95 protein-coding genes (2 of these 95 cut by a window edge) are annotated in these 115343 nt (G+C 54.6%); 47 read left to right on the forward strand and 48 right to left on the reverse strand.

Annotated features, from left to right (window positions below):
• The 5 genes from FHI25_RS15895 to rpsF all read right to left on the reverse strand — a co-directional run.
• Positions 1-1014: the 5' portion of a replicative DNA helicase gene (locus FHI25_RS15895; RefSeq protein WP_210519446.1), read on the reverse strand. Its footprint begins 525 nt before the window's first position; only the first 1014 of its 1539 coding nucleotides appear in the window; it begins with the start codon at positions 1012-1014; the stop codon falls past the left edge of the window.
• A 204-nt stretch (positions 1015-1218) separates the two neighbouring features.
• Positions 1219-1833, reverse strand: a complete 615-nt coding sequence (gene rplI, locus FHI25_RS15900; RefSeq protein ID WP_197147179.1) for a 50S ribosomal protein L9 — start codon at positions 1831-1833, stop codon at positions 1219-1221.
• A complete protein-coding gene (locus tag FHI25_RS15905; RefSeq protein WP_210519448.1) occupies positions 1833-2771 on the reverse strand; it encodes a DUF2232 domain-containing protein in 939 nt (312 codons plus the stop codon). The genes rplI and FHI25_RS15905 overlap by 1 nt, the downstream gene beginning before the upstream one ends.
• Positions 2772-2818: 47 nt before the next feature.
• Positions 2819-3052 carry a 30S ribosomal protein S18 gene (gene rpsR / locus FHI25_RS15910; protein WP_008890543.1) on the reverse strand — a complete coding sequence of 78 codons (234 nt, stop codon included), beginning with the start codon at positions 3050-3052 and terminating at the stop codon, positions 2819-2821.
• 22 nt (positions 3053-3074) lie between these two features.
• Positions 3075-3452: a 30S ribosomal protein S6 gene (gene rpsF, locus FHI25_RS15915; RefSeq protein WP_008890544.1), complete on the reverse strand. Its 378-nt coding sequence runs from the start codon at positions 3450-3452 to the stop codon at positions 3075-3077.
• A gap of 645 nt (positions 3453-4097) precedes the next feature.
• On the opposite strand from rpsF, the gene fabD reads away from it, so the two are divergent.
• From fabD to mltG, 5 genes are all read left to right on the forward strand, one after another.
• A complete protein-coding gene (gene fabD, locus FHI25_RS15920) occupies positions 4098-5039 on the forward strand; it encodes an ACP S-malonyltransferase (RefSeq protein WP_210519449.1) in 942 nt (313 codons plus the stop codon).
• 42 nt (positions 5040-5081) lie between these two features.
• Positions 5082-5822 (forward strand): 3-oxoacyl-[acyl-carrier-protein] reductase, encoded by a 741-nt coding sequence (gene fabG / locus FHI25_RS15925; RefSeq protein WP_197147181.1) that lies wholly within the window; start codon positions 5082-5084, stop codon positions 5820-5822.
• 170 nt (positions 5823-5992) lie between these two features.
• Positions 5993-6229 carry an acyl carrier protein gene (locus FHI25_RS15930; RefSeq protein WP_008890547.1) on the forward strand — a complete coding sequence of 79 codons (237 nt, stop codon included), beginning with the start codon at positions 5993-5995 and terminating at the stop codon, positions 6227-6229.
• A gap of 88 nt (positions 6230-6317) precedes the next feature.
• Positions 6318-7577, forward strand: a complete 1260-nt coding sequence (fabF, locus tag FHI25_RS15935; RefSeq protein ID WP_008890548.1) for a beta-ketoacyl-ACP synthase II — start codon at positions 6318-6320, stop codon at positions 7575-7577.
• 29 nt (positions 7578-7606) lie between these two features.
• Positions 7607-8581 carry an endolytic transglycosylase MltG gene (gene mltG, locus FHI25_RS15940; protein ID WP_210519451.1) on the forward strand — a complete coding sequence of 325 codons (975 nt, stop codon included), beginning with the start codon at positions 7607-7609 and terminating at the stop codon, positions 8579-8581.
• Positions 8582-8645: 64 nt separating this feature from the next.
• Here the strand turns inward: mltG and FHI25_RS15945 are convergent, their stop codons facing one another.
• Complete coding sequence (locus FHI25_RS15945; RefSeq protein WP_210519453.1) at positions 8646-9437, reverse strand: SDR family NAD(P)-dependent oxidoreductase; 792 nt, start codon at positions 9435-9437, stop codon at positions 8646-8648.
• A 192-nt stretch (positions 9438-9629) separates the two neighbouring features.
• Between FHI25_RS15945 and FHI25_RS15950 the strand changes: the two genes are divergently transcribed.
• Both FHI25_RS15950 and gmk read left to right on the forward strand, forming a co-directional pair.
• On the forward strand, positions 9630-10514 hold the full coding sequence (locus FHI25_RS15950; protein WP_210519455.1) for a YicC/YloC family endoribonuclease: 885 nt from the start codon (positions 9630-9632) through the stop codon (positions 10512-10514).
• Between the two features lie 20 nt (positions 10515-10534).
• Positions 10535-11167, forward strand: a complete 633-nt coding sequence (gene gmk, locus FHI25_RS15955; RefSeq protein ID WP_063088361.1) for a guanylate kinase — start codon at positions 10535-10537, stop codon at positions 11165-11167.
• Positions 11168-11190: 23 nt separating this feature from the next.
• Here the strand turns inward: gmk and rsmA are convergent, their stop codons facing one another.
• The 7 genes from rsmA to FHI25_RS15990 form a co-directional block, all read right to left on the reverse strand.
• Positions 11191-12060 carry a 16S rRNA (adenine(1518)-N(6)/adenine(1519)-N(6))-dimethyltransferase RsmA gene (gene rsmA / locus FHI25_RS15960; protein WP_210519457.1) on the reverse strand — a complete coding sequence of 290 codons (870 nt, stop codon included), beginning with the start codon at positions 12058-12060 and terminating at the stop codon, positions 11191-11193.
• Positions 12061-12065: 5 nt separating this feature from the next.
• Positions 12066-13082 carry a 4-hydroxythreonine-4-phosphate dehydrogenase PdxA gene (pdxA, locus tag FHI25_RS15965; RefSeq protein WP_210519459.1) on the reverse strand — a complete coding sequence of 339 codons (1017 nt, stop codon included), beginning with the start codon at positions 13080-13082 and terminating at the stop codon, positions 12066-12068.
• 27 nt (positions 13083-13109) lie between these two features.
• A complete protein-coding gene (locus FHI25_RS15970) occupies positions 13110-14390 on the reverse strand; it encodes a peptidylprolyl isomerase (protein WP_210519460.1) in 1281 nt (426 codons plus the stop codon).
• 6 nt (positions 14391-14396) lie between these two features.
• Entirely contained in the window at positions 14397-16550 is a 2154-nt protein-coding gene (lptD, locus tag FHI25_RS15975; RefSeq protein WP_349238028.1) for an LPS assembly protein LptD, read from the reverse strand.
• Positions 16551-16586: 36 nt separating this feature from the next.
• A complete protein-coding gene (gene lptG / locus FHI25_RS15980) occupies positions 16587-17690 on the reverse strand; it encodes an LPS export ABC transporter permease LptG (protein WP_210519464.1) in 1104 nt (367 codons plus the stop codon).
• Entirely contained in the window at positions 17687-18805 is a 1119-nt protein-coding gene (gene lptF / locus FHI25_RS15985) for an LPS export ABC transporter permease LptF (protein ID WP_246879150.1), read from the reverse strand. Before lptF ends, lptG begins: the two co-directional genes overlap by 4 nt.
• Positions 18806-19019: 214 nt before the next feature.
• Positions 19020-20786: an acyl-CoA dehydrogenase gene (locus FHI25_RS15990; protein WP_210519466.1), complete on the reverse strand. Its 1767-nt coding sequence runs from the start codon at positions 20784-20786 to the stop codon at positions 19020-19022.
• 381 nt (positions 20787-21167) lie between these two features.
• Here FHI25_RS15990 and FHI25_RS15995 point away from each other — a divergent pair, with 381 nt between their 5' ends.
• Positions 21168-22670, forward strand: a complete 1503-nt coding sequence (locus tag FHI25_RS15995; RefSeq protein ID WP_246879151.1) for a S41 family peptidase — start codon at positions 21168-21170, stop codon at positions 22668-22670.
• Between the two features lie 87 nt (positions 22671-22757).
• On the opposite strand, the gene FHI25_RS16000 is transcribed toward FHI25_RS15995, so the two are convergent.
• The 3 genes from FHI25_RS16000 to FHI25_RS16010 all read right to left on the reverse strand — a co-directional run bounded on the left by FHI25_RS16000 (position 22758) and on the right by FHI25_RS16010 (position 25293).
• Complete coding sequence (locus FHI25_RS16000) at positions 22758-23627, reverse strand: NAD(P)-dependent oxidoreductase (RefSeq protein ID WP_008890561.1); 870 nt, start codon at positions 23625-23627, stop codon at positions 22758-22760.
• 123 nt (positions 23628-23750) lie between these two features.
• On the reverse strand, positions 23751-24803 hold the full coding sequence (gene ppk2, locus FHI25_RS16005) for a polyphosphate kinase 2 (RefSeq protein ID WP_210519468.1): 1053 nt from the start codon (positions 24801-24803) through the stop codon (positions 23751-23753).
• A 247-nt stretch (positions 24804-25050) separates the two neighbouring features.
• A complete protein-coding gene (locus FHI25_RS16010) occupies positions 25051-25293 on the reverse strand; it encodes a DUF1127 domain-containing protein (protein ID WP_210519470.1) in 243 nt (80 codons plus the stop codon).
• 138 nt (positions 25294-25431) lie between these two features.
• Between FHI25_RS16010 and gcvA the strand changes: the two genes are divergently transcribed.
• Positions 25432-26379 carry a transcriptional regulator GcvA gene (gene gcvA, locus FHI25_RS16015; RefSeq protein ID WP_210519471.1) on the forward strand — a complete coding sequence of 316 codons (948 nt, stop codon included), beginning with the start codon at positions 25432-25434 and terminating at the stop codon, positions 26377-26379.
• A gap of 2 nt (positions 26380-26381) precedes the next feature.
• Here the strand turns inward: gcvA and FHI25_RS16020 are convergent, their stop codons facing one another.
• Positions 26382-26798 carry a DUF1489 domain-containing protein gene (locus FHI25_RS16020; RefSeq protein ID WP_210519473.1) on the reverse strand — a complete coding sequence of 139 codons (417 nt, stop codon included), beginning with the start codon at positions 26796-26798 and terminating at the stop codon, positions 26382-26384.
• A 216-nt stretch (positions 26799-27014) separates the two neighbouring features.
• Between FHI25_RS16020 and FHI25_RS16025 the strand changes: the two genes are divergently transcribed.
• From FHI25_RS16025 to FHI25_RS16050, 6 genes are all read left to right on the forward strand, one after another.
• Positions 27015-27308: a DUF2849 domain-containing protein gene (locus FHI25_RS16025; RefSeq protein WP_210519487.1), complete on the forward strand. Its 294-nt coding sequence runs from the start codon at positions 27015-27017 to the stop codon at positions 27306-27308.
• Positions 27309-27318: 10 nt separating this feature from the next.
• Positions 27319-28974, forward strand: a complete 1656-nt coding sequence (locus FHI25_RS16030; protein ID WP_210519489.1) for a nitrite/sulfite reductase — start codon at positions 27319-27321, stop codon at positions 28972-28974.
• On the forward strand, positions 28961-29476 hold the full coding sequence (locus tag FHI25_RS16035) for a DUF934 domain-containing protein (protein WP_210519492.1): 516 nt from the start codon (positions 28961-28963) through the stop codon (positions 29474-29476). Before FHI25_RS16030 ends, FHI25_RS16035 begins: the two co-directional genes overlap by 14 nt.
• A gap of 341 nt (positions 29477-29817) precedes the next feature.
• Positions 29818-31485: a methyl-accepting chemotaxis protein gene (locus FHI25_RS16040; protein WP_210519494.1), complete on the forward strand. Its 1668-nt coding sequence runs from the start codon at positions 29818-29820 to the stop codon at positions 31483-31485.
• Between the two features lie 426 nt (positions 31486-31911).
• Entirely contained in the window at positions 31912-33249 is a 1338-nt protein-coding gene (locus FHI25_RS16045) for a hypothetical protein (RefSeq protein WP_210519496.1), read from the forward strand.
• Positions 33250-33286: 37 nt separating this feature from the next.
• Positions 33287-34675, forward strand: coding sequence for an MATE family efflux transporter (locus FHI25_RS16050; protein WP_210519498.1), 1389 nt, complete (start codon positions 33287-33289; stop codon positions 34673-34675).
• A gap of 16 nt (positions 34676-34691) precedes the next feature.
• Here FHI25_RS16050 and FHI25_RS16055 read toward each other — a convergent pair whose 3' ends face one another.
• A complete protein-coding gene (locus FHI25_RS16055; RefSeq protein ID WP_349238031.1) occupies positions 34692-35204 on the reverse strand; it encodes a GNAT family N-acetyltransferase in 513 nt (170 codons plus the stop codon).
• 75 nt (positions 35205-35279) lie between these two features.
• Here FHI25_RS16055 and FHI25_RS16060 point away from each other — a divergent pair, with 75 nt between their 5' ends.
• Positions 35280-36266 carry a DUF2971 domain-containing protein gene (locus FHI25_RS16060; protein WP_210519502.1) on the forward strand — a complete coding sequence of 329 codons (987 nt, stop codon included), beginning with the start codon at positions 35280-35282 and terminating at the stop codon, positions 36264-36266.
• On the opposite strand, the gene FHI25_RS16065 is transcribed toward FHI25_RS16060, so the two are convergent.
• The 4 genes from FHI25_RS16065 to FHI25_RS16080 are packed head-to-tail and all read right to left on the reverse strand — an operon-like array spanning position 36263 to position 41615.
• Positions 36263-37180, reverse strand: coding sequence for a hydroxymethylglutaryl-CoA lyase (locus FHI25_RS16065; RefSeq protein ID WP_210519504.1), 918 nt, complete (start codon positions 37178-37180; stop codon positions 36263-36265). The two genes, FHI25_RS16060 and FHI25_RS16065, sit on opposite strands and share 4 nt — an antisense overlap.
• Positions 37180-39183 (reverse strand): acetyl/propionyl/methylcrotonyl-CoA carboxylase subunit alpha, encoded by a 2004-nt coding sequence (locus tag FHI25_RS16070; protein WP_210519507.1) that lies wholly within the window; start codon positions 39181-39183, stop codon positions 37180-37182. The genes FHI25_RS16065 and FHI25_RS16070 overlap by 1 nt, the downstream gene beginning before the upstream one ends.
• Before the next feature lies 1 nt (position 39184).
• Positions 39185-39997 (reverse strand): enoyl-CoA hydratase/isomerase family protein, encoded by an 813-nt coding sequence (locus FHI25_RS16075; protein WP_210519509.1) that lies wholly within the window; start codon positions 39995-39997, stop codon positions 39185-39187.
• A gap of 7 nt (positions 39998-40004) precedes the next feature.
• Entirely contained in the window at positions 40005-41615 is a 1611-nt protein-coding gene (locus FHI25_RS16080; protein ID WP_210519512.1) for a carboxyl transferase domain-containing protein, read from the reverse strand.
• A gap of 280 nt (positions 41616-41895) precedes the next feature.
• Here FHI25_RS16080 and FHI25_RS16085 point away from each other — a divergent pair, with 280 nt between their 5' ends.
• Entirely contained in the window at positions 41896-42738 is an 843-nt protein-coding gene (locus FHI25_RS16085) for a hypothetical protein (RefSeq protein ID WP_210519514.1), read from the forward strand.
• Between the two features lie 62 nt (positions 42739-42800).
• On the opposite strand, the gene FHI25_RS16090 is transcribed toward FHI25_RS16085, so the two are convergent.
• Together FHI25_RS16090 and FHI25_RS16095 are read right to left on the reverse strand one after the other, a co-directional pair.
• Positions 42801-43433, reverse strand: a complete 633-nt coding sequence (locus FHI25_RS16090) for a 2-hydroxychromene-2-carboxylate isomerase (RefSeq protein ID WP_008890578.1) — start codon at positions 43431-43433, stop codon at positions 42801-42803.
• A 119-nt stretch (positions 43434-43552) separates the two neighbouring features.
• Complete coding sequence (locus tag FHI25_RS16095; RefSeq protein WP_008890579.1) at positions 43553-44026, reverse strand: Lrp/AsnC ligand binding domain-containing protein; 474 nt, start codon at positions 44024-44026, stop codon at positions 43553-43555.
• A 204-nt stretch (positions 44027-44230) separates the two neighbouring features.
• Here FHI25_RS16095 and putA point away from each other — a divergent pair, with 204 nt between their 5' ends.
• The 3 genes from putA (at position 44231) to FHI25_RS16110 (ending at position 49291) form a co-directional block, all read left to right on the forward strand.
• Positions 44231-48034, forward strand: coding sequence for a bifunctional proline dehydrogenase/L-glutamate gamma-semialdehyde dehydrogenase PutA (putA, locus tag FHI25_RS16100; RefSeq protein WP_210519516.1), 3804 nt, complete (start codon positions 44231-44233; stop codon positions 48032-48034).
• A gap of 228 nt (positions 48035-48262) precedes the next feature.
• A complete protein-coding gene (locus tag FHI25_RS16105; RefSeq protein WP_064781583.1) occupies positions 48263-48892 on the forward strand; it encodes a BON domain-containing protein in 630 nt (209 codons plus the stop codon).
• A 165-nt stretch (positions 48893-49057) separates the two neighbouring features.
• The gene (locus tag FHI25_RS16110) at positions 49058-49291 is read left to right on the forward strand and encodes a (2Fe-2S)-binding protein (protein ID WP_063088336.1); all 234 of its coding nucleotides are present in this window, start codon (positions 49058-49060) and stop codon (positions 49289-49291) included.
• Between the two features lie 92 nt (positions 49292-49383).
• On the opposite strand, the gene FHI25_RS16115 is transcribed toward FHI25_RS16110, so the two are convergent.
• Positions 49384-50433, reverse strand: coding sequence for a Glu/Leu/Phe/Val dehydrogenase dimerization domain-containing protein (locus FHI25_RS16115; protein WP_210519518.1), 1050 nt, complete (start codon positions 50431-50433; stop codon positions 49384-49386).
• A gap of 538 nt (positions 50434-50971) precedes the next feature.
• Here FHI25_RS16115 and FHI25_RS16120 point away from each other — a divergent pair.
• Positions 50972-51205: a hypothetical protein gene (locus FHI25_RS16120; RefSeq protein ID WP_008890584.1), complete on the forward strand. Its 234-nt coding sequence runs from the start codon at positions 50972-50974 to the stop codon at positions 51203-51205.
• A 106-nt stretch (positions 51206-51311) separates the two neighbouring features.
• On the opposite strand, the gene FHI25_RS16125 is transcribed toward FHI25_RS16120, so the two are convergent.
• The 6 genes from FHI25_RS16125 to FHI25_RS16150 all read right to left on the reverse strand — a co-directional run bounded on the left by FHI25_RS16125 (position 51312) and on the right by FHI25_RS16150 (position 58651).
• Complete coding sequence (locus FHI25_RS16125) at positions 51312-52988, reverse strand: thiamine pyrophosphate-dependent enzyme (RefSeq protein WP_210519520.1); 1677 nt, start codon at positions 52986-52988, stop codon at positions 51312-51314.
• 67 nt (positions 52989-53055) lie between these two features.
• On the reverse strand, positions 53056-54405 hold the full coding sequence (gene gdhA, locus FHI25_RS16130) for an NADP-specific glutamate dehydrogenase (protein ID WP_210519522.1): 1350 nt from the start codon (positions 54403-54405) through the stop codon (positions 53056-53058).
• A 113-nt stretch (positions 54406-54518) separates the two neighbouring features.
• Positions 54519-55118, reverse strand: coding sequence for a 2-hydroxychromene-2-carboxylate isomerase (locus FHI25_RS16135; RefSeq protein WP_210519524.1), 600 nt, complete (start codon positions 55116-55118; stop codon positions 54519-54521).
• Positions 55119-55282: 164 nt separating this feature from the next.
• The gene (locus FHI25_RS16140) at positions 55283-56461 is read right to left on the reverse strand and encodes an endo alpha-1,4 polygalactosaminidase (RefSeq protein ID WP_210519526.1); all 1179 of its coding nucleotides are present in this window, start codon (positions 56459-56461) and stop codon (positions 55283-55285) included.
• Positions 56462-56493: 32 nt separating this feature from the next.
• A complete protein-coding gene (locus FHI25_RS16145; RefSeq protein ID WP_210519528.1) occupies positions 56494-57630 on the reverse strand; it encodes an NAD(P)/FAD-dependent oxidoreductase in 1137 nt (378 codons plus the stop codon).
• A gap of 31 nt (positions 57631-57661) precedes the next feature.
• Positions 57662-58651, reverse strand: a complete 990-nt coding sequence (locus FHI25_RS16150) for a hypothetical protein (protein ID WP_246879152.1) — start codon at positions 58649-58651, stop codon at positions 57662-57664.
• Between the two features lie 239 nt (positions 58652-58890).
• Here FHI25_RS16150 and FHI25_RS16155 point away from each other — a divergent pair, with 239 nt between their 5' ends.
• The 6 genes from FHI25_RS16155 (at position 58891) to FHI25_RS16180 (ending at position 65229) form a co-directional block, all read left to right on the forward strand.
• A complete protein-coding gene (locus FHI25_RS16155; RefSeq protein WP_008890591.1) occupies positions 58891-59790 on the forward strand; it encodes a division plane positioning ATPase MipZ in 900 nt (299 codons plus the stop codon).
• A gap of 67 nt (positions 59791-59857) precedes the next feature.
• Positions 59858-60580: a VWA domain-containing protein gene (locus tag FHI25_RS16160; RefSeq protein WP_210519530.1), complete on the forward strand. Its 723-nt coding sequence runs from the start codon at positions 59858-59860 to the stop codon at positions 60578-60580.
• Entirely contained in the window at positions 60580-61407 is an 828-nt protein-coding gene (locus tag FHI25_RS16165) for a DnaJ domain-containing protein (RefSeq protein WP_120226235.1), read from the forward strand. Before FHI25_RS16160 ends, FHI25_RS16165 begins: the two co-directional genes overlap by 1 nt.
• A gap of 113 nt (positions 61408-61520) precedes the next feature.
• Positions 61521-62408: a UTP--glucose-1-phosphate uridylyltransferase GalU gene (gene galU, locus FHI25_RS16170; RefSeq protein WP_210519532.1), complete on the forward strand. Its 888-nt coding sequence runs from the start codon at positions 61521-61523 to the stop codon at positions 62406-62408.
• A gap of 80 nt (positions 62409-62488) precedes the next feature.
• Positions 62489-63811 carry a UDP-glucose/GDP-mannose dehydrogenase family protein gene (locus tag FHI25_RS16175; RefSeq protein ID WP_210519534.1) on the forward strand — a complete coding sequence of 441 codons (1323 nt, stop codon included), beginning with the start codon at positions 62489-62491 and terminating at the stop codon, positions 63809-63811.
• Positions 63812-63813: 2 nt separating this feature from the next.
• Positions 63814-65229, forward strand: a complete 1416-nt coding sequence (locus tag FHI25_RS16180) for a phosphoglucomutase/phosphomannomutase PgmG (protein WP_210519535.1) — start codon at positions 63814-63816, stop codon at positions 65227-65229.
• A gap of 84 nt (positions 65230-65313) precedes the next feature.
• Here the strand turns inward: FHI25_RS16180 and FHI25_RS16185 are convergent, their stop codons facing one another.
• Positions 65314-66582, reverse strand: a complete 1269-nt coding sequence (locus FHI25_RS16185; protein WP_210519537.1) for a D-alanyl-D-alanine carboxypeptidase — start codon at positions 66580-66582, stop codon at positions 65314-65316.
• Between the two features lie 214 nt (positions 66583-66796).
• Between FHI25_RS16185 and FHI25_RS16190 the strand changes: the two genes are divergently transcribed.
• The 7 genes from FHI25_RS16190 (at position 66797) to FHI25_RS16220 (ending at position 75680) form a co-directional block, all read left to right on the forward strand.
• Positions 66797-67546, forward strand: coding sequence for a hypothetical protein (locus FHI25_RS16190; protein ID WP_210519539.1), 750 nt, complete (start codon positions 66797-66799; stop codon positions 67544-67546).
• Between the two features lie 408 nt (positions 67547-67954).
• On the forward strand, positions 67955-69211 hold the full coding sequence (locus FHI25_RS16195) for a phasin family protein (protein ID WP_210519541.1): 1257 nt from the start codon (positions 67955-67957) through the stop codon (positions 69209-69211).
• A gap of 305 nt (positions 69212-69516) precedes the next feature.
• Positions 69517-69843 carry an ATP-dependent Clp protease adapter ClpS gene (clpS, locus tag FHI25_RS16200; protein ID WP_008890601.1) on the forward strand — a complete coding sequence of 109 codons (327 nt, stop codon included), beginning with the start codon at positions 69517-69519 and terminating at the stop codon, positions 69841-69843.
• 3 nt (positions 69844-69846) lie between these two features.
• Positions 69847-72165, forward strand: coding sequence for an ATP-dependent Clp protease ATP-binding subunit ClpA (clpA, locus tag FHI25_RS16205; protein WP_210519543.1), 2319 nt, complete (start codon positions 69847-69849; stop codon positions 72163-72165).
• 107 nt (positions 72166-72272) lie between these two features.
• A complete protein-coding gene (locus tag FHI25_RS16210; RefSeq protein ID WP_210519545.1) occupies positions 72273-72812 on the forward strand; it encodes a hypothetical protein in 540 nt (179 codons plus the stop codon).
• A gap of 556 nt (positions 72813-73368) precedes the next feature.
• Positions 73369-73986, forward strand: a complete 618-nt coding sequence (locus tag FHI25_RS16215; RefSeq protein WP_210519546.1) for a hypothetical protein — start codon at positions 73369-73371, stop codon at positions 73984-73986.
• 11 nt (positions 73987-73997) lie between these two features.
• The gene (locus FHI25_RS16220) at positions 73998-75680 is read left to right on the forward strand and encodes a methyl-accepting chemotaxis protein (protein ID WP_210519548.1); all 1683 of its coding nucleotides are present in this window, start codon (positions 73998-74000) and stop codon (positions 75678-75680) included.
• A 72-nt stretch (positions 75681-75752) separates the two neighbouring features.
• On the opposite strand, the gene FHI25_RS16225 is transcribed toward FHI25_RS16220, so the two are convergent.
• On the reverse strand, positions 75753-76913 hold the full coding sequence (locus tag FHI25_RS16225; protein ID WP_210519550.1) for a GNAT family N-acetyltransferase: 1161 nt from the start codon (positions 76911-76913) through the stop codon (positions 75753-75755).
• Positions 76914-77154: 241 nt separating this feature from the next.
• On the opposite strand from FHI25_RS16225, the gene serA reads away from it, so the two are divergent.
• Positions 77155-78396 carry a phosphoglycerate dehydrogenase gene (gene serA / locus FHI25_RS16230; RefSeq protein WP_063088315.1) on the forward strand — a complete coding sequence of 414 codons (1242 nt, stop codon included), beginning with the start codon at positions 77155-77157 and terminating at the stop codon, positions 78394-78396.
• 79 nt (positions 78397-78475) lie between these two features.
• Here the strand turns inward: serA and FHI25_RS16235 are convergent, their stop codons facing one another.
• The 5 genes from FHI25_RS16235 to FHI25_RS16255 form a co-directional block, all read right to left on the reverse strand.
• The gene (locus FHI25_RS16235; RefSeq protein ID WP_210519551.1) at positions 78476-78958 is read right to left on the reverse strand and encodes an N-acetyltransferase; all 483 of its coding nucleotides are present in this window, start codon (positions 78956-78958) and stop codon (positions 78476-78478) included.
• 43 nt (positions 78959-79001) lie between these two features.
• Complete coding sequence (gene aat / locus FHI25_RS16240; RefSeq protein ID WP_064789837.1) at positions 79002-79667, reverse strand: leucyl/phenylalanyl-tRNA--protein transferase; 666 nt, start codon at positions 79665-79667, stop codon at positions 79002-79004.
• 202 nt (positions 79668-79869) lie between these two features.
• Entirely contained in the window at positions 79870-81219 is a 1350-nt protein-coding gene (gene accC / locus FHI25_RS16245) for an acetyl-CoA carboxylase biotin carboxylase subunit (RefSeq protein WP_008890611.1), read from the reverse strand.
• 17 nt (positions 81220-81236) lie between these two features.
• On the reverse strand, positions 81237-81683 hold the full coding sequence (locus FHI25_RS16250) for an acetyl-CoA carboxylase biotin carboxyl carrier protein subunit (protein ID WP_210519553.1): 447 nt from the start codon (positions 81681-81683) through the stop codon (positions 81237-81239).
• Positions 81684-81693: 10 nt separating this feature from the next.
• Positions 81694-81981: a type II 3-dehydroquinate dehydratase gene (locus tag FHI25_RS16255; RefSeq protein WP_210519555.1), complete on the reverse strand. Its 288-nt coding sequence runs from the start codon at positions 81979-81981 to the stop codon at positions 81694-81696.
• Between the two features lie 320 nt (positions 81982-82301).
• Here FHI25_RS16255 and thiS point away from each other — a divergent pair, with 320 nt between their 5' ends.
• The gene (gene thiS / locus FHI25_RS16260) at positions 82302-83297 is read left to right on the forward strand and encodes a sulfur carrier protein ThiS (RefSeq protein ID WP_064781543.1); all 996 of its coding nucleotides are present in this window, start codon (positions 82302-82304) and stop codon (positions 83295-83297) included.
• Positions 83298-83428: 131 nt separating this feature from the next.
• Here the strand turns inward: thiS and FHI25_RS16265 are convergent, their stop codons facing one another.
• From FHI25_RS16265 to FHI25_RS16275, 3 genes are all read right to left on the reverse strand, one after another.
• Positions 83429-84190: a DsbA family protein gene (locus tag FHI25_RS16265; RefSeq protein ID WP_210519556.1), complete on the reverse strand. Its 762-nt coding sequence runs from the start codon at positions 84188-84190 to the stop codon at positions 83429-83431.
• Between the two features lie 87 nt (positions 84191-84277).
• Positions 84278-84964 (reverse strand): hypothetical protein, encoded by a 687-nt coding sequence (locus FHI25_RS16270; protein WP_246879153.1) that lies wholly within the window; start codon positions 84962-84964, stop codon positions 84278-84280.
• Positions 84961-86370, reverse strand: a complete 1410-nt coding sequence (locus FHI25_RS16275; protein ID WP_338010102.1) for a M48 family metalloprotease — start codon at positions 86368-86370, stop codon at positions 84961-84963. The genes FHI25_RS16270 and FHI25_RS16275 overlap by 4 nt, the downstream gene beginning before the upstream one ends.
• On the opposite strand from FHI25_RS16275, the gene FHI25_RS16280 reads away from it, so the two are divergent.
• Together FHI25_RS16280 and FHI25_RS16285 are read left to right on the forward strand one after the other, a co-directional pair.
• Entirely contained in the window at positions 86303-87691 is a 1389-nt protein-coding gene (locus FHI25_RS16280) for a gamma-glutamyltransferase (RefSeq protein ID WP_210519558.1), read from the forward strand. The two genes, FHI25_RS16275 and FHI25_RS16280, sit on opposite strands and share 68 nt — an antisense overlap.
• 78 nt (positions 87692-87769) lie before the next feature.
• Positions 87770-88921: an aminotransferase class I/II-fold pyridoxal phosphate-dependent enzyme gene (locus FHI25_RS16285; RefSeq protein ID WP_210519560.1), complete on the forward strand. Its 1152-nt coding sequence runs from the start codon at positions 87770-87772 to the stop codon at positions 88919-88921.
• 71 nt (positions 88922-88992) lie between these two features.
• On the opposite strand, the gene FHI25_RS16290 is transcribed toward FHI25_RS16285, so the two are convergent.
• The gene (locus FHI25_RS16290) at positions 88993-91989 is read right to left on the reverse strand and encodes an Rne/Rng family ribonuclease (RefSeq protein WP_210519562.1); all 2997 of its coding nucleotides are present in this window, start codon (positions 91987-91989) and stop codon (positions 88993-88995) included.
• Positions 91990-92638: 649 nt separating this feature from the next.
• Between FHI25_RS16290 and FHI25_RS16295 the strand changes: the two genes are divergently transcribed.
• The 6 genes from FHI25_RS16295 to FHI25_RS16320 all read left to right on the forward strand — a co-directional run bounded on the left by FHI25_RS16295 (position 92639) and on the right by FHI25_RS16320 (position 100959).
• The gene (locus FHI25_RS16295; RefSeq protein WP_246879154.1) at positions 92639-93922 is read left to right on the forward strand and encodes an N-acetylmuramoyl-L-alanine amidase; all 1284 of its coding nucleotides are present in this window, start codon (positions 92639-92641) and stop codon (positions 93920-93922) included.
• Between the two features lie 258 nt (positions 93923-94180).
• Positions 94181-96604: a penicillin-binding protein 1A gene (locus FHI25_RS16300; RefSeq protein WP_210519563.1), complete on the forward strand. Its 2424-nt coding sequence runs from the start codon at positions 94181-94183 to the stop codon at positions 96602-96604.
• Between the two features lie 250 nt (positions 96605-96854).
• Entirely contained in the window at positions 96855-98426 is a 1572-nt protein-coding gene (locus tag FHI25_RS16305) for an alkaline phosphatase D family protein (protein ID WP_210519565.1), read from the forward strand.
• Between the two features lie 171 nt (positions 98427-98597).
• A protein-coding gene (gene prfB / locus FHI25_RS16310; protein WP_120226253.1) for a peptide chain release factor 2 occupies positions 98598-99726 on the forward strand; the annotation gives its coding sequence in 2 pieces (ribosomal slippage) (positions 98598-98666 and positions 98668-99726; 1128 coding nt in all).
• Between the two features lie 254 nt (positions 99727-99980).
• Entirely contained in the window at positions 99981-100235 is a 255-nt protein-coding gene (locus tag FHI25_RS16315) for a hypothetical protein (RefSeq protein WP_008890625.1), read from the forward strand.
• 118 nt (positions 100236-100353) lie between these two features.
• Positions 100354-100959 (forward strand): nucleoside deaminase, encoded by a 606-nt coding sequence (locus FHI25_RS16320; protein WP_210519567.1) that lies wholly within the window; start codon positions 100354-100356, stop codon positions 100957-100959.
• A gap of 80 nt (positions 100960-101039) precedes the next feature.
• Here the strand turns inward: FHI25_RS16320 and FHI25_RS16325 are convergent, their stop codons facing one another.
• Positions 101040-103178: a methyl-accepting chemotaxis protein gene (locus FHI25_RS16325; protein ID WP_210519569.1), complete on the reverse strand. Its 2139-nt coding sequence runs from the start codon at positions 103176-103178 to the stop codon at positions 101040-101042.
• 270 nt (positions 103179-103448) lie between these two features.
• Between FHI25_RS16325 and FHI25_RS16330 the strand changes: the two genes are divergently transcribed.
• Both FHI25_RS16330 and FHI25_RS16335 read left to right on the forward strand, forming a co-directional pair.
• Positions 103449-104936: a DNA-3-methyladenine glycosylase 2 family protein gene (locus FHI25_RS16330; protein WP_210519570.1), complete on the forward strand. Its 1488-nt coding sequence runs from the start codon at positions 103449-103451 to the stop codon at positions 104934-104936.
• A 2-nt stretch (positions 104937-104938) separates the two neighbouring features.
• Positions 104939-105460, forward strand: coding sequence for a methylated-DNA--[protein]-cysteine S-methyltransferase (locus tag FHI25_RS16335; protein ID WP_282597593.1), 522 nt, complete (start codon positions 104939-104941; stop codon positions 105458-105460).
• Positions 105461-105521: 61 nt separating this feature from the next.
• On the opposite strand, the gene adhP is transcribed toward FHI25_RS16335, so the two are convergent.
• From adhP to FHI25_RS16360, 5 genes are all read right to left on the reverse strand, one after another.
• Positions 105522-106544, reverse strand: coding sequence for an alcohol dehydrogenase AdhP (gene adhP, locus FHI25_RS16340; protein ID WP_210519574.1), 1023 nt, complete (start codon positions 106542-106544; stop codon positions 105522-105524).
• A gap of 139 nt (positions 106545-106683) precedes the next feature.
• Positions 106684-107511 (reverse strand): ferritin-like domain-containing protein, encoded by an 828-nt coding sequence (locus FHI25_RS16345; RefSeq protein WP_210519576.1) that lies wholly within the window; start codon positions 107509-107511, stop codon positions 106684-106686.
• A 137-nt stretch (positions 107512-107648) separates the two neighbouring features.
• Complete coding sequence (locus tag FHI25_RS16350; RefSeq protein ID WP_008890637.1) at positions 107649-108419, reverse strand: response regulator; 771 nt, start codon at positions 108417-108419, stop codon at positions 107649-107651.
• 226 nt (positions 108420-108645) lie between these two features.
• On the reverse strand, positions 108646-109110 hold the full coding sequence (gene bcp / locus FHI25_RS16355) for a thioredoxin-dependent thiol peroxidase (RefSeq protein ID WP_210519578.1): 465 nt from the start codon (positions 109108-109110) through the stop codon (positions 108646-108648).
• 89 nt (positions 109111-109199) lie between these two features.
• Positions 109200-112175: a bifunctional [glutamine synthetase] adenylyltransferase/[glutamine synthetase]-adenylyl-L-tyrosine phosphorylase gene (locus FHI25_RS16360; RefSeq protein ID WP_210519580.1), complete on the reverse strand. Its 2976-nt coding sequence runs from the start codon at positions 112173-112175 to the stop codon at positions 109200-109202.
• Between the two features lie 264 nt (positions 112176-112439).
• On the opposite strand from FHI25_RS16360, the gene FHI25_RS16365 reads away from it, so the two are divergent.
• On the forward strand, positions 112440-115343 hold the 5' portion of the coding sequence (locus FHI25_RS16365) for an AsmA-like C-terminal domain-containing protein (protein ID WP_210519582.1). It continues 615 nt past the right edge of the window; only the first 2904 of its 3519 coding nucleotides appear in the window; its start codon is at positions 112440-112442; the stop codon falls past the right edge of the window.

A 115343-nucleotide genomic window follows, 5' to 3' on the forward strand; every position in this document is an offset into this window, starting at 1 on the left:
AAGTGTCGATACCGGAAGGGCCGGCGTATCATCGATATAAAGCGGAACGGTATTGAGTTCCTGGGTTGCCAGCAACAGACGTTCGAAATCCTGTTCGTTCAGATCACCACGGCGCATGTTATCGCCTGAAACCTCGGCCGCCTGCGACAAAAGGCGCCCGGCAAGCTGTTCGGCCGCCATCTCAAGCGAGAATACGGCAATCGCACCGGTTCGGGTTTCATCGCGGGTGTCTTCGCCCGCCGCGCGGTTCTGATGCGATGCGATGGCGGCGTTAAACGCGATGTTCATCGCAAGGGCGGTTTTACCCATCGACGGACGACCGGCAAGGATCAGCAAGTCAGACGGGTGCAAACCACCCAGTTTGCGGTCGATATCGCGCAAGCCCGTGGTCACACCAACAACGCGCCCGGCGTTTTTATAGGCGTGATCGATATTTTCATAGGCCTTGGCAAGGGCGGGGCCAAAGGCGACAAAGCCCGATTCCGCAGAACCGGCTGTTGCCAGCGAGAACAGTTTCTGTTCGGCTCTTTCGATCTGGTTGGTGGCGTCGGTATCAAGTTCGTACTGATAGGCTTCGTTGACGACTTCCTCGCCAAGTTCGATCAGTTCGCGCCGCAGATACAGGTCATAGACCAGCTTGCCATAGTCGCTGGCATTGATCACCGAAACCAGATTGTTTGACAGTTCGGCCAGATATTGCGCACCACCGATTTCGGCAAGATGTTCATCCTGCTTGAAATAGGCTTTGAGCGTGACCGGGTTGGCCAATTGGCCGCGTTCGATCAGCTTGCCGCAGGCCTCAAAGATGCGGCCGTGACGCCCATCGGCGAAATGTTCCGGGCGCAGAACATCAGACACGCGCTCGTAGGCTGCGTTGTTATTGAGGATCGCGCCAAGAAGGGCAGCCTCCGCTTCAAAATTGTGCGGCGCCATGCGATCGAGCACCATTTCGGTGTCGGCACCATGGTCCGGTTCAAGCGGGGCAAAAAGGGCATCTAAATTGGGATCTGTCATGGGCCGAAAAGGTAGCAGGCATCAGCAAGACCGCAAAGAGCTAATCGGTATAACTCATAGCCGGTATTCCGCCAGCGCAGAGGTCGCGAATGCCGCAGGCTCCTGAAATGCTTTGAAAAAATTGACGGGCTTTGGCGTTAGGGCAAAAGAAAACGGCACATCCCTGCGGATGTGCCGTTTTCAAATCGTTCGAAGAACCTGCGATTAAGCGTTGGTTTCTTCTTCGTCAGCTTCGATTGCTTCTGCAAGGTCAGCCGGGACTTCTTCTTCGAAGAGTTCTTCAGCGGCTTCGAGGGCTTCCTCTTCTTCCGCTTCCATTTCTTCGATGGTGCCAAGAACAGCAGCACCCTTACGGAGCTGTTCAGCGGCATCTTCTTCGGAACGTGCAACGTTGGCAGTTACCTCAATGATAACTTCCGGGTGCAGGTTGATACGGACCTGATGCAGACCAAGGGTCTTGATCGGCTGATCAAGAACGACCTGGGTACGGGCAACAGTGAAGCCTGCTTCGGTTACTGCGTTTGCGATATCGCGGGCAGTGACCGAACCATAAAGCTGGCCAACGTCGGATGCCTGACGAACGACGGTGACTGCGAGTTCACCCATCTTCTCGGAAACAGCTTCTGCTTCCTTACGGCGTTCCAGGTTGTCAGCTTCAAGCTGTGCTTTCTGTGCTTCGAACACAGAGATGTTTGCTTTGGTTGCACGAAGGGCCATGCCCTGCGGCAGCAAGCGGTTGCGGGCGTGGCCCGGCTTGACAGTGACTACGTCACCCATCTGACCGAGTTTTTCTACCCGCTGGAGCAGAATAACTTCCATCACCGATCCTCCTCATTGCTACGGGTCATCGGTTCTTTCCCCCGCAGCCTGATTAAATGCTCAACAATTCCAAGTCCGGTGATCGCGATAAACGACCAGGTGGACAGAACCGCGACGATGTAAAACACCGTCAGAATTACACGTTTTTGCGGCCATCGGGCTGCCTGCCCATGCACCAGCGCCAATCCCTGAAACAGGAACGGCACTGCCAGTACCACCGCGACGTTGCGCGCCACATAAGCCAGCGAACCATCGGCAAAGCCGACCGTAAACCCGGCCAGGGCAAACACAAACAGTGACCAGCCAGGCAAGGCAAAGGTTGCCATACTTGGTGTCGGACGCAGGTTTTTGCCTGCACGCACCAAAATTGCCTGTGCGATTGCGGCATTGGCGAACAGCATCAATAGCCAGCTCACCGCTGCAATCGCCGGGAAGTAAGTCTGGAACATACCAATCAGACCCTGAACATCGGATGTCATAGGGACACCCATTTCCGAGTACATTTGGCTCAGGAACTTCGCGATGAAGTCCTGAATGTCCAAACCTTCCGCCGTCAGTGTTCCGGTAACGAAGATCATTACCGTCGCGACCATGACGGCCATGGCACTTACGACAATTCCGGAAGGCAGAAAGGCAAGATTGCCATTTTGATCTTTCCGGACGACCAGCGCCATGCGGGTCAACAACATCGCCGGTCCGGCAAACACGACCATAAAGACCGTGAAAGGCAGTAATCCCCCCATAAGAATGAGGGCAATACATGCGGCAAATGCCGCAACCAGCAGGCGTTTGGGCCCTTGCCACAATCCCGTAAGGAAAAGCGGCAGATGCCCGAAGTATGAAAGCAAAAGAGCAAACGGATTTCCTGATAGAACCAGCAGGAACAGAACGGCACTGCCAAGTCCGGTCCCAATCGCTATGAGGGTGTCACGTTGCATCATTTACTCCCGGCCCGAGACCTCAAAAGGGTCTCTTGCCGACTGCCTCAGACCTGGTCTGCGTAGGGCAGCAGCGCCAGGAAGCGTGCACGCTTGATGGCTTTCGCCAGTTCGCGCTGCTTCTTGGCCGAAACCGCAGTGATACGGCTCGGAACGATTTTGCCGCGTTCGGAAACGAAACGCTGCAGCAGTTTGACATCTTTGTAGTCAATCTTCGGCGCATCATCACCCGAGAACGGGCAGGTTTTACGACGACGGAAAAACAGACGACGTCCAGCCATGATATTATCTCCTCGCTATCTGTTAGCCGTTCTGACGGGGACCGCCACGGCGATTACCGCCACGACCGCCGCGCTCGTCGCGGTTGCGCAGAATGGCAGACTGTTCTTCTTCGAACTCGTCAACCTTGACAGTCATCTGACGCAGAACGTCTTCGTTCAGGCGCATCTGACGCTCATATTCCGCGATCGCGTCTTTGTCAGCTTCGATCTGGAAGAGAGTATAGTGGCCTTTGCGGTTCTTTTTGACACGGTATGCCAGGGAACGCAGACCCCAATATTCGGTTTTGGCGATTTTGCCGCCGAGACCTTCGATGGTCTGGGTCAGCTTTTCGTTCAGACTTTCAACCTGTGCGGTCGAGAAGTCCTGACGTGCGATAAACACGCTTTCGTATTTGCTCATAATACTCCTATTACTCCTTTTGGCTTATCTCTTCCTGCATGACCTCGTGCCATGCAGGCATAGCCGGACAATCCCGGCAAGGAGCCGTGAGACGGCGGAATATACACTTTTCGCCCATGAGTGCAACGCCAAATGCAGCTTTTTGCCGATTACGGGATAGCGCGATGGCTTTGACAGTATCGGCAGAAACCTGCGTGTTTCTGACATCGATCTGTCATGGGCTGAGCATTGCGGTATCGGGATAACCGACATGCACGCGATTGTGAAGGCGGCGTTTGTCCCTGTATTCAATGCATCTTCGGACTTAAAGCGACAGCAGGCCTTGGTTTTCCATGCGGCTTCGGCGGTGGAACTTGTGGATGCGGGGGCGCCGGGTATTGTGCGCTGCGCAACAGCCAGTCCTTCGTAAATGATGCAAAATATGCCATAAACGCGCAAATTCGGGTGTCAAACCCGAAAGTCACACTATTGTTATAGTGTGATCGCGACGTGCAGTTTTAGGGTGTAAAAAAATCAAACCAACCGCGCCCATCAGGTTTCAGTTCTTGACAGTGCGCTTGCGCACGCTATCAAGGGTGGCTCAATTTCAAGGGGCCGGTTTTCGGCACAGTCTTCGTAGAAGCGGACAAGGGTTTATTTAATATAATGACACGCGCACTCGTTTTCCCCGGACAGGGGTCGCAAGCGGTAGGTATGGGCAAGGAACTGGCAGACGCATTCCCGGTTGCCCGCGAAGTTTTCCAGGAAATTGATGATGCGCTTTCGCAAAAGCTGAGCGCCCTGATGTTCGAAGGTCCGGAAAACGAGCTGACCCTGACCGAAAACGCGCAGCCGGCTTTGATGGCGGTCAGCCTTGCTGTCACCCGTGTTCTGGAAAAAGAAGGCGGCTTTACCCTGACCGATAAGTGCGATCTTGTTGCCGGTCATTCCCTTGGCGAATATTCCGCCCTTGCAGCAGCAGGCACCTTTGCCATTTCCGATGCCGCGCGCCTTTTGAAAATCCGTGGTCAGGCGATGCAGGCCGCCGTTCCGGTCGGTGTTGGTGCGATGGCAGCCCTTCTTGGTCTTGATTATGTCGACGCGGTTGCGGTTGCCGAAGAAGCAGCACAAGGTGAAGTTTGCACCGCCGCCAATGACAATGCCAGCGGGCAGGTCGTAGTTTCCGGTCACAAAGCGGCTGTGGAACGCGCGATTGAGATCGCCAAGGAAAAGGGTGCCAAACGCGCCGTGTTGTTGCCGGTATCGGCACCGTTCCATTGTGCCCTGATGCAGCCGGCAGCCGATCGCATGGCAGAGGCGCTTGGCGCTGTGACCATGAATGCACCGGGCAAGCCGGTCGTTGCCAACGTGACCGCAGAAAAAACTGACGATCCGGAAACCATTCGTAAACTCCTTGTAGAGCAGGTTTGCGGCACCGTGCGCTGGCGTGAGTCGGTTCTTTATATGAAAGAGCAGGGCATCACCGATCTGGTAGAGATCGGCGCAGGCAAAGTTTTGACCGGCATGGTACGTCGTATTGACCGCGATCTGAGCGGCACGGCTGTGAATGGTCCGGCAGATATCGAAGCATTCCTCGGCGCTCTGTAAGAGTGTCCGGAACACGAACGAACCCAAAGGGAACGAAAATTTATGTTTGATCTTGCAGGGAAAACAGCACTCGTAACCGGTGCGACCGGCGGTATCGGTGGCGAAATCGCCAAGGTTCTGGCGGGCGCCGGTGCGAAGGTTGCTCTGTCGGGGACCCGTCAGGAACGCCTCGAAGCGGTTGCTGCCGAAATCGGTGGCAACGCGGTTGTTGTTCCGGCCAACCTTTCGGATAAAGAATCGGTCGATGGCCTGATCAAAAATGCCGAGGAGGCCCTTGGTGGTCAGCTTGATATTCTGGTCAACAATGCCGGGATTACCCGTGATCAGCTTGCCATGCGTCTTAAGGACGAAGACTGGCAGGCGGTTCTTGATGTGAACCTGACCTCTGCCTTCAAGCTTGCGCGCAATTCGCTGCGCGGCATGATGAAGCGCCGTCACGGCCGTATTATCAACATCACCTCGATCGTTGGTGTGACCGGTAACCCGGGCCAGACCAACTATGCCGCTGCCAAGGCCGGGATGATCGGTTGGTCAAAATCGCTGGCACAAGAGGTTGCGGCGCGCGGAATTACGGTTAACTGTGTGGCACCGGGCTTTATTACCACGGCCATGACCGAAGAACTCGGAGATGCCCAGAAAGAAAAGCTTTTGGGCGGTATTCCGGCAGGTCGCATGGGCGACAGCAAAGAGATCGCAGCAGCGGTTCTGTATCTTGCAAGTGACGAAGCAGCTTATGTCACAGGACAGACCTTGCATGTGAATGGCGGAATGGCGATGATTTAACCCGTTGCGGGTTGCCTTCTTTTCTGTTTAAAAGAGGCCGCTATACCAAATATTGAAACTGGCGATTGTTCGTTGCCGGTTTCCGGTTCCCGGGAACTCCTTCAATAGGGGGACACAACGGGTACCACGTGTAAACTAACTGACAGAAAACCTATTGAAGGATTTGAGCTATGAGTGATGTCGCAGATCGCGTGAAGAAGATCGTTGTCGAGCACCTCGGTGTTGAAGAAGACAAGGTCACTGAAAACGCAAGCTTCATCGACGATCTGGGCGCAGACAGCCTGGACACCGTTGAGCTGGTTATGGCGTTTGAAGAAGAATTCGGTTGTGAAATTCCGGATGACGCGGCTGAAAAAATTCTGACCGTTAAAGACGCGATCGACTTCATCGAAAAGGCGGACAGCTAAGTTTGCTGTTAGACATGGGCGCCTAGAGGGCATCCTCAGGCGCCCTTTTCGTCTTTGCTGGATTCATAGAATAAAGGCGTAATGCGGGATGAGACGCGTAGTTGTTACCGGTATTGGTGCTGTTACTCCGCTTGCTAGCGGGGCACAGAATACTTGGCAGAAACTGCTGAACAGCCAATCCGGGATCAAAAGCATCGATACGTTTGACGTGTCGGATATCCCTGCCAAAATCGCAGGCCTCGTGCCGCGCGGTGAGGGTGACGGACTTTTCAACGCTGAAGATCATGTCTCGATCAAAGACATGAAGAAAATGGACGATTTCATCGTCTATGGGATTGCTGCAGCTGATCAGGCGATTGCGGATTCTGGCTGGAAGCCGGAAACCGACGAAGATCAGGAAGCAACCGGCGTTTTGATCGGTTCGGGGATCGGTGGGTTGCCCAAGATTTCCGAGGCAACTGATCTGGTCAATAACGGCAAGACCCGTCGTGTCAGTCCGTTCTTCATTCCGTCTTGTCTGATTAACCTGGTTTCAGGTCAGGTTTCGATCAAACACGGTCTTAAAGGTCCGAACCATGCGGTGGTTACCGCCTGTTCGACCGGTGCACACGCCGTTGGCGACGCATCGCGCATGATTATGCTTGGCGATGCCGATGTCATGGTTGCGGGTGGTGCCGAAGCTGCTGTTTGCCGTCTTGGCATGGCGGGCTTTGCTGCTGCGCGTGCGCTTTCGACCAGTTACAACGACACACCGACCGAAGCATCCCGTCCGTGGGATGAAGGCCGTGACGGTTTCGTCATGGGCGAAGGTGCGGGCTGTGTCGTTCTTGAAGAATACGAACACGCCAAGGCGCGTGGAGCGCGGATTTACGCCGAAGTTGCCGGTTACGGCATGTCGGGCGATGCTTATCACATCACCGCACCGGCCGAAGACGGTAATGGCGGCTTCCGTTCGATGCGCAATGCTATCCGCAATGCGGGTCTGAACCCGGAAGATGTTGATTACGTCAACGCACACGGCACCTCGACTCCGCTGGGTGATGAAATCGAACTGGGTGCGGTCAAGCGCCTGTTCGGTGATCATGCCCAGAAAATGTCGATGTCTTCGACCAAATCGGCAACCGGTCACCTTCTGGGTGCTGCCGGTGCGATTGAAGCAGTGTTCTCGATCCTTGCGATCCACGAAGGCGTTGTTCCGCCGACGTTGAACCTGCGCAATCCGTCCGAGGCATGCAAAGGCATCGATCTGGTTCCGCTTGAAGCCAAACAGCGTAAAGTCAATGTCGCTCTGTCGAACTCGTTCGGCTTTGGCGGCACCAACGCATCGCTTGTTTTCAAGGCCGTTTAAACAGCAGAGCAACCCCCGGGAGCATTCCCTTGAAGCGTTTTCTGCTTTTTATTGGCTTTCTGATCATCACCGCTGCTCTCGCCACAGGTGGGGCAGCGGTGTATGTTTATGTGCAATACACATCGCCGAGCAATTTGGCGCAGGAACGCGACATCATCATCCCCCAGGGAACCGGTGTGCGCGGTATTGCCGAGATTTTCCAACGTGAAAACATCATCACCGAACCGCTGATCTTCCTTGCCGGGGTTCGGGTCAGTCAGCTTGACCGGTCGCTGCGGGCGGGGGAATACCATTTCCCGGCCCGGGTCAGCCCGAAACAGGCTGCTGAAATTCTGGCCTTTGGGGATACGGTCAAACGGTTTGTCACCATCCCCGAAGGTCTTCGTTCGGGCGAAATCGTCGATCGGATCAATCTGGTTGACGGATTAAGCGGCGAGATCGCCGATATTCCGGCCGATGGCACCTTGTTGCCGGAAACCTATCAGTTCTCGTTTGGCGATACGAAGCAAAGCATCATTGATCGCATGCGCGCGGCCCACGATGAAATGGTCAAACAGCTTTGGCCGGGCCGTCAGGAAGGATTGCCGTTCGACACCATTGAAGAAGCCGTCATTCTGGCCTCCATCGTCGAGCGGGAAACCGGTGTTGCTGGCGAACGGGCACGGGTTGCGGGCGTGTTTATCAATCGCCTGCGACGCGATATGCGTCTGCAGTCTGATCCGACAGTTGCCTATGCGCTTAGCCCGGACAAGCGTCTTGAACGTCCTTTGACGCGCAAGGACTGGCGTTTTGAGAGCCCCTATAACACTTATGTCACCAGCGGCCTGCCGCCGGGGCCAATCACCAATCCGGGGCGCGATGCGTTCTATGCCGTCCTGCATCCGGCCACGACCGAAGATCTGTACTTCGTTGCAGACGGGACGGGCGGACATGCCTTTGCCCGCACCCTTGATGAGCATAATCGCAACGTTGCCAAGTGGCGTCGCATCCGCGACGGGCAGTGATCACGCCAAAGAGTTCGAACCAAATGATAAAGGCGGCATCGGATTGATGCCGCCTTTTTGCTTCCTAGTGTTCGCTGTGGCTGTCGGGCGATGATGTTTTCTTCGGGATCCGGGATGCCGCAAGATCCATCAACCATTGCGGTGTCATCTTAAGCATTCCGATAATCAGGTTCATTTGCCAGGGGAAGGCGATCATGCCCTTGTTGCGTTCAAGGCCCCGCACGATCTTCTTTGCGGCCTTGTCGGCCTGCATGAAGAAGGGCATCGGGAAATCATTGGCATCAGTGATGCGGCTTTTAACAAAGCCCGGGCAGATGACATTGACCTTCACGCCATCGGGCGCCAATGCACCACGCAATCCTTCGCCGTAAACCCGGACAGCCGCCTTGCTGGCGCAATAGGCCGGGGCAGAGGGCATTCCGCGCCACGATGCCTGGGAGGCGACCAGTGCGACCTGACCGCGTCTGCGCGCACGCATGACCTTGATCGCCGGATCAATCGTGTTCAGGACACCGGCGACATTGGTGGCAAAGATATCGCGAACCTGTTCGGGGCTTTCGCCAAGACCACCGGTGCCGGCCGAAATGCCGGCATTGGCAATAACGAGGCTGAGCGGCGCAATTTCATCGCAATGGGTGACATAGGCGTCCATTGTTTCGCGCGACGTCACATCGAGAACATCGGAATAAACATTGGCCCCGGCGGCGCGGCAATCATTTTCCACCAGTTGCAAGCGTGTTTGATTGCGACCGCTGATAAAAAGGGTCACGCCGGTACGTGCGAAATGGCGGGCAAGGGCAGCACCAATACCCGAACTGGCACCGGTGATCAGAATGGCATCGTACTGAAAGGACATTGTTGCTCGTACTGGGTTTTGAAATAAGGAAATTGATTTTTGCGGAACATGCTGCAGCAATAGGGCAGCATTATGAAATGCGGCTTATGCTTACCATATTGTCGTTATCGCGTGATGATCGGTGTTCACCCTTGGCGGGACACTGGCCAATGGTTATAAACGCCCAAACACAAAAGCAAACTGGATGAAAAGATGACCGTTTCAAGCATGACCGGATTTGCGCGCGTTGATGGCGCGGCCGATGGTTTCGGCTGGACCTGGGAACTGCGCAGCGTCAATGGCAAGGGGCTTGATGTTCGCCTGCGTCTGAATGGCGGGTTTGAGCGTCTTGAAGCCAAGGTGCGTGATGCGGTTTCCAAGCGGTTCAAGCGCGGCAATATGGGCGTGACCCTGAATGTTACGCGTTCCGGCGATAACAATGCTTATTCGGTGAACCGTGAACTGCTTTCCGAACTGGTCCAGATCGCCGAGGAGTTTGATAATACCAGCAGCCTGTCGGCAGGCACGATTGCAGATCTGATGAATGTGCGCGGTGTGCTTGAAGCCTATGAGCCACAGGAAGACGAAGCAACACGGGACGCCAATGATGCCGCCGTGCTGGTAAGCCTGAATGAAGCCATCGATCAGATGGCCGCCCACCGGGCAGAAGAGGGCGAAAAACTTGATGTGATGCTGCGCGGCCATGTCGATAACATCGAGGCAACTGTTACACGTGCTGAAAACTGCGAATCAGCGCGTGCCGACGCTATCAAGGATCGTCTGAAACGTCAGGTCGAAGAATTGATGGATGCGGGCAAGTTCGACCCCGAACGCCTGCATCAGGAAGCGGCGATTTTGGCAACCAAGGCCGACATCCGCGAGGAGATTGATCGTCTCAAAGCCCATATCAGCGCAGCGCGCGATATGTTGACCAAGGGGGGATCGATCGGGCGCAAGCTTGACTTCCTGTGCCAGGAGTTCAATCGCGAAGCCAATACCTTGTGCTCAAAGGCGAATGATATTGAACTGACCAATTGCGGTATGGAGCTTAAAGTGATCATTGATCAGCTCCGCGAGCAGGTTCAGAACGTCGAATAAGCGGCAGGGAAGGAAACATCATGATCGATCCGCATAACCGCCGTGGCGTGATGCTGGTGTTCTGTGCGCCGTCCGGTGCCGGGAAAACGACCATCACCCGTCAGTTGCTTGAAAACGATGACAAGATCTCCTTGTCTGTGTCTGCAACAACGCGTGCGGCCCGCCCCGGTGAAGAAGAAGGTACCCACTACTTTTTCAAATCGGTTGATGAATTCAAACATATGATTGCCGATGACGAACTGCTTGAATGGGCAGAAGTGTTTGGCAACTACTATGGCACGCCGATTGGACCGGTTGAAAAGGCACTGTCGGAAGGCCGCGATGTGTTGTTTGACATCGACTGGCAGGGTGCCCGCCAACTGCGCGACAAGGGCGGCGATGACGTTGTATCGGTCTTTATCCTGCCGCCGTCATCGGGTGAGTTGGAACGCCGCCTGCGTGATCGCGGCCAGGACGCCGATGACGTGATCATGAAACGAATGGCGAAGGCCGGTGCGGAAATCAGCCATTGGGAAGAATTTGACTATGTGCTGATCAATGATGATCTGGATCGCTGCATCGCTGACGTTCAACACATTATCGGTGCTGAACGGATCAAACGCGAACGCCAGACAGGCTTGCCGGGCTTTGTCAAAAAACTTCTGACAGACTGATACCAGATAGAAAAATGGCCGCTTTACGAAGCGGCCATTTCATCATGAACCTGCGTCAGGCGGACAAAATCCGCAACACTAAGCTCCTCGGCCCGGACGGTTTCGGTAATCCCGGACTTAGCAAGCAATTCGCCCACATTGATGTTCAGGGTCTTAAGGCTTGCGCGCAGCATCTTGCGACGTTGACCAAACGCGGCCTGGGTAATTTTGGCAAGGCTATCAAGATTGATGTCTGTGCCGCGATCCGCCTTGGGGCGGAGTTGCACAACAGCAGAGGTCACCTTTGGCGGTGGGGTAAAAGCACTGCGGTGAACATCAAACAAGATATCGCAGTCACACAGATACTGACACAGGACCGATAGACGCCCATAGGCCTTGGTCTTCGGGCGGGCGACGACACGTTCGGCCACTTCCTTTTGAAACATCAGGGTCAGGCTTGCGAACTGATCAATCTGCATCAGCCAGCCCAGCAATAGCTGAGTGCCGACATTATAGGGCAGGTTGGCGACGATCTTGCGCGGTGCAGGGCCCAATGTTGTGACATCGACCTCAAGCGCATCACCATCAATAACGTGCAGCGCACCGGGGTAATGATTGCTGATCTGTTCCAGAACCGGTTGGCAGCGCGGGTCACGTTCGATCACGGTCAGGTTCTTTGCACCATTAAACAGCAACGCACGCGTCAGGCCGCCGGGCCCCGGACCGATTTCAATCACGGTGGCATCATCAAGCGGTGCGGCCGCACGGGCAATGCGCCCGGTCAGGTTCAAATCAAACAGGAAGTTCTGGCCGAATTTCTTTTGCGCTGACAGGTCATGGGTCGCAATTACCTCCCGCAGCGGCGGAAGGCCATCATTGGCAAGCTTGCCAGTATTGTCGTTGTCTTCTGACACGTCGGTCAGGCTCCTGTCGCAAGGCGTTTTGTTGCCATTTCTGCTGCCATCTTCAGGGCTGCAATCAGGCTATCAGGGCGCGCGAGGCCTTTGCCGGCAATATTAAGTGCTGTGCCATGATCGGGCGATGTTCTGATAAATGGCAACCCGAGTGTGACATTCACACCACCATGGAAGTCAAGTGTCTTGACCGGTATCAGGGCTTGATCGTGATAAGGGCAGAGTGCCACATCGTAATTGGCGCGGGCCTCTTCATGGAACATGGTATCGGCCGGCAAGGGGCCGATAACATCCACACCTTCATCACGCAGTTGTTTGATGGCCGGGGCCATGATGGTCTTTTCTTCGGCACCCATCGTGCCATCTTCGCCCGCATGCGGGTTCAGCCCGGCAATTGCAAGGCGCGGCTTGGCGATCCCGAAGGCATTTTGCAGGGACTGATGCGTGATCCGGCAACGCTCGACAATCAGCTCAGTTTTCAGCTGTGTCGGGACATCCTTGAGCGGGATATGGATGGTTAGCGGCACCACGCGCAGTTTGCTGTTGGCCAGCATCATCACCGGGATTGTGCCCGGTCCTGCGAGCTCTGCCAGAAACTCCGTATGGCCGGGATGGCGGAAGCCTGCTTCATACAATGCGCTTTTCTGGATCGGGTTGGTGACGACGGCACTTGCTTTACCCGTGGTCGCCAGTTCGACGGCCTTTGTGATGCTCTCAATCACGACGCTGGCTGTTTTAGGCGATGCTACACCTGAAACGACTTCGGTCCCGCTATCTGCGATTTCCAGAACCGGCAGGGCATCGGTAAAGATGGCGGGGGCCTCGTCGATTGTCTGGATCACGCGCACCGGAACATCAGTACCGCTTCGGGCGATTGCTTGAGTGATCATGCTGACAGGCGAGATCAGGCAAAATGGTGCAAGTTCATCCTGCGTACGACGCAGCCATGCCTTGATGGCAAGCTCGGGGCCAATGCCGCCGGGCTCGCCGATCGTCAATGCGATGGGGGCGCGTTCTGTCATCTTGCTATCGGGGTCCTGTCAGCCGGATCAGATCCGGATATCAATAAATGCCTGACGGCGCAGTTCACGAAGTTTGCGACGTGCCAGGATATCTAGACGTTCCAACCGCAGGCGGTTTTCAATGTCCTGACGGCTGGGCAGGTTGCTTTCTTCTGTAATGTTACAAATCATGACCATCAGTGCACCGCCATCAACCTGAATAATGTTGGACGGTGTTCCTTCATCAAGATTGGTGACGGCTTGGCGGATCGGGCCAGAAAGTTCGCCGGGCGAAATGCCTTCCATCTTACCGCTCAGATCAGATCCAAGGTCGACAGCGACATTCGCCATCGCATCACAGCTATTTGCCGTTTCACGGGTGTTTTGCAGGACTGCGATTTTGGCGTCAATCTGGTCTTGGGGCATGTCACCGCTAATTGGGACAAACAGTTGATAAAGGTCCAGTCTGGTGTCGGTAACAGCATCGGTGTCACCAACGCGACGGTCCAGCAGTTTAACGATGTAATATCCGCGGACGGTCTGGACCGGCGCACTTACGTCACCGGGTTGCAGCTGGTTGACTGCCTGCTGCAAGTCAGCCGACATTTCACCGGCATACAGCCAACCAAGGTCGCCTCCATTGGCAGCACTCGCACTGGCTGAGAACTGTCGAGCCAGACCTGCGAAATCGGCACCCTTGTTCAGGGCATCGCGGATTTCTTGCGCGGTTTGGTAAACGCGCGTGCTGTCCTGAGGATTATCAACAGGCAGGAAAATTTCCTGAACCCGGTTGCGCGGCTTGTTCTGGTTGCTGATGATGCGTTCAAGCGTATCGTCGATCTCGGCTTCGGAAATCTGAACTTCACCCCGCATGCTGCCAAGAACTTTTTGCCAGGCGACCTGCGGGCGGATCTGATTTTCAATCGTTCCGGATGCGATTTGCCGTTGCGACAGATACCTGTCGAGCATGCCGTCCGGAAGGCCGGCATTTTGCTCGATCATTGACTTGCCGCGCGCGATGTCTTCATCGGTGACTTCGATGCCACGACGCTCGGCTTCCTGCAGTTGCAGCTTTTCATTGATCAGTTGCTGCAAAATCTGCGGCGCCATCTCGTTGCTGCGCTGAGGCGTCATCTCGATGTTGGAGGAGACGGCAACAAGTTTGATACGTTCAACCAGATCAATGACTGAAATCGGGTCATCATTAACCACAGCCGCAACGCCAACTGGCGACTGTGCACGAACTGGTGCGACCATCATCGATAGTGTGACAGCAATCATCACAGCGCAGATTTTCAAGGACGTCGAAGTCGAAATATTGGAAATCATTTTTACTTACAATCCGGCTGCAGATGCAAACTCGCCAAGGGTCTTGAAAACGAGACGGAAAAGGAATTCGTCAGATTCACCTAGATCCTGATCCCGATAGAAGGTCCGACGGACTCGCCCATCAAATATGAAGCACTCATCTTCATAAACGAAACCGATACCATATTCCAAGGGGTCGGTTTCATCGAGGTCGTAGCGCCCATACGCCTGACCCGACCAGTACTGATTAAACTGACGTTCCGCGCGGAAGTAGATTTCCTCACGCTCGTCAAACTCTTCGCTGCCTGCTTCATCTGTGAAGTGTAGATACGTCGTATTCAGGCGTAACGTATCCAGTGATCCGACAGTCGCTGTTACCTGATTTCGGCGAGCAGAAAAATCGTCTTTTGAAAGACGGTAGCGATATGTCAGATCAAGATATTGGTTCGGGGCTACTGTCACTCGGCCAACATAATCTGAAAGATGCTCATCTAGTCCAGAGCCTCGGGCAAAAGTATCATTTTCATTTGCGCGGTAGCTTTGGCCAAACATCGCGCTGGTATAGCCTCCTTGGGGACCGTAGATACCCCACTCAAGGCCATAACTTGCCCTGAAACCGTCCTCTGCGCGATCCAGGCCGCCAAACCTGTCATGGGAGAACAGGTTGATATCGTCCAGTTCAAAAGACTGCGAGTCCTCATTCGGAATCTCATCAGGATTGCCACCGTTCGGAGACCAAGCTGCCATGGCGATTGGAGTAATGACCTGTTGGTAGCTGCCTTGGCTGCTTACGAACGGCATTTGCCAATCAATCGCAGCCAATGGCAGCAGGCGTCCCGTATATCCACTGTAGTTTTCTCTGTTAGTGCGAGATACGTCTGAGACAAGGTAGTTGTCACTTCGGACGGAGAGACTGAGTTTGGTGACATCACCCATCGTGCCCACGTGAGGGAGCTCCCAACCGGCTTTGGCAGACACACGATGCGAATTGGTACCCTCATCGCGGGTCAAAGAGAGGCCATCCAAGTCCAAGGTTGTTATGCTACCGTATTTTGCTGGCGCGGATTGTCCGTGAAACTGTAGATGCGGCAAAACAATGGGGGTCGTGTCCCGGTCATCATCACTCTTCAGCCCTTGGAAGTAGTATGCATCAGCGCGCGTGTAGCTGGCACCGCGAAACCCCTCGGTAAACAGGTTCGAGGTCAGGACAGAAGGTGAGCCAAAACCATACCGTGAGAGATATGTTTTTTCTGAGGCTTGTTCGGCGTCAAAGCCCCAACGCCACGTCGGATCGATGTCAAACCGTCCTTTGGCGTCAATATGGCCTTGCCAGTCATCCTCACTGTCTCTTGTAACGCTGTTGACGACGTCGAATTCTCCACTGTCCAGACGCTGTCTGTACTCGGTTGTGAGGACAGGACCTTCATCCGTTGTGTAAGTCGGCGTGAAAGTCATGTCCTTGCTATTGTCGATCGACCAGTAATAGGGTTGGCTGAAGTAGCTTCCAACGTGGCTGGTGCTGCCGAATGACGGCGCAAGCAAACCGGACTGCCGTTTCACGGTTGGGTCAGGATGCTGAAAATATGGGGTGTAGAGAACAGGAATACCCGCGACTTCGAGACGAGCGTCTTCATATTCTACCGTTTTACTGTCTGAATCATGCAGCACGCGCGCGGCGCGAATGCGCCAAAGCGGTGTCGAACTGCTGCCATTGTCTTCGCAGACTTTGCAGGGGGAGTAAACGGCCTTGGCAATCTCGGTAAAGTTCCCGCCGCTACGGCGGGCACCTGCACCTGCGATCCGGGTGTTCTCATCCAACAGGACATAAATATCCTGAACAATCCCTTCCTTGAAATCACCACTGAGTTCGACATAGCTGGCGAAGGTAACTTCGCCCGTCGGTTCTGTGATGCTTACATTTCCCGAAGCCGTGAGAACATCCTGTGATCGGTCATAGCTTACCGTATCAGCAAGCAATATACGTCCTTCCCGGGAAATTTCGACATTCCCACGCGCCGTGACGGTTTGCAGTTCCTGATTGTAATCGACCTCGTCGGCACTGAACAAAATGGCTGGTTCCGGCGGAGGAGCTTCTGAGCCAGTTGTTTGTGCGGTGGCAGAATGCAAGCTCGCAAGACCGCCAGCAACGAAAATCCCACAGCCCAGAATGGTGCTGGTCACAAGTCTTTTTATCATTCCCCCCGCCATGACCATAGGCTAGCCATCCTCAAGATGTAGCAATGTCGTAACCCCGAGCAACAGAGAAATTCCGGCTGGAGCCCATGCCGACAAAATCGGTGGAATTCCGCCGGAAACGCCCAAGGCTGAAATCACGTCGGTGCAAAAATACAAAATGAAGCCAGATGCAACACCCCCACCGATAACAAGGGATGCGCGCCGGCGTCGAGAAAATTTAAGGCAAAATGCAGCCGCGATCAAAACCATGGCACACAAAAGTAAAGGTCTGGACAACAGGCTGTGAAAATGGATGCGGTGACGGGTGGCATTAAAACCGGCACGTTCAAGCAGTGTGATAAAGGGCTTCAGGTCCCAGAATGACATCGTTTCCGGTGACGCGAAGCTGTCTTGTATCTTCCGCGCAGTCAGGTTCGTTGGCAGCATCATTTCTTTTGCAAACGTGCTGGCCTGACCGGGGACGAAGGTCCATGCATCATAGAACCGCCAAGTTCCGGGTTCGAGAACTGCCCGACCGGCATCGATCCGCATCGTGAAATCATCCGCATCTTCAAAACGGAAGATTGTCACGTTTCGCAGATCAAGTTGGTCGCCCTGCTGGTTGCTGACCGATCGCGCAAAAATAACAGCCTGACCATCCTGCGTGCCTTGCCGTAACCATAGACCGCTTGAGGATAGGTTCATGACACTTGCATTGTTCTGCAAATAGCGTGCTTCAAGCGTCTCGTATTTCTGAAGCAGGATTGAGGACAACGGATTGAGTGCACCTACCTGAAGGCTGCCAAGAACGAGGGCGCACAAGATAGGTGGTAGCATGAACTGCCATGCAGAGACACCTGCCGCGCGCGTCACTACAAGCTCCTGATTTCCGGTCAGTTTCCAGAATGAAAACATCGACCCGAACAGGACGGCGAAAGGCAGAACTTTCTCCGTCATGAACGGAATGCGACTAGCGGCCATCTGCAAGACAATGCTCACCGTGGCGTCCGGCTTATTGCCTGCACGACGAAGAAGCTCGATAGTGTCACCGATCAGGATCAGACCGATCAGGAGTGCAAGAATAGACAGGATCGAAATCAGGACATGCTTGCCAAAATACCATGTAAGAAGCGGCGAAATTCTCATGCTTCCGCCTCTTGGTTTATTGCGCGCCTTGCCTTGATAACCGGACCACGGAAAGTCCAGTAAAGCCCCAAGGCAATTGGTATCATTGCATTCATATACATCAGAGGCACAAGCGACGGATTTTTGGCAGCAAGATTTTTCATGGCTATACCGGCGGCCTGAAAAACTACCATGACGCCAATTGCGAGCAATAATCTGCCGGTCTGACCACGTCTGGAGAAGCTGCTTGATACAAGTACAGCCAATGCAATACTGGCAAATGCAATGGCATTCAGTGGTGAAATCAGGCGGTCATGCCCCTCTGCCCGAAAAGCATTAAGGTCTCTCTCTATTATGTTCGGGGGGGTGGCTGTTAGAAGGTTATAGACACTGCGTTCACGGGCTTCTTGATAGCGAAGGCCCTCGTCTACAGCGCCTTGCGCGATATCAACCGCATAGCGATCAAAATACAGGATGGACATGGTCCCATCGTCGGCATTGACTTCCTGGCGGTTGCCGTCAAGCAGAACAATGCGTGGACCGTCGTCTGTGCGTACCAAGGCGCCATGTTTGGCCATCATGGTCGTTTGGGCATCGGGATCGCGTGCGTCATGTACCAGAATTCCCAGCAATTCGTTATCGCGACCGACCTCGCGAACGTAAATGGTCAAACCATCAATGTCGGTGAAGCTGCCTTCCTGCAACAGTACCGATGAGAAATCATTGCGGATCGAGAATTGCAGTTCCTTGAACTGTGTGTAGCTGTAGGGAAGGTAAAACAGTGTCAGGAAATAACAGACTGCCGTCGACAGAAGCGCGACAATCAGGGCTGGCTTGGCGAGTGCCCACTGGCTCAATCCCGCCGAGCGCATGACGATGAGTTCGCGGTCCTGGATCAGTTTGTTGTAGGTAAAGACAATAACGAAAAACAGTGCGATCGGAATAATGATCGTCAGAAAGCTGGGCAGCAACAGGGATGTCAGCTGCAAAAAGACCGAGATCGACAAGCCCCGATTCACAATCATTTCAACAAAGCGCAAGCTTTGCGACAGCCAGATCACACACAGAAGCCCCAGTGTGACAAAGACCATCATGATCAGCTGCTGTTTGAGCATATATCGGGTTAAGCGATTCATTGGGCGGATTATAGAGAAGCAATCAAAAACCGAAACAGGAAATTGTCGTCAAACCCGTTCAAATCTTGCAGGATTTCCGAATGTTGGTCGGTTGGTGTGGTTAAGATCGGATGGGTTGAATAGGGGCGCCAAATAAGTCGCGCCACCGTTCTGCATTTGCGGCGATGGTGCGACGTCGTGATGGTCAAAAAGCACGGCAAAAATAAGGCTGCGGTTAAAGCAGTTCCGTTTCCGTGCAATTCCTGATCTGTGTCGCCATGAAAGCGGCCTCTGGCAGGAGTTGAGTGAAAAAGAACATGCAGCTTTTCATCTTGGCCTTGTGCAGGTCTTCTGGTGTTTCGGTGTTACTCACAGCGCCAAGCGAGCGCAGCATCAGCCATCCGGAAATGCACAGGGCGGCCTGACGCAAATATGGTGTGGCAAGCACCTGTGCCATATCCGCATCCACGGCACAGCGTTCCAACACGCACTCCGTTGAATTTTCGAGATCGGCAATGGCGTGATCCAGTTCACGGCGTGCCTTGGCGAGGTCGCTTGTTTCATCGATATTTTTCAGGCCGTGGATCGTTTCCTTGATATCTGCAAGCATTGCTGTCAGCGCAGCCGCCTGATCCCTAAGAACCTTGCGGCCGATAAAATCAAGCGCCTGAATGCCATTGGTTCCCTCATAGATTGGGGCAATGCGGGCGTCGCGAAGGTGCTGGGCTGCCCCGGTTTCCTCGATAAAGCCCATGCCGCCGTGGATCTGCACGCCAAGGGATGCATTGTCGACGCCAATATCCGTTGCCCAACCTTTAACCAGTGGGATCAGGAGGTCGGCACGCGCCTGCGCTGCCGCACGGTCCTGTTTGTCTGGAACGTGATGGGCAAGGTCGAGCTGGGCGGCGGCATAAAGCGAAAGTGCACGCACAGCATCGGTCGAGGACCTTATGCACATCAACATGCGCTGCACATCACCGTGGACTGTGATCGGCGCCTCTTCGCCGGTTTTGGCATCTCGCCCCTGTTTGCGTGTGTTGGCATACTCAAGGGCCTGCTGATAGGCGCGTTCGGAAATGGCGACACCCTGTTGGCCAACGGCAAGCCTTGCGTTGTTCATCATGGTGAACATATAGGCCAGCCCCTTGCCTTCTTCGCCAACCAGATAGCCGGTCGCGCCGCCTTTGTCGCCAAACTGCAAGACGGCTGTGGGGCTGGCATGAATGCCAAGCTTGTGTTCAAGCGACACACAGGTGACGTCGTTGCGCGCGCCGATTTCGCCACTGTCTGACACCAGGTATTTGGGAACGATAAACAGCGAAATGCCTTTGACACCGGCCGGGGCATCCGGTGTCCGGGCCAAAACAAGATGAACGATATTTTCGGTCATCTCGTGATCGCCATAGGTGATAAATATCTTCTGGCCGGAGATTTTATAGGTGCCGTCATCCTGCGGTACAGCAGTGCTGCGTACCTTCGAAAGGTCTGAGCCAGCCTGTGGCTCGGTCAGGTTCATGGTGCCGGTCCATTCACCTGATATCATGCGCGAAAGATACAGTTCACGCTGCTGGTCCGATCCATGGGCAATAAGGGCTTCGATGGCGCCGGATGTCAGCATGGGGCACAGTGCAAACGCCATATTGGCTGCCTGCCACATTTCGGCAACCGCCGCGCCAAGCAAGATCGGCAAGCCCATGCCGCCTTCGCTTTCCGGCGCAGATATGCCTTGCCAGCCACCTTCACAGAATTGCGTATAGGCCGCGTTCCAGCCCGTCGGTGTGCGAACAGTACCGTCCTCAAGAAGTTTTGCGCCTTCCTGGTCGCCGATGCGATTGAGCGGGGCGAGGACGGAGGCCGCAAATTTCCCCGCTTCTTCAAGGATTGCGTCAACCAGATCCGCACTGGTTTCACCATACGGCGGCAGGTTGGAAACCGTATCCAGACCAATCACGTCGTGGATCAGGAACCGGATATCTGAAATGGGGGGCGTAAAGTCGCTCATGAAAAAAGACGTCTCCCTGAAATGTGAGCCGCCCGCTCGGAACAGTCGGCTTTTTGCCAACCTTGTTTTATTGCGTCGTAGCATAACGACCCGATCCGACAAGATCGAGTCTGATTCGTGCAGTCGTGCAAAAGGACGCATTCAACATTGGTTTAAGTCACGCTTTGTGGCTTTCACACTGGCGAAATGACAAAAGACTACCGATATGTCCCAAAGACCCGAGTTCGATGCCTTAAACAGGTAAAAGTTGCGTGATCTGGCATCTATTATTTGCCAAGGGGTCGCCAATCGAAAAAAGGCAGGCTAGACTTGTCGTTGTTCAAGGCCAATTGATGTTCAATATGCATTTGGTCAAAAAAATCGAAGGACAGGAGCAAGCTGTTGCTGCGTAAAGGAATATTGCCAATTTTGTTTGCGGTGGTGATTTCGTTCGCCGGGACAAGACTGGTTGCTTGTGCCGGACCGGCATGGCCAAGCGATGAAGAACGCAGATTTCTGGACGCTTACCGCACCAGCGTGACCGCTGGCGCGAGCGAAGAACAGTTTGCCCATGCCGACAAGCTTTATGTCGAAGCACTTCAGGTCCTGTCGGAAACCTATGTCGAGCAAATTGATCGCGTGGCGTTTGTTGATAACAGCATTGCGATGTTGGGCGACCTTGAATCCGATGACACATCGCCGATCGGTGTGGTTGGTGCGGTGCTTGATGACAGTTTGCATGACCTTGATCCACACAGTGCGTATATGACCGACGATATGTTCCGCCGCCTCCAGGAAAGTACTGAAGGCAGCTTTGCCGGTGTCGGGATCGTCATTGCCCTTGATGATGAAAAGCGCATCCGGATCGTCTCGCCGATTGATGATACGCCAGCCGCGCGCGCCGGTTTGCGTCCGGATGACCGGATTACGCACATTGATGGCTACCAAATGGTTGGCGAACCGATTTCAGAGGCCGTGCGTCGTATGCGTGGCCGGGTCGGGGATCCAGTAACCCTGACCATCCAGCGTGTCGAAGACAGTTTTGATGTCACGGTAAAGCGTGCACGTATTGAGGTGCCCTCGGTCACGGCAAGCATCATTGATCAGGATATCGGTTATATCCGGGTGTCGCGGTTTGATGCGACCACACTCGACCAGACGCAGGAATATTTGCAGGAACTCGAAGACCGGATCGCATCGCCACGCGGCATAATTGTCGATTTGCGCCGTAATCCGGGTGGGCTTCTCGACAGTGCGGCAGACATTGCTGATCAGTTTCTGACAGAAGGTCTGATCGTTGCCACCGAAGGACGTGGTGAGCGCAAACTGAGGAGCTACGAAGCCGACCGGTCCGATTTCTTTGAGAATGTGCCGATGGCAATCCTGCTTGATCGTGGCTCGGCATCCGGTGCAGAGCTGATGGCAGCGGCCCTGCGTGAAAACGGCCGCGGCATCATCATCGGGGAGCGGTCCTTTGGCAAAGGGTCCATGCAGCGCATTATGCCGCTGACCTCGGGCGGTGGGCTTAAAATCACCACCGGTTACTACACCACACCGGAGAACCATATTGTGCAGGGCCATGGTGTGATCCCGGATATCGAAATTACGCTGGCGGATGCCGAGGAATTCGAGCGCGAGATTGATCTGGAACACGCACTGCCGTCGCGCCGTCGCGATCCGCGTCAGTCATTGGCAACCCTTGAGGCCACCAGCTGCGAACAGGATATCGATATCGAACGCCTCGGCAAATCGAGCCGCGAGAACCTTGAGGAAAATCTGGCAGAGAGCGAAGGTGAGAAACCCCTTCGCGATTCCGTTCTTGAATGCGCGGTGGGCTATTTCGATAAAGGTCCGCTGGCAAACTACCGCAATCAGATGGAGCCGCTGTTGCGCGCAGGTCTCTGATCGTCACTGCCTGATATGACATCAAAAAAAAGCGCGACCCACTAAGGTCGCGCTTTTTGTTTTTGTCAGTCTGCTGAGAAACGATGATTAACCGCGTGCCAGCAGATCAATCAGGCTCGAGGTATCCCAACGGTTGCCACCGCGTTCCTGCACCTGGGCGTAGAACTGGTCAACCAGGGCCGTGACCGGCAAACGGGCGCCATTGCGTTTGGACTCTTCAAGACAAATGCCCAAATCCTTTCGCATCCAGTCAACGGCAAAGCCGAAATCAAACTTGTTCTCTACCATGGTGCTGCCGCGGTTTTCCATCTGCCAACTGCCAGCCGCACCCTTGGAAATCACATCAAGGACCTTTTCCATATCAAGGCCGGCCTTAACGCCGAAATTGACACCTTCGGAAAGGCCCTGAACCAGACCGGCGATGCAGATCTGGTTGACCATTTTGGTCAGTTGGCCAGAACCGCTTTCGCCCATCAGTTTGCAGGATTTGGCAAAGGCATCAATGACCGGGGCTGCGCGATCAAACGCATCCTGATCGCCGCCACACATGACGGTCAGAACGCCGTTTTCAGCGCCAGCCTGACCACCGGAAACCGGGGCATCGATGAAGGAAATTCCCATATCCTTGGCAGCAGCATAAAGTTCGCGCGCGACATCGGCCGATGCGGTGGTGTTGTCGATCAGGACAGATCCCTTGTCCATACCGGCGAACATCCCGCCGTCGCCCAGCATGACGCTGCGCAGATCGTCATCATTGCCGACACAGGAAAAGACGAATTCCGCACCCTTTGCCGCCTCGGCCGGGGTGGGGGCGGACGATCCGCCAAACTCGGACACCCATTTTTCTGCTTTGGCTGAAGTACGGTTGTAAACGGTAACGTCGTGACCTGCTTTTTGCAGGTGACCGGCCATCGGATATCCCATGACACCCAGACCGATAAATGCACATTTTGCCATTGTTTGCCTCCCGAAGGTTTATATGCCTCCAGTAAAGGTTGCAGCGCGGGCAATGTCAATGAACGCAAATGTTACCGCGACAATGTTTTCACCATCCGGAAGACCAGAGATTGAGCGATCTCATCAATCCTCATCAAGTTCTTCGGCGACGCTGTGAATTATCCGGCGGTCATATACAAGGATTTCCGGCCGTTTTCCGGGGTATTCAAACTGCGACAGATAGAACCGGATGGCGTTGATGCGCGCACGTTTCTTGTCATCGGACTTCACGATCACCCACGGACTGTCCGTGGTGGAGGTATGGAAGAACATGTCGCGTTTGGCCTCGGTATAGGAATCCCAAAGGTTCTGGGAGGCCAGATCAACCGGGCTGAGTTTCCATTGTTTGAGCGGATCGCTTTGACGCTGTTTAAAGCGCCGTGCCTGTTCTTTCTTGCTGACCGAGAAATAGAACTTGGTCATGTGGATGCCGGATCGGATCAGCATGCGTTCAAGTTCGGGGACGGATTGCAAAAACTCGCTGACGTCAAACATGCTGCAAAAGCCCATCACCCGTTCGACCATCGCACGGTTGTACCAGGACCGGTCAAACAGGGCGATCTCGCCGCCGCTTGGCAGATGTTCGATATAGCGTTGGAAATACCATTGCGTCAGTTCGCGGTCGTTGGGTTTGCCAAGGGCGACGATCCGGGCACCACGCGGATTAAGGTGTTCGGTAAAACGTTTGATCGTGCCGCCCTTGCCAGCGGCATCGCGCCCTTCAAAAATGATCAGCGATTTGAGGTTTTCCGCCTTGATCCAGTTTTGCAGCTTCAAAAGCTCGATATGAAGCGGGGCGATCAGTTCCAGATATTGCTTGCCCTGCATCTTCTTTGCCCGTGCCTTGGGGTTAAGGTCGATATCGGGTGGGAGCTGATCTTCCCGAATGTTGCGCAGGTTCTGGCTGGTTGTTTTGTTCGGGTTTGATGGATGATCGTCAATCCGGTCCATGGTCAGGTTTTCGGAGTCCAGCAAGAAGTGGTCCTTTGCCTCGGTATCAAGTTTTGAAAGCGCATCGGTACGGTTGGCCGCAGATCGGCTTTTGCCCGTGCGCCGTGTTGCGTCACCGAGCACATCATTACTGTCCTGCTTGGCTGTTTTCACGGTTTGCTTTGACGTTTTCTTTTCCGAGGTCATGCGCCCGATTCCGCCGGTTGTGGTCAGATGTAACCATAACTTTGCGGGATTATTGAAATCATCGCAATGCAATGGATCAAATTACGAACTGTTGCGCGCTGTATGAACGTGACGCACGAAAAAGCCCGGTCAATGTGAGGGCATTGACCGGGCCAAGGGTGGGGTGTGCGGTGGCACGAAGGGTAGGATCTGTCTTGCGCGGTGTTCCGTGGGGGGCGGGTTACGGCAGGACAGATCCTGTGCAGTGTTATCGCAGCGGGAAAGACTGCCGGTATTCTTCTTCAGCCTGGGCACGGGTGATCCCGATGTCGGCAAGCTGCTGATCTGACATCCTGAGCAACATCCGACGTTGTTCACGAACCGCAAGCAACCGTGCAAAGCGATTTGAAAGATCGTTGAGGCGGTCAATAAGAGTGGTGACGAACGTACGGATACTTGCTTTGGGCGGGCGCTCCACGGCAGACGGAGCAGGGCTAAGTGAATAAGCCATCATTCTCTCCATGAGTTAATATTGCTAATGCAATGTTTGCTGTTGAAGCCATATTGTGTCTATATTTCGAGCGCGACAAACGAGTATTTCTGATCAAACGGATTAGTAATTCTAATTCATGATGTCGGAGTGATATCCATGCGGCTTCCGCCTTTGCAGTCCGTGCGCGCCTTTGATGCCGCTGCCCGCCATCTGAGCTTTACCAAGGCGGCCGAGGAGCTGTTTGTCACCCAGGGCGCCATCAGCCAGCAGGTCCGCCAGCTTGAGGAATATCTTGGTTTCAAGCTGTTTCATCGGTTGCCGCGTCAGATCCATCTGACCGAAGAGGGTGCGCAACTGGCCCAGGCAACCACAGCAGGCTTTTCATGCATTGCCGAGGAGATTGAGCGCCTGACCACGATTGAGGAAGCCGGTGTGGTGACGGTCAGTGTTTTGCAAAGTTTTGCGGTGAAATGGCTGGTGCCGCGTCTGGGGCATTTCCGCGATGCGTATCCTGATATTGATGTGCGCATTCATGCCGATGACCGGCTTGTCAATCTACGGACCGAGGGCATTGATCTGGCGGTTCGGTTCGGTTGTGGCAATTATCCGGGGCTTGTGTGTGAAATGCTGATGCGTGACGAGTCTTTCCCGGTTTGCAGTCCGGCCTATCTTGCCGCCAATCCGGAACTGAAAGAACCGGCCGATGTCGCCGGGCACCAGCTATTGCATGATGCGACAACCTTTATTGATCACCCGCATGCTGCCGACTGGGAATTTTGGCTGAAAGGGGTGGGGGCAGAAGGTGTTGATGTCAGTCGCGGTCTTCGATTTAACTCTGGTGATATGGTCATTCAGGCAGCCCTTATGGGGCAGGGGATTGCCATGGCGCGCACAAGTCTGGCCGCCCTTGATCTGGCGGCGGGAAATCTGGTGCGACCGTTTGCGCAAAGTGTTGCGTCAAGCGGGGCCTATTATCTGGTGTATCCGGAGGAGCACCTTCGGCGTCCGCGCGTAAAGGCATTTGTAAGCTGGCTTAAAAATGAAGTGGCTGAGACCTTGCGTGAAATTGATCCCGATGAGACGGACACGCCTGTAGAGGGCTGAGTTCAGATTAACCCGAGGTCACGTAATTCATCGGCCATGTCATCGGGCAGGGCGTCGGTTCCGCCGCCCTGTTTTTCATCTGGCGGGCATTTGTCATCGGGGAAATAGCGCCACCCCTGAAACGCGCGGTGCGGATAGGGACGGGTGGCGATCAATTCGTCGTCCAGCACGATGCGGCAATATTTCGTGCCTTCTTCATTGACGTATTCTTCAAGATCAATGACCCGCTGGCGGCAGCGCACCGCCCCCTTGATCACCCAGTAAATCGATCCGCCATCAAGAATCTCTGCCTTGCGTTTGGGCGTCATGCGAGTGGTGTGAAAAATGCGCCCGTGCATGGCCTGAAAATAGGTTTGCCATTCCTTCAGGCTTTCGGGGCTTTCTGTTCCAACACTCAGTTTGATGATGTTCAAAGGCATATCAGGAGGGTTTCTTGTGCGGTGGTGTTCAATGACTGATGAGGTAGAACCCGTAAGCCGAGCGGTCAATAGTGGATTATTAAAACACAAAAATAAGTGTAATATATGATATTTCACAAAAAAACTTGACCAATAAGGGGTAATCAGCCAAATTCTGGTGCAGAAAAGGTCCGATACAGGACCAAACCCGAGAGATTTACAGGCTGAGAGAACCGAATGTCCCTGCAAGTTGTCACGGCAAACCGTCTGGAAGACGGGTTGGTGGTGTTCCTGACCAGCAATGGTAGCTGGAGCGAAAACATCAACGATGCCCGCATCGCTGACGGCAAAGAGGCCGCAGATGCGCTTTTGGCTGAAGCCAGTGCACCCGAACTCGATATCGTGATTGTCGGGCCGTATCTGATTGATGTCGAAAAGCAGGGCGCGGATATCGTGCCGACAAAATACCGCGAAGTTCTGCGCACCAAAGGTCCGAGTGTCCGCGAAGACCTCGGCTATCAGGCGGTATAAGGAGAGCCCCATGTATCGTTATGACGATTTTGACCGCCAGCTTGTCCATGAACGGACTGAACAGTTCCGCGAACAGGTGAAACGCCGCCTTGCCGGTGACATTACCGAGGAACAGTTCCGTCCGCTGCGTCTGATGAACGGTGTGTATCTTCAGCTGCATGCCTATATGCTGCGCGTTGCCGTTCCATACGGCACGCTGCGCGCCGATCAGCTGCGCCAGCTTGGTATGATTGCGCGGGTCTATGACAAGGGCTATGGCCATTTCACTACCCGCCAGAACATTCAGTATAACTGGCCGAAACTTGATGAGATCCCTGATGCGTTGCTCGACCTTGCCAAGGTCGAAATGCATGCGATCCAGACATCAGGCAACTGCATTCGTAACACCACGACCGACCAGTATGCCGGTGCTGCGGCCGATGAAATCGAAGATCCGCGCCCCTATTGCGAACTGATCCGTCAGTGGTCGACCTTCCATCCGGAATTCACCTATCTTCCGCGCAAGTTCAAGATCGCCGTGACCGGATCGCCGAATGACCGTGCCGCGGTCAAGGTGCACGATATCGGACTTCGCATGCATCAGAACGATGCGGGTGAAACCGGCTTTGAAGTCATGGTTGGTGGTGGCCTCGGTCGTACGCCGTTTGTTGGTAAGACCATCCGCGAGTTTATCGGCAAGAACGATTTGTTCTCCTATCTCGAAGCCATCCTGCGCGTTTACAACCGCTTTGGCCGCCGTGACAACAAGTACAAGGCGCGTATCAAGATCCTCGTCCACGAGGAAGGCATTGATAAAATCCGCGAGCTTGTCGAAGAAGAATGGGCCCAGATCAAGGACGGGTCGCTGCGCGTTGATGATGCGGAAATCGCCCATTACATCGAACAGTTTGCGCCGCCGGCGTTTGAAGCCCTTTCTGACGACGATGCCGATTTCGAACGTCACAAGTTGGAAAACCGTCGTTTTGCCAACTGGGTGCGTTCGAACGTCATCGCACACAAACAGCCGGGCTATGCGATTGCCAACGTATCGCTGAAACCGATTGGCGGCATTCCAGGCGATGCGACCGACACCCAGATGGAACTGGTTGCCGATCTTTCGGAAAAATACAGCTTTGGCGATGTGCGTGTGACCCACGAACAGAACCTTGTTCTGCCGCACGTCAAAAAGGCCGACCTGTTCGCGGTTTGGAGCGAACTGGACAAGGCCGACCTTGGTACGGCCAACCTTGGCTATGTCACCGATATCATTTCCTGCCCGGGCCTTGATTATTGCGCCTTGGCAACCGCGCGTTCGATCCCGCTGTCACAGCGGATTTCCGAACGTTTCGGGGATCTCGATCGTCAGCATGACATTGGCGAACTCAAGATCAAGATTTCCGGCTGCATTAATGCCTGCGGGCATCACCATGTTGGGCATATCGGTATTCTTGGCCTCGATAAGCGCGGCAAGGAATTCTATCAGATCACGCTGGGCGGCGATGCCAGCCAGGATGCCTCGATCGGCAAGATCGCCGGTGCCGGTTTCTCCGAAGCCGAAGTGGTCGATGCGATCGAAAGCCTTGTGACTAAATATATTGATATCCGCGAAAGCGGCGAACGTTTCATCGACACCTACCGTCGTGTCGGCATGGATCCGTTCAAGGAGGTGCTTTATGGCGATCGTTAAGAATGACAGCGTGATCGAACAGGAATGGAACACGGTTGACGCAGAAGGCGACCTTCCGGCAAGCGACGAAAACCTGATTGTGCCGCTTGCCCGTTTCAAGGAAGAACGTGACAGCCTTCTGGGCCGCAATGGCGGTCTGGGTGTGCAGTTGAACCCGGGCGATGCGCCCGAAGATCTGGCAGATGATCTTGACCGTCTGTCGATCATCACGGTCAATTTCCCGGCCTACACCGATGGCCGTGGATATTCCTATGGCCGGGTGTTGCGTGAACGCATGGGCTTCACCGGCGAACTTCGTGCGGTTGGCGATGTCCTGCGTGACCAGATCCTTTACATGCACCGCTGTGGTTTTGACGCCTATGACCTTAAGGTCGAAGGCGAAGTCGCCCTGAACAAGGTGCGCGCCGCACTTAAGGAAATGTCGGTCTATTATCAGCCGACCGGTGATGGTCGCGTCACAGCACAATCTTTGCGCGAACGTCGTCGCGCCGCTTTGCAGTAACCGGCGAAAAGTACCCGGCCTTCGACCATTGTCGAATAAGTCTGAGCCATTTAATCAAGGGTCCCCGAACAGGGGGCCCTTTTTCTTTTCCCACATGGCTCAATGCATTGGAAACCCTCTAATAAGAGATATTATATGATTGATTTTGCGATAATCTTGCTCCAAATCAAACGTATATATAAGATTATTCTTAAGTGTTATGCTTATACGCAAGGTGACCTCACAATGAATAGGCCGATATCACCTAACGCATAGTGACGTAATCACGCGTATATCACGTAATAATTGTGGAAATATAATATGATGAATGAGGTGACAGAGTAATTGGGAGAACCTCGTTTATGTCGGTGCTTAATCGTCTCAAAATTTCAACAAAAGTATATGGCGGCTTTGGCGTTGTGCTGGTTTTGCTCGTACTTGCCTCTCTCTGGTCGGAGTTCTCGATCAGCAGTGTCGGGGATGACTTCGTGCGGTATCGCCATATCGCATTGCAGTCCAACCAAGCAGGCAGGGTGCAGGCCAACCTGCTTGAGGCACGCGTCTCGGTTAAACACTATCTGCTGACAGGGGACAGTGCTGCGGCAGACAGTGTCGATGAGCGTCTGGCGACAGCAATAAAGTTGAATGACGAACTTGTTGCCCTGCTTGATGAACCGCAAATGATTGAAACGGCTCAATCTGCCGGGGCAAACCTGATCATCTATCGCGATACCTTCGACAAGGTTGCATCACTGCCCGTGGGGGATCCGGCGCGTGAGCAACTGGTGGCTGATACGCTCGATGAAGTTGGCCCGGTGGTTGCCGAAAATCTCGAAGACCTGAAACTGTCGGTCAAGGCGGAACAGGATCAAATCGGTCCCCGTGCGACCAAGGCGGCGTCACAGGCGGTGATCGTTACGGCCATTGTCGGCGGTGTCGCGGTGATCCTTGGTGGTTTTGCCGCATGGATTATTGGGACGGGTATTTCGCGCCCGATCCGTCAGATCACCGAGGTCATGAAGGAACTGGCCGGTGGCAACAAGCAGATTGATATTCCAGGCCAGGACCGTCGCGATGAAATCGGCGATATGTCCAAGGCGGTGCTGGTCTTCAAGGAAAACATGATCCGTGCCGATGAACTTGCCGGACAGGAAGCCGAGGCGGCAAAACGCCGGGAACAGCGTGCTCGAAAAATCAGCGAGCTGACCACCGGCTTTGATCAGGAGATTTCTGTTGTTCTTAAAACCCTGGCCTCTGCCGCGACCGAGATGCAGTCAACCGCAACCGGCATGAGCAGCACGGCCGAGGAAACAAGTCGTCAGTCGGGTATCGTTGCGGCCGCCGCCGAACAGGCATCGACCAACGTTCAGACCGTTGCCAGTGCGACCGAACAACTCAGCGCCTCGATTGCTGAAATCACCCAGCAGGTCAGCCAGTCATCGACTGTTGCCAATCGCGCGGTCGAAGATGCCGAGAAAACCAACATCCAGATCCGTGGCCTTGCCGAGGCCGCGCAAAAGATCGGTGATGTGGTCGGTCTGATCAGCGATATCGCCGAACAAACCAACCTGCTGGCCCTGAATGCCACCATCGAAGCAGCCCGTGCGGGCGATGCCGGCAAAGGCTTTGCCGTTGTCGCGGCAGAGGTCAAAAACCTTGCGACCGCGACGTCACGCGCGACCGAGGACATTACCAACCAGATCACCGGTATTCAGAATGAAACCGATGGCGCGGTAACGGCGATTGGCACGATTTCTTCCACCATCACCGAGATCAGCGAAATATCAGCCGCCATCGCAAGTGCCGTCGAAGAACAGGGGGCGGCAACCCTTGAAATCACCCGCAACGTTCAGGAAGCCTCCGTCGGTACGACCGAGGTAACATCGAACATCGTCAGTGTGAATGAGGCGGCCGGGTCCACCGGCGCTGCTGCCGAGCAGGTGCTGAGTGCCGCGTCAGAATTGTCGCGGGAGTCTGAAAGCCTGCGCCACAAGGTGGAGGAATTCCTGAGCGCGGTACGCGCTGTGTAATCCTATACATTCGAACATGGCAAATATGTTCTGACTGAGGGGCACTCGTTCGGGTGCCCCTTTTTCTGTCTGCATGCGGGCAGAAAACTTTAGAAAGTTATTATTTTAGAGTTGCTTGAACTGTGCTGCCCGCGAAACTGAGCATCAACGCAATATTAATCTTTGGTAATATGGATATGTATAGTTTTCGCCAAAAGGGTAGCGTCAGATCGCAATATCCTGTATGCAATTAATAGCTGTTTATGTTGGCCTTTGAGACAACCTTTAAGGTTTTAGTCGGCTGTCCTTTGCGTGAAGACAGCAACCCGGAAGGGGATTTCTGACCGACACCCGAACTTTTCGATGTGTGCCATCTTTTGGGCAAAGAAGGTGGTTCTAATCACAGGCAGCCGTTCTCTTGATCAAGCGAGGTGGCCGGAACCATAGATGACTACTGTATCGGGACTTGCACATGTGGTTGACGGATGCGTGATTACGCGGGATTTTGCCCGCTATGACCGTGCCTATCACGACAAAGTACAAAGATATAACGATCATCTTGGTGCCATGGCGGGGATATTGCGCCGCTTCAGCGAATATAGCCGCACCATGCTTGCGTCCCAGCAGCTCTATATCTATGCCAAGTGGCTTGCACGTTACACGGCTTATTGGCCGCGGCTCGATGATCTTGTAACGCGCCTTGAAAGCAGTTTTGCCGAAACCGATCAAAGTTACGTTGCGCGCCAATCATCGGTCGATGGATCGTGGGGCTGGCAATATACCGAGTTTCATCACAAGTTTGATGCGACCATTGTGCGTCTGCATGAACTGGCAACGGAAAAACGCGCACCGCGCCATCCGCTTCATTTTCTGGAGCCGGTATCAACCATCCCGAAGATGCGCGCCTATCTCGAAGATCTTCTGGTGTCGGATATTGCCGCGACCGGGCGCAACAAACGTGATGAACTGGGCTCGGTTCTGTGTTGTCTGGCGCAGTTGTGCTTCAAGCCGCGTCTGCGCAATTTTGCCCGGGAACATGTCAGCGGGATCGCACTTGATGATGCCTATATCAAGGCCTTTACCGATTTCCTCGACGATATTCAGAACCCTGAAACCGGTTACTGGGGGCCATGGTATTCATCAGATGGTAAAACCCATCGCTATGACGATCTGAGTTTTACGTTCCACATTGTGTCCTATCGCAAAGGGGACGTTCGCCATTGGCCAAGCCTGATCCGCACGACACTTGAGCGGCGGGGTGAAGAATATCCGGTTGGCTGGCGGAGCCGTGGCAATTTCAACAACCACAACAACTACGATGTCGCGAAGATATTTCGTCATGGCTGGTCACATATGACACCAGCCCAGCGCGATTTCGCAGCAAGTCAGCTTGACGAGATGTTGGACTGGTGCCTGACGCATTCCATGCGCAAGGATGGCAGTTTTGTCTTTGACGAACATTTCTATAACTCGCTTGAGTCCTGCCACTATTTCGGCGTTTCGTTCCTTGATGAGGCCGGGTATTTCCGGCCGCGCAAACGGTTCTGGACCGATCGGAAATTTCCCGAGGCCAGCAGTGTGCAGCACCATGTGATAGCCCGCTTGAATGAGTTCTGCCCGCAAAATCCAAGCGTCATCGCCGCGAAATGGAAGGCTGGAACGGATCTGAACCTTGCGGCGAAACAACCGGTATCGACGGCAGAAACAGAACATCTTTCAAGGCGGCAGCGGCACAAGTTCCTTATCAGTGCCGATACATCTGCAAGCTCTTTCAAAAACGATTGATGCCTCGCTTTTCCAACCGTGATGGATCAAACAGAAAATGGCGTTGCAGCAGCAGTATTTTATCAGTGGGTCGGTTCTGCGCCATATCCTCGGCATGGCTTCGACAAGCATGCTTGCGCTTGTTGCGATGGTGGCTGTCGATGCGCTTGATCTGTTCTTCCTGAGCCTTCTGGGCGATGTCGATATTGTTGCCGCACTTGGCTTTGCCTGGCCCCTGATATTTTTCACGCTGGCGATATCGCTTGGGGTGTCGACATCAATGACAGCGTTGGTGGCACGGGCCGAGGGGCTTGGCGACCGTGACCGCGCGCGTGTGATGGCAACGCATATTCTGCTTTTTGGTGTTGGTCTTTCGGTTCTGATGACGGCGGTGATTTGGTGGGGGGCGCCAGTTATGCTGGCAGCACTTGGCGCATCAGGCCGCGTCCATGAGATTGGTACAAGTTATCTACAGATTGTCATGCTTTGCCTGCCCATTCTGGTGCTGAGTATGGCGTCCGGGGCGCTTTTACGGGTGATCGGGGCCAAACAGCGGTCGATGTGGGCCAAGATCGCAGGGGCGGTCACCAACGGTGTGCTTGATCCGATCTTCATCTTTGGTTTTGGCTGGGGTGTGGAGGGGGCTGCCTGGGCCACCGTGATATCGCGCGTCGTGATCATGGTGATTGCGTTTTATGGCGTGCGCAATGTGCATAACATGCTGGGCCATTTCAATCGTGCTGTATTCGCGCAAGATGTTCGCGAAATTGCCCGGGTCACCGTGCCGGTCGGGCTGGCCAAAACCGGCCCGCCAATTGCCAGCGGTTTTATCATGGCATCAATGGCAAAGTTTGGGTCAGATGCCGTCGCGGCAATGGCGATCATCGAACGCATCGCGCCATTTGCCTTTGTCGGTTACATGGCCTTGCCGCAGGCTATCGGACCGATCTTTGGACAGAATTTTTCCGCTAAACGCACGGATCGGGTGCGCGCCATCTGGCATTCGGTCTGGGGGCTGATTGTTGTCTATGGTTTGGTGGTGTCAGCACTGTTGTTTGTTTTGTCTGACCAATTGGCTGAGCTGTTTCGCACCACGCCGGAAACTGCAAACCTGCTGGGCCTGTTCTGTACGGCGATTGCGCCGCTTTATATGTTCCTGGGTCTGCAATTTTCATCCCATACCTTCTTTAACGTCACCGGGCGGCCTAATCTTGCGATGCTTGCCGATCTTGCCAAGGAGTTTCTTGGCGTGATCCCGCTCGTCTGGTTGGGTAGCATCTATTTCGGGGCCGTCGGGGTTTTGTGGGGGCAGGTCGCAGGGATTGTGTTGTTTGGTGCCTTGACCGGCATCGTCAGCTACAGGCTGGCGTGCCAGAAACCTCAGCCAGACCAATTGTTGCAATCGGGGACACACAAGCCCGTGGTTGGCGGCGGCAACGCAGGGTGACTTGCGATCAGAAAGATCAGCTTTGTTTCTGAGCGCGGGCATCCAGCGTCATCAAAAGACACGGGCCCTTGGCGGTTTCATATTCCCGCCCGGCAACAAACCCGATGGCCTCATAACACCGGATGGCACGTTCGTTTTCCGGATCGGGATCAATGCCGATCATGGGCGCGCCACGTTCAAACAATTGGCGTGTCAGCATCTTTAAAAACATCTGCCCATGCCCGCAGCCCATCATGTCTGGCACGCCAATAAAGGCGTCCAGACAGCGGGTATGTTCGGGCAAGGGCTCAAAATGCGCCTGCGGCCATTGATGGGCGTCATAATGCTGCACGAATGCAAACGGCCGGTTGCGGTACGACACAATCAGGGTCGCCATTTCGGCCAGTTCGACATCTTCGGAAATCAGTTCAATCTGCTCAGCCGGATCGCCCCACCAGCGGACAACTTCGGGCACATGCAGCCAGCGGCCAATCATTGGCAGATCGTTCGGGGTGGCCCGTCTGAGGCTATATACAGGTACGGGGCTAATTGTTGTACACTCCGAATGCTAGCTATTCCCGTGCGCAACTACACGAATATTCCTGACTGTCATTTATGGTGAATAATGGAAATTTCAGAAGAACAGATATGGGAAAAACATGAAAGTCTTTTCCATTACACAGATCAGGCTGGATTGCTTGGTATACTTAATACAAATGATTTTTGGGCTTCTAGCTACAAGTTTCTGAATGACAGCCAAGAAGTTCTGCATTTTCGTGAAGTACTGCTTGGAGTGCTATTTCCGCATTTTTTGAAGGCTGTTTCAGAAGCCGTCAAACTAGGAAGAGTTTCGCAGAGTGAGCTTGATCTTTTCTCGGGGGTGAGAGGGCTCGCAGAGAGTCAGGCCATTGAGTTTATCGACTCACTTTACAGGTCTACCTTCGAGAGCGATGGAGATAATGTTGAGGCCGTGCACCCATTCTTCGTTTCTTTTTGTAGTCATAACGGTGAGTACGAACAAGCTAATGGCTTGTTGAGCCAGTGGCGTGGATATGGGGCGGGGGGAGGTTACGCTATAGAATTTGATACGCACAAACTTGCTCAGTATATCGAAGTTGGATTGAGCAAATATGATTGGGCAGTGGCGTACATGGGGGACGTAGTCTATGGCTCTGAGTATTCGGAGTTAGGTTCTGTTCGCCCTAAGATTGATAAGATTGTCGAGGCCGCTAACCGTTTGTTTCTTGGTCAGGAACCTCATTTTAAGCCAGATACTTATGATGCGTTTGTGAATCCTGCTACCAGGCTAAAGCACTGGGGGTTTCACGAAGAACATGAGGTAAGAATAGTTGCAGCGCCTATTCTAAGAGGAAGTATTTTTGATGACGGCTCCACCAGCGATGAAAGGTGCAAAAAAATACTATGTCGCAACAGTAGACGAGGTATTCTCCCTTATATCCAGTTGGTGGAAGACAGTGCACAAGCACTGCCAATCAAGAAAATTATTGTTGGACCAAGTAGCGATCAAGACCGGAGTTTTGCGGCGGTTAGGTTTGCCCTCCGCGGGCGAGATATCAAAGTTGTGAAATCATCTACGCCATTCGTCGGTTAGTTTCGTTTGGCTGCCAAGGCCAGATTGACCTTCGATGCAGTTGATTTTGCTATCTGATCACAAATCCAGCTTCCTGTCTCGGCAAGCTTTTCAAGATCGATACCGGTTTTGATGCCAAGCCCGTTCAGCATATAGACAACATCCTCGGTTGCGACATTGCCACTGGCCCCCTTTGCGTAGGGGCAGCCGCCCAGTCCGGCGACCGAACTGTCGACTACAGCCACACCCATTTGCAGCACAGCAAGCAAATTGGCCAGCGCCTGACCATAGGTGTCATGGAAGTGGGCGGCGAGCTTTTCGGTCGGTATATCCTTGGCAGCAGCGGCGATCATCGCCTGTGCCTTGGCGGGCGTGCCTGTGCCGATGGTATCGCCCAGACTGATTTCATAGCAGCCCATGTCATAAAGTGCGCGGGCGACTTCTGCGACCTTTTCAGGCGCAATGTCGCCTTCATACGGGCAGCCCATAACGCAGGAAACATATCCGCGTACTGAAAGGCCCGCGTCACGCGCCGCATCGGCCACCGGGCGGAAGCGATCAAGGCTTTCAGCAATCGAGCAATTGATGTTCTTTTGCGAGAAACTTTCCGATGCCGCGCCAAATACCGCAACCTCGGTCGCGCCCGCGGCAATCGCGGCCTCAAGACCCTTCATGTTCGGGGCCAGCACCGGGTATGTCACACCGGGTTTGCGGGTGATCTGGGCCATGACATCGGGCGCATCGGCCATTTGCGGCACCCATTTCGGGCTGACAAAGGCGGTGGTTTCTATCACGGATAATCCGGCATCATTCAGGCGATGGATCAACTCGACCTTGGTTGCAGTCGGGACCATTGCCTTTTCGTTCTGAAGCCCGTCACGCGGACCGACTTCAACGATTTTGACATGGCTTGGCAAATCGGAAATCAGGGCCATTATTCGGCCTCCTCGATCGCGATCAGTTCTGCGCCATCATCGACCTGATCGCCGACACCAAAGAACACTTCCTTGATCGTGCCGGTGACGGGGGCTGAAATGGTGTGTTCCATTTTCATCGCTTCCATCACGACAAGCTTGTCACCCGCCGTGACCGATTGACCAACCTTGGCCATCACAGCGATGATCTTGCCCGGCATCGGTGCGGTCAGTCCACCACCGGTACCTTCGTTGCCACCAGCCGCGGCCAGCGGATCAAAGATGTCGAGACGGTCCGAGCGACCATCACGGAATATCATCAGACGATTACCGTCACGAAGCACCGAAGCGCGTTTGCGGACGTTATTCAGGCTGGCAACGATGGCGCCATTTTCATCATGCTCGGCACTGGCGATGATAGCGCTACCATCAGGCATATCGATGACATAGCCCTGATCACGGTAATGCACCTTGACCAGCAGATCCGTACCGTCATGACGCAGGATCAGGTCATGGTGGTTATCGTCATTCAGCCGGAAACCAGCCGTGCTGTGCCAGGGCGAATAGGGATCGTTGCTTTGCGCTGCATAAAGGGCGGCCTCGGCATCGCGGGTCAGCAGGATATCAAGGGCGGCGAATGCCAGCGCCTCGTTATCAGGCGTGGTTGGGGCGGGGATCAGATCATCCTGATAGTTCGGGATGAAGCCGGTTTCGACCTCGCCCCGTTCAAAGGCCGGATGGCGCGCGATATTGCCAAGGAAGCCGGTATTGGTGGTCACACCAACAATCTGAACATCATTTAGCGCAGTCGCCATGCGACGCAGGGCCGATGTGCGGTCCACATCCCAGGTGATCAGCTTGGCAATCATCGGGTCATAATGGATCGATACTTCGCCGCCTTCATAAACGCCGGTATCAACGCGCACATGATCGGTTTCGCGCGGCATGCGCATATGGACAAGCTTGCCGGTTGCGGGCAGGAAATCATTCTGCGGGTCTTCGGCATAGATGCGGACTTCAAAGGCATGACCGTTGATCGAAAGGTCTTCCTGCGCCTTTGGCAGTTTTTCGCCATCGGCGGCACGCAGCTGCCATTCCACAAGGTCTTCGCCGGTGATTTTTTCGGTCACCGGATGTTCGACTTGAAGGCGGGTATTCATTTCCATGAAATAGAACGCACCAGACGCGTCCAGCAGGAATTCAACCGTGCCAGCCCCCTGATAGCCAATCGCCTTGGCGGCATCGACCGCGGCCTTGCCCATCTGGGTACGGAGGTCCTCGGTCATTCCCGGTGCCGGGGCCTCTTCAATCACCTTCTGGTGGCGGCGCTGCAGGGAGCAATCGCGTTCAAACAGGTAAACCGCATTGCCATGGCTGTCGGCAAAGACCTGAATTTCAACGTGGCGCGGTTTGACGATCAGTTTTTCAATCAGGCAATGATCATCGCCAAAGCTGCTTGCGGCTTCGCGTTTGCAACTGATCAGGGCGTCCTTGAAATCGGATGCCTTTTCAACCGCACGCATGCCTTTGCCACCGCCGCCGGCGGATGCCTTGATCAATACCGGATAGCCGATCTTGTCGGCCTCGGCGGCCAGAAGGTCGGGGTCCTGATCTTCGCCGTGATAACCTGGCACCAACGGGACACCAGCCTTGCCCATGATTTTCTTGGCTTCGGATTTTGATCCCATGGCGCGGATGGCACTTGCCGGCGGGCCGACAAAGACGCAACCGGCCTTTTCCAGTGCATCGGCGAAACCGGCGTTTTCCGACAGGAAGCCATAGCCCGGATGAACCGCATCGGCACCGGATTGCGCGATGACTTCAAGCAACCGGTCGGTGCGCAGATAGCTGTCCTTGGGCGCGGGGGCGCCAATGTGATAGGCCTCGTCGGCGTGTTTGACATGCAGGGCATTGGCGTCGGCATCGGAATAAACGGCGACCGTGGCAATTCCCATGCGACGGGCGGTCTTGATCACGCGGCAGGCGATCTCACCGCGGTTGGCGATCAGAAGTTTGCGCGGCATGTTATTTCTTGCTCCAGTTCGCGGGACGTTTTTCCAGAAAGGCACCGACACCTTCGCGGCCTTCGGCACTTGCGCGTTGATCGGCAATGCGTCGGGCCGTGTCATCAATCACGGCATCTGAGATCGGCTTGTTGGCAACCGCGTAAATCAGGTTCTTGGCAGCGTGCATCGCATCCGGGCCATTGGCGAGCAGAAGATTCGCCATTTCCTGCCCACGGGCAGCCAATTCATCGCCAGAAACAATTTCATGCACCAGCCCAATCTGCTGGGCGGTCTTGGCGTCAAACCGTTCGGCGGTCAGGAAATAACGCCGCGCCTGATTGACCCCGATGGCCTCAACCACATAGGGCGAAATCACCGCCGGGATCAGGCCCAGCTTGACTTCCGACAAGCAGAAGCTGGCACGATCGGACGCGATCACAATATCGCAACACGCCGCCAGACCAACCCCGCCGCCAAAGGCAGCCCCGTTGACCAATGCAATGGTCGGTTTCGAGGCAAAGTTCAAAACCTTCATCAGCTTGGCGAGTGCACGTGAGTCGGCAAGGTTTTCAGCATGGCTATAGCCCGCCATACGTTTCATCCAATTCAGATCCGCCCCGGCCGAAAAGCTTTTGCCAGCCCCGGTCAGGATTATCACACGAACAGCCGGATCGGCATCAAGGGCTTCGATCTTGGCGGTCAGATCGTTGATCAGGACATCATCAAATGCATTGTGAATTTCGGGCCGGTTCAAGGTGATGGTCGCAACACCATTGGCGGCGATTTCACAGAGCGCGGCATCAGAAATGTTATCGGTGTTTACATTGCTCATGACGGCCTCACATTCTGAACACGCCAAACCGGGTTTCTTCGACCGGTTTGTTGAGTGCCGCTGACAGGCCAAGACCAAGAACCATGCGGGTATCAGCCGGATCAATCACGCCATCATCCCAAAGGCGGGCGGACGCGTAGTAGGGGTGGCCTTGTTCCTCGTATTGATCGCGGATCGGTGCCTTGAACGCCTCCTGCTCGGCCTTCGGCCAGTTTTCTCCGCGCTTTTCGGCGGCATCGGCGCGAATTTGCGTCAAAACGTTCGCCGCCTGTTCGCCGCCCATGACTGAAATACGGGCATTTGGCCACATCCACAGGAAGCGCGGGCTGTATGCGCGACCACACATGCCATAGTTGCCTGCCCCAAAGGACCCACCGATCAGGACAGTGAATTTCGGTACATTGGCGGTGGCAACGGCGGTGACAAGCTTCGCACCGTCCTTGGCAATGCCGCCGCTTTCATATTTGCGGCCGATCATGAAGCCGGTGATGTTTTGCAGGAACACCAACGGAATGCCGCGCTGCGCACAGAGCTCGATGAAATGCGCACCCTTAAGTGCGCTTTCGGAAAAGAGGATACCGTTATTGGCAATGATGCCGACCGGATAGCCAAAGATGCGGGCAAAGCCGGTGACCAACGTCGTGCCGTACTGTGCCTTGAACTCATCAAAGTCGGAGCCATCAACGATGCGGGCGATGATTTCACGCACGTCATAGGGCTTTTTGGTGTCGGTTGGAACCACGCCATAAATCTCGCGCGGATCATAGGCTGGTGTGCGCGGCTCGGTCAAAGTCAGGCCAGGGTTCTTCGTCCAGTTCAGGTTCTTGACGATATCACGCGCAATCGAAAGCGCGTGGCTGTCATCCTGGGCATAATGGTCGGTCACACCGGACGTTTTGCAATGAACGTCGGCCCCGCCAAGATCCTCGGCCGAGACAACTTCACCGGTGGCGGCCTTCACCAGCGGCGGACCGCCGAGAAAGATCGTGCCCTGTTTGCGGACAATGATGCTTTCATCCGACATCGCCGGGACATAGGCACCACCCGCCGTGCAGGACCCCATGACAACCGCGATCTGCGGGATGCCCTTGGATGACATGGTCGCCTGGTTAAAGAAGATGCGTCCGAAATGGTCGCGATCCGGGAACACATCATCCTGACGGGGCAGGTTGGCCCCGCCGCTATCGACCAGATAGATGCAGGGCAGATTGTTTTCCAGCGCGATTTCCTGTGCGCGAAGATGCTTCTTCACCGTCATCGGGTAGTAGGAACCGCCCTTGACCGTGGCATCATTGGCGACAATCACGCATTCAACGCCTGAAACACGGCCAATGCCGGTAATGATGCCGGCTGCCGGAACGTCTTCATCGCCATACATGCCATGTGCGGCAAGCTGCGAGAGTTCCAGAAACGGGGAGCCGACATCAAGAAGCTGGCGAATACGTTCACGCGGCAGCAATTTGCCCCGCCCGGTATGACGATCACGGGCGCGTTCACCGCCGCCCAATTTGACCGCTGCGATTTGATCGCGCAAATCCGCAACCAGCTTTTCCATATGTTCGGCATTGTTGCGGAATTCTTCGGAACGGGCGTTCACCGCAGATTTCAGTACCGTCATCGTCCGTTTTCACCGTTTTTTTGTTATGGGCAAATCGGCCCGCGTGCAGGGTGTTTATGGCTGTTGTTATCGGTGAAGTTTACGTAAACGTCAATATTAAATCGGTATTTCAGTACCGAAATTAACTATATGCTATCAAATCACCCATAGCGTTTAGCGCATATGAGGTTGTTTGCAGGTGACCAGTGGTCGCCATAAAATCGCAGCCGATCCTTATTTTGATTGATCTTGTCTTGGGAATGCGGGCGAAAAAATAATGTCATACCGGACTTTGATCTGTTTGGTTTTTTGTTCATGTGTTGCTGCTGTTTTCGGACAAAGGCCAGCGCATGCGCAAGATACGCTTCAGGAAATTCATTGGCTTAAGGCCGATGTGCCGCCGATTGGTATTGGTAGTGGACCGTTGGCTGGCAAGGGGCTTCATGGCGGGATCCTTGATATATTGTTCGGTGAGTCGCTTGATCCCGACATGGTGAAGGGGCATGCCAATATGGCGCGGTTGTTTGCCCTGATGAAAACGGGAAACTATTGCGTGCCGGGACTGATTCGGACGGCTGAGCGCGAAGAGGTTGTCTATTTTTCCAAGCAGCCAAGCGCGGTGCTTGAGAGCAGTCACCTGGTGTATTCGCCGGATAACCGAAAGCTCCGTGAGGCGATTGATGACAAGGTTTCGCTGGCCCAGTTGCTTGACGCGGGTTTTGTCGTCGGAATCGGGGCGGGCATTTCGTATGGCGAAGAAACAGACAGGATCATCCAGCGCTATTCAAACTCAGACAGCGTCGTTCGACATCCCACACCCAATTTCCTGGCGCCAATGTTGTCGATGATTGAAATGAAACGTGTGGACTTTTCGCTGGCGCCACCCTGGGCGTTGACGTGGTTTCTAATCAATCAAAAGAACGGTCTTGGTGGTGATAGCGCCCCGATGATCGTCACCCACCCATTCCGCGAAGCATCAGAAAAAATCAATTACCACGTGGTTTGCACCAAGAATGATTGGGGCAAGAAAGCGGTTGCCATGATTGACGAAGTTCTTACACGCGATGATATCCGCCAAGCTCTTGCGCGCAATGCGCAAACCTGGTTGTCGGCCACGAAAGTGCAAGAAAAAGTCGTTAAGTAGAAAGGCTGATCTGCATCTTCCAGAAGGGTTTGTTCTGCATTCAACGGCGACGTTTGACGGTGCTACTGCCCGGGGTTGTCTGTTGTGCTGCCAAGTGTGAGTTTGCGCAGTGAAATCCACTGGGCGAGTTGATCGATGCGGTCATTCCCGAAGAAAGGTTCGTCCTCGTAGAAGAAGAAGGGCGAACCGAAGGCACCCATCTTGATCGCGTCCTCGGTGACAGCGCGGACATGGTCTTTCCATTTCTGGGATTCTACGGCAGCACGCATTTCGGATGCATTGATGGAATGGCGGGTTGCGGCGGCAAAAACGTTTTCCGGGTTCGACATATCAAGCCCGTCGGCAAAATAGCCGCGATAGATATCCTTGGCGAACTTGCGCGCCAACATCGGAGATCGCGATTCCAGCCAGTAATAGGCCCGGGTCGGAACCAGTGCCGCGTAGGGGAAGTTATTGGGGATTTGGAACGGAATGTTTTGCAGGCGAGCGCAGCGTTCCATATCGTGACGGAAATACGGACCGCGGATCGGCTGATCCAGAAGCGGGCTTTGTCCTGTCTGTTTGAAGGCAGCGCCTATCATGAAGGGGCGCCAGACGACCGTGACGCCATGGCGTTTTTCGAAGTCTTCCATCCGTTCGGCCGCAAGATAGCCGTAAGGTGACGAGAAATCGAAGTAGAAGCTGACTTCAGACATGTTCCTGCACCCGTTTTCCGTTTTGTTTTCACCAACAACTTTTCCAGCAGATCTGATGTCTGCTTTGATGGATGCGATTTTGATCTATTAAGTTGTTGCCAATCAACAAAAAAAGAAAATCAGGGAATGACGATGCCGGGCCGGACTTTTACTTCTTCCATCACGACATATGTATGAGTCTGACCGACACCCTGAACAGAAGACAGCCGTTCAAGGAACTCGCGATAGGCATACATGTCCTCGACGCGCAGTTTCGCAAGATAGTCGAAACCACCCGCAACCATGTGGCATTCTTCGATTTCAGGGAGCTTCTTGATCGCAGCGGCGAATACATCAAAGACGTCAGGTGTGGTACGATCAAGAGTGATTTCAACGAAGACCACAAGTGACTGGTTAAGCTTGCGCGGATCCAGTGTTGCCATATAGCCGGTGATAAAACCGTTTTGCTCAAGGCGGCGCACGCGTTCCAGACAGGGTGTCGGGCTCAGATTAACCCGGCGTGATAGCTCCACATTGGACATGCGGCCATCGTTTTGAAGTTCGCGAAGGATCTGTTTGTCGATCTTGTCCAGGCTCTTGTGGTTCTTCTGCATTTTAAGCGTCCAGCCAGTATTTGTGACTATGCGAATGTAAAAATCGTGGATGATATATCGTATTTTAGCCAAAAATGGCAGCACATTTTTCGGATGAAATAATATTGTCTGTCGCCATAGAGGTGCAAAAGGCCCCGAAGCGCCTGAAATAATGTGCGTTCTTCGGGATCGGCAAAGTCCAACATCAGGGAGAGGCTTTTAGACATGTTCCGTACCGAACTGCCGCAACCGAATGAAATCCGCCAGACGATCCGTGACACGTATCGCGCCGATGAAGAGGCCGTTGTTGAACGCCTGATCGAAACAGCGCGTCTTTCCCCGGAACAGACCGCGCGCGTTCAGAACCGCGCCTATCAACTGGTTGCCCGCGTGCGCAGTGCTGATAACGGCAAAAGCGGCATTGATGCCCTGCTGCATGAATATGAGCTGTCGAGCAAGGAAGGCGTCATCCTGATGTGCTTGGCCGAGGCATTGCTGCGTGTGCCTGATGCGGTCACCGCCGACAAGCTTATCCAGGACAAGCTGTTTGACGCCGACTGGCAAAGCCATCTCGGCCATTCCGACAGCTTCTTTGTCAATGCGTCGACCTGGGGGCTGATGCTGACCGGGCGGGTGATCAAGTTCGGCAAGGCGGAAAAGGCCGATCCGGGCCGTCTGATCAAACGCATGATCGGCCGTTCGGGGGAGCCGGTCATTCGCAAGGCATTCAACCATGCGATGCGGATCATGGGCCGCCAGTTCGTGATGGGCCGCACCATTGACGAGGCCGCCGAGCGCGCCAAGGCGAATGAAGAAAAAGGCTATCGCTATTCCTATGACATGCTGGGCGAAGCCGCCCGCACGATGAAGGATGCCGATCGCTATTATAAGGCATATGAAACCGCCATTCATGATATTGGACGCGTTGCCAATGGCCGTGGGCCGATTGATAGTCCGGGCATCTCGGTCAAGCTTTCGGCGATCCATCCGCGCTATGATTTTGCCAACTATGATCGCGTGATGAACGAACTGACCCCGCGGCTTAAGGAACTGGCACTTCTGGCAAAGAAATACGATATCGGCTTTACCGTCGATGCCGAGGAAGCCAACCGTCTTGACCTGTCGCTTGATGTCATCGGCACTGTCTTTGCCGATCCGGATCTTGATGGCTGGGAAGGCTATGGTCTGGCGGTTCAGGCCTATCAGAAACGTGCTTATCACGTTCTGGAATGGCTTGCCGATCTGTCGACCAAGGTCGGGCGCAAGATGATGGTCCGCCTTGTAAAGGGGGCCTATTGGGATACCGAAGTCAAATTCAGTCAGGAAAACGGTTTTGACGGTTATCCGGTCTTTACCCGCAAGGCATCGACCGATGTGTCCTATCTGGCGTGTGCGAAATATATGCTGTCGCGCCGCGATGCATTTTATTGCCAGTTCGCCAGCCACAATGCCCATACGGTGGCATCGGTTCTGGAAATGGCGGGCAATGATCGCACCTTTGAATTCCAGCGTCTGCATGGCATGGGTGAAGCGCTTTATGAGCAGATCGTTGATGAGAACGGCGAAAACGTTCCGTGCCGTGTCTATGCGCCGGTTGGCACCCATGAAGACCTTCTGGCCTATCTGGTGCGTCGTCTGTTGGAAAATGGTGCAAACACCAGCTTTGTGAACCGTATTCAGGATGAACAGCTGCCGATCGAGGAAATGATTGCCGATCCCATCGAAAAGATGGCAGCACTTCCGCGCAAAGGCCACCCGAAGATTCCGGCACCGATTGATCTTTATGGTGCAAGTCGCGTCAATTCGCGCGGGCTTGATCTGACAGATACGCAAAAGCTGTTACCGCTGAGTGCCAAGCTTGCTGAAATCAAGAACAAGACCTGGAACGCGGCCCCGCTGATTGATGGCAAGCTTGTTTCAGGCACCCCGATTGATGTCATCAACCCGGCCAAGCTTGATGAGAAGGTCGGTAACCTTGTGCAGGCGACTGAGGCCGATATTGATGCCGCCGTTGTTGCCGCCCTTAAGGGCTATGAAACCTGGAACAAGACACCGGCAAGTGAACGTGCGACAGCACTGCGTCGTCTGGGGGATCTGCTTGAAGAAAACATGGACGAGTTCATTGCGCTCTGTCAGCGCGAAGCCGGCAAGCTTTATTCCGATGGCGTTGCCGAGGTGCGTGAGGCCGTCGATTTCTGTCGTTATTATGCCAACCGGGCGGAGGAAACCTTCCGCGAAGGCAGCCCGCTTGAAGGCCGGGGCGTGATTGTTTGCATCAGCCCGTGGAACTTCCCGTTGGCAATCTTCCTCGGTCAGGTGACCGCGGCACTGGCAGCAGGAAATGCTGTAATTGCCAAGCCAGCAGAGCAGACATCACTGATTGCTGCCCGTGCGGCAGAACTGATCCTTGAATCCGGCGTTCCGGGTTCGGCATTCCAACTGGTTCCGGGGCCGGGGCGTGTGATTGGTAATCAGCTGATCAATGATCCGCGCATTGCCGGTGTCGCCTTTACCGGGTCAACCGAAACCGCACAGGTGATCAACCAGGCACTGGCAAAACGCCCGGGCGTTCCGTTGCCGCTGATTGCCGAGACCGGTGGTCAGAACGCGATGATCGTTGATTCGACCGCACTGCCCGAACAGGTCGTGCAGGACGCAATCATTTCCGGTTTCCAGTCGGCAGGTCAGCGTTGCTCGGCCCTGCGCGTGCTGTTTGTTCAGGAAGACATCGCCGACAAGCTTTGTGAAATGCTGGTCGGTGCGATGAAGGAACTGCGCGTTGGTGATCCGAAGTTCCTTGATATCGACGTCGGTCCGGTGATTGACGAAAAATCGCGCAAGGTGCTTGAAGCCCATGCCGAACGCATGAAAAAGGAGGCCAAGCTTCTGCATGCCTGTGACATGCTTCCGGAATGCGAAGGCGGTAATTTCTTTGCGCCGCATTGCTTTGAAATCCCATCGATCAATGTGCTTGAACGCGAAGTGTTCGGCCCGGTTGTGCATGTGGTGCGTTATAAGGCGCGCGACCTGCCCAAGATCCTTGATCAGATCAATGCATCTGGTTATGGCCTGACACTTGGTATCCATTCCCGTATCGATACCACCGTGCGCGAAATTTCGCAGAAACTGCGGGTTGGCAACTGCTATGTGAACCGTAACCAGATCGGTGCGGTGGTCGGTGTGCAGCCGTTTGGCGGGCAGGGGAAATCGGGGACCGGTCCAAAGGCCGGTGGTCCGCACTATGTAGAACGTTTTGCCAAGCCGATTGCGAAGGCAAATACCATTTCCAATGATGACGTGTCAGACGATCGCGCACCGATCATCGTCAAGGATGTCATTGCGACCAATGAATATGCCGCGATGCTGTCAGCCCAGGAAGAATGGCAGGCAACCGACGGCAATGCGCGCGTGACCATCCTTGAAAAGCTGTCGGCCAAGATGGACGCATCGGGCAATGATGCCCTGATGGCGGGGGCCGATCATGTGGCGAACTTTGCGGCCCTTTCGGAAAACGGCTTTGTCGCGCCGACCCGGATGCCCGGGCCGACCGGTGAAACCAACGACCTGTATTGTCAGGGCCGTGGAGTTTACCTGATCCAGGCGGACAAGGACGCCGAACCGGCAAAAATCATCCGCCATCTGGGGGCCGCCCTTGCCGCGGGCAATGCGGTGATCCTTGCGGGTGATCAGAAATGGCTTGCCGATATTCCGACACTGGCACAGCAGGCAGGCCTTCCGGCCAAGCTGGTCAAGGCGGTTGGCACCAACACAGGTTTGGGCGCGATGTATGATGGTGATATCGCCGGGGTATCGTGCGTGGCATCGCTTGATCGCGTGACGTCGTTCAAGCAGCTTCTGGCCAAGCGCGATGGCGCGATCCTGTCGCTGATTTCCGATAGCGGCGCCGAGGATGACGGTGCATTGCCTGATGAGGCGTTCCTGCATCGATTTGCCACTGAAAAGACAATCACGATCAACACCACGGCAGCGGGCGGTAACGCATCGCTGATGTCGATGGAAGAAGATTGATCTGCCAGATGGTCATGTCAGATGGACCGGGACGAAATTCCCGGTCCATTTTTCTTTCTTTTATTCGTGATCTCTGATGTAGGATGTGTGCGCCTGAACGCGGTCGGGCTTTTTTTCGTCAAAATTGGCTGCAATAGCTATTGGTCGGAACAGTAGACGTCCTGCGGCGTTTGAACTGACGCAAGAAGATTGACCCATGTCAGGCAGGCATGAACAAGGAGAACAGGAATGATCAAGGTAAACCGCGGCATCGGCCGTGTGCTGAAAACGGTATCGGTATGTGCGTTGCTGGCAGTGCCGCTGGCGGCCTGCGGACCGCTGCAAATGCCGTTGGAAGACCGCACCGGCAATGACCAGTGGCAAGATACCCAGATCAAGTCCGGCATCCTTGGCGAGTTCTCCAAGGTCGATCACACCTATCTGATGGATGTGAATATCGACATCTGGGAACAGAATGTCATGGTGACCGGCATGGTGGACTCCAAGGGCAAATATTATGACGTCATGTCGCTGGTCAAACAGGATAACCGGATCAAAACGGTGTATGACCATCTGGTGATTGCCGATCAGGAAACGATCGATGCCTATCACCGGGCGGAAGATGAATATGGCAAGAACGCCGTTCCGACCGATTCGGCGACCCAGTCCGTGTCCGACGTCTGGATCGAAAGCCAGATCAAGGCATTGTTATTGGCCGAAAAAGGTGTGAGCTCCGTCAACTATCGTTGGCAGTCGGTGCAGAATGTCGTCTACATCATGGGCGAAGCACAAAGCGATGCAGAGCTTGAAAAGGTGCTTTCCATCGTGCGCCGGATCAAAGGTGTGACCAAGGTCGTTAGCCACATCGCAAAGGCCTGATCACTTTTATCGCCTTGTGATAAAACAGTTTTTCGAAAATTCCCCGCAGGCGTTCGGCCTTGCGGGGAATTTTTTTGTCCGGGTTTGTTGCAAAAGTGTTTGAAAACCATTCGCATTTATCTTAGAGGTGGCGATACGTAATTAATAACTGATTGCAATCGCACCATGTATGTCTGCATTTGTAATGCGCTCAAGGAAAAAGACGTCCGCCGTGCCGCCGAGCAGGGCGGGGCGACACGTCCGGCGGAAGTTTTCCGTTTCCATGGCTGCGCGCCGCAATGTGGCAAATGCGCCTGCCACATGCGCGCAGAACTGCTGCAAGCCAAGACCTGCGGCAATTGCGATTGTGATGATGCAGCGGCTGTAACGGCAAACATCGAACCGATCGCCGCCGAATAAGCTACTTCAAGACATTCAGGAAAAACGAAAAAGGCGAAGCCACATGGGCCTCGCCTTTGTTGTTTGTGGCTGATGCTGCTTGATCAGCACGGTTACTTTTTCAGACCAAAGCGTTCCTCGGCCAAGCGATCAGCGACAAAACCGGTCGACAGGTTCTGTTGCTTGGCGCGTTCAAAAATCTCGCACACGGTTTCGCCAATGCCTTCGATATGCATGTTGGTTTCGGCAACCGTTTTACCTTCGCGGCAATAGTAGACTTCGATGACACCGCCGGCATTGATCACGTAATCCGGGGCATACAAAATCCCGGCTTCGCGTAACATCTCGCCGTGGCGATCATCTTCAAGCTGGTTATTGGCTGCACCGGCAATCACGCCAACCTTGAGTTCCTCGATCGACTTGTCATTGATCACCCCGCCAAGGGCACAAGGGGCAAGGATATCGGCATCAACCGACAGGATTTCATCAACCGGAACTGCGGTTGCGCCAAATTCCATGGCGGCGGCCTTCATGCTGGCGGCATTCAGGTCCGCAACAATCAGCTTGGCCCCGGCGGCATGCAGCATCCGGCAGAGGTGATAGCCGACATGCCCCAAACCCTGGACTGCGACCCGCATGCCCGTAAGGTCGTCGTTGCCATGTTTGAAGCGCACCGCTTCCTTAAGCCCGATGAAAACGCCATAGGCGGTAAAGGGGGATGGGTCACCGGTGCGTTCCGGATCCTTGCCATCATTGATGCCACCGACATGCTTGGTCTGGCTTGCGATATAGCCCATGTCTTCAGGGCTGGTGCCGACATCCTCGGCAACGATATAGCGCCCGCCAAGTTGCTCGACAGCGCGGCCCATTGCGCGGAAGAATTCTGGTGTCTTTTGACTGCGCGGATCACCGATGATGACCGACTTGCCGCCGCCAAGCGGAAGGTTGGCGAGGGCGGATTTGTAAGTCATGCCGCGCGAAAGGCGCAAAACATCATGAATGGCGTCCTGTTCGCTGGCATAGGGCCACATGCGACAGCCGCCAAGTGACGGGCCAAGGTTGGTGTTGTGGACCGCGATGATGGTTTTCAGGCCGGTGGTTTTGTCGCTGGCAAAGACAACCTGTTCGTGGTCATCAAAGGCGATATCGGAAAAGACGTTCATCCTCTTGCAGCCTCCTGGCAGCATCATTTTTCTGGTGCAGGCTGTTTCCTGCTTATCCCTTTATGTTTGATGCATCGGGCGTTGGATCAATTTCTAATTCCGGGAATGCGCAAAAAAGATCGTTTCGGTTGAGGGGCTGCTTTGGTGTGGAATTATTCGGAGTTTGCCAAAGCTGCATTGTAATTTTATTGCGCGCACTGTGCGCTGCAGCATCTCCGCTGTTTGAAGGTAGGTGGCATTTTCGATCCGACCGAGATTCTTTTGTGGTCGAAATTGGTCGGTTCCAGCCTGGCTTTTATGGTGCAGTGCACTGGCGGCGATTTGTCCTGAATCAGGGCATTCGTCATGCGCCTATGCCAAATTCGCACTTGAAACCGGAGCAATTAATCTGGAAGTATCAATTAACCGGATAATTTACGGCTCGTTAAGGTGCGAAACGTAGACTCACGGTTGGGTATCTTGTGATTGAGATTCCCGGTTCAGGACAGGTTGGCGTCTGGGCGGCGCCAGCGAACAAAATATAAGGAGAGCGGCGGATATGTCTGCATTCACAGGCCATCGCCAAACCGTATATGAAGTTGAACTGCACAATCAGGCTGTGCGCGAATGTGTCAAAGAGAACCGATCCCACGACCTCTTTGATGACCGCTGGGCTGATGTTCAAACTCATGAAGTTGCGGCCAGCGACGAAACCAAGGCCCTTGCCATGATCGAAAATAGCTATCCGTCAGAAGATGGTTTCGTTGTCGATCACGTCAAACGCCTAGGATAACAGTCACCAAACATATTCGGAAAAAAAGCGTGGTCAGCTTTGCTGCCACGCTTTTTTTCTGAGCTCAACCTGCACAACAAAGCAGGCATCATTGGGGCGATTTGCCCTATGACCTCAGCTTTCCGAGCATTTCCCGCCCCTTGGCAACGGCAAATTTCTGTGCCTGCGAGAAGGTCGGGTTGGGCGGCATGATCAGGACGTCAGGGTCAACTGGGACCTGAATGACGGTTGGCTTCTTGCTTGCAAACGCTTGTGACAGCGCGCTTGAAAGCTCCTTGGTGTTTTCCGCGCGCAGGCCAAGACAGCCACAGGCCTGGGCGATGGCCGCCATGTCCGGGTTTTTAAAGGCGATTGCATGTTCGGGCAGGCCTTTGGCTTCCTGTTCCAGTGCGATGAAGCCAAGCTTGCTGTTATCAAAGACAACCGCCGTGATCGGCAGATCGTATTCGGCAGCAGTCAAAAGTTCACCCATCAGCATGTTGAATGCGCCGTCACCCGCAATGGCGACGACCTGACGATCAGGATAGGCAAGCTGCGCACCATTGGCCCCGGACAGGGCAAAGGCCATTGTACCGAGCCCGGATGACAGGGTGAAACGCTGGTTACGTTTTACCCGCAAATGCCGCGCGGCCCAGGCTGTGGTCGTTCCGGTATCAACCAGGAAAATGGCATCATCGGCGGCATGGTCCCCGATTGCGGACATGACACTTGCGGGGTGAAGCGGGCTTTTGTCGGACTTCTCGATCTTTGACCAATCGTCTTGCTGATCCTTGACTTTATCGATCCAGTGTTTGCGCTGTGTTTCGGTGTCTTTGGGGGTGACGCGATCAAGAAGGCCTTGCACCGATAGCTTGGCACTGCCGATCAACGGGGCATCAATATCAAGCCGTTTGCCGATCTGGCTGCGATTACTATCGATCTGGATGGTTTTGGCATCTTTGGGGAAAAATTCCTGATAGGGGAAATCGGCCCCAATGATGCACAGCAAATCGCAATCTTCGACAGAATCCTGCCCCGGTTTGCCACCCAGAAGGCCCAACCCACCAATGCAAATGGGATCGTCGTCATCAAGCCAGTCTTTGGCACGTAGGGTTCTGACGATCGGTGCATCAATCCGGTGCGCCAGATCAAAGATCTCCTGGGCTGCCTCGGCACCACCGATACCGGCAAGAATGACGGGCTTTGATGCCTGAGCAATCAGTTTGGCAGCGTGATCAAGGTTCTCGCTGGACGGGGAAACTTCGCGGGTTGCCAACAAGGTTGCAATATTGATCGGATCATCGGCGCAATCGGCACTGGCGATATTGTTCGGGATACAGACATGGGCGGGTGCACGATTTTCAATCGCGGCCTTGCAGGCTTCTTTGAGGATACGCGGGGCCTGTGCCGGATGCATGATTGTCTCGGAATAGACGGTGACGTCTTCGAACAGCTTTTTCAGGTCAACTTCCTGATGATACTCGGTGCCGATAAATTCCGAATCAACTTGGCCTGTGATGGCAAGAACCGGGGCATGGTCGTGACGAGCATCATAAAGGCCGTTCAAAAGATGGATGGCACCGCCACCCGCCGTGCCGACACAGCATGAAAGATTGCCGGTCAGTTTTGCCTGTGCGGATGCGGCAAAAGCGCCACCTTCTTCATGGCGAACAAGGACGAAATCAATTTCATCCCTGTTTTCAAGGGCAAATGTAATGTCATTGATCGCGTCACCGGGGATGCCAAATACATGTTTGACGCCAAGATCACTCAGTAAATTGATTGCGATATCGGCAACTTTCATGGGGAAACTCCTTGGTTTCAGTCGTGAGAGAGCCGCAAACTACAATCGCATCAACGGCCGGGTTTGATTACGAAAGCCAGAATGCATTCATGGTTTCTGCGACGCGTTTGAACGAAGCAAGATTGGCACCATCGCGATAATTGATGATTTTCCCGTCCGGACTGTTTTCGATGCAGTCGTTGTGAATTTTGGACATGATTTCGCGAAGGCGTTTGTCGACGTTTTCCGTATCCCAACTCAGACGCTGCGCATTTTGGCTCTGTTCAAGGCCGCTTACTGCAACGCCGCCGGCATTGGATGCTTTGCCAGGGGCATGCGGGATATTGGCGTTGATGAATACTTCCTGTGCCTTTGCCGTCAGTGGCATGTTCGCGCCGTCACAAAGCATCATCACCTTGTTTTCAACAAGCTGCTTGGCGTCTTGTTCATCAAGCTCGTTCTGGGTCGCGCAGGGCAGGGCAATATCGCACTCAAGCCCCCAGGGTTTCTTGTCTTCAAGGAACTCGGAATTCTTGCCGCCATCAAATTCCGACAGCGATTTGCGTTGGTTGTTTTTCCAGTCATCAACCTGATCAAGAAGGTCGTTTGTCATGCCATTGGCAAAGTGCATGGTGCCGGAGCTGTCACTCAGACTTATGACTTTGGCTTCAAGTTCTATGGCCTTGCGCGCGGCGTGAAGCGCAACATTTCCTGCGCCACTGATCGCAATCCGTTTGTCTTTGATTTCCTTGTTTTCCTGATCAAGCATGTGACCAAGGAAATAGATGCAGCCATAGCCGGTTGCTTCTGTGCGCCCGGCACTGCCGCCAAAGTGGCATCCTTTCCCGGTCAGCGCACCGGTCCACTTTTGCGTCAGCTTGATATAGTGACCAAAAAGGATGCTGATTTCACGTCTGCCCACGCCGATGTCCCCGGCGGGCACATCGGTATCTGGCCCGATATGCCGATATAGTTCTTGCATGAATGCCTGACAGAAACGGCCGATTTCCTGCGGGGATTTGTCCTTTGGCGAAAAGTCGGCACCACCTTTTGCCCCGCCCATCGGCAAGCCGGTCAGGCTGTTTTTCAGGGTTTGTTCAAACCCGAGAAACTTGAAGATACTGGTGCTGACCGTCGGGGCAAACCGAAGGCCGCCTTTATAGGGGCCCATCGATTGATTGAACTGAATGCGCCAGCCGCGATTGACCTGTATCTGTTGGTCATCGTCTTCCCATGCTACGCGAAATTGCAGCACGCGATCCGGTTCCGTGCAGCGTTCAAGAACCGCATTTTTGCGCATCTCGGTTTGATCAAGATACCAACCGGCAATGGAGCCGACGACTTCCTCCACTGCCTGGTGAAATTCCGGCTCGTTCGGTGTCTTGTCCTCAAGCTGGCTCAGGAAGTCCTTTTGAAAATCAGATGCGCTTTGTGTCATTTAAATGCGGGCTTTTTTACTGTTTCTGCTGCTCTGGTTAACGTGCCAGAGGCGAAAAAGTGTCCGCATAATATTTTGTTTTAGTGGTTTTTAAGGTCTGATGGCGCGCTTGATCAGGCGTTCTGTTGAAGCGTTCGTTCAACAAAATCAAGGCGGTCCTGCCCCCAGAACATCTCGTTGCCGATGAAATAGGTCGGCACACCAAAGATGTTACGATCCCGTGCGGACTGGCAGTTCTCGTCATAGATCTTGGCGATCTCTGGCAGGTCAGCATGTTCGAGATATTCCGTCGAAAGGCCACTTGATATCAGGGCCTCGCGGACGGTCGCGGGCAGCGAAACATCACGTTCACGCAGCCAGATATCCCCCATCAGGGTTTCAGTCAAAGCACTTACGTCCATGCCATCGTTCTGAACGGCGATGATGGTGCGCGCGGCAAGTGTTTCATCGACGGGGAAATGTGTCGGATGCAGGTTGACCGGAATGCCGAGATAATCCGACCAGCGTTTCAGTTCAACAAGTCGATATTCTTGACGCGGTTTCGGGCGTTTTGCCAAAGGCACGCCGCCGCCATGTTCCCAGACATCGGCTGCCCGGCAGGGTTTATGGATAATTTCCACGCCATGTTTTTTGGCGATCTCGACAACGCGGCGAAACCCGAAAAAAGACCACGGTGATTGCACGAAGAAATAGTGGATGATGGGTTCGGACATATGGGCCTCCTGGCACCGCGATACAGATTATGTTTTTAAGTTGCCGACATTCGGTATCCACCACACTGCCCAAACAGGGGTGCTGCGTCAAATGTCCTTGGCGTAATCACGCACAGGTTCAGGTCATATGTTTGTGATGATGGAATGCGAAATGTCTGCGCGGCCTAGTAGTCAAGCCACCAGGAATATTCATCAATACCCGCCATCAGAACACCGTCAAAGCCAAGCTTCATGATGTTGCCGAGATAGCTGTTTTCGCTGCCAAAGATGATGCTTTGCCATTCGCGTGACCAGTAATGCACGTGGTTTTCCTGCCCCCAACGTGCCATCAGGTTGCCTTCACTGATGAAATCGGGACTTCCGGCACGCCATCCGCTTTGCCAGTAATAACGATATGTCTCGGCCGTCGCGATATTGAGATACGAAATCAGGCTCCGTGGTGTCCCGGTCTTCTTGTAACGAAGCCGCTTCATATCATCATAGGTCAGCGGAATGGTCCCGCGATGGAACGGATCAATGATCAACGTGTCATAGTTGGTTGCAACCAGCGCATCGACATAGGCGTCCTTGGTGCCATAGGGCGAACTATCAAGCACCAGGGCAAAGTTCTTTGCCTCGCGGATATTGTCGATCACATGCGGGTTTGCCCCGAAAGGGGTGCTTGGAACCTTTGCCAGGGATGAAAGCTGCATGCCCGGCGGTGGGGCCGCGTAATAAAGTGCATCCAGCCCCCGAAGCTGAGCGCGCGCCTTGTCCATGTCGGATCGATTTTCGGTGTAATCGACCGCAAGATATTGGAGGCCTTCAAGTTTAAGCCGTTCCAGATAACCGAGGATGTATTTGGTTTCTTCGGCATTGGTGGCTTCGCCGTATTTCTCGAAGCCGTAAAATGGGGCTTCGACCAAAATGCCATCCAGCGCCCGCAGATAGTTTCTGGCCGGTTCCGCAACGCCACGTGTGGCAAACAGCGTTTTTTCAAGAAACTCGGTCAGTTCCAGGCCATTCATCGCAATGATCGAAAAGTCACTGCGATAGCTTTTTGCCCACCGACTGATCGCGATAACATAATCGCGCATTTCCTCGACGAAGTCTTTTTCGGGCTTGCCGGTGTCGGTCAGGCCGGGGAGACCCTCGGTCAGGCTATTGGGGGCGGGGATAAAAGGTTCAAGCTGCTGTGCAACGGCACCAAGTGGTGTACCTGCCAGCAACGCCCCGCCAAGCCCCGTCGCACTGGTGCCAAGGAAATGTCGCCGCGAGATGGACTTGGGCGCGGCTTTTCCGCCAGACGCATTTTGCGCCGGTTTTCGGGTCCGCCCTGACGTGCTGTAAGGTTGCTTGGCCATGCCTTTATCCATCGCTGATGATATGGGCGATCTTATGATGCTGCCTTCATTGCGCCTTGCTGTGTAATCAACTCGGTCACCCGGCTGCCAATTGCAAGGGATGCAGTAAGACCCGGTGATTCAATACCATAGAGCATTACAAGACCATTAAGCCCGTGCTGTTTTTCATCAGCAATCATGAAGTCACGCGCCGCTTCACCCGGGGCCTGAATTTTTGGGCGCACCCCGGCATAACCGGTCTGAAGCGCACTTTCATCAAGGTCGGGATAGTATTTGCGGATGGCTTCGGCAAAGGCGGTCCTACGTTCTTCGGGGACGTCATAGTTTGGTGCATCAACCCATGTCACGTCCGGGCCAAAGCGCGCCTGTCCGCCCATATCAAGGGTCAGGTGAATGCCAAGGCCTGCCTGTTCGGGGGCCGGATAGATCAGGGTGGAAAACGGTGCCTTGCCCGATAGCGTGAAATAACAACCACGCGCATAATGCTGCGGCGGGATAGATGCCTGTGGCAGGCCGGTAAAGTTGCGGCCCAGTGTCTGGCTGTGCAGGCCACCGGCAACGATCAGTTCAGCACAGGTCAGGCTCATTTCTTCGCCGTCGGCATCGGTGGTGCAGACGCTATAAAGCCCGTTTTCGAAACTGACGGCCGTGACCTTGGTGTTGATCGCAAGTGTTGCGCCGTTGTTTTCCGCCTCACCCAGCAGGGTGACCATCAACTGGTGGCTGTCGACAATACCGGTGGACGGGCTTTCTAGGGCGCCGACACAATGAAGGGCTGGTTCGCGTTCAAGGGCTTCTTCGCGGGACAGCCAGACAAGGTCGGTGACACCGTTTTCATATGCCTTGTCCTTGATCCCGGCCAGTGCGGCCATTTGGTCTTCGGCTGTGGCAACAATCAGTTTGCCGGTGCGTTTGTGTTCGATGCCGTTTTCTTCGCAATAACGATACAGCATCTCGCGCCCGGTGACGCAAAGCTCGGCCTTCAGGCTGCCTTTCGGGTAATAAATTCCGGCATGAATGACTTCGCTGTTGCGTGCGCTGGTCTCGGTGCCAATCGCATCATGCTGTTCAATGATCAGGACTTCACGGCCGGTTCGCGCAAGTGAACGGGCACAGGCCAGGCCGACAACGCCGGCCCCGATGACGATGGTTTGGATATCTGCAGTCATGATCACGTGTATCTTGGTTAGGGTGGTGGGGTTAGTTTGCTTGCCGGAAATAGACAGCCTGTCCTTGGTTGTCCTTGCCATTACCGGTGACAACAGCCGGGGATTCGCTGGTGTAAATACCGCGCGCAAAGCTGCTGTCGTTACAATAGACATACCAACTTCCGAACGGAAGCGTATCACTTTGATAGGCACCGCCTTCGTGGCGCCAGATGCCTTCGCAATGACGTTGGTCATCATCAAGGATCATTGTCCCTTCGCCCGATGGCTGATCAAAGCGCAGCGTGCCGGTTCCGCGCACCGATTGCCAGTTGGTGATGATATCAATGCCATCAATCGGCGGCGGGGTGGTTTCGCCTTCAGGCTGCTGAAGCGGGGTTTCATCTGCCGGTGCGACAACAGTGGCGGCAATTGCCGAATTTTCCGCGAGCTCAATATTCAATCGGCCAAAGAAACCGGCGGCGAATTCCTGGGCATCAATCATTGGCAGACCACTGAGTGGCGCACTGCTGCTACTTGTGGCCTGAACCTGTGTCGGGGTGCAGTAATAGCCCAGCAGGCGACTGCCTCGTTGGGCCGGTGTTTGCGGATCCCATTGTCCGACAAAGGAAACGCATTGCGACCCGTTGCGTGTAAAGGGAGACAATGCAATCGGGCCGTATCGGGTTTCCTGCACGAAGCTTGCACCATTCAGGCTGGTGCGGCCGCGAAGCGCGTCAAACATATCAAGCAACTGCTCGGACGCCATGGCGGTGCTAAACCGAAAGCCGGGGGCGGAGGTCGTATAGACCGTTTCAAGGTACAGATCGCTTGCAGCGGCAGGGGATTCGCTTACTGAGCGAGGCGCATACCAGCGGCCAACAAAGACCGTACTGTTATCGCGATACTGACGCAGGAAGCTGTTCTGACCCTCGACGTCCGAGGCAAAGACAACCGGGCTCTGGTCTTGCGGGATTTGTTCGAACCCGCCGGTTTGCTGTGCGACGGCCATCTGTGGTGTTGCCACCAGAAGGCTTGCAAACATGCCGCCGATCAAAGCCGCCCGATACCTCACATTGCGTCCTTTCTATATGTTTTCAGGCGCATTTTTGTATTGCGCTACCCTTATCTTTACCTTTGTGCATCTAGATTGGCTAGGGGGCAGTCAACCGATGCCTGTTAACGTGATCTCTTTTACCTTGATTTTTGGGTGCAAACGGGCTCATTGGGGAGGTTGGCCTTGGGGACAAAGTCAAAAAGCCTGAAGATACGGAGCATTTTATCATGACGGTGCAACAGACCGGCGCGAACGGGGACAGCGCGGGCCAGCAGACGGCAACGGACAAACAACCGCCGTCCAATCGCGCCCATGTAATCGTGATCGGCAATGAAAAGGGCGGGTCAGGCAAATCGACAACGGCGATGCATCTGATCGTTTCGCTGATGAAGATGGGGTTCAAGGTCGGATCGCTTGATATCGATGCCCGTCAGGGGACGCTGACACGTTATGTCGAAAACCGGAACGCCTTTAACGACCGCAAGGGCCTTAAGCTTCCGGTGCCCGATCATCGGCCGATTTATCGCAGTGAGTTACCGGACGCCAACCAAGCCAAGCTGGACGAGCGCGAACGCTTTACGACCGCACTTGGTGAAATGGTGATCGGCTGCAACTTCATCGTCATGGATTGCCCGGGCAGTGACAATTACCTGTCGCGTCTGGCCCATGCCTGTGCCGATACGCTGATTACCCCGATCAATGACAGCTTTATCGACCTTGACATGCTGGCGCGGATTGACCCGGACAGCCTTGATATCAAGGGGCCCAGCATCTATGCCGAGATGGTCTGGGATGCGCGCAAGCGTCGGGCGGCTATTGATGGCGGCACGATTGACTGGATCGTCATGCGCAACCGTCTTTCGCATCTTGATGCGCGTAACAAACGCGACATTGCCGAAATCGTTGACAAGTTGGCCGATCGCATCCGCTTCCGTCAGGCGCCGGGATTTGGCGAACGTGTGATTTACCGCGAACTTTTCCTCAAAGGTCTGACGCTGCTGGATCTGCGTGAAAAGGGTGTCGGTATCCCGATGAGCATGTCGCACATGGCCGCCCGTCAGGAAGTCAGATCGCTTCTGGAAGTGATCGGCTTCAAACCGGCCGACGGCGAGGAGTTGCCGATCTGACTGCATCCGGCCTATATCTTGTTGGATGACAAATTGTTCAACCGGAATATGAAGCAGGCAGGTCTCCTTGACGCGCAAAGACATCATTCCAGAGACATCCGACGCCAATGAAGTGGCAGACTTCCTGGGTAAGGCGCGGCAGATGGCGGTGCATGCACCATCATCCGGGTCGGCACAGGGGCGACTGATTTTTGCCATGGATGCAACCGCCAGCCGCCAGCCAAGCTGGGACAGCGCGGCTGAAATTCAGGCGGAAATGTTTGAGGCGGTCGACGGTGTCGGCGCCCTTGATGTGCAGCTTGTGTTCTTTCGCGGGCTTTCTGAATGCAAATCAAGTGGCTGGTGCCGCAACGCAAAATCATTCCGCGACTATATCACCAAGGTTACTTGTCGCGCCGGACATACACAGATCGAACGGGTTCTGGCACATGTCGAACGCGAAGCGGGTGATAAAAAAATCGATGCCTTGATTTATGTCGGCGACTGTATCGAGGAAAACCCAGATCATCTGGCCCCGATTGCTGGAAAACTGGCGCTTAAGGGGGTAAAGGCATTCATGTTTCAGGAAGGCCATGACCGGGAAGCGGCATTTGCCTTTGGCGAAATTGCGCGGATAACCGGTGGTGCCGTCATGCAGTTTGATGCCAGTGCAGCGGGTAAGCTCCGTGATTTGCTGGGCGCAGTGGCAAGCTATGCGGTTGGCGGGCAGTCCGGACTTTCGATCTATCAAAAGAAAACCGGGTCCGAGGAAGTGCTCAGGCTTGGTCATCAATTGCGAAAGCCGCGTTGATGCAGTGGCTTTTGATCGGAATCGCAGCATTTATCGGGGTTGGCTTCTTTATTCGGTGGATGACAGAGGCCGAGCCCAAAGAAATCCGTAAAATTGTCTTATTTCTGATCATCTTGGTGTTGATCATGCTTGCGGGCTGGTTGTTGCTCACAGGCAAGATTGCCGCGATGGGTGCTGCTTTGGCGGCGACTGTGCCGTTTTTGTTTCGGATGATGAAGCTTGGATTTCTGTGGCCAATCTTTCGCAGGATCTTTGCAGCGTCCCGAAAACGCGCCCAGCCGGGCAGTTTTGGCAACCGCACATCCGGTGCGGGATCAAGTTCGGAAATTCGCACCGAATTTCTGCATATGGTGCTTGATCTTGAAACCGGGCAAATGCGCGGTGGCGTTGTCAGCGGTCCCTTTGCCGGGGCCGATCTTGACAGCTTGGGACTTGACGACCTGCAGTCGCTTTATGTTGACTGTTGCAGTGCAACCGACCAAAGCCGGGCGGTTCTGGAAGCCTATCTTGAACGCCGTCCTGATTGTGCGGGATGGCAAAGCTGGCGCCAGAAAGATCACGGCGAAGACGGAGCACAAAACGGAGGAAGCGACCGCAACCATAACGAGCAAGGCCAAGGTGGCAAAAGGAGTTCAAGTGCGTCAGGCATGACGGCGAAAGAGGCCCGAGAAATCCTGGGTGTGGCGGATAATGCCACCCGTGAGGAAATCAACCGGGCCTATAAAAAGCAGATCAAGGCGGTCCACCCGGATCATGGCGGATCGGACTATCTGGCCTCAAAGATCAATGCCGCGCGAAGCCTTTTGTTACGGCTATGTAAAGATTAGCGTCAATAATACGTGCGCTTGCTTGATCCGTGTTCTCGAATTGTGGCAGAAGCATATATGCGGGCAATTCCAATACGGACTGGCGTGCAGCGGTTGAAAAAGGAAAGTATTGAATGTCAAAAAGAATCAAGAAGGCAGTTTTTCCGGTCGCAGGCATGGGAACCCGTTTTTTGCCCGCCACCAAGGCTATGCCAAAAGAAATGCTGCCGGTCGTTGACAAGCCGCTTATTCAATACGCTGTCGAAGAAGCCATTGCGGCCGGCATCGAAGAATTCATTTTTGTGACCGGTCGCGGCAAAACCGCGATTGAGGACCATTTTGATCGCTCTGCCGAACTGGAGGCGATCCTGACCGAGCGCGGCAAGGAAGAAGCACTGTCCAAAGCGCTTGAAATGATCCCGGAAAACGGTCGTGTGACCTATACCCGTCAGGGCAACCCGCTTGGCCTCGGGCATGCTGTTCTGTGCGCCAAGTCGCTGGTCGGTGACGAGCCGTTTGTCGTGCTGCTGGCCGATGACCTTATCCAGTCAAAAGTCCCGTGCATGAAGCAGATGGTCGACAGTTATGGCCGTACGGGTGGCAACATGGTCGCCGTGATGGATGTCCCGCGCGAGGAAGTTCACCGTTATGGTGTGCTTGAAATCGAAGGCACCAATGGCCGCCTTGTCAGTGCATGCGGCATGGTTGAAAAACCAAAACCCGAAGAAGCACCGTCGACCTTGTCCGCCATCGGGCGTTACATCCTTGATCCCGGCATTTTCGAGGTGCTTGAAAATATTCCGCGCGGCGCTGGTAATGAAATCCAACTGACCGATGCGTTGGCCGCAATGATCGGCAAGGTGCCGTTCTATGGCTATAATTTTGAAGGCCGTCGTTTTGATTGCGGCAACAAGATCGGCTTTTTGAAAGCCACCATGTCATTTGCCCTGGCCCGTGAAGATATGCGCGACGATGTTCGCCAGCTTATTCACGAGTTCGCCGAAGGCGAAGCGGCACAATAACCATTCATGTCAACAATGTCCGACCGGAATAGCGATGTGATCTGTTCCGGTCGGGATTTACTTACCAGGATAAAACCTCCATGCGCGTAGCTATGATCGGGACCGGATATGTTGGACTTGTCTCCGGAGCCTGTTTTTCCGAGTTCGGTACGGACGTTGTTTGTGTCGACAAGGATGTCGAAAAAATTGCCCGTCTCGAAGACGGTATCATGCCAATCTACGAGCCCGGTCTGGATGTTCTGGTCGAAAATAACGTCAAGGCAGGCCGCCTGACCTTTACCACCGACCTCAAGGAAGGGGTCAAGGATGCGGACGCTGTCTTTATTGCTGTGGGCACACCGACCCGACGCGGCGATGGGCATGCTGACCTGAGTTACGTTTATGCCGCGGCCGAAGAAATTGCCGAAGCCATGGACGGTTTTACCGTCATCGTGACCAAATCGACCGTCCCGGTCGGAACCGGTCGTGAGGTCGAACGCATCATTCGTGAAAAGCGCCCGGATGCAGAATTTGCTGTGGTCTCGAACCCGGAATTCCTGCGCGAAGGGTCGGCGATTGGCGATTTCATGCGCCCGGACCGCGTCGTCATAGGCACCAGTGATGAGCGCGCCCGCGAAGTATTGTCGGATCTGTATCGTCCGCTGTATCTGATCGAAACCCCGATTGTCTTCACCACCCGTGAAACGTCGGAAATGATCAAATATGCGGCCAACACTTTCCTGGCCGCCAAGATCACCTTCATCAACGAAATTGCCGATCTTTGTGAAAAGGTCGGTGCGGATGTCCATGATGTCGCGCGCGGCATCGGCCTTGATGGCCGTATTGGCAAGAAGTTCCTGCATCCCGGTCCGGGCTATGGTGGGTCCTGCTTCCCGAAAGATACGATCGCACTCGTGCGCACCGCGCAGGAATATAACAGCCCGCTTCGCATCATCGAGACGGTGGTTGATGTCAACGCCAAGCGTAAAAAGGCGATGGCAGATCGCGTGATCGCGGCATGCGGTGGTTCTGTTGCGGGCAAGACCATCGGTATTCTCGGTCTGGCTTTCAAACCCAATACCGATGACATGCGCGATGCACCAAGCCTTGATATCGTTCCTGCCCTGATCGCGGCAGGGGCGAGTGTCAAGGCCTATGACCCCGAAGCCATGGAAGAGGCCAAGAAGCTTCTCGATGGCATTTCATATTGCGACAACGCTTACGATACGGTCGAAGGCGCCGATGCAATGGTGGTTCTGACCGAGTGGAACGAATTCCGCGGTATGGACCTTGATCGTATCAAGGACGCGCTGAAGCACCCGATCGTCGTTGATCTGCGTAACGTTTACGATCCGAACGAGATGGCTGAGAACGGTTTCAGCTATTCCTGTGTCGGTCGTGCATCTATCGGAGGCAAATCCTAATCATGACGAATTCCGCCGGACACAAGTTTGATAGCTCCGTTTTGCGCGAATATGACGTGCGTGGCGTTGTTGGCGAAACCCTGCATGCGGCAGACGCCAATGCGCTAGGGAAAGCCTTCGGCACCATGGTGCGCAGATCTGGCGGAAAGCGGGTCGCCTTGGGGCGCGATGGTCGTCTGAGCTCGCCAGAACTGGCGGCGGCATTGGCCGAAGGCATTCTGTCGACCGGTTGTGACGTGTTGCGCATTGGTCGCGGGCCGACCCCGATGCTGTATTTCACGGTTTATGATCAAAAAACCGATGCCGGCATCATGGTCACCGGTTCGCATAACCCGTCGAATTATAACGGCTTCAAGATGCTTAATGCTGGCAAGTCGGTGTTTGGTGATGCCATTCAGCAACTGGGCAAAATTGCCGCCAGCGGTGATTTCGAAACCGGGCAGGGTACGGCAAGCGACATCGAAATCGAGGATCGCTTTGTCGAACGCCTTGTCGCCGAACTTGACTGCGATGTTCCCAATCCGATGACGATTGTCTGGGATTGCGGCAATGGTTCTGCCGGTGATGTGGTGCGTAAACTGACGGCCAAACTGCCCGGTACGCATCATCTGTTGTTTGATGACATCGATGGTAATTTCCCCAACCATCATCCCGATCCGACGGTTGAGGCCAACTTGGTTGACCTCAAGGCGGCCGTTGCCAAACACAATGCCGACTGGGGTGTTGCCTTCGACGGCGACGGTGACCGGATTGGCGTGATTGATGGCAAGGGCAACGTCCTTTGGGGCGATCAGCTGCTGCAGATCTATGCCGCAGACGTTTTGCAGCGTCAGCCAGGCGCTGCGATCATTGCCGATGTCAAGGCCAGCCAGACCCTGTTTGACGAGGTCAACCGGATTGGTGGCAAGGCCATCATGTGGAAGACCGGTCATTCCCTGATCAAAACCAAGATGATCGAGGAAAAGGCACCGATCGCCGGTGAAATGAGCGGCCATATCTTCTTTGCCGAACGCTATTACGGCTATGACGATGCGACTTATGCCGCCGTGCGCCTGTACCGCATTCTGGTTCAAAGCGGCAAAAGCCTTGCCGAATGGCGGGCCGCCATGCCGGTTGCGGTCAATACACCGGAAACCCGTATCGACTGCCCGGATGACCGCAAGTTCGCACTGATTGAAGAAGTCCGTGCTCGCCTGGCTGAAGCCGGTGCAGAGGTCAGCGGCATTGATGGTGTCCGTGTCAGCACCGATGATGGCTGGTGGTTGCTGCGTGCATCCAACACCCAGCCTGCCATCGTGGCCCGTTGTGAGGCCGCCGATGATGCCGGGTTGGCACGTTTGAAGGGGCAGGTGACCGATCAACTGGTCAAAAGCGGTCTGTCTTCGGATGACTTCTTCGCCCCGGGTGGCGGTCATTAATTAAGACGTCGAACGAAGACAAAATGAAAAAGGCCCGTCAGAAAATCTGACGGGCCCTTTTTGTATCTCTGTGCAATTTGGTTGTTAGCCAGCGTCACCCGCATTGACCGGGATGCACGCCACGTTTTCACGCTTGAGCGCGTCACAGGCAGCGCGTGCTTCGTTCTCGCCATCAAAGCCCAGCAGACGGGCGCGATAGACAACACCGGTACCACTGGCTTGCTGCTCGACCGCAGCGCGGGTCAGGCGCAGAACGTCCGGGGCGGTACGTGCCGCGGCAAGGACCGCTTCCTGTGCCCGGCGCTGGTCGCTAAATGCGCCAACCTGAATGCCCCATCCTGCACCGGTTTCCGGCTTCAGGCGGGTCACAACGGTTTGGGTATCAATGCGACCCGGCTGTTCTGCTTCGCGAAGCGTGCTGCGCTTGGCAATCAGCAACTGGGCATCCGCCGGCAGGATTTTGTCTTCCGGGCTGATGCGCGGACGTGGAACAACAATTTCACCGTCCTTGGTCAGCTTCATATAGGCCTGATCAAGAAGCTTTTTCATCTGGTCATCGCGGGTGCGGGCCGTACGACCCCCAAACACGACGCCAATCAGGCGTTTGCCATTACGATTGACCGAGGCGACAAGGTTGAAGCCCGATGCGTTGATATAGCCGGTCTTGATCCCGTCGGTACCATAATAGGACGCCAGAAGGTTGTTGTGGTTGCCATAAGTGCGGTTGCCAAAGCGGAACTTCTGGGTCGCGAAGTAATGATAGTAGCTGCCGTAATTCTTGCGCAGCGCCACAGCCAGTTTGATCATGTCGCGTGCGGTGGTCATCTGCCCGCGGTTGGGCAGGCCGGATGCATTGCGAAACGTGGTGCGTGACATGCCAAGGCGTCGTGCCTCAGAAGTCATCATTTGGGCAAACTTGATTTCGGTGCCACCAAGATGTTCGGCGACAACAACCGCAATATCGTTGGCCGATTTGGTAACCAGCGCCAAAATAGCATCCTTGACGGAAATGGTTTCGCCCGGCTGAAGACCAAGTTTGGAGGGGGCTTGGCCCCAGGCGCGTTTGGAAACCTTCATCCGAGTCGAAAGCGATACCTTGCCGTGTTCCAGCGCGTCAAAGACCATGTAAAGGGTCATTATTTTGGTCAGCGACGCCGGATAGACCTTGTGATCCGCCCGATATTCATGAAGCGTTTCGCCAGTGTCGCCGTCAATAATCATCGCCGTGTAAGTCCGCGCCTGCGCAGCGGACGGCGAGAGAACAGTGAAAGAAATAGTCGCAACCAGACACAAAAGCACAGCAACAGCGCCACGCATGCTCAGCGAGCGCGTCACGGACAGAGCTTTGGCCATTGCAGTTGGCCCGGAAAGGGTCATTAAACGCATTATATCGGGCTCGGCTTTGAGGTTTCCCCAAGAACTAAATAAGTTCACTGTCGCATCACAGCCTTAAACAAATGTTTAAGAACGTCGAATTTCGGTGGTCGTCATTCGGGCCTTGAGATGGCCATTTTTATTCGCAAGACTGTATTTTATATCTCCAGATTAGCAAAAAATCGAGGATCGAATGTCAGAAAAGACGGCTCCAGTTCACACCGATACGGGGACCCGCAGCGCCAGCTGGGCCAAAGCAGGTCTCGCCGCACTGGTGATTGCAGGCCTTGCCGGTTGTACCTTTACCCAAACCAGTGACGTCAGTAATCCGCTTGTCCGCAAGGCATCATGGTTTTCTTATCTTAATGCCGATGATCTTCGTCAGGCTTGTGCAGCAGGCGATGCAGAAGGGCAAATTCGGATCATTTATAATGCCGAGTATTACAAGGAAGTCCGCGTCTTTGAATTAACGCCGTATCCCGGGTTTGAGGAATTCAATCTGACCACCCGCGTGTTCGGGCCGATACAGGTCAAGGAAATCAATGTCGAGGTCAATGCACCGCTTGGTGCATTTGGGGGCGAAGAGGCCGTTGATCGTATTGACCGCGATTCTTATCTTGCCATCACCGATGCGCTGCAGGCCGAAGGTTTCGGAACGCAAAACCGTGATGGTCTGCGTCTGTATTCCGATGATTTTTACTGGGTCGCCATTGGATGCTCGTCGGGTGGCATCACGCTGGGTACCTGGGCATCCGGTGTGGATGATTTGCGTGCCCTTAAGTTCCCGGAAGTGCTGGCAAACCTTTCATCGGTTGAAAAAGACCTTCCTGAGCCGCCTGCCGCTGAAAACGCACGATCACAATCGGCGGCACAGATGCATCATGTCCAGAACAGCGACTCCGGTGAGTTTTACAGAACCGTGCGCGGAAATATGCTTCGCTAGGGTTCCAAAATGTTGCAACCGGGCTATGGCGTGACGTGTTCATGTTATTGCCCGGTCTGCTGAATTTATTGCAACGCAGCAAAACTGTGGACTAATGCCTTGATCAAGTTGCTGTTTTAAAAAATTCTTGGAATTCCGGCGTTTTCCGAAGGAGGCGTGCCGGGAAATATGGCGTTTTTGTCACTAAACTGTACTTGACGTGACCGGGTAATTCCATCTAGGGTTATGTTGCAATGCAACATTGATCCGGATAGATATTCCGGTGATCAGGAGGTTGAGGCAATGGCGGATTCCAAAAAGAAACTAGCCGGGAAAACTGCAACCAAGCAGGCTTCCGCGTCGTCACCCAAAACTGTAGCAGCTTCAGTCCCGTCGGCAGCGCAGTCTGCGCCTGCCAAGCGCAAGGTAATGACATCTTCCGAGATAGAAGCCGCAGCTCAGCAGCCGTCGGCGGAAGCGCAAAAGGCATCGCCTTCACCATCGCCCGATACTGCCAAGACGCCGAGTGACGGTGCGTCGACCAAAGCTGCAGGTCAGGCTGCTTTGTCTGCGACGGCTGCGAAGGGTGATGCATCTGCTGCCAAAACGCCGGTCAAAGATGCTGCGCCGGGCGATGCTTCCGAAAAAAATGCAGAGTCCCCGAAACCTGCGAAGGCTGAGATATCTTTGCCATCTGCGCAGGCATCAAAGCAGGCTGAAACTGCCACGAAACCTTCCGTTGCGACTTCCGGGGCCGCGCGACCTGCTGGCGAGGTGACGTCGCCAGCAAACAAGTCGACAGCGCCCAAATCCCCCACCAAAAGCGAAAAGGCCAATACTGTGAGCACGAAACCCAAAACTACGGCAACCAGCAAGTCTGCCGCTTCCGCCGCCCCGAAAAAGAAAACCGTTGCCAAGTCTGCGCCGAAAAAGGCTGCTGCTGCCCCGGCAAGTACGGCATCGAAATCTGCGCCTGCGCCGAAGGCCGCGGCACCCGCGATGTCTGAGAAATCGGCTGCACCGGCAACCGTGGCAGCTGAGTCTGCTGTTTCCAAGCCTGCGGCAACGCCGACCCCAACCCCAAACAAGTCGACCGCGACCGCAAAGCCGGTTGATGCCAAACCTAAGGCAGAACCAAAGCAGGGCGACGTTTTTGGCTTTGGTGCGTTGTTCATCGACGGAACGGGCATGGAGCCCTATTTCGAACTTTGGAAGACGCCAGAGGTCGAAGCAATGGTCACCGCTGGCAATGAGGCATTCGAAGAAAGTGTTTCTGCTGCCAATGAGGCATTCGGCAAAATCTTTGAAACCATGACCGGTCAGGCCGATGTTTTTTCCGGTGCCGGGTCGCGGGTTGCTGCTCAGTATGAAGAGCTGCTTGATACCCAGAAGAAAAGTTTCGAGGAAGTTTGGCAGGCAACCATGGCGATGTTTGAAAAGACCGGTGGCATTGGCACCGAGCTTTCGAGCTGGATGCAAAAAGAATTTGAAGCATCGCAGGATGATCTTGATGAGTTGACCAAGGTTGAAAGCCTTGCAGACCTTCAGGAGCTGCATTCGCGCATCGTCAATCGCTGCTATGAAAGCGGTTTGGCCGAAGGTGAAAAGATGCAGGAACTGATGTTTTCTGCCTTTTCGGACGGCCTGAATGCGATTAGCAAGGCAACGAATGTTGCGCTGAAATGAGGCAATGGATGCATGTTGGACATCCCAGCACCTTCCAGTCCCGAGCGGGTATGGCTTTTAGCCATGCCCGTTTTTTTATGTGTCTTTTCGCGTCCCGGATAATTTTGGAGTGACAATAATCACGAAGTTTGTCGCCTGATCTTGCAGTGCGTTATTCGCAGCCTAAATGAATCGAAGATGGACAACGAACGAAACTCGGATGCACAATAAATTCCTAGTGAGAACCGCGTAGCGGACTTTGAAAGAGTTTGGCAATGACCTATCATGGAGATCATGCAGGAAATAAGGGTTCCGGTAAGTAGACGATGACTGAACAGGATAATGACGGCACTGATCTGCCGAACACGGGGATCGTAACAAAGACACGGCCCAAGACCAAAAAGCCGTCCATGTACAAGGTGCTGTTGCTGAATGACGACTATACTCCGATGGAGTTCGTCGTTCACGTACTGGAACGGTTTTTTGAAAAGGGACGTGAAGAAGCCACCGAGATCATGCTTCAGGTGCACCGCAAGGGTGTTGGAGTGTGCGGTGTATTCACCTACGAAATCGCAGAGACCAAAGTAAACCAGGTCATGGACCTGGCCCGCCAGAACCAGCATCCGCTGCAGTGTACCTTAGAGAAGGAGTGACATATGCTATCGCGCAATCTTGAGGAAAGCCTGCACCGTGCGCTCGCATATGCGTCGGAGCGCAGGCATGAATATGCCACTCTTGAACATCTTCTGTTGTCGCTGACCGAAGATCAGGATGCGCTGGCAGTGCTGAAGGCCTGCCGGGTTGATATTGATCGGCTGCGCTCCGATCTGCTTGAATTCGCTGATAGCGAGCTTTCCGGCCTGATCAGTGCGCGTCTGGTGGACCCCAAACCGACCGCCGGTTTCCAGCGCGTGATCCAGCGCGCCGCGATCCACGTCCAGTCTTCTGGCCGCGAGGAAGTGACCGGTGCCAACGTGCTTGTTGCCCTGTTCTCTGAACGGGAATCGCATGCGGTTTACTATCTGCAACTCCAGGATATGACGCGTCTTGACGCGGTAAACTACATTTCACACGGTATCGCCAAGGCGACCGAGCTAAATGAGCGCCGCATCCCGCGCGGTGCCGATGAAGAGCCGGTTGCAGGCATGTCGCCAGAAAGCGACGAAAGCGGCCCGGCCGAGGGCGAGGCGCTTAAAGCCTATTGTGTGAACCTCAATGTCAAGGCGCAGAGTGGCAAGATCGATCCGCTGATCGGTCGTCAGAACGAGATTGACCGCACCATTCAGGTTCTGTGTCGTCGTACCAAGAACAACCCGCTTTATGTCGGTGATCCCGGCGTTGGTAAAACCGCCATCGCCGAAGGGCTGGCACGCCGTATCAATGATGGCGATGTGCCAGAGGTTCTCGAAAACGCGACGATCTTTGCTCTTGATATGGGCGCACTTCTGGCCGGTACGCGCTATCGCGGGGATTTCGAAGAACGCCTGAAGGCGGTGGTCAAGGAACTTGAAGAGTACGAAGGTGCTGTTCTGTTCATTGACGAAATCCACACTGTGATTGGTGCTGGTGCGACGTCGGGCGGGGCAATGGATGCGTCCAACCTGCTGAAACCGGCACTGGCAAGCGGGTCGTTGCGTTGCATCGGCTCAACCACCTACAAGGAATTCCGCGGGCACTTTGAAAAGGACCGTGCCCTTGTGCGTCGTTTCCAGAAAATCGATGTAGAGGAACCGTCAGAAGCCGATACCGTCAAAATCCTCAAGGGTCTCAAGCCCTATTACGAGGAGCACCATCAGGTCAAATACACCAACGAAGCCCTGCGTTCGGCGGTTGAGCTGGCATCGCGCTACATCAGTGATCGCAAGCGGCCTGATAGTGCAATTGACGTGATTGACGAGGTTGGCGCATCGCGCATGCTGGTCGCACCCAGCAAACGCAAACGTACGGTGAGCAAACGTGATGTCGAGGAAATCGTCGCCAAGATCGCCCGCATCCCACCAAAATCGGTTTCGACCGATGACCGCAAGGCGCTGGCAAATCTTGAGCGTGACCTGAAAACGGTTGTGTTTGGTCAGGACAAGGCAATCGAAGCGGTTGCCAGTGCGATCAAGCTGGCCCGAGCAGGTCTGCGTGAGCCGGAAAAACCGATTGGCAGTTATCTGTTCTCGGGCCCGACCGGCGTTGGTAAGACCGAGGTTACCAAGCAGTTGGCAACTGTCATGGGGATCGAGTTCATCCGCTTTGACATGTCCGAATATATGGAGCGCCACAGCGTATCACGCCTGATTGGTGCGCCTCCGGGTTATGTCGGGTTTGACCAGGGTGGTCTTCTGACCGATGCCGTTGATCAGCATCCGCATGCGGTTGTGTTGCTTGACGAGATCGAGAAGGCTCATCCGGACCTGTTCAATATTCTCCTGCAGGTCATGGATCATGGCAAACTGACTGATAACAACGGCAAGACGGTCGATTTCCGTAATGTCGTGCTGGTCATGACGACCAATGCCGGTGCATCCGACATGGCCAAGCCGCCGATCGGCTTCAAACGTGAAATGCGCATTGGCGAAGACGAAGAGGCAATCAAGCGTACCTTCTCGCCGGAATTCCGTAACCGTCTGGATGCGGTTATTCCGTTCGCCAACCTGCAGCCGGAAGTCGTCAAGATGGTTGTCGACAAGTTCATCCTGCAGCTTGAAGCACAGCTGGCGGACCGCAATGTTTCGATCGAACTGACCGAAGCAGCACGGGCATGGATGGCCGAGCGCGGCTACGATGCGGCCTTCGGGGCGCGTCCGTTGGGCCGCGTAATTCAGGAGCACGTTAAAAAGCCGCTCGCCGAAGAGTTGCTGTTTGGCAAGCTTTCGAAGGGTGGGGCTGTGCTGGTCGATATCGAAGACGATGCTGTCACCTTCCGTTATCCGGAAGATGAGAATGGCGAAAAACAACAGAAAAAAGATCCGGAAATGGCCAGTTAAAATGGACCTTTTTCGGTTTTCAGGTTGTTGTTAATGATTGGCAGTATAGATTGGTGCCCGGGGATATCGTTCCCCGGGCATAATCATATAAAGAACGCCAGAATATCATGAGCCAGGCTGCACAACGAAAATTTCGGAACGAAGTCGAGGAGTTCCTATCCAGACTTGAGCTGCGTGCGCGAAAGTTGATCGCGCTGGCCAATACGCTTGAAAAGAACGCCGACAAGTCCGACGTCACCGGTTATCGACCGTTTCGTGAAGAAGTCGACAACTTCAAGGCGTTGTCTCTGGTGATTATGGAGCGGATGAACAAGCTCGAATCTCATCCCAAAAAAGAAGAACTGGAAAAACAGTTTCACAAGCTTCAGGTCGTTATGCTCAGGATTGTCATCAAGACGAGCCTGAAATTCTTCTTTGTCATGAGTGCAAAGGAAAACCTGCCGCTTGGTGCGCGCGAGATGTTCCAAAGTGAGCTCAGGACCCTTTATGAGGCAGAGCGGATGATCTCCGATCCGCGCTATATCAGTCAGCTAGACGACTCTGCAAAGGACGACCTTGAGATCGCGAAATCCATTCTCGAGGAAATCATCGAGAAGGCGCCAGCGCTTCTGAACTTCAATAGTCGGACGAAGAAAAAAACGCGCTAAGTACGTGTATAAGCTTGCTGAAAATTATGCAGCTCTAATTCTCTCCAGTGTATTTTTGCAAAATGCAAACTTATTAATTTGCATTTTGCAATCTTTGCATTTTGAAATGCAAAGATTATCAGGTAATGTATTTCAGTCATGTGGGATGGCGACCGGAATTTCCCGAAAAACCACGGTTTTTTGAGGGGGTTATAAAGTTGGCACGCATCCTGCTTATGTCAGTATGGACAGTTGTTCTTTGCAGGGGCGCGTTTCGCGCCTGGAACAACGTAATCTTCTGCAGTTTGCTCGTGTCCCAACCAAACTCAGCGGCGGTTTTTACCGCCGCTTTTTTCTTGCCCGGTCTCTGGCGCCCCTCTTCCCATATGTATCGTAGGTCGCAGTGTTGTTTCTGCGCGTGCAATTCACATATAGCATGTGTGGAAGCTCCTCTCGTGCGGTTCCACATCACCATAGATTCTAAAAAAGGTTGTGTTCGATATTTACCTTTTGTATAAGTATCTATACCAATAGATAGTAGTGATGTGCCATTGGCATAGACTGGGGAGTAGGGCGAATGAGATTCAAAAGTGGTGTGGCTTTGGCCGGTATGCTCGCAGCGACAGTTTTTGTTCTGCCACATGCTGCTTTTGCCAAGGCAGAGTTGCCGGGGGACCCCAATGCACTGATCACGGATGAAGTGATTAGAAACATTCGGGAATGGTTGGCAAATCCGGTTGTTGAATTGTCCATCAGTTCGCAGAACAAGCTGCGCAAGGACATGACACAAGAACAGATTGATGCGGCAGACCTTCAGTGGCGCGCCGAACGCGAAGCAGAAGATCAGCCGTTGGTTGCAGCAATTCTAACCAATCCGCTGTCGAGCTATCTGACACAAGTCCAGGCACGCTCCGGTGGTATGTTTGCCGAAATCTTTGTGATGGACGCCGTTGGCCTGAATGTCGGGCAAAGCTCAATCACGTCCGATTTCTGGCAGGGTGATGAAGCGAAGTTTCAGAATACCTATCCGAATGGTCCCGACGCTGTGTTTATCGACGAGGCCGAATATAACGAGGGTTCTGACGCTTGGCTTGCCCAGCTCAACATGACCATGAGCAACGCAGATCGTCAGCCGATCGGGGCCGTGACCGTTGAGGTTAATCTCAATGAACTCGCGCGTCGCCGTGGTCTGTAGGGAGAAATACAATGAAATTCTTTGAGAACCTCTCTATCCCGGCAAAGCTGATGAGCTGCTTTGCCATTATGATCGCCGTAATCTTGATGGTGGCTGGCGCAGGTGTTTTTTCGACCATGCAGGTCAGCACCGCCAATGATCAGCGCGATTATCTCTCGAAATTCGAACGCGACTATCGCGACCTTGACCGCTCCTATCTTATCGCACGCCAGGAGCTTATCTACTTCCTGACGACCGGCGACCGTGCTGGCTTGGCCGGGTATGAAAAAGCGCGCGAAGAGATCGACATTCGCACGGATGTGCTCAAGACATATGCTTCAATCAGCCCAGAGATCGCTGCCTTGATTGAAGAAATGGACGGTGCTATCGACCGTTGGGAAGAAATTGCAGCGCAACAAGCACAACTGATGCGCCACTATCTGACGGTTAACCATGCGCGTGCGATTGAAGCATCGGGCGAGCCGCGCCAGTTGTCGGATCAGGTCACGACGGTTGCAAATGAACTGGCAAAGAACATCGATCAGATGACTCTGGATGTTGAGGCTGAAGTCGCGCAAGCCATGCAGATCTTCCAGGTTACGCTTGGTGTTGGCGTTATTCTCCTGATCATTATGGCGGTCTTGTTCGGTGGCACTTTGTCGCGGATGATTGCAACGCCAATCCGTAAAATGACCGATGCGATGGGTAAACTGGCTGCTGGTAACCTTGATATCGAAACGCTTGATATGAAACGTGCCGATGAAGTAGGCGCCATGGCCAAGTCGCTTGAAGTCTTCCGGGAAAACGCACGGGAACGTGCCCGCATGGCCGAACAGGAAAAAGTCGAGGCCCAGCGTCAGGTTGAACGTAGCCAGCGCATGGGAACTCTTACCAAGGGCTTTGACGAAAAAATCCAGGATGTTCTGCATGCGGTGAACGCCGCCCTTGATGATGTCCGTTCCGCATCCGAAACGCTGACATCACACGCCCAACGCGCCAACCAGGATGCGCAGGACGTGGCCGAACAGGCGCAAGAATCCTCGACCAATATCGAAACCGTGGCATCGGCAACCGCTCAGTTGTCGGCATCTATCTCCGAGATTTCCTCGCAGATTGCCCGAGTGACCGAAATCACGCAGGAAGCGGTCGGTCAGACAGAACGCACCAACGAGCGTGTTGAAAAACTCAATGAAGCGGCACAAAGCGTTGGCGAGGTGGTCAATCTGATCAGTGACATCGCCGATCAGACCAACCTGTTGGCCTTGAACGCAACCATTGAGTCCGCCCGCGCGGGCGAAGCCGGCAAAGGCTTTGCCGTGGTTGCCGGTGAAGTCAAAAACCTTGCATCCCAGACGGTGAAGGCAACCGAACAGATCACGGCCAAGATTGCCGAGATGCAAAGCGAAACCGGCGCTGCCGCCGAGGCTGTGCGTGGCTTTGCCGACACCATCAACAAGATTGATGAACTGATGTCGGTTGTCGCCAGTGCGGTGGAAGAGCAGGGCGCTGCAACCGAGGAAATCTCGCGCAGTGTCGAAGGGGCTGCAAACGGTAACGTTGCCATCACCAATGCTGTTAAAAGCGTTGCCAGTGCAACCACCGAAAGTGGTGACCTTTCCAGTGGCCAGCTTGACAGTGTCGGGCGATTGGCGGCCGCCAATGACGAACTTCGCAGTCACGTCAACGGCTTCCTGAATGACGTCCGGACCGTCTGACGCCTAAGACATATCAATCCAAAAGGCGCGGGAATTTCCCGCGCCTTTTTTGTTTGGGGTATCCAGGCTGGGTTACGGCCCTGATGGTTCCTTGCGATAAGGGCTGTGTTCGGAAAGGATGTAATCGCGGTCTTGACTGATGTGATTGCGCTCCTGGGTCAAAAATTGCGCGACCGCGCGTTTCAGTCCCGGATCGGCGATCAGATGGGCGGAATGGGTTATTACCGGTTCATAGCCGCGCTGGATCTTATGTTCGCCCTGTGCCCCGGCCTCGACGGTTTTAAGGCCATGCTCAATCGCGATATCAATGGCCTGATAGTAACAGGTTTCGAAATGCAGAAGCGGCGTACGGTCGATCGTGCCCCAGTTGCGGCCATAAAGGGTTTCAGACCCGATCAAGTTAAGAGCACCGGCCACCATTTCACCGTCATTGAACGCACATACAAGAACCGTGCGATCACGCATACGGTCATGCAGCAGATCAAAGAAGTCGCGCGTCAGATAAGCCTGGCCCCATTTGCGGTCAGATGTGTCGCGATAGAAATGATAAAACCGGTCCCAATGGTCGGATTTCAAATCATCCCCACGTAGTGCCTTGAAATTGTATCCGGCCGCCAGAACCTGCTTGCGTTCCTTGCGCAGATTTTTGCGTTTGCGCGAATTAAGTGCCCCCAGAAAATCATCGAAATTCTGATAGTCGCGATTGCGCCAGTGATACTGCATGCCCGTGCGCGCCAGAAAGCCTGCCTGTTCCATCAACTGGCTTTCATCGCCGCTGCAAAACGTGACATGCAGGGTCGCCATTCCAAGCTTTTCCGGCAATATCGTCATGCCGCTGATTAAGGCGTTGCGCACGCTGTCAGGATCTGGGTGATCCTTGGTGACAAGCAGCCGCGGGCCCGGCACCGGGGAAAATGGCACAGCCGATTGCAGTTTGGGGTAATAGCGCCCACCGGCACGTTCATAGGCCTCTGCCCATGACCAGTCGAAAACATATTCGCCGTAAGAATGGCCTTTGACATAAAGCGGCACGATACCGATGACATCACCAGTCTCATCTTCTGCCACAAGGTGAAATGGTTGCCAGCCGGTTTCGGCGGTGGTTGATCCGCTGTCTTCCATGGCGGACAGGAAGGCAAAGCTGACAAACGGGTTGTCAAACCCGGCACACTTGTCCCACTGGGCCTGTCCGATTTGATGAATATCGGTGACGGTTTTGATTTCGACAGCCAAATCTGAATTCCTGCAGATGGTCCCCATGGCGCCCGGTTTAACTCCCGAGGCCTTATTTTTATACGCATTAGCCGGTATATGCGTTCAGAAGATATGCGCAATGCGCATTTACGCAAGGGAAAGCCTTTGACGGAAGCGCATCTAAGTCCTATTTCATTGTGCGACAGGCCATTTGGAATGGGTCTGAAAACGGCTCGGGGATTTTCCCGTGTCGCCCTCGCGAAGAAAAGGATGGTGCGCCGTGAACAGCAAACTTTCGTTGGAGAAGGACAAGATCAAGGTTGTCCTGCTCGAAGGTATCCATGAAAACGCTGTAAAGATGTTCAAAGAGGCCGGCTACTCAAATGTCGACCATTACCCTGCTGCGCTCGACGCGGACGAATTGAAGTCCGTTGTCTCCGAAGCGCACTTTTTGGGCATTCGTTCCCGCACCAAACTGACCGAAGACGTTATCGAAGCTGCGTCCAAGCTGACCTCGATCGGCTGTTTCTGCATCGGCACCAACCAGGTTGACCTGCAGGCCGCTGCGATGCGCGGTATCCCGGTGTTTAACGCACCGTATTCCAACACCCGTTCGGTTGCCGAACTGGTGCTGGGCCAGATCATCATGCTGCTGCGTGGTATTCCCAAACGTAACGCAGCCGCCCATGAAGGCGACTGGCTGAAAAATGCCCATGGCTCATACGAGGCACGTGGCAAGACGCTTGGTATCATCGGCTATGGCCATATCGGTTCGCAGCTTTCTGTGCTGGCGGAATCGCTTGGCATGAATGTCATCTATTTTGACGTCATCAATAAGCTTGCCATGGGCAATGCCAATTCCTGTTCGTCGATGGATGAACTGCTTGCCAGATCCGATGTGGTGTCGCTGCATGTTCCGGCCAATGAGCAGACCAAGAACATGATCACGGCGACTGAGCTCGCCAAGATGAAAAAGGGCGCACACCTGATCAATGCGGCACGTGGCAATGTCATCGTGATCGAAGATCTGGCCGCCGCCCTTGAAAGTGGTCATTTGGCCGGTGCGGCGATTGACGTTTTCCCGGTCGAACCGGCCGGCAAGGACGAGCAGTTCGAAAGCCCGCTGCGCGGTATGAGCAACGTCATCCTGACCCCGCATATCGGTGGTTCGACCCAGGAGGCACAGGAAAATATCGGGATCGAGGTCGCAGACAAGCTGATCACCTATTCCGATAACGGCTCGACCCTAGGGGCTGTGAACTTCCCGGAAGTGTCACTTCCGGTCAAGGACCGTACCCACACCCGCTTCATGCACATTCACCGCAACGTGCCGGGCGTGCTGCTTAAGATCAACGATGTGTTTGCCCGTCGTGGCATCAACATCAGCGGCCAGTATCTGCGCTCAGAAGGCGGCGTTGGTTATGTGGTGGTCGAGGTCGACGAGGAAATCAAACCGGGCGAGGGCGTTCGCAAGGAACTCTCGGCGATCGAAGGTACACTTCGCGTGCGCTTCCTGTTCTGATCTGAACCGGTTTAAGAAAATAAAGAAGGGCGGGTGCCAGATGGTCCCCGCCCTTTTTCTGTCTTGGTGTCTGCGTTGCTTACAGCTTGCGATACATCACCAGTGCATCGGTTTCACCCAATGTCGGGTGCATGAAGGCACCGGGTAGGCGCCCGACAATCTCAAACCCAAGCGTCGGCCACAGATGCACGGCGGCGGCGTTGCTGGCGATGACGAAATTGAATTGCATCGCGCGGTATCCAAGCTCCTTGGCGCGGATCAGTGAATCTTCACACATGCGCCGCGCAATGCCCCGGCCACTGGCCGCAGGAGGTGTCATATAGCCGCAATTACAAACGTGCGATCCGCCGCCGCCCTGATTTTGGCGGATGTAATAGGTGCCAACGATCTTGCCGTCTTCCTCGGCAACCAGTGTGACCTTGTCCTTTCCCATCCAATAGGCAATGACGTCGTCATCACTCATATTGCAATCAATGGCATAGGTATCCCCGGCCCGAAGGATGGGGGCGACAATATCAAGAATGGCTGGAACATCTTGTTCGGTGGCGGGGCGAATTTGCATGCGGTGCTCGTCTTGGCGTGAAGGTCAATCGGTTCGGCCGAACTCAGGAGGGCGAGTGTGGCTTACTATCGCCGCCTGTCAGGGTTTCTTCAAGGATTTCGGGATCGACTTCAAACGGAAGGTTGGCGCGCCCCGTCAATGCCTTGGCCAGTTCGTTGCGATATCGTTCGCGCGGGATTTCTTCGACACCGAACTGTTTGAGGTGATCATTGACGAACTGCGTATCAAGCAGGCTGTAGCCACCCTGACGCATCAGCGCGACCAGATGGACAAGGGCGACTTTCGACGCGTTTGTCGCGCGTGAAAACATGCTTTCACCAAAGAACGCCTTGCCCAGACTGACGCCATACAAACCACCAACCAGCTCGCCATCTTTCCATGCCTCGATCGAATGCGCGCAGCCCATCTTGTGAAGTGCACAATATGCATCAAGGATGTTGCTGTTGATCCAGGTATCGTCGCGGGTATCGGTGGGCTCCGCACAGGCGCGGATAACGTCGGGAAAGGCCCGGTCGACATGGATCTTATAGGTACCCTTGCGCACAGCCTTGCGCAGGCTGCGCGGGACATGAAACCCGTCAAGCGGCAAGACGCCGCGCCACTCCGGATCAATCCAGTACAGGGTTGGATCATCATGGCTTTCGGCCATGGGAAACAGGCCGACGGAATAGGCGCGGATCAAAAGATCAGGGGTCAGCTGGTTTGACATGATCGCAGTGATAATTGCTTTGGTCCTGTTTTTCTGGTGGTTGCTTACATATGAGTGACCCGGTCGCATGCGACAAGGTCGTTACCATTTCCAGTTTGAACCGGTCCCTTATAATAGGGAAGCGCGATTAAATTTTTGATTTAAATCTCAAACGAAAAACGGGAACCCGAAGGTTCCCGTTTGAAATTGGCTTAGGCGCTGATCACAGCGTTTTATTCATGCCCATGAACTTTTCCAGCCAGTGGATGTCATAATCCCCTTTCTGGATGTCGGGGTTGGCAAGAAGTGTTTGATGCAGCGGAATGGTGGTTTTGATGCCGCCAATCGCATATTCCGCCAAGGCGCGGCGCAGACGCATCATGCACTCTTCACGGTCACGACCATGAACAATCAGTTTTGCGATCATGCTGTCGTAATAAGGCGGGATCGAATAACCGGTGTAAATACCGCTATCGACACGAACGCCCAGACCGCCAGGGGCATGATATTCCTTGATCTTGCCCGGTGACGGGACAAAGGTCTGCGGGTCTTCGGCGTTGATGCGGCATTCAATGGCGTGACCATGAATTTCGAGGTCTTCCTGCTTGAATGACAGCTCAAGACCAGCTGCAACGCGGATCTGTTCGCGCACAAGGTCAACACCGGAAATCATTTCGGTGACCGGGTGTTCCACCTGAAGGCGGGTGTTCATTTCGATGAAATAGAACTCGCCATTTTCATAGAGGAACTCGATGGTGCCGGCATTGCGATAGCCCATGCCGATCATGGCATTGGCAACCGTGGAACCGATCCGTTCGCGTTCTTCCGGTGTTAGGGTCGGAGACGGGGCTTCTTCAAGCACCTTCTGGTGGCGGCGCTGCAACGAGCAATCGCGTTCAAACAGGTGAACGGCGTTGCCGTGCGTATCCCCGATGACCTGCAATTCGATGTGGCGCGGTTTGCCAAGGTACTTTTCCATGTAAACGGCGGCATTGCCAAAGTTCTGCAATGCTTCCTTACGGGTCATGGAAAATGCTTCGGCAAGGTCTTCTTCGCGCTCGACCACTTTCATACCGCGACCGCCGCCGCCGCCTGATGCCTTGATCAGGACCGGGAAACCGATCTCCTTGGCGCATTTGCGGGCTTCATCAACGCTGGTGATTTCACCATCAGATCCCGGAACACACGGAATGCCAAGCTTTTCGGCCGTCTGTTTTGCCGTGATCTTGTCACCCATCATGCGGATATGTTCCGGCGTCGGGCCGATGAAGGCAAAGCCGTGCTCTTCGACCATGGAGGCGAAATCAGCGTTTTCCGACAGGAAGCCATAGCCCGGATGGATGGCCTCGGCCCCGGTGATTTCAGCAGCCGAAAGAATGGCCGGAATATTCAGATAGCTGTCTTTGGATGCTGCCGGGCCGATGCAGACCGATTCGTCGGCCAGACGCACATGCATGGCGTCCGCATCAGCAGTGGAATGCACCGCGACAGTTTTGATGCCCATTTCGCGGCAGGCGCGCTGAATACGAAGCGCGATTTCGCCACGGTTGGCAATCAGGATTTTGTCGAACATGCGGTTGATACCCCGGCTTATTCAATAATGACTAGCGGCTCGTCATATTCGACCGGATGGCCGTCGGTCGCGATAATCTGGGTGATCTTGCCAGATTTTGGTGCGCGGATCGGGTTGAAGGTTTTCATCGCTTCGATCAGCATCAGGGTCTGGCCTTCGGCAATGCTTGCGCCGACCGAGATGAACGGAGCCGCACCCGGTTCCGGTGCAAAATAGACAACGCCGACCATCGGCGATTTAACCGCACCCGGATGGGAGGCGGCATCAGACGGCGCCGCAACAGCCGGCGCGGACGCAGCCGGAGCAGCCGGCGCCACAGCCGGAGCAGCAGCAACCATGGTGCCCTGACGGGCGACGCGAATACGGTTGTCACCTGCGGCAACTTCAATTTCGGTCAGATTGGTGTCGTCCAGCAGCTCGGCGAGCTGGCGAATGGCGTCATTGTCGATGTTGAACTTGCTCATTTCGATATCTTTATGATGGTGTGTGGATCAATCCGCGCATGGCATCCAGGGCGTTCTTGGTGCTCCGGGAGCCAAAGCCGTAGATCATGCCGTTTGCAGCTTTCGAGACGTTTAAATCGTGTCTGAATGCATTCCGCTTTTGAATATTGGACAGATGAATCCCGAATTTCGCCAAGAACAATGCGGCGAAAGCTTCAAGGATCGCAACCGATGTGTGCGTATATGCCTTAGCATTGCCAAGAATGCCAGAGTCTTCTTGTCGGTTTTGCCTAAAACCAGTCAACTCGTTCACTTCCATTCTTGCTTCGAAGCATCCATCGCGCATCAGTCCGCAGGGTGTCTCGACCGTTCAGGAATGCCCGAACCGCGAAGCAATCCGCTTCTGAATGCCCAACATTTGGAGTTGCGTTTATAACACGACCAAAGTCTGACGCAACTTTGCATTGGCCTTTGCAACGTGGCCTTGATGCTTCCGGGGTGCATGATTGGCCAGCGAGGCGAGCTTGCCGGGTCATCAACACTAAAAAGCGATGCAAGACGGCTTGCTTCGGGCGAGCGTGCTGCGCATACTGCGCGGCAATTGTGAATAATTTGATACCACATGGATGAAACGGAAAGATGCGTCTTACGATCAACGGTGAAGACCGCACCATCGAAAATGCTGGAAACGTTGCCGAACTTCTTGGCGAGCTTGGAATCGCCCAGACCAAGGTCGCGGTCGAACGCAATCTGGAAATCGTTCCCAAAACGGCCTATGGCGAAACCCGGCTGGCCGATGGCGACAAGCTTGAAATCGTGCATTTTATCGGCGGTGGGTCACATGAAGCAGGCCTGGCCGCAGCAGACGATGACGGTTTCGTTGTTGCGGGCAAGAAATTCTCGTCACGCTTGCTGGTAGGGACTGGCAAGTACAAGGATTTTGAAGAAACCAAAATCGCGATTGAGGCATCCGGTGCCGAAATCGTCACAGTTGCCGTGCGCCGCGTGAACCTGACCGACCCGAACCAGCCGATGCTGGTCGATTATGTCGACCCGAAAAAATACACCTATCTGCCCAATACGGCCGGCTGTTTTACCGCCGATGATGCTGTGCGCACCCTGCGCCTTGCACGCGAAGCAGGCGGCTGGAATTTGGTGAAACTCGAAGTGCTGGGCGATCAGGCCACGCTGTATCCCAACATGCCCGAAACGCTTAAGGCGGCCGAAGCCCTGATCAAGGATGGCTTTGATGTGATGGTTTATTGCAGCGACGATCCCATTCAGGCCAAGATGCTTGAAGATATGGGCTGCTGCGCGATCATGCCGCTGGGCTCGCTGATCGGTTCTGGCATGGGGATTTTGAACCCGGTCAATATTGCGCTGATCAAGGAGAACGCCAATGTGCCGGTTCTGGTTGATGCAGGCGTTGGCAGTGCATCCGATGCCGCCGTTGCCATGGAACTGGGCTGCGACGGTGTCTTGATGAATACCGCAATCGCCGGGGCAAAGGACCCGATCCGTATGGCGCGCGCAATGAAACATGCCATCATTGCCGGGCGTGAGTCTTTCCTGGCGGGGCGCATGCCCAAAAAGAAATATGCCGATCCATCCTCGCCACTGGCCGGAATTATCTAGGCGTTATACTTGCGACAAGCTGTAATGCAAAAGGCCGTTTCAGTATTGAAACGGCCTTTTATTTTTCATTGAGACGGCGAAACAACAAATCTGCACATGTTGGCGTTTTGTGTTTGGTCAGGTGGTCTTGATCAGGACGCGTCTTTCAGTCCGGCATCGACCAGCGCATTTACACGCTCCATGTCTGCGCCCGAAACCAGCGTGCCATTGATCAGGAAGGCCGGGGTGCCGGAAATGCCGATGGCGCGCGCCATGCTTGAATACTGTGCCAGCATGCCGGTGATTTCAGGCGCCTTCATGTCTTCAAGCATCTGTTCGACGTCGATGCCAACACCAGTGGCCAGTTCATTGATACGTTCCTGATCAAGCAGGCCGCGGTTGGTCATGAAGGCTTCGTGGGCTTCCATGTATTTGTCCTGCTTGTCGGCGGCGAGCGCAGCACGGGCGGCAAGGGTGCTTTCCTCGCTCAGGATCGGGAATTCGACAAAGATCGTGCGAACCTTGCCATCACTGTTTTCGGCAATTTCCTTCACGCCATCAAAGGCGCGCTTGCAATAACCGCAGTGGTAATCAAAAAACTCGATCACGGTCACCGGCGCATCAACCGGCCCGACCGAGGGAACGGAACTGTCGGCAACCAGAGCATCCCAGACAGGGGTGATGGCTGCAGCCTGCTGGCGGGACTGCTCTGCGGCCTGCCAGGATTGGACATTCTGGATCGCGCGTAAAAGAACATCCGGGTTATCAAGCAGGTATTGTTCAATAACGCCTTCGATTTCGGTTTTCTGTTTAGCGCTCAGGCTATCCTGCGCGAAGGCAGGCTGCGCGCCAATCAGCATGCCAATACCAAGTGCTGTGCCAGCAAGAAAGCGTTTTGCGATATGGGAGTTCATTGGGCGTCCTTTTGTCTCTGGCCAGTGTGTAATGCTGTGGTCCTGACCCTGATGAAATGTGATGGTTTTTGATACGTGATCTCGTTGCTAACGTGAAAGTAAAATATGCGTTAGATGTATCACACTATTCTGTGCGGCGATGTGATCATCGCCCGAAACAATGCCTATCCATACAAGGCGTACCTCGTCGGCCTGGGCATCGGGCCAATATCGCCGATAAAGTGTCGCCAGATCGAAATATTCGCGGTGCCATTCACCGTACCGCACTTCATACTGGCCAACGGCGATGCGGACTTCCTGATCCATCGTTGGTTTTCCGGATCCAAGGTCGCTTTCCGTCCAGCTTCCCTGTGCCTGCCGTCGGAAGCCAAGCACCAGTTCAACATCGCCGACTTGGGCCGCGCTGTTGAATTGCCAGTCAAAAGACAAAAATGGTGAGGCCAGCACGATCACATTTGTCCGCCGACCGATTTCAAATACCCCCATTCCAGGGCGCGCGGCAAGGGCAATGCGTCCGTCCTTGTCCTTCCAACCAAGCGGGGCAGGTGATACGTCAGGCTTTTGATTGACCTGCCAATAGCGCGGCGGGTTGGATAATGAAAAAGGCGCATACAGAAGTTTCAGGTCACCACTGACATCCACACCAGCACCGGGCAGGCTGCAACTTGTTATGCTCAGCGATCCCAGCACGACCATTATAGACGCCAAAACCCTTCTGGATGTGAAGGCGCGCGCGGTCCGTGGCTTGGCACGCAGTGCGGGCGAAGACGTCAATTGGCGGCGTCCTTGCCCGGTACACCATCAGGATTGGTCGCCTGGAGAATGTCTTGCGCACGAACCCATGTGGCCGTGCCCTTTTCAAGCTTCCGGTCGGCCTGCACAGCATGATAGCTCGCCGCTTGTCGATCACCGGTCAAAAGGCTGTATTCCGCCTGTGACAGGGATGCTTCGCCTTCATTGCCAAGACGGTTTTCAACAATAGCCCGGAACCGCCATGCCGATGCATTGCCGCGTTCGCGCGACAATACCCCGATCAGGTTTTCCTTGGCGGGGGCCAGATAGGCCTCATCCCCGGTTTCGATCATCGCATGCGCCAGAAGAAGTCGGATAAGTGGCGCACCGTTTGAAAGTTCGGCCGACTTTTGCAGCGGTGGGATTGCATCGCGCGCACGCCCGAATTCCAGAAGAATCTGGCCTTTCAGTTCTTCGAAATAGGGATTGGATGGTTCCTCGGCGATCAGGCCTTCGATTATCTCAAGCGCGGGCTCAAGTTGTGAATCCCGGTAATAGGCAATCGAGCGGGCATAACGTGCGGCAATGCTCGTATCGCTTTCGGGATAGGTGCGCATGGTATTTTGAATATGGTTGGTAAAGGCAAACAGTTTGGCGCGCATGCGGGCATGGCGCTCATACAGATCCGGGCTGACCTTTGCATCTTTGAGCGACGAGTTGGATACATAATTTTCAAGGAAATCGACACGCTCGACGGTCAACGGGTGGCTGCGCAGATACGGGTCCTGGCTTGCGGTACTCAGCAATTCCTGACCTTCAAGGGTCTGCATAAATTCCAGCATCCCACGCGACGAAATGCCAGCCTCTGTTAAATACTTCACACCGGCCTGGTCAGCACTGCTTTCCTGGGTCCGCGAATAGGCAAGGAAGTTACGGGTGGCCACGTTCTGACCGCCCAGAATGGCGGCAGTACCGACATCAGATCGCCCCGCCGCAACACCGGCAGCAACACCGGCAATTGTGGAAAGAATCGAGATTGCAGACGCATTGCGCAACTGGTCATGAACACGTGAAAGGTGGCCGCCCGATATGTGGCCGGTCTCGTGGGCAACAACGCCGATAACCTGTTCGGGAGTCTCTGCTTTTAACAACAGCCCAGTATTGATAAAAAGCTTTTGGCCCCCGGCAACAAATGCGTTCAAGCTGTTGTCGGAAACGATATAAATGGACACGCCATTCGGATCGAGGCCCGCTGCCCTGAAAATGGGCGTGGCATACATCCGAAGGGTTTCCTCGATCTCTGTATCGCGGATAAAAGAACGACCCTGCGCGAAAACCGTGCTAGGCAGGGCAACAAGGAAAATGGCAGTGAGAGTAATAATGCGTCTGAGCAAAATGTGCGTTCCATATTTTCGTTCGACTGATGTCGGTTCCGTGCCGACGCGCAAGCCATCATGGCGGATCGCGGTCGCAATCGCAATGACTGCCGGTCTTGCCGCATGTAGTGCTAATGAAACAGAAAATCTTGGTCAAATAGGGGCAGTGTCCGGTTATTTCGGTGGTGTGGTCGCTGATGAGCCACGTGCCGTCCGGAATGCACGGGATGTTTTGTCTGCCGGTGGTACGGCTGCGGACGCTGCTGTGGCGCTTTACGCCACCATGACCGTGACCAAGCCATCTGTTGCCGGAATTGGCGGTGGCGGGGTTTGTGTTGTCCATGATCGCGCGACGAAAAAGGTCGAAGTCCTTGATTTCTGGCCACGTCCGGGCACACGCACCGGTTCCGATCAGACGCCAACCACCATCCCGACCGTTCCGCGCGGCCTTTATGCGCTGAGCGCACGTTATGGCCGTTTGCAGTGGGGCTCGCTGATCAGTGCGGCTGAACAATATGCCCGCCTTGGTGTGCCGGTATCGCGGTCGCTGGTTAAGGATATCGAGGCAAACCGTGCCCGGATTGAAGCCAGTCCGGCATTGCGCGCCACCTTCATCCCAGATGGCAAGATGCTTGAAGTCGGTGACCGTATCCGTGCGGTTAATCTGGCAGCCCTTCTGACGTCACTGCGCGTCAAGGGACCGGGCGAGTTTTACAGCGGTGCACTTGGTGCGGACATCGCCAATGCCGTGACTGCGGCGGGCGGTACACTTACCGCTGATGACATGCGCAACTATCGCCCGCAGTGGAAAACTGCGACCGAGGTCAAGGTTGGCAATGAAACGCTTTATCTGGCCTATCCGCCGCGCTCCAATTCTGGCGCTTCGGTCATCACCGAGGGCGGTGAACTTGCCGATATCCTGAACCGTTATCTGGCAGATATCGCATCGGGTTCTGAAGCCGCACAGGCCGGTGCTGGCCGAAGCGGCTTTGTCGTTGTCGACCGCGCAGCCAATGCGGTTGCCTGTGTCACCACCATGAACAAGCCGTTTGGTGCTGGGCTTGGTGCAGATGCGTTTGGCCTTAATCTGGCTGCGGGGGATGCGAATATGATTTCCACTCCGCTGATGGGGCCGGCATTGATGGTGAACCCGTTTGTCTGGGAATACTATTACGGCATTGCCGGCACGGGCACGCCGGCCGGTGCGACCAAACAGATCGCCACCATGGCCGAAGACCTGATTGGTACTGGTGCTGCATCGGGTATTTCGATGAATTCCGACGGGGCGTCTTCGGTCAATGTCATCAAGTGCCTTGAAGGCACGCCACCCCATCCGGAAAGCTGCCAGTTCCTTGCCGACCCGGCAGGCGGTGGCATGGCCGGAACCCGCTAATCAAGAAACCAACCAACAGGGCAGGGATCATCGATCATCCTGCCCTGTTGTTCCTAAACACATGTCAGGACCCCACAAATGGCATTGAAACAATCCCTTCGCGGTGCAATTTCACCCTTTATCGTGATGGACGTGATGCGCGCGGCCAATGCGCGCGAAAAGGAAGGCAAGGCTGTTTACCACCTTGAAGTCGGCCAACCCGGAACCCCGGCACCGCGCAAGGTGCGCGAAGCCGCTGCCAAGGCGCTCGAGTCCGATTTGATCGGCTATACCAACGCGATGGGCATTGATCCGCTGCGCGAAGCCATTGCGGGTCATTACAAAACCAAATTCGGCGTTTCGGTCGATCCGGCGCGGGTTTGTGTCGCCAGTGGCTCATCATCGATCTTTGTGCTGGCGTTTTTGGCGGCCTTTGATGCCGGTGATCGTGTTGCAATGGCAGCCCCTGGTTACCCCGCCTATCACAACATCCTAAGCGCGCTGGGTATTGATACGATCAACCTGCCCGCCGGACCGGAAACCCATTATCAGCCGACGGTTCAGATGCTGCGTGATCTGGATGAACCGGTTGATGGTCTGATCGTTGCCAGCCCGTCCAACCCGGCGGGTAGCATGATCGATGTTGAAACCTACCGGGAACTGGTAACTTATTGCCGTGAAAACGGCATTCGCCTGATCAGTGACGAGATCTATCAGGGCATTTCATTTGGCGATGTGGCCGAATGCACCGCGCTTGAATTCGGTGATGAAGCGATCGTCATCAACAGTTTCTCGAAATACTTTTCCATGACCGGATGGCGTCTGGGTTGGGCGATTGTCCCGCCCGATCTGATGCGCGCGGTGGAATGTCTGCAGCAGAACCTGTTTATCTCTGCCCCTGCATTGTCGCAGCTGGCCGCGGTGGCGGCCTTTCAGTGCGAGGACGAGCTACAAGCCAACATCGCGGCCTATGCGCGCAATCGTGAAATCTTGCTTGATGGATTGCCCAAGGCGGGCTTCACCAAGTTCGCCCCGGCGGATGGTGCGTTTTACCTCTATGCCGATGTCCGCGACCTGACCAATGACAGCGAAGCGTTCTGCAAGCAGATGCTCGAAGAAACCGGCGTTGCGACGACACCGGGGACGGATTTCGACCGCATGCGCGGCAAGGGCTATGTCCGCTTCTCGTTCGCGCATAGCGAAGACACCATGATCGGTGCGGTCAAGGCGCTTCAGAACTGGAAACGCTGATCTTTCAGTAGATCACGACGAAAAAAGGGCTGCCCATTGGGCAGCCCTTTTGTTTGTTCAGATGCCCGGTCTTAACGACCGAGGCTCCACCAGCCGCGTTTCTTCGGCTTCGGTTTTTCGTCTTTTGCCGGTGTCGGCTCAGCTTTCTCAGCCTTGGCAGGCTCGGCGGCTTTCGGCTCGGCCGGTTTTTCTACAGGCTTCTCGGCAGGTTTTTCTGTCGTTTTTTCGACCGGGGCTTCTGCCTTTGGCGTTTCTTTCTTCGGTGCCGGTGCGCTGACTTCTGCCGGGGCAGATGCCGGTGCGCTTGCGGCTTCCGGTTTTGCTTCCGCCTGGGTTTCAGGCTTTGCTTCCGGGGCCGGGCCCGACTGGATCGGGATGTTCTTCACATCACCACGATCTTCATCTCCATCAGTGCGATCAGAACGGCTGTTGCGATCACGGCGATTGCGGCGGTTATCATTGCGATCACGACGCGGACGGGCCGGGGCCGGGGCAGTGGTACTGCGGGTACGACCGGCACGAACGCCGTCCTGATCAAAGCTGTCGGCATCCTGACCTTCACTGTCGGCGTCGATCACGGTGTTTTCATCGGTGCCGTCCGGTGCTTCGTGATCACGATTGCGGCGTGCCGCCGTCAGGGCCGGATCATCAGCCGGTGAACGGGTGCGGTTGCCATCAAAGTCCTGACGACGCGAACGACGGCGACCACCACGTTTGCCGCGACGGCGGCGCTTGCGATTGCTTTCGTCATCATCGTCATCATTATTGTTGCCATCTGCATTATCAGATGCGCCATCGCTGTCGTCTGATGCTTCCTGCGGCTGATCATTGTTGCGATCATCGCGGTCATCATTGCGGCCACGGCGACGACGACGGCGACGACGGCGCTTGCCGCCCTGATCGTCGTCTTCGTTGCGTTCGATTTCGTCTTCTTCTTCTTCGAGATCAACGGGGTTTTCAATCGCGGTCAGCGACACACTGTCGGTATTAAGAACCGCAGAAACCTCTTCGACCTCATCACCTTTTTTCGCGCGTGTACGCTCGATACGGTGATCAGGTGAAATCAGGCTATCATCGCCAAAGATCATGACGCTGAAGCCATAACGGCTTTCGATCTCGCCAAGTGAGTCACGTTTGCGGTTCAGGATATAAAGCGCAACTTCACTGGCAACATGGACGGTCAGCGCACCGGAACGGCGACGCATGCCTTCTTCTTCGATCACGCGCAGCAGGTGAAGGGCTGCACTTTCAATCGAACGGACAAGGCCGACACCACGGCAGTGGGTGCAAACTTCAAATGCGCTTTCGACCAGCGACGGGCGCAGGCGCTGACGCGACATTTCAAGCAGACCAAACGGGCTGATACGGCCGATCTGAAGACGTGCACGGTCGTTGCGCATCGCTTCCTTAAGCTTGCGCTCGACAGACGCCTGATTGCGGTGGTCTTCCATGTCGATAAAGTCGACAACGATCAGACCGGCAAGGTCACGCAGGCGCAGCTGGCGTGCGAGTTCTTCGGCCGCTTCAAGGTTGGTCTTGTAAGCGGTTTCTTCGATGTTGCGTTCACGGGTCGAACGGCCGGAGTTAACGTCAACCGCGACCAGTGCCTCGGTCGGGTTGATAACCAGATAACCACCGGATTTAAGCTGTACGACCGGGTTGAGCATCGCATCAAGCTGGCTTTCCACCTGGAAACGGTGGAACAGCGGCACGCCCTGATCCTTGTAGGGCTGCACGCGCTTGGCATGCGACGGCATCAGCATCTTCATGAAGTCTTTGGCAACCCGGTAACCATCGTCACCTTCCACCAGAACTTCATCAACATCACGTGCATAAAGGTCACGGATGGAACGCTTGATAAGGTCGGCTTCTTCGTAAATCAGGCACGGTGCCTGGCTCTGAAGGGTGGTTTCGCGGATACGATCCCACAGGCGCATCAGATAATCGAAGTCGCGTTTGATTTCGGCTTTGGTCCGTTCGGAACCAGCGGTACGAACGATCACCGCCATGCCGTCCGGAATCTCAAGCTCGGCCAAAATGGATTTCAGGCGCTTGCGATCCTTGGCATTGGTGATCTTGCGCGAAATGCCGCCACCACGCGGGGTGTTTGGCATCAGAACACAATAACGGCCGGCCAGCGACAGGAAGGTCGAAAGAGCCGCACCCTTGTTGCCGCGTTCTTCCTTGACGACCTGAACCAGAATGATCTGGCGGCGTTTGATCACTTCCTGAATTTTGTAGCGTTTCTGAAGCTGACGGCTGTGTGATTCAACGAACTCGTCGCCATCGTCATCGCCACCCATATCCTCGATGTCTTCTTCAACATCGGCGGTCGCGTCAAGTGCGGTTACTTCGTTGGCGTCGTCATCGACATCAACTTCAAGCTCGGCGATTTCCGCAGACATGGCGGCATTGCCACCAGTCGGGGTATCGTCACCGTCCGAACCGTTGTTGTCATTGCCGTCGGTGGATGCTTCTGCGTCCGTGCCAGATGCTTCGACATCATCGCTTTTCTTGCGACGATTGCGCGGGCGACGGCGACGCGGCTTGGCTTCTTCTTCCTCGCCCGAACCGGCATTGTCGGTCGCGGCATCTGACGGGGCAGCGGCCTCGGTCGATGCGGCGGCGTCGGTGTTTTCTGCCTCTGGCGTGTCGGAGGCTTCGTCCTTGCTCTGGGCGCGCGGTTTGCGGCGCGAACGGGAACGCGACGGTTTCTTGTCTTTTTTCGGGCTGTCTTCGGTATCGCCGATATTGTCTTCGACGATTTCGGCGTCCTTGACCTGTGTGTTGCTCTGCTGGGCAAGAGCTTCACGGTCGGCAACCGGAATTTGATAATAGTCGGAATGGATTTCGCTGAACGCAAGGAAACCATGACGGTTTCCGCCATAGTCAACAAAGGCCGCCTGAAGCGACGGTTCTACCCGCGTGACTTTCGCGAGATAGATATTACCCTTGATTTGCTTTTTTGTCGAAGTTTCGACGTCGTATTCTTCTAGGCGATTTCCGTGAATAACAACGACGCGGCTTTCTTCCGCGTGCGTTGCATCGATAAGCATACGTTTGACCATTCGGAACCTGTTCCTGGAGGCCCCGCCAGTTCAATGCTATGGGCGCAATTGCGCTGATATGCAAACAAACCGGCGTGTCCGGAGGCGCCAACCATAAAGGTCGCGATATGTCCTGTATGTATCTGGGTCATCGCGTGTCGGCTGCTCTTCCGGTTGGACCTGGTTTTGGTGTTGAAACAAAAAGAATTAGATTGCGTGTCTTCGAGCGCGCCAAGACAGCCTTTTTAAGGAGGGCTCTATCGGGAGCGGGAATTGCCGCGTCACCGAGACACCGACCGTAAGAACTGCACTCGTCGCGTCCTCAGCCTGGTGGCATTTTGGTTGCTTACCACAAAGCATAGGAATCTCGGGTGCAACATATCCCTTTTATGCGTATGCTACAAACAGTTTTGTTGCGTGATGTGACGACTTTCTGACAGTAACGTGTAAAAACACACAGAAATCCGCGCGATTTTCCTTTGGATGATTTGGTTCGGGCAAATATATGAAAACACACTGTTTTTACAGTTTTGCCCCATGTCATGCCCATCGCGGAAAGTTGAAAGGTCTGTCATGCAAGTTCTGTTGTTGGTCAATTGCCCGTTAACCAACGCATTGCTATAAGCGCTTAACAGATGCTCTTGCAGGGTAACAGGCGCTGAAACGACAGATGTATTCACAGCACGCGACTTCATTTTCCACGCCGAAAAACGCACCATCGCGATCGTTGCTGGTTAAAATTGCCAGAACGATGATGGTGGTGTTTGCGCTGTTGTGTACGTCCCAGATCATCGTATCAGGTGCGTCAGCCCAAACGGCCAAGGTGCTTGGCGCGCGGCTCGGGGTTTATCCCGATTACACGCGCTTTGTGATCGATCTCGATCAGGAAGTCGACTTTACCTATTTCCTGCTACCCGATCCGTACCGCATCATCATTGATATGCCGGAAATTGACTGGAACGCCCCGCCGGGCAAGGTGACTTCGGGTGGTGGGCTTATTTCCGGTCTGCGGTATGGTTTGTTTAAGCCGGGCACGTTCCGTGTGGTTCTTGATGTTGCGCAACCATCGCTGGTTTCAAAGATTTTCTCGTTGCCGCCCGGTGGCGGTAAGCCCAACCGTCTGGTGGTTGATCTTAAACCGACACAGCGCGATGCGTTTCTGACCGCATCGCGCCAGAGCATGGAAGCCTATTCTGCGCGCAGCCGTAACGATACCAGTGCGACCGAACAAAGTGTCGATGTCGCGGTGCAATCGGGCCGGGGTGGCGAAGACAAGCCGCTGATCGCGATTGATGCCGGGCATGGCGGGGTGGACCCGGGCGCGATCGGGGTTGGCAATGTCTATGAAAAGGACCTGACCCTTGCCGCTGCACGCCAACTGGCCGAAACCCTAACCGCATCGGGCCGGTATCGCGTGCTGTTGACGCGTGACAAGGACGTGTTCCTTAAGTTGCGCCAACGTGTGGACATCGCACGCAAGGCCGGGGCTGATTTGTTCATATCCCTGCATGCGGATTCAATTGGTAATCCCAAGCATCGCGGCGCATCGGTCTATACCCTGTCTGAAAACGCATCGGACAAAGAGGCCGCAGCACTGGCATCCAAGGAAAACAAGGCCGACGTCATTGCCGGTATTGATCTTTCCGATGAAAACACGCTGGTGCAAAGCATTCTGATCGATCTTGCGCAACGTGAAACCATGAACCTGTCGGCGACCCTTGCGGCCAACATGGTCAGTCAGCTTGCCCAAAGCATCGAACTGCAACGTCGCACGCATCGCTTTGCCGGTTTTGCGGTTCTGAAGGCACCGGATATTCCTTCGGCACTGTTTGAAATGGGATATCTTTCCAATGCGACCGACGCCAAGCTGTTGCAAAGTCCGGCTCATCGCAAAAAGATTGCCGATGCGGTCTTGCGGGCAATTGATATCTATTTCGAGAAACACAAATTCTAATAGTCGGGCATGATGCCGATGATTTCGCTGGGTCCGAAACGGGCAGCGAAGTCCTTATGCGCGCTGTGCCATGTATAAATGCTGTCTGGCGTGGCGGCTGTCACAACCTTGTCATTATTTTGCCGCTATAATGCGGATACATCCGTTTTTTCGGCACAGACAGGCGAAATGTCTGCCGGGACATTGCATTTCCGGTAAGAGTGCATGAATATGCGCCCCTACTGGATCAGGCCAACAAAATGAAAAAGACCTGCTTACATGCGAATTTTACTTAGTATTTTCGGCTTTCTGTTCTTGATGGCGGTTGCGGGCGGCGCCGGTATGCTGGCGATCTTCTGGCACTTTGGCCAAGGACTCCCCGATTACACCCAGCTTGAAAATTACGAGCCCGAGGTCATGACACGTGTTCATGCATCCGACGGTGCGCTGATTGCCGAATATGCGCGTGAAAAGCGTGTTTTTGTGCCGATTTCGGCCATCCCGCCCAAGGTGGTTGATGCCTTTGTCGCAGCCGAGGACAAAAACTTCTTCTCCCACCCGGGGATCGATTTTGCCTCCGTCTTGCGTGCGGCTGTGACCAACGTTGTCAATATCGGCACGGGCAAACGCCCGGTCGGTGCATCAACCATTACCCAGCAGGTCGCCAAGAACTTCCTTCTGACCAACGAAGTTTCCTATGAACGCAAGATCAAGGAAGCCATTCTGTCCTTCCGGATCGAGCGCGCCTTTTCCAAGGAACACATCCTCGAACTTTATCTGAACGAGATTTACCTTGGCAGTGGCAGCTATGGCGTGGCCGCCGCAGCCTTGCGTTACTTCGACAAGTCGCTTGATGAGCTTAATATCGAAGAAGCCGCCTATCTGGCCGCTCTGCCGAAGGCACCCTCGAACTATCACCCGGTCCGTAACCACGACGAAGCCAAGGCGCGTCGTAACTGGGTGATCGGCCGGATGCTGGAAGAAAATTATATTACCGAGGCCGAAGCACAGGCGGCATGGTCGGCCCCGCTTCAGGGCAAAAGCCGTGAATCGGTTGATACCTATCAGGCTGATTTCTTTGCCGAGGAGGTCCGTCGCCAGCTGGTTGATCGTTACGGCGAAGGCATGCTGTATGACGGTGGCCTTTCTGTGCGTTCGACCGTGGTTCCGCGTTTGCAGGATATCGCCGACAAGGCGCTGTTTGACGGCTTGGTCGAATATGACCGCCGTCATGGCTGGCGCGGTCCGATCACCAACATTGATCTGTCTGGAAACTGGCAGCAGGCCCTGCGCGAAGTCGAAACACCTGCTGATATCCCGTGGGATCGTGCGGTCGTCCTTGACACCGATGCCAACGAGGCAAAACTGGGCCTGATGAATGGCGAGCAGGGCCGCATTCCGCTGCGCTTCCTGACATGGGCGCGCCCGTGGCAAAAGGGCCAGACATTGGGGGCGGTCGTTAACCGCCCGTCAGATGTCCTGAAACCCGGCGACGTCATTTACGTCAAACATTTCGCCGAACTTGATGGCGAAAAACTGCCGCCCAACACCTATGGCCTGCGTCAGATCCCGAACGTCAATGGTGGTCTGGTGGCGATGGATCCGCATACCGGCCGCGTACTGGCGATGTCGGGCGGTTTTTCGCACGATCTGTCGAAATTCAACCGTGCGACACAGGCTCGCCGTCAACCGGGTTCGGCCTTCAAGCCGTTTATTTATCTGGCTGCCCTGGACCAGGGCTTTACCCCGTCCACATTGGTGCTTGATGCGCCGTTTGTGATTGATCAGGGGCCGGGGCTTGGTAAATGGAAACCGGGCAACTATAGCGGCCAGTTCTATGGTCCTTCGACCATGCGCCTTGGTATCGAAAAATCGCGAAACCTGATGACGGTGCGTCTGGCCCAGACCATCGGCATGCCGACGGTTGTCGATTATGCCGAACGGTTCGGTATTGTTGATGAAATGCCAGATGTCCTGTCGATGTCGCTTGGCGCGGCTGAAACGACGGTGATGCGTCTGACCGCGGCCTATGCCGAACTGGTCAATGGTGGCAAGAAAATCACGCCGACCCTGATTGACCGTATTCAGGATCGTCGCGGCAATGTGATTTACCGTCGTGACGAACGCGAATGCACCCTGTGTCAGGATGTGGAATTCCGCAATCAGATGCCGCCTGATCTGCCCGATACCCGTGAACAACTGACCGATCCGGCCAGTGCGTTCCAGATGGTCCACATCATGGAAGGCGTTATTTCGCGCGGTACAGGCCGGACAATCGCCGAACTTGGTTATCCGCTGGCTGGCAAAACCGGCACGACCAATGATTCACGTGATGCATGGTTTGTCGGCTTCTCGCCCGACCTTGCCGTTGGCGTTTATGTCGGCTTTGATGACAACCGATCCCTTGGTGACAAGGAGCAGGGCGCAAGTGCCGCTGCCCCGATCTGGAAGGAATTTATGCGCGGTGCACTTGAAGGCACCAAGGCCATTCCGTTCCGTACACCGCCGGGCATTCGCATGGTCCGTGTTGAGTCGCGTACCGGCCTTCCGGCTGGCCCGGGTGCTCAGGACGTGATCTGGGAGGCCTTCAAACCCGGCACCATCCCGGCATCAAATGACAATGTGATTGATGGCGGTTATACCGGATCTGGCAATTCGGATAACAGCGCAGGCGCTGTGTCCGGTCCGGGCGGCATTTACTAGGCCGCGTGACCACGATCATTTGGCGGCGAAATTCGCCGCTTAAATATCAACAAAGCCGGATGTGATCAGCATCCGGCTTTGTTCGTTCAGGGATGTGTTCATCTGAAAGAATTTGTTTTCAAATCAGGCCTTTCGCGACGTTGTGCTGTCATCAAACAATGACAAAACGATCAAACGGGTGACATCGCACTGTCATTTGATTTTGTCATTCTCCTCAAGGTGATTTTCATACCTTGAAGAGGGTTTCGTTATGTCGTTTCGACTTTCCCGCCGCAAATTTCTTGCCACCAGTGCAACAGCAGGTGCCGCATCCGCCATGGGTGGTTTCTTTATGCCGTCTATTTCCCGTGCTGCTGATCGCCCGATGATTACCCATGGGGTGCAAAGTGGTGATGTGACCGCCAACACCGCCTGCATATGGGGGCGTGCGGATCGTGCATCACGCATGATTACCGAAATCGCAACCACCGAAGGCTTCAAAAATTCGGTCCGTATCCCGCATGTCGATGTCCTGCCCGAACGTGATTTTGCAGGCAAGCTTGCACTGGCCGATTTGCCAGCCGGGCAAGATGTTTTTTACAAGATCCATTTCGAAAACCTTGATGACGCACGCGCATCGTCCGAGCCGATCATTGGCCATTTCCGGACCGCACCGGCGGCGAAACGCAATATTCGGTTTGGCTGGTCGGGCGACACTGCCGGGCAGGGCTGGGGCATCGATGAAGATCGCGGTGGGATGAAAACCTATGCCACCATCGCCAGGCACAACCCTGATTTCTTCATCCATTCCGGTGATACCATCTATGCCGATGGTCCGTTTGCCGAAACCCAGAAAACCCCGGATGGACAGATTTGGAAAAACATCACCACCGAAGACACCGCCAAGGTTGCCGAAACCATTGATGAGTTTCGCGGCAACTACAAATACAACATGCTTGATCAGCATCTGCGCGAATTCAACCGTCTGATCCCGGTTTATTATCAATGGGATGACCACGAAGTCACCAACAACTGGTATCCGGGCGAGATGCTGCTTGGCGATGATCGCTACACTGAAAAATCAGCATCCCTTCTGGCAGCACGGGCAAACCGTGCATTCCGCGAAATGTTGCCCGTCACCGAACATGCATCCGAACCGGGGCGGGTGTATCGCAAGGTATCTTATGGTCCGTCCTTGGAAATATTCTTCCTCGATATGCGGACCTATCGCGGCACCAACGATGCCAATAACAGTGCAACACCGACCGAAAATACCGACTTCCTTGGTCGCGCGCAGATGGAATGGCTTAAGCGCGGTCTTTTGAATTCCAAGGCGACCTGGAAAGTCATCGCGGCTGACATGCCGATTGGCATGATTGTCTATGATGACTGGAAAAACAAAAGCACGTTTGAAAACCTTGCCAACGGCGATGGTGCACCTGCCGGGCGTGAGCTTGAAATTGTTGAACTGCTGCGCTTTATCAAGAATGCCAAAATCAACAATACGGTCTGGCTGACAGCCGATGTGCATTACACCGCAGCTCATTACTATGACCCGAACAAGGCGCAGTTCCAGGACTTCGAACCGTTCTGGGAATTCGTATCGGGCCCACTGCATGCCGGGACCTTTGGCCCCAGTGACATGGACAACACGTTCGGTCCACAGGTGAAATTCACCAAGCACCCAACCAAGGAGCAGGGCGTTAACTTGCCGCCATCTTATGGTTTGCAGTTCTTTGGTCTGGTCGATATTGATGCCGAAACCGAGCAGTTCCGCGTGTCGCTTCGTGATGTTGCCGACGAAGAACTTTATACTGTAACGCTTGATCCTGTTTTTGGCTGATCCCTTATCAGACCATCTGAGCTTTGTTGCGAAACCCGGCACAAATTCTGTGTCGGGTTTTTGCATGGTTGCAGGGGTTTCAAGCGGGACAAAAACTGTTATAAGCCACGCCGACATTGCCGCATCTTTGATGTGGCAAAACAGATTTTCAGACGAATAACGGAGACATCAATGCGCGCCGAAGCACAGGCATTGGTCGATGAAATCAAGCAGTCGATGGCACTGCTGAGGAGGCATCTTTGACTGGGATAACGCTCTTAGACGCCTCGACGAACTGAACGCACTTGCCGAAGACCCGACCCTTTGGGACGATGCGGCAAACGCGCAGAAAGTCATGCGTGAACGTACCCAGCTTGATGACGCCATCAATGGTTATAAAAAGCTCGCCCAAGAGCTTGAAGACAGTGTTGGTCTGATCGAACTCGGCGAAGCCGAAGGCGATAACGAAACCGTCGAAGAGGCCGAAGAGGTTCTGCGCTCGATCCGCGACATCGCGGCAAAGCGTGAACTTGAAAGCCTGCTTTCGGGCGAGGCCGATGGCAATGATGCCTATCTCGAAATTCATGCCGGCGCCGGCGGAACCGAAGCCCAGGATTGGGCATCGATGCTGGCGCGCATGTATTATCGTTGGGCTGAGTCCAAGGGCTACAAGCTTGAGATGCTTGAAGAAAGTGATGGCGAGGAAGCTGGTATCAAATCGGTGACCTACAAGATCACGGGTCATAATGCCTATGGCTGGCTCAAGAACGAGGTGGGTGTGCATCGTCTGGTGCGTATTTCGCCCTATGACAGTTCCGCACGTCGCCATACCAGCTTCTCGTCGGTTTGGGTCTATCCGGTGATTGACGACGATATCGAAATTGAAATCCTTGATAAGGATCTTCGTGTCGATACGTACCGTGCATCGGGTGCCGGTGGTCAGCACGTTAACAGAACCGATTCTGCTGTGCGTATCACCCATATCCCGACCGGCATCGTTGCCCAGTGTCAGAACGACCGTTCGCAGCACAAAAACCGCGACACGGCGATGAAGATGCTTAAAGCCCGCCTGTATGAGGCAGAGCTTCAAAAACGCGAAGCCGAGGCACAAGCCGTCGAAGACAGCAAAACCGATATCGGTTGGGGCCATCAGATCCGCTCCTACGTCCTGCAGCCTTATCAGATGATCAAGGATCTGCGCACGGGCACGGAAACGTCTGATACCCAGGGCGTTCTGAACGGCGATCTTGATGCCTTTATGGCCGCGGCCCTTGCTGCCAAGGTCACCGGATCGGCCGGGGAAATCGAAGATATCGACTGATCGGTTATCCTGAACCACCTGCATTTGAAATCACCCCGTCCGGATTTGGCGGGGTGTTTTTTGTTTTGTGATGGTCAAACTGGCAGAAAATCGTAAATCGAGCGCAAATATCCCATTTCTGTCACAGAATTGCCGGATATCTCTGCAACAGTGTGGTCAAGCGCGATCTGTCGCATACAACAAAACACCCGGGTAATACGGGACACGGGCAGGTCGTGCGGAGCAAACATCCATACTCTCACGGGAAGATCCAAATGGCCCATCAGTCCCATGGTCCGGTCGCGGTCGGCGACCAGTTCAAACTCGCTACACCCAACGGTCCGATTTTCGAAGTCATCAAAATCCGCGAAATGGCCCCGGTTGATCATGCGCTGATCACCAAGGTACGGGATCAGAAATCCCCGACGTTGATTGCGATCACCACCTTGCTTGATCGTGATTTCTATATTCCGGTTCCGCCGGAAAGGCGCCAGATGCCCGATAATGACGGCATATTGCGCGGTCTTTGATTGTAAAGCGTATCGATAGGCTGTTTAGCGCCCATTGATACGAAAAACAGGTTGGCTTGGCGGCCCGGACGCGATGAAATAGCAGCATGTAAAATCACCGCCATCCGGGACCGCCAACATGACCGATGCCAACGCTGATCAGAATATCCTCAACCGACTGTTTTCCGTGCTAGAGGACGACATTCTGCCCAAAACCCGTGCCGGTGTATCGGGCGGCAACAAACTGTTTGGTGCGGCGATCCTGCGCAAGGATGACCTTTCGCTGGTCATTGCCGAAACCAACAATGAAACCGAAAATCCGCTTTGGCATGGCGAGGTCCATTGTCTGAAGCGGTTCTATGAAATGCCCTCCGATCAGCGACCGGCGACGTCGGAGCTAATTTTTCTTTCGACGCATGAGCCGTGCTCCATGTGTTTGTCGGCCATCACATGGGCCGGGTTTGATAATTTCTATTATTTCTTCTCGTATGAAGATTCGCGTGATGCCTTTGCCATTCCCCATGATCTGAAAATCATGAAGGAGGTCTTCACCCTTGAGGATGGCGAATACAACAAATCCAATGCCTTCTGGGATAGCCATTCCATGATGGGCATGGTTGCGGAGCAGCCCGACGATCAGAAGGCCGCCTATGTGACGCGCGCCAAGGTAATTTCAGATGAATATGACCGGCTGTCGGCCCAGTATCAGGACAGCAAATCTGATAACGACATTCCGCTGAACTAAGCCCAACGTAAGCCCTAAACGCACGAAAAACGCGCCCCACTGTCAAGCGGGGCGCGTTTTGGTATTTCCGGGCAGTTTGATCAGGCGGCACGAACCGTTGCGATGAAGCTGTCGACTTCTTTGCCAAGGCGGGTGGCCGATTTTGAAAGCTCTTGGGCGCTGGCAAGGACCTGGGTTGCGGAATGGCTTCCTTCGTTTGCCGCCTTGGTGACATCGCCAATCGCATTGGTCACTTCTTGGGTGCCGTTGGCGGCCAGTGCGATGTTATGGCTAATCTCGTTCGTGGCGGCGTCCTGCTGCTCAACTGCTGCTGAAATCACGGTCGAGCTTTGCTTGTTGTTTTCAATGACATCGCTGATTTCATCAACCGCGGTGACCATTGTGTTGGTAATGCCCTGTACCTTTTCGATCTGGGCGGTGATGTTTTCGGTCGCACGCGCCGTCTGGTTGGCCAGATTTTTGACTTCCTGTGCGACAACGACAAACCCCTTGCCGGCATCCCCTGCGCGTGCTGCCTCAATGGTGGCGTTCAGGGCGAGCAGGTTGGTTTGCTCGGCAATGTCCTGAATCAGTTCCACCACGCTGGAAATTTCGCGTACAGCCTCTGCAAGTCCGTTTGCCGTTTCGCGGGTCGAACTTGCGGTTTCTGTGGCCCGGGTGGTTATGTTGGTTGCGTTCTGGACCTGCGCGCTGATTTCGCGAATGGATGCTGCCATCTCTTCGCAGGCAGATGCCACCGTTTCGACATTTGTACTGGCAAGGCCAGACGCATTTGACACAGACGTTGCCTGTGCATTGGTCTGTTCCATTATCGCGGTAAGGCCCTGGGCGGTTGCCTCAAGTTCGGTTGCCGCAGACGCCACAACTTTGACAATCGTGCCGACATTGTCCTGAAACGCATCGGCAAGCTTGTTCATTTGTTCGCGCTTTTCTTTGGCGGCCTGCACCTTGGTTTGCTCGGCTTCGGCCTCAAGTTCCCTCGCGCGGATCATATTCTTTTTAAAGACTTCCGTTGCCTTGGCGATGTCGCCAATTTCATCAGGACGATCGGTGCCAAAGACTTCGGTATCAAGCTTGCCATCAGCAAGGGTGCCAAGGTTGCCGACAATTTTTTTGATCGGCTGGGTCACCGAACGCGCAAAGAGGATACTCGCAGCGATGCCAAGCAATGCCAAAAGGCCGACAATCACAGCCGCAATCATCAGGGCGCGATAAACCGGGGCAAATGCCTCGGCAGTGTCAATCTCGCCCAGAACAATCCAGTCGACCCCATTGAACTGGATCGGCATATAGGCCGAAATTACCGGGACGCCGCGGTAATCAACAATTTCGTGAATGCCGCTATTGCCTGCCAATGCATCGCGGGTTGCATCCTCGTTCACACGGGTTTTAAGGATCGTGCTTTCCTCGGAAAACCGGGAGTCACTCCGCATCAACCCATCTTCACCCACGATATATGTTTCACCACTTTCGCCCATACCAACCGATGCATTCATGATGCTGTTGATGCGTGAAATCGGCATCTGGAATGCAATCACGCCAAGCAATTCGCCTGCTTCAGACCGGACTTGATGGGCGATGAAACTGGCCGGGGCATCAGCACTGGGTGCATAGGGGCTGAAATCGGTAAAGGCGATGTCCTTGGGGGAATTCAGCTCCAGTGTATCGCGAAATACCCGGCCCAGATCGGTCTCCGCCCATTCGCCTGTTTTAAGGTTGGTGGCAAAGTCCGCCTCCTTGAAGACGGAATAGACAAGCTCCCCATCGGCACGGATCAGGAAGATGTCGTAATAGCCCTTGAGTTCAAGAAACTTCCGGAAATGCGGGTGATAGGTCCGGTGGGCCTGGCTCCAGTCCGATCCATCCCCGGCATCGGTCAGCAAATGCTTTTCGCCAAGCGGGTGGCTGTTCTCGGTGATGTAAAGGTTTTTCAGGGTGGCCATCGGGTTGCCATCCAGCTGTTCCCAGCTTCGGGAAAAAGCGTTTAGCGCATCGCGGGTAAAGCCACTATCTGCCTCGATAGTTAGATCATCTTGGATCGTTTGCAGATAAGACTGGATAGACTCTTTACGAGCATTTGTGAGTGCCAAAAGCTTGCTCTGAACTTCGGTTTTCTGGGTCACCCAAAGTTCAAATGACAAAATTCCGCCAGCGCTCAATGCCGACAGCAAGATCAGACCTGCAATCATCGTCGGCAGCTTCACCGAAATACGCTTCATGACACTTCCTCTTAAGTGGTCGATGCCCTTTGTTTGGGTTTTGAAGGGCTTGGGCACATATTATAAAGCAAAAAACTAACCTATAGTATAGTAAATTATGTCCTTTTGTGCGGGGTTGTGCCACTTTTTAAGTCTAATGTTCACGTTCTGTGTATTTGATCACTGCGCCCAGATGTAAAAATCTTGGTATTTCCGCACGTAACAGACTGCCGAGACGTCTGAGTCCGAATCTGGCGAGTTTTATCGAGCAGTTCTGCTAAACTGCGCGGTATGGAACAGCTCAATAACGATATTTGCTATCAGGCACTCAAGACCCGGGACCGTCGGTTTGACGGGCGGTTTTATACCGCTGTACGGACGACCGGGATTTTCTGTCGCCCGATTTGTCCGGCCGTCACGCCCAAGCGCGACAATGTGGAATTCTATCCCAGTGCCGAGGCCGCAATTGCCCATGGTTTTCGCCCATGCCTGCGCTGCCGCCCCGAAGCCGCACCGGGCAGCCCGGCAAGTACCGGTGTGCATGCCACGGTCGTCCGTGCGGTACGTCTGATTGATCAGGGCGTGCTTGAAAATGGCTCGATCACCGATCTGGCCGACCGGCTTGGTGTCGGGGACCGGCATTTGCGGCGTATTTTCAAGGAACATACCGGTGTCACCCCGCAAGAACATGCCAAGGCACGCCGTCTGTTGCGGGCGCGGCAGTTGATTGTCGATAGCAACCTGACCATGACCGAAATCGCCGACATTGCTGGTTTCGGGAGTTTGCGTCGTTTCAACGATGCGATGAAACAGGCTTATGGGCAGGCCCCAACCGCCTTTCGGCGCAGCGTCAAAACCGTTACCCTGGGAAAGCCGGGTTCGAATGATCCGTTTGCCGCGCGTAATGATGATTTGATTTTACGTCTGCGTGCCCGCCAGCCCTTTGATGCCGAATATCTTCTGAGCTTTTTCCGCGCACGTGCAATTCCGGGCTTGGAAACCGTCTGTGAACGCACGTATGCGCGCGGTTTCAAAATTGATGGCAAGCTCGGCTTGATGATCTGTCATTTTAGCGCGGACCAAGCTGGCGTGGATGTCATCCTGCGCGGCCCGGCCCGGGAGGCAGTGCTTGAAATCGGTGCAAGGGTGCGCAGACTTTTTGATCTTGATGCCGATGTGCCGTCCATCACAGCACAGTTTTCCGACGATGCCTTGCTGGCGCCCTTGGTGCAAAAACGCCCCGGTCTGCGCGTGCCCGGATGCTGGGACCGGTTTGAACTCGCCCTTCGAGCCGTTTTGGGTCAACAGGTTTCGGTGGCAGCGGCACGTACCTTGGCCGGGCGGCTTGTGGCCCGCTTCGGCGATGCCTTGCCCGATGATCTGATCGCTGGGACGGGGATCACCCATGTCTTTCCCACGCCGCAAAGTCTGATCGACCAGGAACTGATCCCGATTGGGTTGACCACGCGCCGTGCCCAGACCCTTGCCGACGTGATTGATCTGTTTGCCAGACCGGATTGTGATCAGATGTCTGGGGGTGAACTGATTGCCGCCATGACCGCGATCAAGGGCATTGGCCCCTGGACCTTGAACTATTTTGGCCTGCGCGGGCTTGGGGACCCGGATGCCTTTCCGGCGGCCGATCTTGGCATCCTGAAGGCATCTGGCATGGGCGGCGGGCCGGACAAGGCCAAGGCACTGGAAAGCATTTCGGAAAACTGGCGGCCATGGCGGGCATATGCCGCGCAATATCTTTGGTCCGCATTGGAAGGAGAATGACGATGTCCACCCAAATCAACGTCGTGCGTTATGCCAGCCCGATCGGGAAACTGTCGCTCGCCTCGATTGATGGCAAACTGGTGCATCTTGATTTCGAAGACAATGATGATCGCCTGAAAACCATTCAGACACGACGGTTCAAGAACCTTGAATGGACGGAGGGCGGCGCGGCACCAGACCCGGTCACTGACTGGCTGGATGGCTATTTTGCCGGATCTGTCGGCGTGCTGCCGATCGATGCGATCAACATGGTCGGGACGGCGTTTCAGAAATCGGTTTGGGATGCCTTGGTCAATATCCCGAGTGGCAAAAGCGTTTCATACGCCGGGCTGGCTGATCAGCTTGGCAACCCCAAGGCGGTTCGGGCGGTGGCGCGGGCCAACGCTCTGAACCCGGTATCAATCATTGTGCCGTGTCATCGGGTGATCGGATCGAACGGCACATTGACCGGCTATGCCGGTGGGCTTGATCGCAAGAAATGGTTACTCGATCACGAAGCCGCCATGCTGGCCAAGGCGGCCTGAACCCAAAAGAAAAGGCTGCCGGATGGCAGCCTTTTTGCAGTCGAAATAGTGCCTTAGTCGATCAGATCGACATGACAATACGGCCATCGATCTTGCCATCGCGCATGCGATCAAAGATCGAGTTGATGTTTTCCATCGGCTCGGTCGTGAAGTGGGAATTCACCTTGCCGTCACCGGCGAAATCAAGGGCTTCCTGAAGATCAGCTCGGGTGCCGACGATTGATCCACGGATGGTCTTGCGTGACAGGACCGTATCGAAAATATCTAGCTCGAACGTTCCGGGCGGCAGGCCGCACAGTGCCATGGTGCCGCCACGGCCCAGCATGCCTACACCCTGTTTGAAGGCAGCCCGCGACACGGCGGTGACAAGCACGCCATTCGCACCGCCCATCTGTTTTTGCACTTCGGAAACAACGTCGGTTTCGGCCGCGTTCAGCGTCCAGTCCGCACCAAGGTCTTTGGCGAGTTGAAGTTTCTCGTCGGCAATGTCAACAGCGATAACTTTCATGCCCATCGCCTTGGCGTATTGAACCGCCATATGACCAAGTCCACCGACACCGGAAATCACCACGGTTTCGCCCGGTTTGCATTCGGTTTCCTTAAGCCCCTTATAGACCGTGACCCCGGCACAAAGCACCGGGGCTGCATTGCCAAAGTCAAGCGGATCGGGCAGGTGGCCAACATAATTCGGGTCGGCCAGAACATATTCGGCAAAGCCGCCATTCACCGAATAACCGGTATTAAGCTGCTCGCCGCAAAGCGTTTCCCAACCCGTAACGCAGTGATGGCAGTGCCCGCAGGCGGAATGCAGCCATGGCACACCAACACGGTCGCCTTCCTTGACGGATGTCACACCTTCGCCCACTTCGGCAACAATGCCGACACCCTCGTGGCCCGGAATAAAGGGCGGGTTCGGTTTGACCGGCCAGTCGCCTTCGGCCGCGTGAAGGTCGGTATGACAGACACCGGATGCTTCGATCTTGACCAGGATTTTTCCCGGCGTGACCTTGGGTACGGTGACTTCTTCAATCGACAGCGGCTTGCCAAACGCCCGAACGACGGCGGCTTTCATGGTGGAGGGCATGGTGACATCTCCTTGCTGATGATACGGAAAAGAACGTCTTTTCTTCAAATATCGCGAAGGGGAGTGTCGTTGATTTCAGTTTGCACCACCATGAGCTGTATCAATTTTTTGATGAATTCTTATCAGGCGCGCAAAAGCCTTATGCGCCATCACCGTCAATGTCAGGCAATTCAAGGACATAGTCCTGATAATAGTCCGGCGGCATGCCGGCTTCATAGCGCGCTTCGTCATTAAACGGTGGTTTGAGCGGCCCCCGGAAATGCTTGCGCAGTATATCATGCCACGTGGTGTAGTAGGGCAGGTCGCGCTGATCACAGACATATTCGTAATACTTCCGGCCCGCGGCGACATGTGCGATTTCATCATGGGCAATGATTTTAAGGATGCGGGCACTTTCCGTATCCCCATGCGCCAGAAGCCGTTCAATGGTCGGCGGCGTGGCATCAAGGCCGCGTGCCTCAAACACCATTGGCACGACCGCCAGACGCGGCAGAATGTCATAGGCCGTATCCATCGATGTCTGCCAAAGCCCGTCGTGGGCGGGAAGGTCACCATATGCCGCACCCAATTCACCAAGGCGCGTGTTGATCATTTTGAAATGGCGTGCTTCGTCATCGGCGACCTGAACCCAGGCATCATGAAAATCACGCGGCATGTCTGCCTCGGGAAAGCGCACACACAGATCCCATGCCAGGTCGATGGCGTTGAGTTCGATATGGGCCAGCGCATGCAAAAGCCCGATGCGGCCCTGCACACTGCCTTTCTTGCGCTTGGGCATCTTGTTGGGGGGCAGCAATTCCGGCTTTGCCGGGCGACCGGGACGATCGGGCAGGTCGGTTGATCCGACTTCGCTGATCTCGCCATTGCGCCACATCGCCGCCAGTTCGGCGGTGACATCGGCCTTTTGGGTGGCGTCTTCGGTCAGAAGGGCACGCTTGGCAGCATCAGCAAGGGTCAGTTTGGTCATGATCGTCCGGGTATGGGGTTTGGGTTCACGTGCGCTTTGTCTGCCACTTGGCGGCCATCGGGTCAATTGGCAAACAAAAAGGGCGGCCCGCCATCAAGGTTCGGACCGCCCTTTGAAATCGTTTGGCGCTTGCGCAATCAGGTGATGTTGAAGCGCGCCAGTGCCTCTGCCAGATCCTCGCCAAAGGCATTGCCCTTGCGGATGATCGCGGTCCGGCACGGCAGATCCTGAAGCGACGGATGGTTCGGTGCATCCGAGGTCAGAACTGCGGTCGGAATGCCGCGTGTTTTAGGCATCGCCTGCAGGGCATTGGCCAGATCAACACCGGTCAGTTCATCAATGGTCTTGGCGACAATGATGAAATCCGGGCGGGTGCGCACGGCAAGTTCGATCGCCTCGAACGATGTCTGGGTGACGGAGCTACGATAACCACAAGCGGCCAGTTCGCGTTCCAGAATGGTTGCCAGGGAGCGCTGCGGAATAACCAGCAAGGCTTCGACATTGGCCTGTTTCAGCCATGCCGGGTCAATATCAGGGGTCCGTTTCGACGGCAGTTCGCGTACGAATTCGGCGGTGTCGGTGCCGCCAGCCGTCATGTCACCATCAAGCAGGGACTGGATCTTGTCGACAAAGGCCTGGATATCTTCAATCGCGCCTTCGTTCAGTTCCTTGCAGGTCGTGACGTAATCGGCAAGACGATGGCTGGTCAGGTTGATCAGCGGCGCTGATACTGACTTGCCCTTGTATCGCAGATTGAATATTTCGCGCTGGATGGCGGTCAGATGGGCGGGATCTTTTTTGCCGCGTGCGTTTTGCAGATGAACGTCAATCGAATTGATGATGTCATGTGCTTCGTCGCGAAAATCCGCCAGCATTTGATCGTCGAGATCAACAACATTGTTATTCATTTGATTACCCGCTTTGCCGGCATGCCGGTGAGTTTTCATCGAACAGGTGAGAATTAGACCTCACCCATCACTCCCATATCCGAATTGTTAGCCCGACAAACAAGGGATGGCAACAAAATCAGCAAAACGCAATACGGCCAGCCGTCTGAAAGAAAACGATTTTACCGCCAAAAAAACAAAGGCCCGGCATCTTGTCGCCGGGCCTTGATACGAGAAAAATCTGAATTCAAAGGGCTTTGACAGCCTCAAGAACCTCGGCAACGTGGCCTTTGACCTTTACCTTGCGCCAGGCATTGCGAATGACGCCGCTGCCATCAATGACAAAGGTCGACCGCTCGATACCCATGAATTTTTTGCCATACATGCTTTTCTCTTTCCAGACACCGTAATCCTCGCAGGTGGTGCCGTTCTCGTCAGATGCGAGAATGAAGTTCAGGTCATGCTTGGCCTTGAATTTGTCGTGCCGGTCCGCACTGTCCTTGGAAATGCCGATGATCTTTGCATTCGCAGCGCTGAAATCAGGTTCGGCATCGCGGAATTCGCAGGACTCGGTCGTGCAACCCGGCGTCATGTCCTTGGGATAGAAATAGATCACCACCGGTTTGCCTGCCAGATCCGACAGTTTCACGCTGCCATTGCCATCGGTTGGCAGTTCGAAATCCGGGGCCTTGTCACCAACATCAACTGTCATGGTCTATCCTTTAATCTTTTGGGACCGCATAGCGGCATGTTGCAACCGTGAAAATACAAAGCCTTATAATGATGGCAAGGGGGCTTGGATCATTGCGGCGTATCTGTTGGTGCAATCTTTTCCGCCGGGGCTGCAACCACGCGATCATAGATCTCCTTGATACGGGTTGCTGTCATTTCCATTTTGTCCTGAAGGCTTGCGAAATCATCACATTTACCGGCATTTGCCAGCATTTTTTGCAAATCCTCGCTGGCTTTTTCAGGATCAAACGGGCCCTCGGTCGTCAGGCGCAACATCGCCTGCAAAGCTAGCCAGAACGATGCGGAATTGGCCAGAAACTCGGCCTCTTCGCCATCAAGGATACCCACCGTCGCCAGATTTTTGAAAACTTCGCGGGTTGTCGGTGACAGGACTTCCGGGTGGTCATGGGCATGGCGCAGTTGTAGATATTGCGCAATGAATTCCAGATCGACCAACCCGCCACGGCGCATCTTGATCGCCCATGGATGGTTGTCGCCTTTGCCGGCCTCCATCCGGTTGCGCATATCATAGACTTCGCGCACCAGTTTGTCCGGATCGCGTTGCTTGCACAGCACGTCATTAGTCGTGGCCAATACCTTGTCACACAGTGCCTTTGGGCCATAAACCGCGCGCAGGCGCGTCAGCGCCATGTGCTCCCACGTCCAGGCTTCGTTGTTTTGATAAGTCTCGAAACTTTTGAAATGCGTCGCAAGCGGCCCTTTGGATCCGCTGGGGCGCAGACGAAGGTCGGTTTCAAACAAAACCCCTTCAGCGGTCGGGGCAGACAGGGCGTTGATATAACGCTGGCTTAGCCGGATGAAATAGTGGCCCGGTGACAATGGTTTTTCGCCATCTGATTCTTCGGCATCTTCGGGCACCTCATAGATGAACACCATATCAAGGTCGGACCCGGGTGAAAGTTCCTGCCCGCCATGCTTGCCCAGCGCAAACACCGCAAGACCGCCATCGGCAAACGAACCATGTTTGGCGGCAAAATCGTCGGCGATCCGCGGGAACAGTGCGCGAATGGCAACATCGGCAACATCGGCCAATGCGCGGCCTGCTTCATGCGGGGTGTGACGGTTCTGGATGGTTTGCACATCAATCTGGAACTTCTGGTCATTGGCCCAGCGCCGCGCGGCATCAAGCCAGTCTTCGACCATGTCTTCTCGCGACAGACGGGCATCAAGTTCCGCCAGCATCGCATCCGCATCGGGCAGCTCTTCGTGGAAGCCCGACATCAAGACGTAATCAAGCACCGCGGCATTACGCCCGATATATTTTGCCATACGCGGTGCGGTGCCAGCAATCTGGGCCAGAAGTTCAAGCAATTGCGGATGGGCGGTAAACAGCGAAAATAACTGCACCCCGGCCGGCAGACCTTTGAGGAAGTCGTCAAAGGCACGAAAGGCCATGTCCGGATTGGTTGTTTTACCAAGTGCGGTCAAAAGGGTCGGCATCAGTTCGGTCAGGATTTCACGCGCCCGGCGTGATCGGGTTGCCCGGTAACGCCCATGATGCCAGCCCCGCACCGTGACAGAGACGTTTTCTGCATTCTCAAAGCCCATCTCGCGCAGATTGACCAAGGTTTCCGGATCGTCTTCGGTGCCCGTGAAGACAAGGTTGCCACTGGCACCGGCAAGGGTCGTGTCGTCTTCAAACAATTCAGCATAGTTGTTTTCGACATTCCGCAGATGAAGTAGCAAATCCGCCTTGAATGCATCAAGCGTTTCATAGCCAAGGAAGGTCGCCAGTGCCAATAAGCCCTGATCAGTATCGGGAAGGGTTTGGGTTTGCTGATCATTGATCATTTGCAGGCGGTGTTCGACCGTGCGCAGGAAATCATAGGCGGCCAGCATTTCATCGCGGACTTGCTCGGATACCTGACCGAACTTGGTCAGGGTGCGCAAGGTGTCGCAGGTTGCCTTGCCGCGCAGCGCAATCTCACGCCCGCCCCAAATCAGTTGTTGGGTCTGGGCAAAAAATTCGATCTCGCGGATGCCGCCACGGCCAAGCTTGATATTGTGACCGGGGATATTGATCTTGCTGCCGCCCTTGTGGGCATTGATCTGGCGCTTGATCGAATGAATGTCCTGAATGGCAATGAAATCAAGATGCTTGCGCCAGACAAAGGGTCGCAGGATTTCAAGGAATTCATTGCCCGAAACGCGGTCACCACCGACAATGCGGGCCTTGATCATGGCCGCACGTTCCCAGTTCTGGCCGACGGTCTCATAGTATGTTTCTGCCGCAATCATCGACAGGATCGGCGGGGTTGATGCCGGGTCCGGACGCAGGCGCAAATCAGTGCGGAAAACATATCCGTCGCCGGTGCGTTCTTCCATGATCCGGGTGATATCGCGCACCATCCGCACCAGATCCTGATGAATGCGATCAGGGTCGATATAGGTCACCACATCCTGATCATAGAGGAAGATCAGGTCGATATCGGATGAATAGTTCAGCTCCCCGGCACCGAGTTTCCCCATGCCAATGGCAAAGATCCCGGATCCCTCAAGCGGATTTTTCGGGTTGGGCAGGTCATATTTACGAAGCCGCGCCATGGCGGACAAACAATGCGCCATGGTGAAATCAAGGGTGTATTCGGCCGTTTTGCTGATTGCCGATGTGACCTGATCAAGTTTCCAGGCCTTGCAGATATCGGCAATCGCAATCACCAGTGCCGCTCGGCGTTTGGCGTGACGGACAGTCGCCATGGTGGTCGTCTGATCAAGGTCGCGTGCATTCGCACTGACTTTCACGGGCTCAAGCGCGTTGGCAAATGCCTGATCAAGGCCACTGTCAAACACGTCACAGACCGTATCGGGATCGCGCAGGCACAGATTGGTCAGATAGGGGCTGTTACCAAAAAGCGCTTCAAGAACCGCACGTTTTTGGGGATTGGACGCAATCTCGCCAATTTTGTCTGACAGGCTTTCAAACGCTGGTCGATCCGCCAATGTGTTCCAGCGTTCGAGCGCATTGGTGACACGGTCGGCGTCAAAGGCTTTGGGCAGGTCCTGTGAAATCCAGGAAAGAGACACTTTTTGCGTTCCTTGTATTGCGAAATGGTCACAAACCGCGCTATGCAAAGGATTGAGCCTGATTGCATAATCTCTGCAAGGAGTAGGACGTCCTGATCAACAGGATGACTTATATGTTTCTAGCTTTTCTGTGATCGGACAAAAAGGGGTATAGATCAATAACTGTCTGGTATTTTAGGATCCAATGATCCATCGACAACCATGCCAGACATGAGAAGTTATTGATATCGCTGCATATGACATCGGGAACACAAGGTAAAATGAGTGCGCCACGTTAAGACCTTTGCCGGATGGCTGGCGCTGACTTTATCAGCCATCGTCCTGTTTGTCGGCGTATTTGCAGCAGTCACGATCTGGCGGCTGTCCCAGGAACCTGTGTCCCTGCATCGTCTGACCCCGTATCTGGTTGATCATCTCAACAAATCGATGGGCAATAACCGGCTGGCAATCGGCGACGTCGTTCTGCGCTGGCGCGGCTGGGAAGAAAAGTTCGATGTCGGTTTGCGCGACGTCAGCATCTTTGGCCCCGATGATCAGGAAATGCTGCACGTCCCCGAAGCCGATGTCGTGTTTTCCAGCAAGGCGCTGTTTGAAGGCGTGCTTGCCCTGCGCGAGCTTAACCTGATCGGCCCGCGCATTCGCCTTGAACGGCGGGCCGATGGCACGATTGATGTCGGCTATGTTGCCGAAGAAACCGCCGCAGATATCGCGAACCAGTCGGAAAATACGCGCAGCGATGACGGTACGGCAACCGGACAAAGTTATGACAAGGGGCGCGGGGCCTCTGTTACGATTGATCTCCCCGATGCACCGGGCGTGAATGCCGATCAACTTGTGCCTGAATCTGAAAACGCTGCGGGTGAAGGTGAAACTGTCGAACGTTCCGGCAATACCGTCTTGCAGGATGTCTTTGCCATTCTTTCGGGCGAACGTACCGATATTCCGGCGGCGGCCTATTTCGAAAGTTTCGGGGTGGTGAATGCTGATCTTGAAGTGCGCGATGATAAAATCGGCATTGTCTGGGCAGCACCGCAGGCTGATATCCTGTTGTCTCGCAGGGCCTTCGGGATTGGCGCGGAAGCCTCGATGCAGGTCAGTGCCGGGGATATATCGACCCAGGTGCGCGTCACCGGCGATTACAGCATCGAAACCGATCAGGTCGATCTTGAAGCCGAAATTGGCGAGGTGCAGCTTGCCGATCTTGTCAGTATCTCGGATCTGTTTGAACAATTGCGCGATGCCTATGTCCCGGTTTCCGGAAAGCTGCGCGCAAGCTTTGATGCGAATGGCGAATTGCTTTCGGCGGCCACGGATCTGTCGGTTGGCAGTGGCGTGATCACCTTCCCCGACGAAATACGGGCGACCTATCGGGTTTCGGACGGACAAATTGTCACAAGCTATGTGCCCGGTCGGTTCAGCATTGATGATGTCGTCCTGAATGTTGGTGACGCATCCGCCAAACTTCAGGGCGTCGTGCTTGATCCGTTCGGGCAGTGGCAGGTCAATCTTGATGCGTCTGCCAAGAACGTCGCAACCAACGATCTGGATCGTCTCTGGCCCGAAGGGGTTGGCGTGGATGCGCGGACATGGGTCGTCACCAACCTGTCCGAGGGGATTGTTCATCAGGCAACCTTGCACACCGAACTGCGCCAGGACAATGCGGGCGAGGTCATTGTTGATGATCTTGGTGGCCAGATGACGATGTCGGGTGTGACCGTGCATTATCTTGGTGAAATGCCGGAAGTGCATAATTCTGCCGGTCGTGCCGAATTTGATGAAACCAGTTTCAGCATCTTTGTGAATACCGGCGAGGCTGATGGCATTCAGGTAACCGATGCCAGCATCATTTTCACCAAACTTGATGAACCGACCCCCTATGCCGATATCGAAATCGTCGCACAGGGCAGTGCGCGCAAGGCACTGGAACTGATCGAGGCAAAACCACTTGGCTTTGCCACACGGCTTGGCATCAACCCGGCCCAGATCAGCGGTGAACAGGCAACCCGTGTGCGCCTGCATTTCCCGCTGCTTCGTGATGTGACGTTTGACGATGTTGATGTCGCAGCGGCTTCACGTATTGAAAAGGCCGGGATCGTTGGTGCGTTTCGCGGCATGGATGTCACCGCGGGCAGCTTTGAATTACAGGTCAATACAAAGGGGCTTGAGCTTGGCGGCACGGCCACGATTGGTAACGGCAAAACCAACATCAACTGGGTCGAAACCTTTGCGCAAGAGGCAGAGGTCCGCAGCCGCTACAAACTGTCGGGCGATCTTGATCTTGCCGTATTGCCCGATATCGAACTTGATCCCGGCCCCTACCTGAAAGGGATGGCGAAGGGGGATCTTGATATCCGCGTCGGCTCTGATCAGGTTCGTTTGGTTGGTGACGTTGATTTGACCAATTCGGCGATTTCAGTTCCGCTTGAAAAAGTGGGATATCGCAAGGAGCCCGGCGCAAATGCTGCGGCGAAGTTTGATGTTGCCGTAATGTTTGATGGCGGTGGGGTGCTTGACAGTTTCTCACTGAGCGCACCAGCACTTGAGGCAACGGGACGTGGCAACTGGCGTGGTGACAACGCGATGGCGGATAAATGGTTTGTCGAGCTGCAAGACACCCGTTTTCGCGAAAATATCGATCTTGCCGGCACCATTCGCATGGAAGAAGGCGACCGATTGCTGGTCGATCTGCGGGGCGCGCAGTTCGATTTGCGTCCGTTCCTTGAAGATGACGCATCCGGTGAAGCGCCCGCGGTCGGCGAACCCGATGAACAGAGCTACCTTGTGACGCTTGAAGCTGGTGGTTTCCTGCTTAAGGGGGCTGAGCCATTGCTAAATGATGGCAAGATCACCTTGCGTCAGGAAACCGACAAGCGCGAGCTGGAAATCTCGGCGCGTCAATTGATCGCGACCCCTTGGATCGTTGGTGACGAAAAAACCAATGACGACGCAGGCAAAGCCGCGTCGGAAACAAATACCGGTGGCATTGGTGAACGTGCCGAGCGAACCGGCGGCACCACCGAAGTGTTCCTGAATATCGAACAGATGGTTATGGCCAACGGTGAACTTCTGGCCGATCTGCGTGGTTCGATCCATACGGTTGGGCAGGAATGGGACCGTCTTGTTCTGAACGGGGCATTTGGCGACCGGGCCAATGTGTTTGTGCAAGTC

Origin of the sequence: Thalassospira sp. ER-Se-21-Dark (genome assembly GCF_017922435.1) — a bacterium.
Classification (GTDB): domain Bacteria; phylum Pseudomonadota; class Alphaproteobacteria; order Rhodospirillales; family Thalassospiraceae; genus Thalassospira.

Bases quoted from the DNA above. Each gene is read 5' to 3' on its own strand.
- rplI (WP_197147179.1), bottom strand. From the start codon at position 1,833: ATGGAAGTTATTCTGCTCCAGCGGGTAGAAAAACTCGGTCAGATGGGT.
- FHI25_RS15905 (WP_210519448.1), bottom strand. From the start codon at position 2,771: ATGCAACGTGACACCCTCATAGCGATTGGGACCGGACTTGGCAGTGCC.
- rpsR (WP_008890543.1), bottom strand. From the start codon at position 3,052: ATGGCTGGACGTCGTCTGTTTTTCCGTCGTCGTAAAACCTGCCCGTTC.
- rpsF (WP_008890544.1), bottom strand. From the start codon at position 3,452: ATGAGCAAATACGAAAGCGTGTTTATCGCACGTCAGGACTTCTCGACC.
- fabD (WP_210519449.1), top strand. From the start codon at position 4,098: ATGACACGCGCACTCGTTTTCCCCGGACAGGGGTCGCAAGCGGTAGGT.
- fabG (WP_197147181.1), top strand. From the start codon at position 5,082: ATGTTTGATCTTGCAGGGAAAACAGCACTCGTAACCGGTGCGACCGGC.
- FHI25_RS15930 (WP_008890547.1), top strand. From the start codon at position 5,993: ATGAGTGATGTCGCAGATCGCGTGAAGAAGATCGTTGTCGAGCACCTC.
- fabF (WP_008890548.1), top strand. From the start codon at position 6,318: ATGAGACGCGTAGTTGTTACCGGTATTGGTGCTGTTACTCCGCTTGCT.
- FHI25_RS15945 (WP_210519453.1), bottom strand. From the start codon at position 9,437: ATGTCCTTTCAGTACGATGCCATTCTGATCACCGGTGCCAGTTCGGGT.
- FHI25_RS15950 (WP_210519455.1), top strand. From the start codon at position 9,630: ATGACCGTTTCAAGCATGACCGGATTTGCGCGCGTTGATGGCGCGGCC.
- gmk (WP_063088361.1), top strand. From the start codon at position 10,535: ATGATCGATCCGCATAACCGCCGTGGCGTGATGCTGGTGTTCTGTGCG.
- pdxA (WP_210519459.1), bottom strand. From the start codon at position 13,082: ATGACAGAACGCGCCCCCATCGCATTGACGATCGGCGAGCCCGGCGGC.
- FHI25_RS15970 (WP_210519460.1), bottom strand. From the start codon at position 14,390: ATGATTTCCAATATTTCGACTTCGACGTCCTTGAAAATCTGCGCTGTG.
- lptG (WP_210519464.1), bottom strand. From the start codon at position 17,690: ATGAGAATTTCGCCGCTTCTTACATGGTATTTTGGCAAGCATGTCCTG.
- lptF (WP_246879150.1), bottom strand. From the start codon at position 18,805: ATGAATCGCTTAACCCGATATATGCTCAAACAGCAGCTGATCATGATG.
- FHI25_RS15990 (WP_210519466.1), bottom strand. From the start codon at position 20,786: ATGAGCGACTTTACGCCCCCCATTTCAGATATCCGGTTCCTGATCCAC.
- FHI25_RS16000 (WP_008890561.1), bottom strand. From the start codon at position 23,627: ATGGCAAAATGTGCATTTATCGGTCTGGGTGTCATGGGATATCCGATG.
- ppk2 (WP_210519468.1), bottom strand. From the start codon at position 24,803: ATGACCTCGGAAAAGAAAACGTCAAAGCAAACCGTGAAAACAGCCAAG.
- FHI25_RS16010 (WP_210519470.1), bottom strand. From the start codon at position 25,293: ATGGCTTATTCACTTAGCCCTGCTCCGTCTGCCGTGGAGCGCCCGCCC.
- gcvA (WP_210519471.1), top strand. From the start codon at position 25,432: ATGCGGCTTCCGCCTTTGCAGTCCGTGCGCGCCTTTGATGCCGCTGCC.
- FHI25_RS16020 (WP_210519473.1), bottom strand. From the start codon at position 26,798: ATGCCTTTGAACATCATCAAACTGAGTGTTGGAACAGAAAGCCCCGAA.
- FHI25_RS16025 (WP_210519487.1), top strand. From the start codon at position 27,015: ATGTCCCTGCAAGTTGTCACGGCAAACCGTCTGGAAGACGGGTTGGTG.
- FHI25_RS16030 (WP_210519489.1), top strand. From the start codon at position 27,319: ATGTATCGTTATGACGATTTTGACCGCCAGCTTGTCCATGAACGGACT.
- FHI25_RS16035 (WP_210519492.1), top strand. From the start codon at position 28,961: ATGGCGATCGTTAAGAATGACAGCGTGATCGAACAGGAATGGAACACG.
- FHI25_RS16040 (WP_210519494.1), top strand. From the start codon at position 29,818: ATGTCGGTGCTTAATCGTCTCAAAATTTCAACAAAAGTATATGGCGGC.
- FHI25_RS16045 (WP_210519496.1), top strand. From the start codon at position 31,912: ATGACTACTGTATCGGGACTTGCACATGTGGTTGACGGATGCGTGATT.
- FHI25_RS16050 (WP_210519498.1), top strand. From the start codon at position 33,287: ATGGCGTTGCAGCAGCAGTATTTTATCAGTGGGTCGGTTCTGCGCCAT.
- FHI25_RS16060 (WP_210519502.1), top strand. From the start codon at position 35,280: ATGGAAATTTCAGAAGAACAGATATGGGAAAAACATGAAAGTCTTTTC.
- FHI25_RS16065 (WP_210519504.1), bottom strand. From the start codon at position 37,180: ATGGCCCTGATTTCCGATTTGCCAAGCCATGTCAAAATCGTTGAAGTC.
- FHI25_RS16070 (WP_210519507.1), bottom strand. From the start codon at position 39,183: ATGCCGCGCAAACTTCTGATCGCCAACCGCGGTGAGATCGCCTGCCGC.
- FHI25_RS16075 (WP_210519509.1), bottom strand. From the start codon at position 39,997: ATGAGCAATGTAAACACCGATAACATTTCTGATGCCGCGCTCTGTGAA.
- FHI25_RS16080 (WP_210519512.1), bottom strand. From the start codon at position 41,615: ATGACGGTACTGAAATCTGCGGTGAACGCCCGTTCCGAAGAATTCCGC.
- FHI25_RS16090 (WP_008890578.1), bottom strand. From the start codon at position 43,433: ATGTCTGAAGTCAGCTTCTACTTCGATTTCTCGTCACCTTACGGCTAT.
- FHI25_RS16095 (WP_008890579.1), bottom strand. From the start codon at position 44,026: ATGCAGAAGAACCACAAGAGCCTGGACAAGATCGACAAACAGATCCTT.
- putA (WP_210519516.1), top strand. From the start codon at position 44,231: ATGTTCCGTACCGAACTGCCGCAACCGAATGAAATCCGCCAGACGATC.
- FHI25_RS16105 (WP_064781583.1), top strand. From the start codon at position 48,263: ATGATCAAGGTAAACCGCGGCATCGGCCGTGTGCTGAAAACGGTATCG.
- FHI25_RS16110 (WP_063088336.1), top strand. From the start codon at position 49,058: ATGTATGTCTGCATTTGTAATGCGCTCAAGGAAAAAGACGTCCGCCGT.
- FHI25_RS16115 (WP_210519518.1), bottom strand. From the start codon at position 50,433: ATGAACGTCTTTTCCGATATCGCCTTTGATGACCACGAACAGGTTGTC.
- FHI25_RS16120 (WP_008890584.1), top strand. From the start codon at position 50,972: ATGTCTGCATTCACAGGCCATCGCCAAACCGTATATGAAGTTGAACTG.
- FHI25_RS16125 (WP_210519520.1), bottom strand. From the start codon at position 52,988: ATGAAAGTTGCCGATATCGCAATCAATTTACTGAGTGATCTTGGCGTC.
- gdhA (WP_210519522.1), bottom strand. From the start codon at position 54,405: ATGACACAAAGCGCATCTGATTTTCAAAAGGACTTCCTGAGCCAGCTT.
- FHI25_RS16135 (WP_210519524.1), bottom strand. From the start codon at position 55,118: ATGTCCGAACCCATCATCCACTATTTCTTCGTGCAATCACCGTGGTCT.
- FHI25_RS16140 (WP_210519526.1), bottom strand. From the start codon at position 56,461: ATGGCCAAGCAACCTTACAGCACGTCAGGGCGGACCCGAAAACCGGCG.
- FHI25_RS16145 (WP_210519528.1), bottom strand. From the start codon at position 57,630: ATGACTGCAGATATCCAAACCATCGTCATCGGGGCCGGCGTTGTCGGC.
- FHI25_RS16150 (WP_246879152.1), bottom strand. From the start codon at position 58,651: ATGTTTGCAAGCCTTCTGGTGGCAACACCACAGATGGCCGTCGCACAG.
- FHI25_RS16155 (WP_008890591.1), top strand. From the start codon at position 58,891: ATGACGGTGCAACAGACCGGCGCGAACGGGGACAGCGCGGGCCAGCAG.
- FHI25_RS16165 (WP_120226235.1), top strand. From the start codon at position 60,580: ATGCAGTGGCTTTTGATCGGAATCGCAGCATTTATCGGGGTTGGCTTC.
- galU (WP_210519532.1), top strand. From the start codon at position 61,521: ATGTCAAAAAGAATCAAGAAGGCAGTTTTTCCGGTCGCAGGCATGGGA.
- FHI25_RS16175 (WP_210519534.1), top strand. From the start codon at position 62,489: ATGCGCGTAGCTATGATCGGGACCGGATATGTTGGACTTGTCTCCGGA.
- FHI25_RS16180 (WP_210519535.1), top strand. From the start codon at position 63,814: ATGACGAATTCCGCCGGACACAAGTTTGATAGCTCCGTTTTGCGCGAA.
- FHI25_RS16185 (WP_210519537.1), bottom strand. From the start codon at position 66,582: ATGGCCAAAGCTCTGTCCGTGACGCGCTCGCTGAGCATGCGTGGCGCT.
- FHI25_RS16190 (WP_210519539.1), top strand. From the start codon at position 66,797: ATGTCAGAAAAGACGGCTCCAGTTCACACCGATACGGGGACCCGCAGC.
- FHI25_RS16195 (WP_210519541.1), top strand. From the start codon at position 67,955: ATGACATCTTCCGAGATAGAAGCCGCAGCTCAGCAGCCGTCGGCGGAA.
- clpS (WP_008890601.1), top strand. From the start codon at position 69,517: ATGACTGAACAGGATAATGACGGCACTGATCTGCCGAACACGGGGATC.
- clpA (WP_210519543.1), top strand. From the start codon at position 69,847: ATGCTATCGCGCAATCTTGAGGAAAGCCTGCACCGTGCGCTCGCATAT.
- FHI25_RS16210 (WP_210519545.1), top strand. From the start codon at position 72,273: ATGAGCCAGGCTGCACAACGAAAATTTCGGAACGAAGTCGAGGAGTTC.
- FHI25_RS16215 (WP_210519546.1), top strand. From the start codon at position 73,369: ATGAGATTCAAAAGTGGTGTGGCTTTGGCCGGTATGCTCGCAGCGACA.
- FHI25_RS16220 (WP_210519548.1), top strand. From the start codon at position 73,998: ATGAAATTCTTTGAGAACCTCTCTATCCCGGCAAAGCTGATGAGCTGC.
- FHI25_RS16235 (WP_210519551.1), bottom strand. From the start codon at position 78,958: ATGCAAATTCGCCCCGCCACCGAACAAGATGTTCCAGCCATTCTTGAT.
- aat (WP_064789837.1), bottom strand. From the start codon at position 79,667: ATGTCAAACCAGCTGACCCCTGATCTTTTGATCCGCGCCTATTCCGTC.
- accC (WP_008890611.1), bottom strand. From the start codon at position 81,219: ATGTTCGACAAAATCCTGATTGCCAACCGTGGCGAAATCGCGCTTCGT.
- FHI25_RS16250 (WP_210519553.1), bottom strand. From the start codon at position 81,683: ATGAGCAAGTTCAACATCGACAATGACGCCATTCGCCAGCTCGCCGAG.
- FHI25_RS16255 (WP_210519555.1), bottom strand. From the start codon at position 81,981: ATGGAAGTGAACGAGTTGACTGGTTTTAGGCAAAACCGACAAGAAGAC.
- thiS (WP_064781543.1), top strand. From the start codon at position 82,302: ATGCGTCTTACGATCAACGGTGAAGACCGCACCATCGAAAATGCTGGA.
- FHI25_RS16265 (WP_210519556.1), bottom strand. From the start codon at position 84,190: ATGAACTCCCATATCGCAAAACGCTTTCTTGCTGGCACAGCACTTGGT.
- FHI25_RS16280 (WP_210519558.1), top strand. From the start codon at position 86,303: ATGCGTCTGAGCAAAATGTGCGTTCCATATTTTCGTTCGACTGATGTC.
- FHI25_RS16285 (WP_210519560.1), top strand. From the start codon at position 87,770: ATGGCATTGAAACAATCCCTTCGCGGTGCAATTTCACCCTTTATCGTG.
- FHI25_RS16290 (WP_210519562.1), bottom strand. From the start codon at position 91,989: ATGGTCAAACGTATGCTTATCGATGCAACGCACGCGGAAGAAAGCCGC.
- FHI25_RS16295 (WP_246879154.1), top strand. From the start codon at position 92,639: ATGTATTCACAGCACGCGACTTCATTTTCCACGCCGAAAAACGCACCA.
- FHI25_RS16300 (WP_210519563.1), top strand. From the start codon at position 94,181: ATGCGAATTTTACTTAGTATTTTCGGCTTTCTGTTCTTGATGGCGGTT.
- FHI25_RS16305 (WP_210519565.1), top strand. From the start codon at position 96,855: ATGTCGTTTCGACTTTCCCGCCGCAAATTTCTTGCCACCAGTGCAACA.
- FHI25_RS16315 (WP_008890625.1), top strand. From the start codon at position 99,981: ATGGCCCATCAGTCCCATGGTCCGGTCGCGGTCGGCGACCAGTTCAAA.
- FHI25_RS16320 (WP_210519567.1), top strand. From the start codon at position 100,354: ATGACCGATGCCAACGCTGATCAGAATATCCTCAACCGACTGTTTTCC.
- FHI25_RS16325 (WP_210519569.1), bottom strand. From the start codon at position 103,178: ATGAAGCGTATTTCGGTGAAGCTGCCGACGATGATTGCAGGTCTGATC.
- FHI25_RS16330 (WP_210519570.1), top strand. From the start codon at position 103,449: ATGGAACAGCTCAATAACGATATTTGCTATCAGGCACTCAAGACCCGG.
- FHI25_RS16335 (WP_282597593.1), top strand. From the start codon at position 104,939: ATGTCCACCCAAATCAACGTCGTGCGTTATGCCAGCCCGATCGGGAAA.
- adhP (WP_210519574.1), bottom strand. From the start codon at position 106,544: ATGCCCTCCACCATGAAAGCCGCCGTCGTTCGGGCGTTTGGCAAGCCG.
- FHI25_RS16345 (WP_210519576.1), bottom strand. From the start codon at position 107,511: ATGACCAAACTGACCCTTGCTGATGCTGCCAAGCGTGCCCTTCTGACC.
- FHI25_RS16350 (WP_008890637.1), bottom strand. From the start codon at position 108,419: ATGAATAACAATGTTGTTGATCTCGACGATCAAATGCTGGCGGATTTT.
- bcp (WP_210519578.1), bottom strand. From the start codon at position 109,110: ATGACAGTTGATGTTGGTGACAAGGCCCCGGATTTCGAACTGCCAACC.